The following is a 115343-nucleotide window of genomic DNA, read 5'->3' as shown; positions in this document are numbered from 1 at the left end:
GCTTGATTTTTCGCAGGCTGCGCAGGCTCATGCCCTGGTTGCGACGGGTCGCACCCGCGGCAAGATCGTACTGGTTCCCTAACGAGGTGCTGATTCATGCAGATTTCTGAGAGCGCGCCGACCGTTGAGAGCACCGAGTACCGCTCCGGTTTTTACCGCGAGGCGGGCTTTCACGATGCCCACTCGCTACCCGACTACGGTGCGCAGTCGCCGGTAACTCGCGAGGCGTTCGCCTACGATTTCTTCCCCGCGGCTGCTGATTCTTCAACTGCCGAAACTTCAGCTACCGAGCCTTCTTCCCCCGCGCCGCTACTGGTGTGGGTTCACGGTGGCGCCTGGCGCTTCGGCACCAACCAGGCCCTACGCGACACTATCCTGCGTACCCCCACCGGGGAGCAGCCCAATACCCAGGCGCTCATGCGCGCCGCTTTTCAGCAGGCAGGCTGGGCGGTCGCGTCCATCAACTACCGGTATTCGCATCAGGCGCTCTTCCCGGGTGCCCTGCACGATGTGAAGGAGGCCGTGCGTTTCTTCCGCGCCAACGCGCACGAATTCGGCATTGACCCGCAACGCATTGCGGTAGCGGGCGGAAGCGCCGGCGGGCACCTGAGCATGATGGTTGCGCATACGGGAGATTCCGCCGCCGATGCCTCTGCACCTGAGGATTCTGTATCTGAAGATTCCGCATTTGGGGATTCTGCGAGCGCACCCGAGCACGACGAATACTATGAGGGCAGGGCGGCGAGCGCCTACCCGTCCCATAGTTCGCAGGTGGCGGCGGCAGCCTCGTTTTACGGGGTCAGCGATTTGAGGACCATCTTCACCGACCGTCCCCTGGCTGGCTACGCTCTCGACCACCCCGAGGATGACGGCGCCGAATGGCGGCTGTTGGGAAGCACCCACCCCGTACCCTCAGACCTGTCGACTATCGACGCTTCCAAGGGTGAGCGGGCGGTTCCGGGTGTCTGCATCGAGCGCGCCCAAAAGAACTGGGAGCGTGCGCATCCTATCGATGCGGTACGCCCCCAGAAACGAGTGAATAAGGTCGAAAGTGCCTCTGCACAGGGTACGAGCGGCGGCGCCACTGCCCTGATGCTCGTGCACGGTATTAGTGATTCGTGTGTGCCGTACCAGCAATCGGTGCGGGTGTATCAGGCGCTGCGCACGCGGCAGGTGCCTACCGATTTGGTGCTGGTTCCGGATGCCGAACACGGGGATTCGCGCTGTTTTAGCCCCGATATTGTTCAGCAGATGCTGCTATTTCTCAACCGCGCTGTTCGGTTCAACCGCAGCGTGTAGCTCAACCGCGGCGTGTAACCTGAGCGGTTCGACAGGTTAGCGAACGCGGCGGTTCACGTATTCGTGCTCAAGACGGTAGCGTTCGAGGTCATCAAAAGCAACGCGACGGTGCGTGTTAATGCGCTCGAACGGAATATCTCCGCGCTCCAGCAGGCGAACAACGGTCGGGCGGGATACGCCCAGGTAGTCTGCCGCCTCCTGCGTGGTCATGAGGCGGTCCTGGCGTACCACGCAGACGTCCTTACGGTCGGCGAATGCGCGCGCTACGGAGGTGAGGGGCCCGTACATTTCGGGAGAAATCTGTACGCGCTCGCCGTCGCCGGTGACCAGGTAGAGGGTCTCTTCGGCACTGAGGCGGTCGAAGTGGGTGCGCAGACTCGCGTGAACGAGGGCTTGGAAGAGCTCTTCGCAGCGGTGGTGAATTTCTTCGTGCTGTCCGTCTTCGTAGCAATCCAACACTGCAACACGTGTTGCCGGGTACGTCTTTGGTGATGGCATAGTCACTCCTTCGTTACTGTGTTATTCACCACTGTAGCAGTTGAACGAAACTATCGAAAGAAAGTTAAGAAGCGCAGTTATTTCGCATCTGCGGTGCATAAAATTCAGATGAATAATTATTAACTCTTTAGATAGCATTTGATATCATTTATTGTACATTAGCTGCTCTCCCGAGGTCAGTATTCCACCACCGCCCACCCCTGGGTTACCGCGAACAAACCCAAATATGACAAACAAAGCACACCCCAAGCCCACCGCGGGCAAGGCGAGTACACTGGATAGGATATGTCTGAGCAGAAATCCACGAAGAAACACGCAGATACTTCTAAGGCCCCCCGCACCGCCCCCACCATGGCGAGCATGGCCGCCGCAATCCATGCGGCAAAGGTACGATCCTCCGAAAAAACCGGCGAAAAAACCGCAGATAAAACTATTGAGAACAACGCGGTAAAAAACGGTGCCCCGAAGAAGGGTGCGCAGAAGAACAGCGCCCCGAAGAATAACGCAGACCGCAAGAACTCCTCCCGCGGCACCTCCGAACGCAACTCCAACGCCTCCCGTTCCAACCGACGCGCAGGCGGCACCAACCGCGCCCGCAAGCAGGGCAACCAGCAGGGCGACAACAAGAGCAACCAGCAGAACCGCCCGGCACCGCGCCGCTACGAACCCTTCATTCCCGAGGTCATCACCTACCCCGAAGAGCTGCCCGTCAGCGAACGCCGCGAAGACATCATGAACGCGATCCGCGACAACCAGGTCGTCATCATCGCGGGTGAAACCGGCTCCGGTAAAACCACCCAGATCCCCAAAATGTGCCTCGACCTAGGCCTGGGAGAGAAGGGCCTCATCGGCCACACCCAGCCGCGCCGCCTCGCCGCACGCTCCGTCGCCGAACGCATCGCCGAAGAACTCGGACAGAAAATCGGCGAAACCGTCGGCTACCAGGTGCGATTCACCTCCGAAGTGGGCGAACACAGCGCTATCAAGCTCATGACCGACGGCATTCTGCTCGCCGAAATTCAGAACGACAAGCTGCTACGCCGCTACTCCACCCTCATTATCGACGAGGCGCACGAACGCAGCCTGAACATTGACTTCATCCTCGGCTACCTCAAGCGCATCCTGCCGCAGCGCCCGGATCTGAAGGTCATCATCACCTCCGCGACCATCGACCCGGAGCGTTTCGCACGCCACTTCTCCCCCAGCTACGTGCCGGGCAAGGGCATCGTCGACGAAAACCTCAGCGCCGAAGAACGCGAAATTGCCGAAGCGATCCTGCCCGACGACGCGCCGCCCATCATTGAGGTGTCCGGCCGAACCTACCCCGTGGAAATCCGCTACCGTCCACTCGACGAGGAAGACTACCTCAGCGACGACGAAATCGAAGACGACCACGACCCCACCGACGGCATCCTCGACGCCATCAAGGAACTCTCCAAGGAAGCCCCCGGCGACATCCTCATCTTCTTCTCCGGCGAGCGCGAAATCCGCGACGCCAAGGACGCCATCGAGGCCATGGTTCTCAAGTCGCCGCGCCTGAACTACGAAGTGCTGCCCCTGTACGCGCGCCTCTCGCTCGCCGAGCAACACCGCGTGTTCTCCCCCGGTTCCCGGCCGCGCATCGTGCTCGCCACGAACGTCGCCGAAACCTCGCTGACCGTGCCCGGCATCAAGTACGTCATCGACACCGGCACCGCCCGCATCTCGCGCTACTCCGCGCGCACCAAGGTTCAGCGCCTGCCCATCGAGCGTATCTCGCAGGCAAGCGCCAACCAGCGTTCGGGCCGATGCGGCCGCGTCAGCGACGGTATCGCCATCCGCCTCTACTCCGAGGAAGACTTCAACTCGCGCCCCGAGTTCACCGACCCCGAAATTCTGCGCACCAACCTCGCCGCCGTCATCCTGCAGATGATTGCAATCGGCGTGGTGCGCGAACCCGGCGACATCTCCCGCTTCCCGTTCGTGCAACCGCCCGCATCCCGCGCCATTAACGACGGCGTGAACCTGCTGCGCGAACTCGGCGCGCTCACCGAACGCACCCGCCGCAAGGGACGAGGCGGTAACAACAGCGCAACCCTCACCGCCATCGGCCGAGCCATGGCGGCCTTCCCCGTGGACCCGCGCCTGGCCCGCATGATTATCGAGGGCGGCCGCCGCGGCTGCGCCAAGGAAATGATGGTGCTCGCCGCCGCCCTGACCATCCAGGACCCGCGCGAACGCCCCGCCGACGTGCGCGCAGAAGCCGACGCCGTGCACGCCCGCTTCGTCGACGACACCTCCGACTTCTCCTCCTTCCTGCTGCTCTGGGACTACATCAACGAGCAGCAGGCGGCGCTGTCATCCTCGCAGCTGCGCAAAATGTGCCACCGCGAATACATCAACTACCTGCGCATCCGCGAATGGCAGGACCTCTTCGCGCAGCTACGCGAAATGGGACGCACCGCCAACATTCACGCCAGCGGCGGCAGGGACATCAACGCCTCCGCCCACGAAATCGACATCCACAAGAGCCTGCTCTCCGGCCTGCTCTCGCACGTAGGCGTCAAGGAAGAACGCGAAAAGGACTCCAAGGGACGCAACCGCGGCCCCCGCGAATACCTCGGCGCACGCGGCACCAAGTTCGCAATCTTCCCCGGCTCCGGCCTGTTCAAAAAGAGCCCCGACTGGGTGCTCTCCGCCGAACTCGTCGAAACCTCCCGCCTGTGGGCGCGCACCAACGCCTCCATCGACCCGCAGTGGATCGAAGAAATCGGCAAGCACCTCATCAGCGTGCAATACTCCGAACCGCACTGGTCGCTCAGCTCCGGCGCGGCAGTCGCCTACGCCAAGGGTACCCTCTTCGGCCTGACCATCTACGCCGACCGCCCCGTGCAGTACGCCCGCGTAGACGCCGCAGCAGCCCGCGAACTGTTCATCCAGTCTGCCCTCGTCGAAGGCCAATGGCACACCCAGCACAAGTTCTACCTGCGCAACCAGCGTGCCCTCGCCGAAGTCGAAGAACTCGAAGCACGCCTGCGCCGCCGCGACCTGCGCGTAGACGACTCCGTACTTTTCGCCTTCTACGACGCACGCATCCCCGCCCACGTCACCGACGTTCGCGCCTTCGACAAGTGGTGGAAGCAGGCACGTCTCGAAGACGACAACTACCTGGACTTCAACCCCGAAAAGCTCATCAACGAGGAAGCCGCCGACTACGACGACTCCCAGTTCCCCCGCCAGTGGGTGCAGCGCACCGACAGCGGCGAACTGACCCTCGACCTGCGCTACGAATACGCCCCCACCGCCGGCATCGGAGGCGCACACACCGACGCCGCCAAGCGCGACGGCGTAGCAGTCCAGGTACCCATCCTGTTCCTCAACCAGCTGAACCCCGAACCGTTCCGCTGGCAGATCCCCGGCCTGCGCCACGAACTCGTCACCGCGCTCATCAAATCGCTCCCCAAGGCGATCCGACGCAACTTCGTGCCCGCGCCCGACGTGGCACGCGCCGCCTGCGCCGCCCTGGAAGAGGACTACTCCCCCGCAACCGACGAGCTCATCCCCTCCCTCGCCCTCGTATTACGCCGCCTGCGCGGCGTCGTTGTCGAGCCCGAGGCCTTCAACTGGGACGCCGTGCCCGGACACCTGAAAATGGGATTCCAGGTACGCAACGCACGCAACAAAATCCTGGGTGAGGGCAAGGACCTGCGCGCCCTGCAGCAGCAGCTCCACAAGGAGATTCGCGGCGCCCTCGCCGACTCCCTCGGCGCATCCGACGACACCATGGCAAAAATGGTGGCACTCGCGCAGGGTGGATCAGGCAACTCGGGCGGCTCGGGTAGCTCCGCGGCTTCTGCCAAGAAGGGCGCGAAGAACGCTCAGAGCGGCACCGCCCAGGTAGCCGATGCGCACGGCTCGCAGGTACGCGAAATCAGCGGCCTCACCGAATTCCCCGCCGACCTCTTCCCCAACGGAGAAATCCCCCGCAAGGTACAGCGCATCATCGCCACCCAGGCAGTCAACGGCTACCCCGCCCTCGTCGACGAAGAAACCAGCGTAAGCCTGCGCATCTTCCCCACCGAAGCCGAACAGCTGCACGCGCAGCGTCGCGGCATCATCCGCCTGCTCCAGCTGCAGGTGCCCTCGCCCGTGCGCTACGTGAGCGAACACCTCTCCCACAAGGAGAAAATCGTCTTTACGCAGAACCCGCACGGCTCCATCGACGAACTCATCCGCGACTGCACCGTCGCGGCACTCGACCACCTCGTGCCGCACACGCCCATCTTCACGCACGCCGAATACAGCGAACTCTACGAGCACGTGCGCGCCGAACTCATCGAGACGGTCTTCGACGTCACCAAGCTCGTCGCCGAAATCCTCTCCGAAGCCACCGCGCTGAAGAAGGCAATCAAAAAGACAACCTCGCTGACGACCATGCACGCCGTCTCCGACGTGAAGGCACAGATGGAGAACCTCGTCTACCCCGGATTCGTGGCGAAAACCGGCTACGACCAGCTGGTTCACCTGCCGCGTTACCTGAAGGCCGCCCAGGTGCGCCTGACGAAGCTCGGCCCGAACCTGCACCGCGACAACCAGCTCATGCTCACCGTGCAGGATCTGGAAGACTCCTACGATAACGCGGTCAAGTCGCTACCGGCAGGCACCATCGTGCCGGATGCGCTCCGCCGCGTGAACTGGATGATTGAGGAGCTACGTGTCAGCTTCTTCGCCCAGGAGCTCGGTACCGCCTACACGGTGTCTGAGAAACGCATTGCGAAGGCTCAGCGTGAGGCGCTGGACGCTATCAAGCGCTAATTCCGGGAATACAGTTAGTTGCGGACGGCGGTACTCGTCCTCACTCCTACAGGGGCACCCGCCCTCGCAGAGCTCGGGCACCCTGATGTCGCTACGGACGACACCGCCTGTCCGCGGTAGGTTCCCGCCTCAGCTTGCGCTGTGAACGGCAAAGAGCCCCCACACGATCACCTCGTATGGGGGCTCTTTCATCTCTGTGGTTTTCGGTGCCCGGCGGGTCGGCAAGCTATGCACTTCCTCCGCTCCTGCAGGGGAACCCGCCGCACCCGGACGCTCCGCTCTTCCTTGCTTCGCTGCGGAGAGCGCCCGGGGCGGCACCCTGATGTCGCTCCCGGAAGGCATAGCCGCCTCCACCCGCGAATTGGCAAGAGCGTGCCGAGGGGCCGGTGTCCTCCGTAGTGACATCAGGGTGCCCGAAGCGAAGCGAGGGCGGGTTCCCTGTAGGAACGAGGAGGAACACCTCCCCTCAAGCATTCCAAGCCGCTTGAGGAAATACGCGGCGCACCGCCCTCAAGCGCCTCAGAGGGAGAAGCGTTTAGGCGGCAGCCTCGCAGAAAGTCACCGTCACCGAACCGTTACCGCGCTCGCGCATCCACTGCGGCGCGTTCTCAGCCGAAACAATCGCACCCTCGCTCACCGACGGTGCAATGTACGAGCCGCCCGCGCCACCTGCGCCGCCCTGCATCGTGTAGCCGATGCCCTGACGCACGCCGGTCGGGCTGTTCAGCCACTTCTGGGTCAGCACAATCGAGGAGACAGACTGTGCCGCACCGGAACCGCCACCACCGTAGCCCGCGCCGCCACCGCCGGACACCACGGACTGGTAGCCGTTGAAGTTCTGCGCGTACGCGCCCTCGTCATTGTAGATGTCCAGGTCCCAGCTGCGGTCCTCGTAGGTGCCCTTCTCGTGCACGCTGGCGGGATTCTCATCCAGCTGGTAGGAGTACGCGCCCGCACCGTCGCCGCCGTTGCCCGCGAAGCCGCTCGTACCCGCGTTGCCGGCGACGAACTGGCTGAACAGCACCTGGTTGTTGGTGGTTTCAAAGCCAATGATGGGGCCGCTTGCCGGCAGGGTGCCTGCCGCGCCGCCTGCACCGCCCACGCCCGCTGCGCCACCGAAACCGGAGTTGTAGGTCAGCACCTTGGTGCGTTCAGCATTGTAGATTTCGTAGCCGGAGGTGCCGTTGGAGCCTGCCGCCGCGGAGGCGCTACCCGCTGCGTCGAACTGCGGGGATGCGTCCGAACCGAGAGGTGCCACACCGGCGTCGATCTGGCCGTTGAAGTTGGAGTACCAGGGGTCTGCGTAGGACACACCGGAGGTGGTCATGCCCGCACCACCACCGCCGCCTGCTACAGCTACGACGACGCCGTCGATGAGCAGTGCGGAGGAGCCGCCGCCGGATGCAGCGTACGCCTGGGTCTTGGAGTTTGCCGGGTTGGGGTACTTGGCGTCGACCTGCGCGGTGATGGTGGCGGGGATGGTGTAGGCGGGTACGGAGCCGCCGTTGCCGTAGCCTTCACCGCCTGCGGTGGGGGTGAGGGAGCCGTCACCGATACCGCCTGCCGCGGCGATAATCTGCACGGTGGAGCCGGGGGTGACGGGGATGATGCCGGTGACCTTCGCGCCGGAGCCGGCGGGGGTCATGCGGTTGTTGGTGCCGCCCGCGCCGCCGACCAGTTCAAAGCGGAGCTTGTAGACGTTGTTGGGGACGGCGAAGCTCTGCACGGTTTTGGCGCCTTCGTCGGTGCCGGAGATGTTGTACGCCGGGTGTGCGGCGAGCGTGCAGTCTGCGGAGACGGACGCTGCGTAGGAGGGGATGGTTGCGGAGGCGGCAACGACGGGTGCCGCCCAGGCTGCACCAGCGACGAGCTTGCGGCGGGTCAGGGAAGTAGACATGGTATGCCCTTTATTCAGGTGGGGTGATGTGTTTGCGGTGCGGAAGCGGGAGCCTGAAAGTCTGTGCCTCTGCGCCGAGGAAAAGCATACCTTGAACCTCAGCTTTAACATAAATCCCTAGCTCGAGCACGGTATGGGAGCTCTTGGGCATCTCGCGCCGCTCCCTTCCTTCGCTCCTGCAGGGGAACCCTCCACGCCCGGACGCTCCGCCGCTCCTTGCTTCGCTGCGGAGAGCGCCCGGGCGGGCACCCTGATGTCACTTTCGGAAGGTGCGGCTTTATGCGAGCCGCAGGTTCCGTCCGCGCACGCAACGCCAGCAGAGGGTCTGCAGATTATCGGGCTCGTTATTGCCGCCTTCGGATAGCGGGACCTTGTGGACGACCTCTAGGATGAGGATTCGTTCACGCATGATGGAGTTGCCGCATCCGGGGTTTTGGCAGGTGTAGTTGTCGCGTTCTTTGATGCGTTGGCGTAGCTGGGCGGTCATGAGGGTGCGTTCGCCGCCTTCGGGCCATGCCCAGCGGATTTTGCGTTCGAGGGTTTCGGAGAGCGCGTCGAGGGTTGGGGTGTCGAGGGTGACGGTGACGGCGCGGTTTTCTTTGCCGCCGGGTGAGGTGTATTCGAAGCGGTAGACGGGGTACGGCACGGTCAGCCCCACGTGGCATACGTTGAGTTTGTTCCAGAACTCGTCGGCGTAGTTCTTGGCGATGAACTGGGGCGGGTTGATGTGTGCGATCATGTCGTCTTCGCGGCGTCGCACGTTGTCGACGGCGGTTTCAAGGCGCGCGATGTCGTCGGAGAGGCGCTGCACATCTTTGAGGGTTTGCAGGTCGGCTTCGATGTGGAAGTATTTGGTGAGGCTGCCGATGGGGTCCCGCTCGGCTTCGAGAACGACCTGTTCGGAGGCCTTGTAGACGTGCGGGTGGCGTTCTTCGGGTTTCTTCTGCAGCAGCGTCTTCCAGGTTTTGGGCTGCTGAACCTCGACGGTGGCGAGGTGGCTGTACATGCCGTTGGTGGAGGTGCCGAGTTCGTAGATTCCGCGGGCGTGGATATCGTGTACGTAGCTAGCGATTTCGTTGTATTCGCTGGCGAGTGTGGCGGTGCGTTGGCGGTGCGTCTGGAATTCAGGGGATGCGAAGTACCGGTTTTTGCGAATGGTCAGGACGATGCCCACGATGACTACGATGATGACGACGCCGAGGATGACGTACCAGAGGGAGAAGGCGAGGCATACGGCGAAGAAGATGCCGAACCCTTTGAGGGAGGATTTCACGGGTGTTCCTTTGCGATACGGCGGTGTATCTGTGAGTGTAGATTTCCTCCATTAGGGTATCGGAGGTAGGCTCGGTGCGCAAAGCATTTGGTCACGTCAGTGAGCTATTGAAAGGGTTCGGCTGCAGACTTACACCTTCCGGATGCGCCCTCAGGGTGCCCGAAGCGGAGCGAGGGCGGGTCCCCTGCGACGGCGCGGAGGACGTGTGTAAGATGCACGCCCTACAAACTGTAGACTCGGCGGAGCCAGCAAAAGATGGAGGAGGCGACAGCCCCCCTCCCCTTCCAGTTCGTTATGCCGGTATCGCGCACCCAAGTTCTGTCCTTACGAATCTAAGGCTGAGTGACTTATATAGGGAACGGAAGGATGGTTTCCTCCGTCGTGACATTGGAAACACGGAGCGGTGCGAGCGTGTTTTCCGGAAGCGCCCTCAGGGTGACCGAAGCGGAGCAAGGGCGGGTTCCCTGCGACGGCGCGGAGGAAATATACGGAGCACCGCCTCCAAAACAAACACAAGTCAGCTGAGGAGTACCGCCCCTCTAACCAAAACCAAAAAAAGTTAAACACAAAAGCCCTTAGCTCGAAAGCTAAGGGCTTTATCTGTGCGCGATACTGGGATCGAACCAGTGACCTCTTCCGTGTCAGGGAAGCGCGCTACCGCTGCGCCAATCGCGCTCACAAAACAGTTGTTTTGTTGCGAGGTGAGGACGGGATTCGAACCCGCGTACACGGCTTTGCAGGCCGCTGCCTAACCACTCGACCACCTCACCGCATACGCTCCACGAGGGAACGCGTTCGAACTCTTGGAGTCCTTACGAGCGGTTGACGAGACTTGAACTCGCGACATCCACCTTGGCAAGGTGGTGCTCTACCAACTGAGCTACAACCGCATATCAGCGTATTCAATTTGAATCATTCCGTTGGAGTTTTTCGCTCCGTCGTGCTGACAGGTAAATACTATACGGGGTTTTTGAGTGTTTGCCAAATCCTTTGCAGAACACCTTGTGTTCCGCGTGTTTCCGGGGCAGAACGGGGCATTTGGGCTCGTTTTTGAGGTGCGCGAGCAAAATTTATTTTCATGGTGCCGGTCACATTTTCGGGGTTTTGGGGTGGTTACTGTTCCCGCGAGGGCAACGGCAGACCCACATTGTCCGCCACGATGTCCGCAGAACGTCCGCAAAATTTTTCACAAGGACACGAAAAGGAGGGGCGGGGAACCAGGTTCCCCGCCCCTCCCCTATGAAATCCGCATCAGAAATCCGCACCGGCAAAAACGCCAGGCTCATGTTTTTCTGGAGTCTCTAGAGCTCTTCGAAGAAGAGGCGTTCGTAGACCTTGCGGGCGTTGCGGGTTTGGCGCAGGTAGTCCTCTTCGAGGGCGCGTGCGCTACCGGCGGGGTATCCGCACCAGCGGGCGATTGCTTCCAGGTCGGCGCGTCCCGAGGGTAGGGTGTCGGATTGGCGCACGCCGCGCAGTACGTTGCCACCTCGAATCTTTGTGGCGAGTAGCCAGGCGCCGCTGAGGATTTCAGCGTCCGCGGCCTCGACCAGCCCCGCCTCAACCGCGGCGTTTAGCGCCTTCAGGGTGGAGGTGGTGCGCAGCCCGGGCACGGCGTGCGCGTGGCGTAGCTGTACGAGCTGGACTAGCCACTCCACGTCGGAGAGGCCGCCGCGGCCGAGCTTGAGCTGGCGGGTGCGGTCGGCACCGTGCGGCATGCGTTCGTTTTCAACGCGCGCTTTCATGCGGCGAATCTGCTGCACCTGTTCGGGCGTGAAAGTTGCCGGGTAGCGGTACGGGTCGATGAGCTCCACGAAAGCCTCGCCGAGCGCCTCGTCGCCGGCGATGGGGCGAGCGCGTGTGAGCGCTTGGAACTCCCAGGTTTCCGCCCAGCGTTCGTAGTAGGAGCGGTAGGAGTCCAGCGAGCGCACGATAGCGCCCTGCTTGCCTTCGGGGCGCAGGTCGGCGTCCACATCGAGGGGCCGTTCGGCGCGAATGGCGGGTTTGACGGGCTGTTTGAGGAGCGTCAGGGTGCGGTTGACGATGCGTGCCGCCTGTTCCTGTGCGGCGTCTTCGTCGGCCCCGTCGAGGGGTTCGTGGACGAACATGACGTCCGCGTCGGAGCCGAAGCCGTTCTCGGCGCCGCCCAGTCGACCCATGCCGATGACGGCGATGCGGGTGAGCAGCTTCTCCCCCGCTGTCGCCTCAGCTTCGGATTCTTCCGCGGTGCTCTGGAGCTCGCGCAGAGCAATCCGCAGCGCCGCGCCAATCGTGCACTCGTCAATGGCGGCCAGGCCGGCGCAGGTGTCCTCGATGTCGACGATGCCCAGGGTCCAGCCCATGGCGGTGCGCAGAGTTTCACGGCGGCGCAGGTAGCGCACGGCGCGCATCGCCTCGGCGGCGTCCGCGTGGCGTGCCAGCAGGGAGGAAATTTCGGAGGCGAGCGCTTCCTCCCCCAGTGGTTTGAGGTCGGCGACCTTGTCCAGCCAGGCGATGGAGGCGGAGGCATCCTCGAGCAGGTCGGTCATGGGGCGCGAGCTGGAGAGTAGCTGGCTGAGGCGTTCGGCGGCTGCGGGTGAGTCGCGGAGCATGCGCAGGTACCAGCTGGTGCTGCCGAGCGATTCGGAGACGATGCGGAATCCGAGCAGGCCGGCGTCCGCATCCACACCACGGGCGAACCAGCCCAGTAACACGGGCATGAGGTGCCGCTGAATGTCTGCACTGCGGGAAAGTCCCGTGGTGAGTGCCTTGATGTGGCGCATGGCGCCGCGCGGGTCGCGGTAGCCGAGGGCTGCGAGGCGGTCCTGTGCCGCCTGTTCGCTGAGCACCACTTCGTCGCGGCTGAGCGTGGAGACGGCGGCGAGTAGCGGGCGGAAGAAGATCCGCTCGTGCAGTGAACGGACGTTCCGTTTAATTTTCTGCCATGCCTTGAGCATCTGCTCGGCGGAGAGCGTGCCGTTGCGTTCCGGGGAGAGGATCGAGCGGGCGAGGGCGCGCTGTTCGGCGTCCTTCTCGGGCATCAGGTGGGTGCGGCGCAGCTGCTGCAGCTGGATGCGGTGCTCGAGCACGCGCAGCTTCTTGTAGTCGCGGCTGAACGCCTCAGCATCGGTGCGGCTAATGTAGCTGACGGCGGTCAGCGCCGCGAGAGAATCCACGGTGGACTTGGTGCGCACAGCGGGGTCGGTTCGACCGTGCACGAGCTGCAGCAGCTGCACGGTGAACTCAATATCGCGCAGGCCGCCCGGGCCCAGCTTAATCTGGCGGTCCACCTGGTGTGAGGGAATATTATCGGTCACGCGGGCGCGCATCGCCTGCACGGATTCCACGAAGGATTCACGGGCGGCGGACTCCCACACGAAGGGGTCAATGGCGCGGGCGTAGCGGGCGCCCAGCTGCGCCGAACCGGCGATGGGGCGCGCCTTAAGCAGTGCCTGGAACTCCCAGTTTTCCGCCCAGCGCTTGTAGTACTGAACGTAGGATTCGACGGTGCGAACGAGCGGGCCGTCCTTACCTTCGGGGCGTAGGTTCGCGTCGACCTCCCAGAGAGCGGGTTCGGGTGCGGGGCCCATGATGGCGCGGGTGAGGGCGTGCACGAGCTCCGTGCCGATGGTGGAACATTCGTTCTCGGTGAGCTTGCGCGGGGCGCTCTCCCCCTCTGCCCCGGCATTGGGCGCGGCGCCAGCGGCGGCGGGTTCCACGGGCGCAACCACGTACACTACATCAACGTCAGAGATGTAGTTCAGCTCGCGGGCACCGCACTTACCCATGCCGATAATCGCCAAGTCCAGGGCGTCTACGGCTTCACCTCGGCGAGGAGCCGCCAGGCCGGGGCCCAGCCCCTCCGCAACTTCGGTGCGGGCAATGGCGAGCGCACCTTCCAGCGCGGCGGCAGCCAAATCGGCGAGGTGACGACCGATGGTGGGCATCATTTCGACCGGGTCTTCACAGCACACGTCGAGCAGGGCGATGCGCGCCAGGGCGGCGCGGTAGGCGACGCGCAGGGTCACGTAGCCGTCTTTGCCGGTCTGCTCGGCGGCAGCGCTCGGACGCTCCGCGTGAGGGTCGGCACCGAGGGCGGTGAGGATGTCGCGGCGGTAGGGGGTGTCCAGCGGTGCGATGGGGGTCAGGAATTCCCCGTCGGTTTCCGGCAGAATCGACGCCGGGTGCTGGGAGCGAATCAGCGCGCTCTCAGCCGGGTACACCTGCGTGTCGAAGAGCGGGTCAATGTGTTCGGGGCGGCGGTAGAGAAAATCGCCAATCGCCTGGGATGCGCCGAGCAGTCGGTACATGCCGAATTCTTTGTCGCCGCGGTTGGCGCGTTCGGCGACCGCCGGGTGCTTCTCGATGAGACGCACGAGGGCGGGCAGGGCAATATCCGGTGAGGGTGCGAGGCGCAGCCCGGCAAAGAGCGCAGCATCCTGCGAGACGTGCTTCAGTTCGGGTGCGTTGAGCCAGCGTTCTGCCTTGGACGGGTCGTGGAAGCCGGTGGCGATCATGCGGGTGCGCAGGCGTAGCTGGGCTTTGCGTTCGGCTTCGGCGCGTTGCTCGTCGTCGAGTGCGTCGGGGGCGATGTCGGTGAGCGGTTTGGGTTCTTTGGCGGGGTCGATAATGCGGATGAGCCCGGTGGCCGGGTAGTGGGAGCTGTCAGTCATAGCGTGAGAACCGTGGGTAGAGAACTGGGGTTAGAGAACTGTGGGTGGAGAGTAGATCCGGGGTGGAGAGTATAAATTTCGGCGGCAAAAATCGGCGGTGAACCGCGCAGCCGATAGGTGCATTTGATAGACCTGTGGGCGGTACCCGCCGGCGTGTTACCGGTAGCGGGTACCGCCCTGAGGCTGTCAGCGCTCACTCATCCTATGAGGTGGTGAGAGGATCCAGCCGTTAGAGGATTCCGAGGTTGTGCTTGAGCTCGTACGGGGTCACCTGAGCCTGGTACTGGTCCCAGTCGGCGCGCTTATTGCGCAGGAACTGCTCGAAGACCTGCTCGCCCAGAACCTCCGCCATGAACTCGGATTCTTCGGTGATATTGATGGCTTCACGCAGGGACGCGGGCAGCGGGTTGTAGCCCATGGCGCGGCGTTCGGCGTTGGTCATGGCGGCGAGGTCTTCGGTCACGGCGGGCATGAGCGGGTACTCGTTTTCGATGCCCTTCAGACCTGCTGCAAGAATCACCGCGTAGGCGAGGTACGGGTTCGATGCCGAGTCCAGGCCGCGGTACTCGATGCGGGCGGACTGCATCTTGTTCGGCTTGTACAGGGGCACACGCACGAGGGCGGAGCGGTTGTTGTGGCCCCAGGAGACGTAGGAGGGTGCTTCGCCGCCGCCCCAGAGGCGCTTGTAGGAGTTGATGAACTGGTTGGTGACCGCGGTAAATTCGGGGGCGTGCTTGAGCACACCGGCGATGAAGTGGCGTGCGGTCTTGGACAGCTGGTATTCGGCGCCGGCTTCGAAGAATGCGTTGGTGTCGCCTTCGAAGAGGGAGAAGTGGGTGTGCATGCCGCTGCCGGCGTACTTGGTGAAGGGCTTGGGCATGAAGGTTGCGTACATGCCGAGCGAGTAGGCGACTTCCTTGATGACGGTGCGGAAGGTCATGACGTTGTCGGCGGTCTGCAGTGCGTCGGCGTGGCGCAGGTCGATTTCGTTCTGGCCGGGGCCGGTTTCGTGGTGGCTGAATTCGACGGAGATGCCGACTTCTTCGAGCATGGTCACTGCCTTGCGGCGGAAGTCCTGCACGATGCCGCCGGGGGTGTGGTCGAAGTAGGATTCGTAGTCCACGGGCACAGGGAATCCGTCGGCGCCGAGCTTGGAGGATTCGAGCAGGTAGAACTCAATTTCGGGCGAGGTGTAGCAGGTGAAGCCCATCTCCGCGGCCTTGTTGAGCACGCGCTTGAGCACGCCGCGGGTGTCGGAGGCGCTGATCTCACCGTCGGGGGTGAGCACGTCACAGAACATGCGGGAGGTGTAGTCTTCCTCGCCGCGCCAGGGCAGGATCTGGAAGGTGGAGGGGTCCGGCTGCAGCAGCATGTCGGATTCGTAGATGCGGGAGAAACCCTCAATCGAGGAGCCGTCAAATCCCAGGCCCTCGTCGAAGGCACTTTCTACTTCAGCCGGTGCGAGCGCCACGGATTTGAGGGTGCCGACCACATCGGTGAACCAGAGGCGGATAAAGCGGATGTCGCGCTCTTCGATGGTGCGCAGTACGAATTCCTGTTGGCGGTCCATGAGTTGCCCTCTCGGTGCGGGCGCGCATCCGCGTGGTACCCGTCTGTGGGTGGCGGAGGCGCGCTAAATTTGCTGCCGAGGCGCGGAAAGGTCCTGCATGTCCCTTGGGGTTCCAAGGGGTTGCGGCGGGTTGTGTACCAGCGGTGCTGGCGCCTCCTTGCCCCGGCGTGTGTCCTGTTGTTATCTAGCCTATCGGGTTCTGCTGTGTGGCGGGTGGGCGGGAGGTTTCGTTTGTGTAAATTCTCTTTTCGTGTGCCGCGGTAGCTCAGATTCTGGGCGGTACCGAGGCCGCTCCCCCACTTTTCTGCGGTGCGGGTCTAGGCTTTGTTCAGATACCTAGCAGATGACGGTTCGCGGGGCGTGGTCGGGGTTGCCTTGCGATAATGGGGGTATGCTACATTCCGTTCTTCTCTCATCAGCTTCGCAGGCGTTACCCGCACAGGTGGCGCCCGCACAGATTCCTCTAGCGGCAAGCACGCTGGTTGCTGCTGACCCCACCGGGCTTGAGTGGCTGCTACTTGTTGCTGCCCCCATTGTTTTCTTGGTGTTGTATCTGGTCTGTCTTTTTGTTGTTGCGGTCTTTGGCCCGACCGTCATGAAGAATAACAAGACCGGTGGTGCGACCTACCTGCTGGACCGCCCCTCCCGTGTGGCGTTTAGGGTTCGCACTTTGGCCTTGTGGGCGCTGGTTGGTGCGTTTGTGGAGTTCATTTGGACCGGTTACACGGGCCGTTTGGGTTCGAGCGCGGCTATTCCGGTCATTATTTTTAGTTGGTCGTGGAAGTACACTTTCTTCTTCCTGCCGCTTCAGGTAATTCGTTCCTGGTATGTTCACGCAAGCCGCGGCAAGTATGATGCGCTGTCGGCTGAGGGTGCTCAGCGCCGTGAGAAGCTGAACCGTAAGAGCGCTTACGAGGTGTCGAAGATGATGCAGCGTAACCCGCAGCAGTTCGCCATGAATAAGGAGCTGCATACGCTGGCGCGCGGTCAGAAGATTGCGGGTGTACGTCCGTTCCAGAATCTCGACGAGGCGGGCAAGAAGCGCCGCACGAACTATACGGTGGAGCTGGCTGTGGCGCTCATGCAGGCGCGTGCCATGAACCCCGGCAAGCTTCCGTCGGAGGCGTTCGGTGAGAGCATCCTGGGTATGGGTGTTGGCATTACGTCTGATCGGGCGGTGGAGCAGACCTGGTTGACTCTGTGCACGGAGCGTGTCAACGCACCGGATGCGCCGAACTACCCGGATTCGCTGTACCCGGTGGCGGCTCGTTTTTCGCTGTTTACCACGATGTCGCTGTTGCAGCCGGTGATGGGTCGCCCCTATTCGCCGTTTACTGCACCGGATGCTCGTCGTTTCGTGCCGCGTGATTTCTCGGCGGATACTGTGCTGTTGAAGACTGAGGAGCTGGGCAAGAAGGCTTTGGTGCAGAGCGCTATTTTCCGTCAGATTCATGAGCATCTTTTGCCGTTGCATCAGCAGCAGCCTCAGCTGGTGGATGGCCGCGCGCTGGCGTATTGCGGTGCCCTGCTGGTAAGCGTGGCGAAGGCGGAGGCGGAGAGCCAGCTGTTGACGAGCCAGATTCTGGCGGCGGCTGCTTCTGAGCGTGGCATCCTGTCCTTTGGCGTGTTCTCGCAGATTTCTGAGGATTATCAGTGTGTTCAGCGTCTGCTGAATCTGATGGTGAAGGCGACCGCCGACGTCGAGCGTTTCATCAACGCGGTGGAGGCGCTGGTGCAGATGCATTCTGGTCCGGTTCAGCCTTCCGGCATTGCGTACGAGAAGGTGCAGATGGAGTACATCGCTGCTCTTCTGGACGTTATTGTCTTCTCTTCGCACGCCCCGCTTGCCGGTTCTATTCAGGCGTCTTACGCCCTGCTGAAGGCAGACTATGAGGCGTTTACTTTCAACACCACCGATGAGCTGAGCCGCAGCTACTGGCTGCAGTACGCGAAGAACGCGGTGAACGCCTGCGATACGGGTCTGTCCCAGGGCTATGAGGGTTTCTTCGATAACGATGCGGCACTCCCTGCGTGGGAGTCCTACGCGGAGGACGTCGTGAAGGAAGTCTGCACCTATTCGATCATGCAGCTGTACTGGGATGCTCTGGTGCAGCAGGCGCTCATTCAGCGCGATTTGCCGCGCGAGTTTAGTGATGCTTCTTCCGCTGTTCCGGAGCTGATGAATAAGAACGCCGCAGCGTCGTTCCCGACCTACTACATTAACCTCATCTGGAACTAGGCATAGTTGTTCCCTCGTGGTGAGCGGTACGCCAGGTTGGAGCCGTACAGGGTTAGAATAGTCAGCATGACTACTGAGCGTTCTTCCGAGATCTCTTCGCCCTACGCGGCACAGCCTGCCGCTACCTCCGCGGCTGCTCCCGCAACTGCTTCTGCATCCGCATCGGCACAGAAGCCTTTTGACCTGGACACCGTCAAGAAGGTGCGTACCGTTCACCTGGCTCAGGCTAAGGCGACCGGTCAGAAGTTCTCCATGCTGACCTGTTATGACGCTCTGACGGCGCAGATTTTTGATCGCGCCGGCATCGACATGCTGCTGGTGGGCGATTCAGCGGCGAATGTGGTGCTCGGCTACGAATCCACCCTGACCATTACCCTGGATGAGATGATTCCGCTGGTTGCGGCTGTTTCTCGCGGTGCATCCCGCGCCATGGTGGTTGCTGATTTGCCGTTTGGTTCGTATGAACAGTCCCCGCAGCAGGCGGTGGCGAGCGCTGTTCGCCTGATGAAGGAGGGCGGCGCGCACGCGGTCAAGATTGAGGCGGACGCGTCGATGGCTGAGTGGGTTCGTGCCCTGGTGCGTACCGGTATTCCGGTGGTGGCGCATGTTGGTTTCACCCCGCAGTCGGAGCATGCTCTGGGCGGTTTCCGTGTGCAGGGTCGCGGTGATGCGTCTGAGCGTGTTCGTGAGGATGCGGTGGCGCTGGCTGAGGCTGGCGCGTTCTGCGTGCTCATGGAGATGGTGACTACCCAGACTGCGCAGCTGGTGGATGAGGCTGTGGGCACTGTGCCGACTATCGGTATTGGTGCGTCGAATGTGACGACCGGTCAGGTGCTGGTGTGGCAGGACATGATGGGTGTTCGTGCCGGTCGCGTGCCGCGTTTTGTAAAGCAGTTTGCGCAGGTTGGCCAGGTCATGGAGGACGCTGCACGTGCTTATCGTGAACAGGTTCGTTCGGGTGAGTTCCCGGCGGCTGAGCACACTTTTGAGTAGGCTTTAGGCTGAGAAGAAGGCTTGAAGAAAGACCCCCGTCTCCGGTGTTCCGGGTGCGGGGGTCTTTTCGTCTCAGACTTTATGTCTGTTGGGCGGCGTGCGCCTTGAGCGTGGCTGAGGGCCTTGGGCAAGACTAAGCACGTTGGGCAAGGCTGAGGGCGCTCGTTCTTTAGAGCCAGCCGCCGTCCTTTTCCCAGGCGTCGTTGCGTTCGCGGGCGCGGTCCATGGCGTGTGCCGCCTCCTCGTAGGTTTTGAAGGGGCCCCACAGGGAGGTGACGGCGCTCTGCTGGCCGCGTTCAACCTCGCCGGTTTTGAGGTTGTACCAGTACTCTTCGGGGTGCGGGCTGGTGGCTTCGGTCGCGGAGTTCAGGGTCTTTTCGACCGCCGATTCGATGGCTTCGCTCAGGCGGTTTTTCTTCTCACTCATGGGTTCTCCTTCGACGGTGAGGGGTTGGTGTTTCTAGCTTCTCACGCGCGTAGGTTCGTGGCAATGAGGCGGGCGGAGCTTCTCACGGCGTTTCCCCTCCATGGTCTTCCGCTTCTGCCTTCCACTCCGGCTTTCCACCCGCGCAGTTTTGCCACTAGCGTGCATGAAATTTTATTCACAATCTGGGAAAAAGGTACGGCTTGTGTATCCGCCGCTTTTTAGCGTCTGAGCAAGGGACACAACCCGCCCACGCCCGGTAAGATGAAACTATGTCTTCAACCAAAACGAATACTTCGCACAATCTTCCCGCAGAGCCCGGTCGAGCACCCGTGGGTTGCCTGACCCCCGGACGCATCACCCCCATGCGCCCGGTCCCCTCGCACATTGTTCGCCCCGAGTACGTGGGTAAGCCCACCGCCAACGAGGGTAACGACTCGAACATGTACACCCCCGAGGAAGTTGAGCGGGTTCGCGCAGCCGGCAAGATCGCGGCAGGCGCCATTGTTGAAGCATCCAAGATTTGCGTGCCCGGCACCACCACCGACGAGATTGACGTGCTGGTCCACGAGTACATTTGCGACCACGGCGCGTACCCCTCCACCGTGGATTACCGCGGCTACCCTAAGTCCGTGTGTACCTCCCTGAACGAGGTCATCTGCCACGGCATCCCGGACTCCACCGTGCTGGAGGACGGCGACATCCTCAACCTGGACGTCACCGCATACCTGGACGGCATGCACGGCGACACCAACAAGACCCTGCTCGTCGGCAACGTGGACGAAGAGTCCCGCCTGCTGGTTGAGCGCACCGAAGAGTCCCTGAACCGTGCGATTAAGGCTGTGAAGCCGGGCCGCCAGATCAACGTGATTGGTCGCGTCATTGAGAAGTATGCGGCACGTTTCGGTTACGGTGTGGTTCGCGACTACACCGGTCACGGTGTGGGCCGTGAGTTCCACTCGGGCCTCATTATCCCCCACTACGATGCGGCACCCGCCTACGACACCGAGATCCGTGAGGGCATGATTTTCACGATCGAGCCCATGCTGACCCTCGGCACCATCGAATGGGACCTGTGGGATGACGACTGGACCGTGGTCACCCGCGACCGCAAGCGCACCGCACAGTTCGAGCACACCCTCGTGGTGACCGCTGACGGCGCGGACATCCTGACCCTGCCCTAAAGCGCAGCCCTCTGGGCTTCCTACTTGTGCAGGTATTGTGCAGGTACGAGCCCAGCACCTCACTTTTATATCAATTCACCCACTGACAAGCCCGCCCACTCCCTTAGGTTACACGGCAGTAGGCGGGGTGAAAGAGAGAGAAAACCATGAGCGAATACGCAGAACCCGGCGTCATCAACGAGCTGCCCGCCCCCACCCCCAAGGACCTGCAGATTGGTGTGGACATTGGAGGCACCGGCATTAAGGGCGGCATCGTTGACCTGCGCACCGGCGACCTCGTGTCCGACCGCTTCCGCATCGACACCCCCAAGCCCGCAACCCCCGAGGCTGTGGCTGAGGTTGTACGCCGCGTAGTGGACGAGCTGCAGGGCCGCGACCTGGCACCGGACCCCGAGTCCGCTGTCGGCATCGACTTCCCCGCAGTGGTGAAGAACGGCATGGTTTTCTCTGCCGCGAACGTGGACGACTCCTGGATTAACACCGACCTGGAGCAGGTCATGAGCGAGGCGCTGGGCGGCCGCACCGTCTACGGCCTCAACGACGCTGACGCAGCCGGTCTGGCTGAGGCAACCTACGGTCAGGGCCGTAACCGTGACGGCCTGATTGCTGTCATCACCCTGGGCACCGGCATCGGCTCCGCCCTCATCAACGACGGCGTGCTGATCCCGAACACCGAGCTGGGTCACCTGGAGATCGACGGCCACAACGCCGAGTCTCAGGCTTCTGCCCGTGCCCGCGAGGTGCACGAGCTGTCCTGGAAGAAATACGGCAAGCGTCTGTACCGCTACTTCGAGCACGTTCAGATGCTCTTCTCCCCCGACCTGTTCATCATCGGCGGCGGCATCTCCAAGAACCCGGAGAAGTTCATGCCGTACTTTGAGGATCAGATTCGTACCCCCATGGTCATGGCTGCCCTGCGTAACAACGCGGGTATTGTGGGTGCGGCACTGTGGGCTGGCGGCATGCTGCAGGAACGCAAGCGCCGCGGCGAAGCGTAAAGTGTAGCTACAGCTAAAGGGGCTGTTCCTGAGATAGATATCTCGGGAACAGCCCCTTTCTGTATACCACCGCTCATCTATAGCGGCTACCGGCGCTGAGTTAGTTACTGGGCTAGCCAGTTATTGGGTTAGCTAGTTACTGGGCGATGCGGTCCTCACGCAGACGCGCAATCGCCTCCTCAAAGTCTTCAAGGTTCTCAAACGCCTGGTACACGCTCGCAAAACGCAGGTAGGCGACCGCGTCCAGCTTCGACAGCGGCTCCAGGATGGTCAGACCCACCTCGTGCGCGTTAATCTCCGCCAGACCGCGAGCACGAATCAGCTCCTCAACCTCCTGGGCGAGCTTCGCCAAATCATCCTCACCCACGGGGCGGCCCTGGCATGCCTTACGCACGCCGGCGGCAATCTTCGAACGGTCGAAGGGCTCGGTCACGCCGGAACGCTTAATCACCGAAATGGTGGTGGTTTCTACGGTCGTGAAGCGGCGAGCGCAGGAGGTGCACTGGCGGCGGCGGCGAATTGCGGCGCCGTCATCGGTGGTGCGGGAATCCACCACGCGCGAGTCGGTGTGCTTGCAATAGGGGCAGTACATTCGTTTCTCCTTGGCTGGGCGCTAGCGCCCGCGTATACAGCGCTCAAGAATATTTATACCTATTCTACCGTGATATAGAGCGGATACACCGTATGTTGTGAGTGAATATACGCTCAGGGTGGACTCTGCTATGCAAAATCCACCCTGTCATTCCCCTCAGCGGGGGTTGTGCGTTGTTAGCGTCGAATGCAGCTCGGACCGAAAATCGTCTTGATTTCACCGAAGAGGCTCGGGTTCGGTTCCACGCGCACACTCGGGTCCAGCAGCACCAGCTGCTCCTTATCGCGGGTGCGCACGAGCATGCGCACATCCGCGGTGCCCTTGTGGTCGCGCAGGGTCTCCTTCAGCTCCTTCAGGTTCGCCTCGGTCACCAGGTACTCGGGTACCACGATGGTGATGGGTGCGGCGCGGCCGTCATCGCTGATTTCCAGGATTTGCAGTTCCTGCGCGCTCATGTTTACGCTGCCGTCGTCGCGGCGCTGCACGCGGCCACGAATCGAGCAGATGAGGTCGTCCGCCAGGGCGGCGCCCATCGTCTCGTAGGCGCGGGAGAAGAACATGACCGTAATGGTTGCGCCCGAGGGGTCTTCCAGCTCCACGGAGGCGTACTGGTTACCGCTGGACTTGGCGATACGGCGCGAAACGCCGGTGAGCATGCCCGCAATGGTGACGGTTTCGCCGTCACGCACGTGCGAGTCTTCGCCGATGATGTCGTGCACCGAATGGCTTGCGGCATCCGAGAGCGCACGTTCCAGGCCACGCAGCGGGTGGTCCGAAACGTACAGGCCCAGCATGTCACGCTCAAAGTTCAGCTTCTCACGGCGGTCCCACTCGGGCACGTCCGGGATGGTCACGGTCAGTTCGTCACCCAGAGCATCGTCCATGCCGAGGGAGCCGAAGAGGTCGAACTGACCCGCCGCCTCCTTACGCTTGACCGCCACGGCTGCGTCCACTGCCGCCTCGTGAATGAGGGACAGCGAACGGCGCGTGTGACCCAGGTCGTCGAAAGCGCCCGCCTTAATGAGCGACTCGATAGTGCGCTTATTGCACACCTGCAGCGGCACCTTCTTCAGGAAGTCGTTGAAGGACTCGTAGCGGCCCTTCTCCTCGCGGGCGGCAATCATGCCTTCGACCACGTTCGCGCCCACGTTACGGATCGCGCCCATACCGAAGCGGATATCGTCACCGACAGGGGCGAAGGTCAGGGTGGACTCGTTCACATCCGGCGCGAGCACGGTAATGCCCATGGCGCGACATTCATTCAGGTACAGCGCGAGCTTGTCCTTGTTATCGCCCACGCTGGTCAGCAGTGCAGCCATGTACTCCTGCGGGTAATGCGCCTTCAGGTACGCCGTCCAGTACGACACCAGACCGTACGCAGCCGTGTGCGCCTTGTTGAACGCGTAGTCAGAGAACGGCAGCAGAATATCCCAGAGCGCCTTAATAGCGCCCTCAGAGTAGCCGTTAGAAATCATGCCGTCGTGGAAGGTAGCGTACTGCTTATCCAGCTCCGCCTTCTTCTTCTTACCCATCGCACGGCGCAGCAGGTCTGCCTCACCCAGAGTGTAGTTCGCGACCTTCTGGGCAATCGCCATAACCTGCTCCTGATACACAATAAGGCCGTAGGTGGTGTCCAGAATATCCTTCAGCGGCTCTTCCAGCTCGGGATGAATCGGCTCGATCTCCTGCTTACCGTTCTTACGCAGAGCGTAGTTGGTGTGCGAGTTCGCGCCCATCGGGCCCGGACGGTACAGCGCCAACACTGCCGAAATGTGCTCGAACTCCTCGGGCTCCATAAGCTTGAGCAGCGAGCGCATCGGGCCGCCATCGAGCTGGAACACGCCGAGGGTATCGCCGCGCGCCAGCAGACGGTACGATTCCGGGTCGTCCAGCGAGAGGGATTCAAGGTCCAGGTCGATGCCTCGGTTAGCCTTAATGTTCTCCACCGCATCAGAGATGATGGTGAGGTTACGCAGACCCAAGAAGTCCATCTTGATCAGGCCCAGGCCCTCACAGGTGGGGTAATCGAACTGGGTGATGACCTGGCCGTCGGCCTCGCGGCGCATCACGGGGATCACGTCCACGAGGTCCTTGCTGGACATAATCACGCCTGCAGCGTGCACGCCCCACTGACGCTTCAGACCCTCCAGGCCCTTCGCGGTTTCGAACACCTGGCCGTAGATCTTATCGACCGGGTCCTCGATGAGGGCGCGCAAATCTGCCGCCTCGGCGTAACGCTTATCCTCTTCGTTGTACACGTTCGCCAGGGCGATGTTCTTACCCATGACGTCCGGCGGCATCGCCTTGGTGAGGCGCTCGCCGACCGAGTACGGCTGATCCATCACGCGGGAGGCGTCCTTGAGCGCCTGCTTCGCCTTAATGGTGCCGAAGGTGACGATCTGCGCGACCTTCTCTTCACCGTACTTTTCGGTCACGTAGTCGATGACTTCGCCGCGGCGACGATCGTCAAAGTCCACATCGAAGTCGGGCATGGAGACGCGGTCGGGATTGAGGAATCGCTCGAAGATCAGGTCGTGGTCGAGCGGGTTCAGGTCGGTAATACGCATCGCGTACGCCACCATGGAGCCTGCACCGGAGCCACGGCCGGGGCCCACGCGAATACCGTTGCGCTTAGCCCAGTTGATAAAGTCGGCGACCACGAGGAAGTAGCCGGGGAAGCCCATGGAGGTAATAACCCCCACCTCGTACTCTGCCTGCTTGCGCACAGTGTCGGGAACGCCCTGCGGGAAGCGGTAGTGCAGGCCCTTCTCGACCTCCTTCACGAACCAGGATTCCTCGTTTTCACCCTCGGGCACGGGGAAGTTCGGCATGTAGTTCGCCTTGGTATTGAACTCCACGTTGCAGCGTTCAGCGATTTCGAGGGTGTTCTCGCACGCGCCGGGAATGTCACCGAACAGGGCGTACATTTCTTCTGCCGAGCGCAGGTAGAAGTTATCCGCGTCGAACTTGAAGCGCTTGGGGTCGGTGAGAGTCGAGCCGGACTGCACGCACAGCAACGCCGCGTGGGCGGTGTGGTCTTCCTGGCGGGTGTAGTGCAGGTCGTTGGTGGCGACGAAGGGCAGGTTCAGCTTCTTGGCGAGGCGGTGCAGATCCTCCTGGACGTTGCGTTCAATGTCCAGGCCGTGGTCCATGACCTCGCAGTAGAAGTTATCTTTGCCGAAAATATCGCGGAATTCACTCGCCGCCTGGACCGCCTCGTCGAACTGACCCAGGCGCAGGCGCGTCTGAACCTCACCGGAGGGGCAGCCGGTGGTGGCAATCAGGCCCTTCGAGTAGGTCTGCAGCACCTCGCGGTCCATACGCGGCTTGTACAGCTGACCTTCCAGCGACGCAATCGAGGAGGCACGGAACAGGTTGTGCATGCCCTCGGTGGTTTCAGCCCACATGGTCATGTGGGTGTACGCGCCACCACCGGAGACGTCATCACGGGAGCCGTCGCCCCAGCGCACACGCGAACGGTCGGTGCGGTGCGTGCCGGGGGTCAGGTACGCCTCCACACCAATGATGGGCTTGATGTCGTGCGCTTTAGCCTGGCGCCAGAAGTCGAAGGCACCAAAGAGGAAGCCGTGGTCACTGGTCGCCATGGACTTCATGCCGAGTTCTTTAGCGTGGGTGAACAGGTCACCCAGGCGCGCGGCACCGTCGAGCATGGAGTACTCGGTGTGCACGTGCAGGTGCGTAAATTCTTTGGTTGCCACGGGAATCTCCTGGAGGTGTGGGCTGGAGGATGGGCGGTGAATGTGAAGCTGTGTGCGGCGGCCCGCGGGCGGCTATAAATAGCCGGCTGTCTAGCCGAGCTGAACCTTACCCTCGCGCAGAGCAGTCAGCGCGTAGGACAGGTCGAGCGGGTACTCGCTGGTGAAGGTCACGCGCTCACCGGTGCCGGGGTGGTCGAAGCCCAGGCGGTGCGCGTGCAACCACTGGCGGGTCAGACCCAGTTCGGCGCTAAAGCGCGGGTCGGCGCCGTAGGTCAGGTCGCCACAGCAGGGGTGGCGCAGCGCGGAGAAGTGCACACGAATCTGGTGGGTGCGTCCGGTTTCTAGGTGCACCTCCACCAGGGATGCGGGGCCGAAGGCTTCGAGCACGTCGTAGTGGGTGATGGAGTTGCGTCCGTCTTCGACCACGGCGAACTTCCATTCGTTGCCGGGGTGGCGGCCGATGGGTGCGTCGATGGTGCCACGCAGCGGGTCGGGCAGGCCCTGCACGAGGGTGTGGTAGACCTTGTCCACAGTGCGTTCCTTGAAGGCTCGCTTGAGTTCGGTGTAGGCGCGTTCGCTGCGGGCTACGACCATCAGGCCGCTGGTGCCCACGTCCAGGCGGTGCACAATGCCCTGGCGTTCTGCCGCGCCGGAGGTAGCAACCGAAATGCCCTCGCCCATGAGCGCGGAGATGACGGTGGGACCGTGCCAGCCGGGTGAGGGGTGTGCCGCCACGCCTGCGGGCTTGTCCACCACAACGATGTCCTCGTCCAGGTGCACGATGCGGAAGCCATCCACCTTCTCGGGGCGGATGTCCGCCAGATCGCGCGGTGCGGGTGCATCCACGACGACCTCGTCCCCTGCGGACAGCTTGTAGGACTTGCCGATTTTCACGGTCTTGCCGTTGTTGGTCACGGTCACGTGGCCGTCACGAATCCACCCGGAGGTGCGGGTGCGCGGCGCGTCGAGGGCACCGGCGAGTGCGGCGTCCAGGCGCATACCGGCGAGCGCGCCTTCAACGGTGAATTCGGCGCGGATGCGTGCCGTATCTTCGGCGGCGTTGGTGGTTTCGCTCATGCGGCTCTCCTTCGGGTGGTGTTTGCTTAGGTTTTCTGTGTGAGGGGTCGTCTGTGTGAGAACGGCTATAGGCACGTGTAACGGCGATGCAGCCGGGGCGGGGAGCTACTTGGCGCTCTTTTCGTCGGTGCTCTTATCGTCAGCCGGGGTTTCGTCAGCGGGCGCCTGCACGCGGGTGCCGTTGAGGTTCAGACCCTTGAAGTTCAGCAGCACGATGAACGCCATGCACACGCAGATTGCAGAATCTGCAATATTGAAAATCGCGAAGTTCGGTACGGAAATAAAGTCAACCACGTGACCGGAACCGAAGCCGGGCTCACGGAAGAGACGGTCGAAAAGGTTGCCGCAGATACCGCCGAGCAGACCGCCCAGCGCGAGGGTCCAGGACAGGGCGCGGGTGCGGCGCAGCAGGTAGAACACCACGGCCGCGGCGGCAACCATGACGAGGGTGAAGACCCAGGTGACGTTCTCACCCATGCTGAATGCGGCGCCGGAGTTACGGATCGAGTACCACCACAGAAGCCCGTCAATGACGGTGATGCGTTCCCCCAACTGCATCTGGGTAACGACCAGGTATTTGGTGCCCTGGTCGATTACGAACACGACGGCGGCGAGCACGAGCGCGAGAATCCCCGCGGAGCGAGCCGAAAGGATGCGCACGCGGCGTCCAGTAGCTTCTTCGGTGGTGTTTTCGGCAGCGTTATCGCTAGCCTGTGCGACTGAGGATTCAGCAGTCTTGGGGGTGTTGGTCATAGCTCTCCTCTAGTCTGTGCCGGTTGCTACGCGCCCGAACGCAAACCTGGTGCGGTACCGTTCGATAGTGCCCCTCTAGCTTAGCAAATCGGGGTAGTGCATCGAGTATTCGGCGGTGATGTGGCGGGTGCTCTCCCCCGCTTCTCATCCTGTGTTCTCAAGCCGGGCGGAGCAGGTATGAGAATACCGCCCGGTTCTCTCCATCTTCCCCGGTGAATAGCGGTGGAAGAGAAAGAATCCGGGCGGCATACGCTTCAAAGCGTCGTTAGCTTATTTAGGCACGCTGATTTATGCGGAAGCCTCGATGGACTTGAGGTTCTTCAGCTCCTGAACCTGTGCATCCAGGTGCTGCAGCAGCTTGGAGCGGTAACGGCTCTCGAAGCCGCGCAGAGCCTCAACAGCGATCTCCAGCTCTTCCTTCTCGTCGGTGAGGCGAGAGAGAACCTCTTCGCGCTGCTGCTGAGCTTCGCTCACCATAGCGTCTGCCTTCCTCTCTGCCTCTTCAATCAGTTCAGCCTTAGCCTTCTCGCCCTGTGCCACGTAGTCGTCGTGAACCTTCTGTGCCATAGCAAGCAGTGCTGCTGCATCCTGAGGTGCTGCTGCCGGCGCTGCCGAGGACTGTGCGGGTGCCACAGCCGCTGCGGGGGAATCGGGAGCGTTTGCGGAGAGCTGCTCGACCTGACGCTCCAGAGCGTCACGCTCGGAGTACAGTGCGCGCAGTTCGACAACGAGCTCGTCCAGGAAGTCGTCGACCTCGTTGCGGTCGTAACCGGACTCTTCGGTGACGATCTTGAAGCTCTTAGTGATCAGGTCTTCGGGGGTGATTGCCATGGGCTTCTCCTCTGGGTATCCCTACGGGGTTTGGTGGTGATGTTGAGTGCCGCGGATTCACCAGCCAGATAGGGCGTGGCCCCAATATTTTAGGGTCCCGATGATTCAGGGCATGGTTATGCCGCGATGCAGTCGTTGGCACCAATTCTACTATTCTTTGGTTTCTGTGCCCGGTTATACGTCGGTTGAATCGTAAAATATTCGCTCTGCGCAAGGGTGGGATTCACCACGCGCTGCGTTTATCCCTATCCCCGCCGTAATCAAGCTCGATATCTGCTCGCGGGTGCATTTCGCATGATTCGACGCCGGCTGTATTCGTCTCTCCCCCCTCGCGGGAGGTTCTTCTCGGCCCAGAAATTGGGTACAGAAAACCCCGCCAGCACGTCATCCCATGTCAGGATGCCAAGCGCAAGCGGGGCTCTCATGCCTAGTTCTCGTATCTCTCCGATGGAGGGGCTACGTTAGGACAGCTTCGCGGTAATCGTCATCATGATGTTCAGCAGGAAAGACAGCAGAACAATCAGAATCAGAAAACCGGTATCCAACGCAACGTTACCCACACGCACCGGCGGAATCAGACGACGCAACAGGTTCATCGGCCAGTCCGTCACCGCGTACACGCCACTGGCGAAGAGCAACACAATGCCCTTGGGGCGCCACTCCGGAGCGAACATGCGTACCCAGTCAAAGAGCATGCGCAGCAGCATGGAGACGTAGAGAACGTACAGAATAATCGTAATGAGGGCGAAAATATAACCCATCTATCAGTCCTTAGCCCTGGTCGAAGGGGAATTCGCCGTCGGTCTCAAAGTCGGCGGGAACCTCGGAGTTAGCCACGCCCAGAACCTCCAGGTTGGAGGGGGTCAGCAGGAACACCTTAGCGGTGACGCGCTCAATGCGGCCCTCCAGTGCGAATGCCAGACCGGATGCGAAGTCCACCAGGCGCTTTGCGTCTGCGTCGGGCATTTCTTCCACGTTCATAATCACGGGGATGTTCTCGCGGAATGCCTCACCAATGATCTTTGCGTCATTGTAGGAGCGGGGGTGGATAGTGGTGATACGACGCAATTCGTCCTCTTCTTCCTCGTAACCGTAGGTGTATCCGTTGGTTTCTTCGGGCTCGTAGCCCTGTTCGTAGTAGCCGTCGTTGGAGTACGTATCGGCGTACTGCTCGGTGTATTCGGTATTCGGCACCGGGGTGTCCTCCCAATTGTCTGCGCTGGCGTCGTCCCAAGTCTGTTCGGTTTCCGCCAGATCAGCTGTGGTTTCAGGTGTATGAGCGGTGGCGTGTGCCGCTGCATCTACGGTTGCTCGTCCGTCGGCAGATTCTTCTGCGTCCAGATACTCGGTTTCTGTACCGTCATCGTAGCTATCAGCCTGCAGGTACTCTTCCTGTTCAGTATAGGCGGGTTCGTCCTGCAGGTGGTAGGTTTCGCTCTGCGACTCGGCAACGCTGTACTGTGCCGAACCGGGCAGTGCTGAAAGCCTGTGAGAGCTTTCGGTCTTCTGCGCTGTAGCAGCCTGCCCTGCGGAGGCGTTTGCCTCCCGGCGGGAGTCAGCCTGCACAGCCTGCGGGGATTCTTCCGGCGTCGTCTCAGCGCCCTGGTATCGTTCCAGGCCGAGGAAACCCGCCAGACGGCTTTGTTTCGCCATGATTCTCTCGCTGTTCTTTCACGTTGGTGGTGTACAGGTTCTGCCGTAGTGCGTCATCAGAAGGTGTGTGCGTAACGGTACGCCATGCACCGGCATGTATATATTACCAGCGCCCACCCCGCGCAGGCGGTCAAGGGCACCGATGATTATGCCGCCGGTCCGCACCGAAAGCAGTCCAGAGCTCGAAGAGACAACGCACGGCGCGTAGCTTAGGCGAGGCTAGAGCGCCGGGCGCTTACCCATGATGTCGCTACCCACGCGCACACAGGTCGAGCCCCAACGCACCGCAGCTTCCAAATCCCCGCTCATGCCGGCGGAAATCTCGGTCGCATGCGGCACCTGCTCACGCACCAGCGATGCCAGCCCGTAGAGCTTCTCAAATGCTTCATCCGGGTTCATGCCCAGCGGCGCCACCGCCATCACGCCGCCACAACGCAGATGCTCGTGGTTCTCGATGCGTTCCACCAGCTCCAGCAGCTCGGAGGCGCTCGTACCACCGCGCGCGCCTTCAGCGGCGTGCCCAGCCGTCGCAACCTCCGCCAGGGACACCTGCACCAGGCAGGTCAGCGCACCATGCTCCGCCGCCGCGGGTGCGGGCGCCTCCCCCGCCTCGAAGCGTGCCAGCTGGTTTGCGTACGCCTTCGCCAGCGCGTCCGCCAGGGAGGGGCGGTCCACCGAATGCACGCTGGAGGCGTACTTGACCACAGACTTCGCCTTGTTCGTCTGCAACTGGCCAATAAACGCCCAGTGCGGGGGCTGCACCTCACGCTGAGCACAGTATGCGGCAAGCTCGCGAGCCTTCGCGCTCGCCTCCTGGTCGCGGTTCTCACCGAAGAGGGTCACTCCCCCATCCAGCAGTGCCGCCGCGTCGGAGGCGGGGAAGAACTTCGTGACCGTCACCAGCTGCACCGGGGCGCTCTCCTCGGTACGCACGGCGCTGTGGTCCTGCTCCGCGGTACGGATACGCTCAAGCACGCGGCGGTAGTTCTGTAGCAGCTGCTCGGCACGTTCGGGAGTGTACTGCAGGTTCTCTTCTACGTTCATTTCAGACATCTTCTCTCCTTCAGCGGCTTTCTATCTTTAGCAGCTCTAGGCGGCGGGCTCTGGCGCCTTCTCAATCCACACCAGACCCGCGATGCGGCCCGGCTTCTCACCGCGGTTCGTGAACCCGCGATGCGAATACACCTCGGGCTCCTCAAACGTGCACTGCGCACAGTCCATGCTCACCTGCACGCCCGCCTCCTCCAGCACGGCGCGGGCACCGGCGGGCAAATCCAGGCCGGGGGTCTGCTGACTGGTCACCGAATGCACCTGCGGAATCAGTTCGGTGGACTCGGTGCGCATCGCCTCGGGCACCTCGTAGCAGCTACCGCAAATGCTCGGACCCAGCCACGCGGTAATTTTCTCCGCGCCGAGCTGACGCATCCGCTGCACGGTCTGCTGGAGCACGCCATCGAGCAGGCCGCGGCGGCCAGCGTGAGCCACCGCCAGGATAGGTTGCCAGTTCGCGACCCGCTCACCCACCAGCACCACGGGAATGCAGTCCGCCACCATAATCGCCAGGGGCACGCCCTCACTGCTAATCGCCGCATCGGCGACCGGGGAGTTCTCCAGCACCGCGCGGGCACGCTCAACCGTACGCTCCTCGGGCGCACCGGGTGCATAGGATTCCACCGCGTAGTCTTCCGGGTAGGCAATCTGCACGCCATGCACCTGGTTCAGGTAAAAGAACGGGTCGGTACCCAGCGCCTCCTCCAGGGCGGCACGGTGGTTGAGGGTGCGCACCAGGGAGGCCTCCATACCACCGCCGAGCTCATCGTCCACGTGCAAGCCCAGGTTGCCCGCCGCGCGGGAGGTGAAACCCACCCGCACACGCCAGGGACCCAGGGTTCGGGTATCGGCAGAGGCAAGTAGCGAAGTGTTGGGGGTATCGCTCATCTTCTATTCCTTCATCAGATATCAGCGGGTATAGCAAAGGGGAGCCGAGAACAGCACAATGTGCGTGTTTCTCAGCTCCCCTATAGCTTCATAAGACTCTCAGCCGTGCAACGCGCTTAGGCGTTCACAGCCGGGCAGACTACTTCAGGAAGTCAGGGACGTCCAGGGTGTCGCGGCGAGCCGGAGCTTCCTCCACAACCGGGGGAAGGTCAACGTCGAAGCCAGCAGCGCCGGTGGAAGCCGGAGCAGCAGCGGGTGCGTTGTAGCCGTAGCCGTTAGCAGCCGGAGCGGTGGAACCGCCGAAGGATGCCTGGGTGCGCTGAGCCTGAGTAGCCGCAGCAGTGGAAGCGTTGGAGTTGGTTTCCGGGTTCACTGCGTCGAAGCCAGCAGCAATCACGGTCACGCGAGCCTCATCGCCCAGTGCGTCGTCAATAACAGCACCGAAGATGATGTTTGCGTCGGGGTGAGCAACTTCCTGAACCAGGCGTGCAGCCTCGTTGATCTCGAACAGACCCAGGTCGGAGCCACCCTGAATGGACAGCAGAACGCCGTGTGCACCGTCGATGGATGCTTCCAGCAGCGGCGAAGCGATAGCCAGCTCAGCTGCCTTCACGGCACGGTCCTCACCGGATGCCGAGCCGATACCCATCAGAGCCGAACCAGCACCCTGCATGACGGACTTAACGTCAGCGAAGTCAAGGTTGATCAGGCCGGGGGTGGTGATCAGGTCGGTAATGCCCTGCACACCGGAGAGCAGAACCTGGTCAGCGGACTTGAATGCGTCCAGCATGGAGACGTTGCGATCCGAAATCGACAGCAGTCGGTCGTTCGGAATAACGATCAGGGTATCAACCTCATCGCGCAGAGCAGCGATACCGGTCTCAGCCTGGTTGGAGCGGCGACGGCCTTCGAAGGTGAAGGGGCGGGTCACCACACCAATGGTCAGAGCGCCGAGGGAGCGGGCAATACGTGCCACGACGGGTGCGCCACCGGTACCGGTGCCACCGCCCTCACCTGCGGTCACAAAGACCATGTCTGCGCCCTTGAGGACTTCCTCAATTTCCTGCGCGTGATCCTCGGCTGCCTGACGGCCAACCTCGGGGTTTGCGCCCGCGCCAAGACCGCGGGTCAGCTCACGACCAACGTCCAGCTTAACGTCTGCATCGGACATCAGCAGAGCCTGAGCGTCAGTGTTGATAGCAATGAACTCAACGCCGCGCAGACCAACCTCAATCATGCGGTTGACTGCGTTGACGCCACCGCCGCCGATACCAACGACCTTGATGACTGCCAAGTAGTTCTGGGGAGTTCCAGCGTCCATGTATTCCTCGATTGTTCCGTGTTCCAGCTTCGGAAGACCCGCAGCTTAATCTAAGCCTGAAGGTTTCCTCTAAAGAATGACTTTATCTGCTAGGATACCAAACTGTTTTTGTCGGTTCCTAGTCACACAGCGCAATTACCCCCTCTTTTTGCGGATTTCACACAAAAAGGGAGGATAAAGCGCCTGAATGGTTCCCCTAACGGGTCACCGGTACGCGCGGGGCAGACACGTCATAGACGGTCACCTTCTGCGTCTGTGCCTCGGAGGAGGTCTCCTCCTGGGCACGCTTAGCAATAGCCTGGCGCAGGGAGAGCAGGACCTTAGCCTTCAACTCACTCTCTTCAGCGGTTCCCCACTGCACCGTAGTATTATCCCTCAAGGTTAGAGTGATACTTGAGGTTGACGTAGCGCCGGCTTCCTTAACCTGAGCTAGAAGCTCAGAGGGCATCGCCGAAAGCGCGGTAGAAATAGTGCGGAACTCAGCCGAAGTCTGCGGGTCATCACCGCTGAAACGAACCAGCGGCACCGACGTATCGGGCTGAGTTGCCGACTCCAGAAGGCTCACACCATCACTATCAACAGTATGGTACGTATCGCCCTGCTTCACAACCGCAACCGCGGTACGCTCCTTCAGAGTCACCACCAGCTCATGCGGCGGACGGCTCTCCACCTGCACGCTACGAATCACATTATCCTGCCCGATCAGCTCACGCACCTTCTTCTCATCGATGCGAGTGAGCGGAACGCCGCGCAGAGGCTCAAGCTTCTGCTCCACCTGGGTGGTTTCCAGCAGGGACGCGCCGCGCACCGTAATCTTCTGAGTCGCCAACAGGGGCGAAAAGAAGACCAGCACCACATACAGCACCGCAATAATAGCCAGCGCCGAGGCAGTGTACAGCAGCTTACGGGCACGAGTCAGAGGCGCACGCTCCTTACGGGGGCGCTCCTCAGCACGCAGGCCGTCCAGGCCCGGATCCTGACGCAGACGCTCACGGTGAGCCTGACGGCTCGCACGCTCGCGCTCCTTCTCAATCTCCGCGGCACGCTGCTGCTCACGCTCTGCACGCCAACGACCAAAACGACTCGTGGGGCGAGGCTCTTCAACAGCCTTCTCCCCCGCCTTATCGGCGCGTTCCTCAGCCTTCTGAGCGGCAGACTCTTCGCAAGATTCAACAGAACCGGCAGAAGACTTCTGAACAGAACTCTTCTGCGTAGCCTTCTGATCGGCTACTTCCTTTTCTGCGCTCTTCACCGACTGCGAGGATGCAGTCTGAGCAGATGCACCCTTGGCGGATGAAGTCTTCGACGAAGAATCCTCAAACGCCTCAACATCAAACAGCTCGGGCGCATGCTCAACCTCAGACACGGTACGACCGGTCATCAGCGCAGAACGCACCGAATCCTTCAAAGACTGTGCTGAAGAATGAACCGCCGCAGCGCTCTTGGACGCCGAAGAATCAGCACCGTTCTGACTGGGCGACTTATGCACCACCGGCTTACGCGGCATGTGTCGCACGGAGCTCGAAGACTGAGTAGCGGAAGGCTGAGTAGCGGCAGACTGCGCACCAGCAGGCTGGGTAGAAACCTCGGAGGTTGCAGACACAGCAGGCTTAACGGCATCAGTCTGAGCAGCATTAGTCTGAGCAACACCAGTCGGCAGGGCTTCAGTTTGAGGCGCTTCAACCTTTGTCGCCGAAGCCTTCACCGACTGAGACTGCGCGGACTGAGACTGCGCAGATTCAGCCTGCACAGACTCAGATTTCTTAGCCTCAACCTGCGCATTCTCAGCTACCTGCTGGGCGCGCAAACGAGCACGCGAACGCGGAGCCTTCGGCGCGCGCGAGGAGGAATGCCCCTCCGAAGAGAGACCAGAACTCATCGGCACAGCCTAAGCCTCCGACTTCTTCGACTCGCCGCCGTGACGGATTTCCAGGGACTCCAGCAGACGCGCACCCAAAGCGGTCACATCGCCAGCGCCAACGGTCATCACAATATCGCCAGCCTGAGCGCAGGTCACAATATCCTCAATAGCGTCCTCAGCGGTAGCGTAACGAACCTCAGAGAAACCAGCGCCGGTAATCAGTTCACTGGTCACGCCCTCAATCGGCAGCTCACGAGCCGGGTAAATATCCAGCACATGAGCACGGTCAGCCATCGACAGGGCCTCAGCGAACTCCTTCGCGAACTCGCGAGTACGAGAGAACAGGTGCGGCTGGAAAATCACGTACAGGTTGTGGCCATCAGCCACGGTACGACCGGTCTCCAGGGCGCGGAACACCTCGGTCGGGTGGTGCGCATAGTCATCAAAGACCTTCACTCCCGCAACCTCACCACGCAGGGTGAAGCGGCGGTCAGCACCCACAAACTCAGCCAGAGCGCGAGCAATATCGGCAGCCTCGTAACCAGAAATCAACGCCGACGCAAAAGCAGCCGAAGCGTTCAACTGGTTATGAATACCGGGCACCTTCAGCGCAAGATCCTGCTCACCCTCATAACGCACGCCACGGCATTCAAACGACCAGGACAGGTGCGACGACGAGGAAGAACCAGCGCTGGTGATCTCACTAATGCGCAGGTCTGCATCCGCCGATTCACCGTAAGTCACCACGGGCACACCCGCCGCACGAGAACGAGCCGCCAAATCAGCCGCGCCCGCATCATCAGCGCAAGTCACCACAACACCGTTAGGAGCCAGCGAACCCACAAAACGGTTGAACGCCTCAAAGACACGCTCATCCGTCTCATAGAAGTCCAGGTGGTCCGGCTCAACATTCGTCACCACAGCAATAGCCGGGCGGTAACGCACAAACGAGCCGTCCGACTCATCAGCCTCAGCCACAAAAATCGACTCCGGGCCCTGAGCACCCAGGTGAGCGTTCGTGCCGCGACCAGCAATCACAGTACCCACCGCAAAGGACGGCTGAGCACCCAGCTGATCAAACATCACAGAAATCATGGAGCTGGTCGTGCTCTTACCGTGAGTACCGGCAACAGCAACCACCTGAGACTCACCCATCACAGCGGCAAGCGCCTCAGAACGATGCAGCACACGCAGACCCTGCGCGCGAGCGGCAACAAGCTCCGGGTTATCCTCACGAATCGCAGTAGAAATCACCACGGTATCAACATCCACAATGTTCTCAGCCTGCTGAGGAACACCCACACGAGCACCCGCAGCACGCAACGACTCAACAGTAGCCGACTCGGCACGGTCAGAACCGCTCACCGTCACACCAGCCTGCAGCATCAGAGCGGCAATAGCGCTCATACCCGCGCCACCAATACCGATGAAGTGCACACGGCCCAACTCGCTCATCTTCGCACGCTCAGGGAACGGCGGGTTCAGCGGTGCCGGCAACACCATCTCAAGATTCATCAATTCAGTCATTACTTCTCAGCTGCCTTCAATACTGCTTCAGCCATAACGCGCGCCGCGTCACGGATACCAAGTTCATACGCCGCAGCGCCCATACGCTCCAGCTCCTCCGGGTTCGCCATAAGAGCCGGAATCTCACGGGCAAACCACTCACCGGTGACCTCTGCATCCTTCACCAGCAGAGCCGCAGACGCCTCCACCAGAGAACGAGCATTCAGAGCCTGCTCACCATTACCAATAGGAAGCGGCACAAAAATCGCGGGAACACCCACAGCGGCAACCTCACTGACGGTCGCCGCACCCGAACGCACCAGCAGAAGATCAGCGGCAGCATACACATCCTGCATGCCGTTGCTGAACTCAATCTGACGGTAATTCGGCGCGCTCAACGGCTCACCGTTCTCATCCAGAACAGTCTTACCCTTACCGGTAATATGCAGAATCTGGAAGTCCCATTCCGCAAAGTGGTCACGGCACGCCGCCACCGCATTGTTCAGGCTCTGCGCACCCAGCGAACCACCGGTCACAATAACGGTCGGCTTCTGCGGGTCCAGGCCCAGGTTACGGCGAGCCTTCGAACGGTGCGCCTCGCGGTTCAGGTAGGCAATCTCATCCTTCATCGGCATACCCACCAGGGTCGCGCGCGGGAAAGGAGTGTTAGGGAACGCAACACCGGTGAACTTAGCGAACGTGCCGCCCAGGCGGTTCGCCAAACCGGGCTTCGCGTTCGCCTCATGAATCACCACGGGAATCTTAGCGCTCAACGCCGACAAATACGCCGGCGGGCACACATAGCCACCCACGCCAACGACCACATCCGCATCTACATCCTTGAGGATGCGGCGGGTCTTCGACAGGCCACCAAAGAACTTAGCGGGGAAAGCGAAAGCGGCACGGTTAATGCTACGGGGGAACGCCGCACGAGGGATGAACTCAATATCGAAACCAGCTGCCGGAACCAGCTCGGCTTCCATCTTGTCGGCGGTGCCCAGCATCAGGATCTTAGCGTTCGGCTCAAGGTCACGAATCGCACGCGCAATCGCGAGCATCGGATTAATATGACCGGCGGTGCCACCACCGGCGAAGACTATAGAGGGCGCCTTCTTCGTCATAGGTCTTTCTCCCAACACATCGGTACAGCATCATTTTACGCTATAGCGCCTGTTCAACAGAGCGCCCCCGCCGTTGAGCTAGGACTCAACGGCGAGGGCGTTATCTCTTATTCAGCGCATATTCATCACCGGCGGCAGCGCAATCCACAGCCCCGCTCCCCGAACGCTAGCTCTCACGATGCCGACTGTACGGGGTGGGTTCCGCTGGGTTTAGCTCTGCTTGCGGGTGCCCCGCTGAGCCGAGTTCCGAGCCGTGCCCTGAGCCGGACGTTGCTGAGCGCCGTTCTTCGGAGCGCTCTTTGCCTGCGCATTCTGTCGCGGCGTCACCTGACGCTGAGCACTCTGTCGAGGGTTACCCTGTCGCTGGGCACGACGCTGACGATCCTCAGGATGCAACGGCTGCAGACCCGCAGGCAGCGAACCCGACGGACGGTGCTGCGCGCTACGGGGCTGGGCGCCACGAGTCTGGGCACCGCGAGGCTGCTGCACTCGCTTCTGCGCGGCGGGCTGCTGAGCGGTACGAGGCTGAGCAGCAGGCTGCTGAGCGGTACGGGGCTGAGCAGTACGAGGCTGAGCAGGCTTACCCTGTGCCGCTCGAGCAGAGGCAGTACTCTTCTGGGCAACACGAGCCTGCTGACCGGTACGAGGCTGAGCGGGAGCCTTCTGCGGAGCTGCCTTCTTCGGTGCAGGCTTCTGCGGGGCAGGTTTCTGCGAGGCCTTCTGTTTCTGAGCTTCAGCCTTCTGCTCCGCCTTCACACGGGCAGCTTCCTCACGAGCCAGACGTGCCTCCTCACGAGCACGACGAGCCTCTTCTCGAGCCTGCGCCGCCTCCCGGCGAGCCTGTTCCTCCTCGCGACGAGCCTGCTCCCGAGCCTGGCGCTCCTGCTCCTTCCGCTGCTCACGAGCTATACGAGACAACTCACGCTGCTGATCCGGCGCAAAACCCAACCAGCGGCGCAACGTACTCTCCGGACCGAAAACAACCTTCAAAGGATTATGTTCCTTCATCAGGTGGCCACCGGCAGCCGCACGAGCTGCCTCCTCCTGATTCAGCACAATCTGCAACGGCGTACGACGCTGCCAATCAGCATTCGCACGACGAACCTCACGCACGCTCTGAGTCTCAATATTCGACGGTGCCGTCGCGCCACGCAACGGAGTCTGCCGCGCAAACGCCAACAACAAACCCGCCGCAAACAACGAAGACAACAGCGACGAACCACCATAGGAGACAAACGGCAGAGGCACACCAATCACCGGCAAAATACGGGACACCATGCCCATATTGATAATCGCCTGAGAAGTCAGCCAAATCATGATGCCGCCCGTAGCCAAACGCACCAGCGGGTCAGTAGTGCGCAGCATAATACGCACCGCACAATACACCAGGCCCGCATACAGCAGCAGAACCGCCAGCGTACCCAGCAGGCCCAGCTCCTCACCAATAATGGCGAAAATATAGTCGTTATGCGCCTCAGCCAAGTAGTTGTACTTCTGACGCGACTGGCCCAGGCCAACACCCAAGAAGCCGCCGGTCGTCAGCGCCACCTCACCAGAATTCGCCTGGTCACAGTTAGCGTTCGTGCACGAGCCCCAAACACCGAAAATACGAGCCACACGGTTCGCGCTACTGAGAACGCCCACCAGCGCCAACGCCGCAAACGCGCCGCCAATCTTCAGCAGCGAGCTACGAGAAGCGCCCGCCAGCCACATCATGCCCACAAAGATGAAGCCGTACACCATGGCGGTACCCATATCACCGCCGAGCATAATCAGCAGCACCAGGGCACCCACACCATAAATCGAGGGGAACAGAGTACGCCAAATACTGCGAGAAATATCGCCGTGGCGGCTGTACACCCATGCCAGCCACATAATAATCGCCAGCTTCGAAAACTCCGACGGCTGAATCTGCACGCCGCCGGGGAATTTCAACCAGTTACGGTTACCGTTCACCTCAACGCCAACGACCACCACAGCAAGCTGCATGACCAACGCGGCAATCAGCATCGCGTTCACCACAAACTTCTTGTGGTAGACACCCACCGGGATGCGCGTAATACCCGCCATCGCAATCACGCCAAGAACCAAGAACATGACCTGCGACGAAACCTGCGAGAACGGCGACTGGCCCTGAGAAATCATGGTGACGCTCGAGGCCGACAGCACCATAATGCAGCCAAAAATAGCCAGACCCAAGGTGGTGATCAGCAGCATCACCGGCACATCCCACAGGTCAGCCTTCAAACCACGACGGTACAGCCTATCGGCACGAGCACGGAACGGCGCAGAGAAATCCTCCCAACCGGCTCGCAAAGACGCCCAACGACCACTCGCGGTCGAACGCGCCGAAGAAGCCGAACGCTCCGAAGATGCGCTGGTACTCACATGCCCTCCTATAGGCCTCAACTGCCACGGATTCGTCGTGGCGACTACACGAAAAAGGTTCAGGGGTGGGACACCATTACCATCCCACCCCCGAGAAGAACCCGCAAAAAGCACCCCGGTCACCCGAGACGCCCCCTGCAGGTAGCGTCCTAAGAGTCTGCCAGCTGGGCGGCAACAGCGTTCGCAAACGCATCACCGCGCACCGCATAATTCTTGAACTGGTCCATCGACGCAGACGCGGGAGCCATCAGCACGGTATCGCCCGGATGCGCCAGCTCAGCAGCCTTCGCAACGGCCGCGTTCATCACGGCAATGCCGTCCGAAGAATCAGCCACAGCGGCGGTCATATTGTAGGTCGGAACCTGCGGAGCGTGGTTAGCCAACGCCGACTTCAACGCCGCAGTATCAGTACCGATAATCAGTACAGCCTTCAGGCGCTGAGCGTGAGCAGCAATCAGCTCATCGTACTCAACGCCCTTCGACAGACCACCGGCAATCCACACCAGCGAGGGGTAACCGCTCATCGACGCATTCGCGGCGTGAGGATTCGTAGCCTTCGAATCGTTCACCCACATGATGTCGTTCGCATAACCCACCAGCTGGTTGCGGTGCGCACCGGTCTTGAAGGAACGCAGGCCAGCGCCCACAGCCTTCGGGTCAATATCAGCCGCACGGCACAGCGCCGCAGCCGCCAGAGCGTTCTCCACGGTGTGCTTCGCAGGCATCTTACCGGGAGCCGGAGCCAAATCCTCCAGAACCGCCAGCTCATACGCCTCGTTGTAACGGTTCTTCAAGAAGGCGCGGTCCACCATAATGTCCTCAGCCAGGCCGAGCATCGACACGGCGGGCATCTCAGTGGAGCTGAAGCCAATCGCGCGAGCGCCCTCAATAACGTCCGCGTTCTCAACCATGCGCAGGGTGTCCACATGGTCGGTGTTGAAGATGCAGGCAACCTGAGTGTGCTCGTACACGCGAGCCTTATCAGCCTTGTAACGCTCGAACGAACCGTGCCAGTCCACGTGGTCCTCAGCAATGTTCAGAACCACCGAAGCGTACGGGGACATCGAATGGGTCCAGTGCAGCTGGAAGCTGGACAGCTCCACCGCGAAGAACTCATAGGGCTCATCATCGGCAATGGCGTACACAATCGGCATGCCCACGTTGCCTACCTGAATAGCCTTCTTGCCGGCAGCCTTCAGGATGGAATCAACCATACCCACGGTAGTGGTCTTACCATTCGTACCGGTCAGGCACAGCCACTTGGGGGTCGGCAGGCCACTACGCTCGTTTAAACGCCATGCCAGCTCAACATCGCCCCAAATCTGGATACGGCGCTCATAAGCGTCCAGCATCACCGGGTGGTCGGGACGCACACCCGGAGAGGTCACCACAAGCTCGGGTTCCTGACCGTCTACCAGGGGCAGGGCACGCATGTGCTCGGGACCGAACAGGCCCTCAACCGGGCCGTACGCGTTCTTGTAAATCTCGATGCGCTCACTCTTCTCCGGAGTATCCGCGCCGTCGATGACAACGATCTTCGCGCCCAGCTGGGCAAGCACGTCGGTCACAGCGTCGCCGCTGGTGCCCATACCCACCACGACCACGCGCAGGTTAGCCCAGGGCGCACCCCAGTGAGTCAGCTCCGCGAGGCGCTCGTTCTCGTACACCGGGTTCACCGCAATAGCGGCGGCGTTCGCTTCAATGCGAGCTGTATCCGGCTGTTCAATAGTTGACATTAGTGAATCACTCCAGAAGTCTGCGAGAACCAGTCACCGAAGAACAGCGCCAGGGCGACGAGCACGCAGAGGGCGTTAACAACCCAGAGGCGGAACACGGAGTTCACTTCGCCGCTGCTGACGGTACCGGGGGCAATGCCTCGCTTATCAATTGAGTACATGCCGTTGACGCCGACCTTCTCCATGTGATGGTGGAAGGGGGTCATACGGAAGTAACGGTGCGCGTGTAGGGGCTTCTCCCCCGCTGCCACCGAACGCTTACGGCTGGTCTTGAACACGAACTTCTGCACGATCACAGAGAACACTTCCAGCACGGGAATCAGAGCGATGACCAGCAGAAGCAGCTCAGTGCGGGTGAACAGCGCGAAAGCAACCATTGCGCCACCGAGCGCCAGGGAACCGGAGTCGCCCATGAAAATCTGTGCCTTCGACACGTTCCACCAGAGGAAGCCAGCCAGCGAACCCACCAGGGATGCGGCAATCAGCGCCAGCGAACCGGGGTCGCGCACATCGTAGCAGGCGGTACCAGCACCGGCGGAGCAGGCGTGTACGTACTGCCAGATGCTGATGGTCAGGTAGCCGGAGAAGATGGTCATCATGATGCCGCCAGCCAGGCCGTCCAGACCATCGGCGAAGTTCACCGCGTTCGTACCGGACAGGGAGATGAGGGTAATCCAACCAACCAGCAGGATGGAGCCGAAGACCACGCCCGCCGCGAACAGGTCAATGGGCAGGTCACGTACGAAAGAGATAGCGGTCGACGCCGGACGAGCACCCGACTCATTCGGGAACTGGAACGCCAGGTACGCAAAGGGCAGGGTAACGCCCAGAAGACCAATGGTTTTCTGCTTCTCGGTCAGACCCTCGTTGCCCTTATTGCGGAACTTCATGATGTCGTCCGCCGCGCCCACACCGAGCATGCCCAGGGTGAAGGCGATGGTCAGCCACGCGGTAGCAGTCGGTACCGGCGCGGTACCGAAGAGCAGGGCGCTCACCGCCAGGGTCAAGAAGTAGGCGAGAATCGCCGCGGGGATGAAAATCAGACCCGCCATGGTGGGGGTGCCCGCCTTATGCTGGTGGGCTGCCGGGCCTTCCTCACGGATGAGCTGGCCAAGCTTGAGGGACTTCATCTTCTTGATGAACACCGGCAGCGCGGTGAGGGAGATGAGGAATCCGAAGATTCCAGCAATCAGCACGGTAATCATAAAGCGCTACCCTTCGTTCGTGGTCTGTTCGGTCGAAGTACGGTCGCCATTAGCGGTACCGTCCAGGTGAGCGGCAAGGTGGTCGCTCAAATCGGTGGTTTCAACAAAGTCACCGGCAGAAAGCCAGGTCGGTGCCTGCTCTTCCTCAGCGCCGAAGGTGTACTCGGCGAAAGCAACCTGGTCACCCAGAATGCCCAGCTTCGCGCCGTTCGAGGACTTGAAGAGCACAATGTCGCCGGGGTGAACCTCGGCGCGCAGGATCTGCTCTGCCTCTTCCGGGGTCTTCACCCAGGTCGCCTCATTACCCCAGGAGCCTTCCAGATGAGCAGCGTTGTAGATGGGCTTCGTCTCGTCGCCCACAGCAATCAGCTTGGAAATGTTCATGCGCACCACGAGGCGACCGATGCGGTCGTGCTCCTCCACGGAGGCGTCACCGAGCTCCAGCATGGCACCCAGAACAGCCCAGGTGCGGTGCGGCTGACCGGTCGCCGGGTCGACGGTGCGACCCAGCTGCGCCAGAGTGCGCAGTGCAGCCGCCATCGACTCGGGGTTCGCGTTGTAGGCGTCGTTAATGACGGTCACGCCGTCAGCGCGGTCGGTGCGCGCCATACGCCACTTCGAAGCTGCCGCCGCTTTGTTGAGCGCGCGAGCAATCTTCTCACCGGAAATACCGCTGTTGTAGGCGATTGTCGCAGCAGCCAGCAGGTTGTGCACGTGGTGCTCACCGATCAGCTGCGAGGAAATCTCGTACTCGCTACCGTCGGGCAGGCGCAGAGTGAACTCGGGGCAGCCAGCGTCGGTGGTGCGCAGGTTCAGCGCCGCCACGTAGCGTTCGTAGGGCTGGCCGTTCGCGTCGGTCTTCTCGCCCACGCCGAAGTACGTAATGGGTGCAACCGAACGCGACGCCATGCGTAGCACGCGCTCATCGTCAGCGTTCAGAGCCAGGGAACCGGTCGGCTGAACGCCCTCAGCCAGCTCGCCCTTAGTACGCTCAATATTGTCCACGCCGCCGAACTCGCCAGCGTGCGCGGTACCAACATTCAGGATTGCACCGTGATCGGGGTGCGCAATATTCGCCAGGTACTCGATGTTGCCCACGTGGTCGGCCCCCATCTCAATGACCAGGTAGCGGGTAGACTCATCCGCACGGAAAACGGTCAGGGGCACGCCCACCTCACTGTTATAGGAACCAACCGGTGCAACGGTCGGGCCCTCCGGGGCGAAAATGGCGGCAAGAAGGTCCTTGGTGGTGGTCTTACCGGCGGAACCGGTAATACCGATAACGGTCAGCTCACCCTGAGCGCGCATCTGCTCAATGGAGTAGCGCGCCAAATCACCCATCGCCAGCACCACGTCGGGCACCTGGATGCTCGGGTAGGGCATGCCCTGCTCGTCGAGTACTTCGCGCTCGACCAGCGCCAGGGTCGCACCCCTCTCAAACGCCATGGGGATGAACCTGTGACCGTCAGTGACCGCGCCGGGCTTCGCCACGAACAGGGTACCGGTCTGCACCTCACGGGAGTCGGTAGTGGCGAAGTCTGCGTGCACCTGCTCCTCGCGGCCCTCCAGGCCGATAGCGGTGCCGCCGGTTGCCTCAATAATCTGGGCGGCGCTGAGCTTAATCATTCTTCACCATACCTTCAGCGGTCTTAGAGTCACTTTCATCGAGCATGCGCTGGTAATCAGGCAGAATCTCGAAACCGTGCGCACGCAGGGCACGTGCGGTTTCAACGCGGTCGTCCAGGGCGATATCCACGCCGTCAACATCTTGTTCGGTTTCGTGGCCGCGGCCAGCAATCAGGATGGCGTCGTGTTCGCCAGCAAGGGCAATCGCCGCATCAATAGCAGCCGCACGCGGAGAAATGTTCAGAATCTGGGTGGCACGGCGGTTCTCAGCCTTCTGCGCGCCCTCCTCAACGGCGGCACGAATCGGCGCGGGTGCCTCACCGTGCGGATCATCATCAGTCACGATGACGATATCTGCATTCTGCGCAGCAATCGCACCCATAATCGGGCGCTTGAGCTGGTCACGCTCACCGGTCGCACCGAAAACAATCATGACCTTGCCATCACCGGGGCGATCCATCGCCTCCAGGGCACGAGTCAGGCCGTCAGGGTTGTGGGCAAAGTCCACAATCGCGTGCGGAGCCAAAGAAATCAGCTGCATACGACCCGGCACCACCGGAGTCAGAGCCGAACCGGACGCCAGCTCGGGCAGCAGGCGCTCACGCTCAGCGGAGTCAGTGTCCAGGTACGCCATGAGCGCCGCCAGCGCAGCATTCGAAACGTTAAAATCAGCGGGCAGACCGGTGTAGCATTCAACGCTCTCACCGGTGCCATTAGCCACGTGGAAGCGGTGGCCCAGACCCTCACGCTGAACCTTCACCACAGCCCAGTCGCGGGCACCAAACTCTGCGGGCACCTCAGCCAGACCGGCACCGCGCGCAGTCACCAGACGGTGCACCTGCTGCGCACCCATCTGCTCGCAAGCGGCGGAGAACATCTTCTCGCCCCACTCGTCATCAGCAGTAATCACAGCCAGCTCGGCACGCTCGGGGGTGAACAGCTGAGCCTTCGAGTCGAAGTAGTGCTCCATAGTGCCGTGCAGATCCAGGTGATCCTGAGTCAGGTTCGTGAAGCCAGCAACCGCGTACTTCACGCCGTCCACACGGTGGTAATCAATCGCGTGTGAGGAAACCTCCATTGCGGCGCAACGCACCTGATGCTGACCCATAATCGTCAGCAAAGAATGCACGTGAGGAGACTCCGGGGTGGTCATCTTCGAAGGAACCGACACACCATCAATCAGAATCTGAATAGTGCCAATCAGACCGGTCTTCACCCCCAGACCGGTGCGGAACACCGACTCCAGCATGTAGGTGGAGGTGGTCTTACCGTTCGTACCGGTCACAGCATAACGGTGAGTGGCGGGGAACGACGCCGAACCATAAATCAGCGCAGCCAACGGACCCACGTACTCGCGGAGGTTCTCCGTCACCAGGACAGGCACCGGCGCCTCGCCCAGCAGCTGCGCACCGGCAGCATCCGTCAAAATAGCGGAAGCACCCAGCTTCAACGCAGCCTCAGCAAACTGTGCGCCGTGCACCTTCGCACCGGGCAGAGCCACGTACAGGTCCTGCGGACGCACGCCTCGGGAGTCCATGCTAATACCGGTAACCTCAACAGAATCACCGGATTCAGAACCCTGAACGCCACTAGCCAGCTGGGAACTCACCTGAGCACCCAATCCCTGCAGATGTTCGCGAAGGTGCGCCAAACTCACCGGGCGCACAGAATTCGGGCGCAGAGTCTGAGCGTCGCCGCCCAGCAGGTTCTGGCCGGGTGCGTGAGATGCGGTATCCATCGTCCTTCTTTCCTCTCCGCTGTCCGAAGCGGTGAGCTCTGTATGGTCAATGCGCTCAAGGCACACAGGGTCATTCAATATTCTACGGGCTTTAGGCTTCGACAGGTGTTCAGTCCCGGGGCTTCTTCATCACGAATCAGCTACCGGGAACCTCTCCCCCGCTCGCCTTTAGCTCGTCTTATTGGGGCTATCCTCAGCAAAAAGCGGAATCAACTCCGGTTCACCGGTAGAACGCGGCACATTATAGGTGTGCAGGGTCTTCTCCATAATCTTGGAGAACTCAGCCGTCGTACCGTTCGCACCCACGCTACCCTCAGGACGCTGCATGGTCACCGCCACCAAGAACTGCGGGTTCTCAATCGGCGCCACACCAATAAAGGACGTCGTGTTGCCGTCGTAGCCGCCCTTCTCACTCGGAGTTTCCGCAGTACCGGTCTTACCGCCCACGCGGTAGCCGGTCACCTTCGCCGGACGGGCGTGGCCTTGCTCCACCACATTCTCCATGAGAGTCAGGCAGGAAGCGGCAGTCTCCTCGCTGACCATGCGTTCGCCAGGCTCTACGGCACGCTTATGTTCGGTACCGTCGGCGTCAATGATCGCGTCCACAATGCGCGGCTTCAGACGAACGCCCTTATTGCCCAGCGCCTGGAAAATCATGGCGGTCTGCAGCGGAGTCTGCGCAACACCCTGACCGAACAGCACAGTGTACTGCTGACGGCCATCCCAATCACGCCAATCAGCGATTATACCCTGCTCCTCACCGGTCAGCTCAATGCCGGTAAACTCGCCGACGCCGTACTTCTTCAACCAGTTGTAGCGCTCTTCCTTGCTGAGCTTCTGACCGACCAGCACCGTACCGGTGTTCATCGAGTCATGAATAATGCCCGAGAAAGTACGCCGCTGCGCCCCGTGCTCAAACGCATCCTTGAAAGTCTGGCCGTCAATCGTGAGGGTCGCGGGCACATCATACACACTAGTCGGAGTCGTCAGGCCCTGCTCAATCAGCGCCGAAGCAGTTAGCATCTTCTCGGTCGAACCGGGCTCCACGCTCTGCGAAATAGCGCGCGGGGTCATGTCCGCCGCGTCCTCAATGGTTGCCGCGCCCGGGTCCATCGTGGAGGAATCAGCAAGAGCCAAAATGGAGCCGTCACGCACATCCATAACAATGGCGGTACACCATTCAGCTTTCAGCTCCTCGGCGCGGGCACGCACCACCTGCTGCGCAAAATACTGCACATCACGGTTAATGGTTAGGCGAATATTCTTACCGTCCACCGCCAGGCGCTGCTCTTCCTTCGCTACGGGGATACGCACGCCATCAGCGCTAATCTCGTAGGTGCGCTCACCGGGGGTACCGGCAAGCTCCTTCTCAAAGACACGCTCAATGCCCACGGAGTAGTTACGGGACACCGTACCGCCCGTACCGTTGCCGTCTGCCTCTTCAACAATGTTGTACTTACCGACCACGGAACCGCCCACACTACCGTTGGGGTACAGGCGCTGAGAGAACGCCTCACCGTAGATGAAGGGCGCACCCAGGGCATCAATCTTATTGAAAATTTCCGGGGTGATATTTGCTTTGATCACCGAGTACTTTGAGGTGCCGTCCAGCTTGGACTTGATGAACTCGTCGGTAATGCCCGGGTCAACGGTCTTGAGAATATCGACCATCTCGTACACCAGCTGGTTGGGGGTGACCTCAACCTTCTGGGTGCGATCCTCGTTGTAGCGTTTGAAGGTCGCCACGGCGCTCTGGTCAGCAGTCAGGTTATAACGCTGCACAGTACGCGCCATGACGTTGCCGTTGATATCGAGAATCTGACCGCGCACAGCAGGCAGCACCTGGGAGCGCAAACGCTTCTGACGGGACGCATTCGCCACTGCACCGGGGTCAAAGCCCTGGCGGATAAACAGGTTCGCACCGATAACGCCCAGAGCGCAGGTGGCTGCGGCGCCTGCGACGAAGCCACGGCGGGTCAGATCCGGCTGACCGGATGCCGATTCGTTCGCGTTCTTACGCGCGTCGGAGCTCATGCGGTGGTCCTTTCGCTGGTCTAGTCTATCGGTGATGCTACGCATCCTGTGGTCAATATTGTTTATCGTGCAACCTGGCTTGCCGCGGGGCTAGCTGCGGGCTGCTGAGCGGCGCTCGGTGCGGCGGAAGCAGCCGGGCTAGCAGGGGCGCTATTCGCCGGTGCGGGGTTGGCCTGCTGAGCTGAGTTAGTTTGCTGAGCAGGGCTCGCCGAGGCGCTTGCAGATGCCTTAGCCGCCGCGCTCGCCTGGCCGTGGCGCTGCTGAACGGACTTGTCCGCGTCCACAATGCTCTTGGCGTAGCTTTCGTTCGAGCCAGCTGCCGGAGGCGAAATCAGATTCTCCTGCTTGTTTCCCTCAGCACCGGTCGGGCTTGCCACCGGGGCGGGGGTGCCCTCAATCGTGGAGGACTGCAGGTTCAGGGTCGCCTGCGAAGAGCTCACAAACATGCCCAGGGTACTGGCGCGTATCGCCAAATCCTGCGGGGCTTCCTTGAAACCAATCTCCTGCTGCAGCGCCTGGTTCTCCTGCACGAGGCGCTGTTCCTGCGCGCGCAAATCCACCATGTCGTACTGTCGGGTCACAATCAGCACGTTAAGCAGCAGAATAAAAATCAGGGTCAGCGGAATTGCCGCAAAAACAGCGAGCATGGTGGGCGGGCTGAGCTTACGGGCTCGGCGGCGCACAGTGGACAGCGGGTTACGCTGCTTGGGCTTCGTTTCGCGTGCTTCTTCGGTGCGTGCTGCCGCACGGACGCTCGAGGGAACACGGCTCGCGTTCGTTGAGGTGCGCTTACCACCGTGAGATGCGGCGGTGCTGACGGGGCGGACCACCGGCTGGGAGGCGGTGACCGGCTCCAGACGCGCGGTACGGGTGCGGCCGGAGTGGGCTCGGGTGGAGGTGCGGCTCGCCCCGGTAGAGCCGCCGGTAGAGCCAGTAGAGGATGCGCGGGTAGAGCCAACGGCGCCGGGGGTGCCGGCGGCAGGGCGCGAGGAACCGGCGCGTCGACTCCGCGGGGCGCCCTGGGTGCGGGTGGGGCGCTGGGATGCGTGCTGGGTGCTCACTCTTCTTCGCTTTCTGTCTTCTACTTGGCGGGGATGCGGATCTTCTCGGCGGCGCGCAGCTTGGCGCTGGCGGCGCGGGAGTTCTGTTCGATTTCCTCGTCGGTAGGCGGTTCGGCGCCGCGGGTAATGAATTTGACGGTGGGCTTGTGTTCTTCAAGCTCTACCGGGAAGCCCTTGGGTGCCTTGGAGGTTGCCTCCGCGGTCAGTGCTCTCTTGACGATTTTGTCTTCGAGGCTGTGGTAGCTCATGGCGACGAATCGACCACCGAGGTTGAGCGCCTCCAGGGCTGCCGGTACGGCGCGTTCGAGGGCTTCAAGCTCGTGGTTCACTTCGATGCGCAACGCCTGGAAGGTGCGCTTGGCGGGGTGGCCGCCGGTGCGCTGCGCGGCGACGGGCACAGCCTTCTGAATAATGCGTACGAGCTCACCGGTGGTTTCCAGGGGCGCGTTGGCGCGGGCGGTGCAGATGGCGCGGGCGATACGCGATGCGAACTTCTCTTCGCCCCAGTTGCGGATAATGCGGCGCAGCTGGTCTTCGCTGTATTCGTTGACAACAATACGGGCGGTGAGCTCATCTTCGGAGTTCATGCGCATGTCCAGGGGCGCGTCGTAGGAGTAGGCGAAGCCTCGGGTGCGTTCGTCCAGCTGCATGGAGGAGACGCCCAGGTCCATCAGGATGCCGTCGATGCCCTGCACGCCGGCGGTTTCCATGGCGCGGTCAATTTCGTCGTAGACGGCGTGGACGGGTACGAAGCGGTCACCGAAGCGTGCCAGGCGTTCGCCGGCAATGGCGTGCGCCTGCAGGTCGCGGTCAATACCGATGAGTACAAGGTTTTCGAAGCGTTCGAGCAGCGCCTCGGAGTGGCCACCCATACCGAGGGTGCCATCAATAACGTAGGCGGTGCCGCGCTCCTCAACGGCGCGTTCAATGCCGGGTGCCAGCAGGTTAATGCAGCGGTCCAGCATGACGGGCACGTGGCGTTCGCTGGCTTCACGCTGGGAGAGGTTCTCAATGGATGCGCCGGTGACCTTGGCGGCAGCGCCGGATGCGGTCGTACCGGTTTCGGGGGCGTGGTCTACGCTCATGGGTGCTCCTGTGAGAGTTTGTCCTGCGGGAAAGCTTACGGAAGAGTGGTGCGGTAGTGGTAGAGAGATGCCGGGCGGTAGCCATCGCACCGGCGGGGTGCCGACTAGAGTAGCGGGCTGAACGGGTCCTCGTCGAGGGCAGCGAATTCAGCTTCGGTGCGGGCGAGGTATTCCTCCCAGGCGGCTGCATCCCAGATTTCTGCGCGGGTACCGGATCCGATGACGACGAGGTTGTCGGTCAGTCCTGCGTATTGGCGCAGTATCGGCGGGATGGTGATGCGTCCCTGCTTGTCGGGCAGTTCGTCTGAGGCTCCGGAGAGGAAAACTCGCAGGAAGTCTCGGGCGGCTCGTCCGGGCAGGGGCGCGGTGCGCATCCGTTCGTGGATGCGTTCAAATTCTGCGGCGGGGAAAACGTACAGGCATCGTTCTTGACCGCGGGTCAGAACGAGGCCTGCAGAGAGTTCCTCACGGAATTTGGCGGGAAGGATGATGCGTCCTTTGGCGTCCATTCGTGGTGAGTAGGTACCTAAGAACATTCACTTCACCTCCCCGATGTGTGCCCCTGATGTGTGCCGATGTGCTGAAGCCTGCGGGGAGCGTGATTGCTCCATATTCCTGTAGGTGCCGACGGCGGGGTATGCCGGACCGGTGCCTCCGCCGCGTGTTTGAGGGCACGACGATAGGACTGACTTTCAGCTTTCCCCTCCACTTTACCCCACTTTCCACCACCCACCCCACCCGGCAGAGCATCTTTTAGTGTTTTTATGCTCTCTCCTGCATTTTTAACGCTGACGCACAGCTTCTACACAGCTTCGGGCGTGTCAGCTCAGCGTAATACCCTCAGCATGCCTGCCATACCCCGGCTCAAGTAAAGGCTCAATAACAGGGCAAGCTTCAGGAATCGGCGTGATTCGTCTACCAGCTTTCATAAAGCATCCACGCTTCACTATTTCAGGCATAGAAAAAGCGGAAGGTAAGAATTCTTACCTTCCGCTGGTGAAGTCTTGATGAAGTCTTGGGTCCCTAGAGAGTACGGATACTCGACTAAGGAAAAACTGCTGGGAAAAACTATTGTACCAAAGCAGTACTAGAACTGGCCGTTATTGCGTTCGTCCCAGCGGTCCTCCAGACGATTCATGAAGGAGGAACGCTCCTTCTGCTCACGCTGACGCACGCGAGCCGCGCCCTCTGCCTTACCGCCGAGGAAGGAATCTACCGGGGTCTTCTTGCTGGTGGTTGCGAAGTACACGCCACCTGCCGCGAAGAGGAAGCCGAAGACACCCAGCCAAATCATATTCGATGCAACCGCACCGATAATGATGCCCAGGCCGATAAGAACGAAGAGAATACCGAGAGCCAGGTGGCGAGCGCTAAAGACCGGCGCAGTATTGCCGGTTGAAGACATGGAGGAGGCAAAGTGCGGGTCCTCATTGCTCATGAGTTCTTCGAGCTGGTCCAGAACCTTCTGTTCACGCTCGGACAGTGCCATCGTTTTCTCCTTTGAGGTGTCGCTACTCAAGATGACGTCGGTATCAGCCGGGTTAGCTAGTGCATCAGCTGGAGCGGTGGGCGCTTCTTCCCGCTGTATGTTTCCGGTCGTATGTTTCCCATCGTACCGCGCGGGGTGGGGTTGGCGCATCCTTTTTTCGGACAGAAGCTCTTTATGACCTCTTTTCGTCAATGCTCTTCTCGGGCGCGGTAACTCCGGAGGCTGGCTTGAGGCTTTCCTGTGAGTACTTACGGTGAATCGCGTCCATGACGTGCTCAACCTCGGACCATCTGCCGCTCTTCACGAGGCGGGCACCAGACCCCGAGTGAGCGCCAGCTCCCGAGCGAGTACCGTTCTGCGGGCTATTGTCCACTCCCCCGCCACCTCGTTGTGCTGAGGCGGTTCTGGCGGAAGCGGTTCTGGTGGAGCGTGGGTTTGCCCCGCTCTCGATGGAGTCGAAGAGGGTTTGTTGCACCCCGTCTTCTGCGCGGGCGAGCTTTTCGGCGCGCACTCCGATGAGCCGCAGGGCGCGTGGCGCCTCCTGACCCACCAGAATTTCATCTGCTCGCAGGGCTTCCAACGCCAGGGAGGCAATCTGCATACCGGAGTCCACGGGCACGTTTAGTGGGATAGCGCGGGTGTGCGTTTCGAAGGTGCTGTAGCGAATTTTGAGGCTGAGCCCTCCGGCGAGTTTCCCGGCGGTGCGCAGGCGCTTTCCCAGTTTGAGACTCAGCTCCCGAATAGCAGCGCTCACCTCCTGGGCATCGGTCGTATCCGTCTCGAAGGTGTGCTCGCCACCCATGCTTTTCTCTTCACGTTCGGTGATTACGGGGCGTTCGTCAATGCCGCGCGCCATGGCCCAGAGGTGCTCGCCCTGGGCGGTACCGAAGCGTTCTTTGAGCCAGTCCAGGCTCATGGACCTCATCTGGGCGATGGTGTGAATACCGTATCGGGAGAGCTGCTCGGTACTCTTCGCACCCACTCCCCACAGGTCGGAGACTTTTCTCGGGTCAAGAAATTCTTGAACGCGCTCGGGTGGAATGACCCACAGCCCGTTCGGTTTACTACCGGTGGACGCCATTTTGGCAAGCAGTTTATTGGGCGCAACCCCCGCAGAGGAGGGCAGGGAGAGTTCCTGCGCGATGCGGTCGCGAGCGCGCTGCGCCAGGGCGACGGGATCGTGGCCGTGCAGATAGGCGCCGGTTAGGTCCACGAAGGCTTCATCCACACTAACCTGCTCAACGTAGGGACTCAGATTGTTCAGGATTGCCATGACGGCACGGGAGTAGTGCCGGTAGTCGCCACGCAGCGGCAGGACGGTGGCGTTGGGGCTGAGGTTCCGGGCGCGGCTAAGCGGCATGCCGGAGCGCACTCCGTGGGCGCGCGCCTCGTAGGAGGCGGAGCATACGACCGAGCGAGGACCCAGGGGCGCCACGATAATGGGTTCGCCGCGCAGAGCGGGGTTTTCGAGGAGTTCGACGTTGACGAAGAAGGCGTCCATGTCCAGGTGCATAATGACGCGGCCGCTCCTTGCGCCACTATTCTTGCCGGTTCGCGTCTGCCCCATGTCGCCTCCTCTCATCGCGATTCCGCCCACCTACCGAAAATATAGCACATTTCTACGAAAAATAGAGGCAATATATCGTAAACATATTCGCAAATGCGTTCTCTTGGGATTTTCTCCACTAAGCTAGAAGAAGTGCACACCGCACGGCATCAGGACCGTACATAGCGACCATCAGCGAGGATAGTATGACTCCCCCTTCTCCTTCCGGAGCACCCACTCCCCAGGCGACCGAGAGCCTCACCGTAGCGGCACCGAATATCCCGGCGGCTTCTGCGCATCTCGCTGAGCGTATTGCTGAAGAGCAGCGAGCCTACCTGCACGCTTTTGACACCCTCATGGCGGAGTTTTTTACCCGCCAGCGCGAGCTACTTGAGGGTATTTCTTCTGAGACTCTACCCTTGCTGGAGGCTATTGAGTCCCTCTCCACCGGCGGCAAGCGCCTGCGTGCCCTGCTGAGCTACTGGGGTTGGCGCGGTGCCGGCGGTGCACCCGTAACCGAGAACCGAGCGTCCTGGTCTATTGTGAAGGCCGGCATGGCGGTGGAGCTGTTCCAGACCTCCGCACTGATTCACGACGACATTATCGACCGCTCCGATACCCGCCGCGGCGCTCCCTCCGTGCACAAGCGTTTCGAGGCGGCGCACGAGCAGAATAGTTGGCGCGGTGATGCTTTCAACTACGGTCTGACCGGCGGTATTCTTGCCGGTGACCTGACCCTGGCGTGGTCTGCCGAGGTTTTCGCGTCCCTGGGTGAGGGAGCGATTTATGGCGCCCCTGCGCGCACTATTTTTGACCGGATGCGCACCGAAGTTCTGGCGGGTCAGTACCTGGACGTCTACTCCGAGGTTCTGGAAACCGAGGACGCTCAGGCGGCTCTGCAGCGTGCCCTGAACGTGATTCGTTTCAAGTCCGCCAAGTACTCGTGCGAGCACCCCTTCACGATTGGTGGCGCTCTGGCCCTGCAGGCTGCCGCGCTGGAGAGCGGTGCCGGTGCCGTGAGCGAGCAGCACCCGGTACTTGCCGGTTACCGTGCGTTCGGCCTGCCTCTGGGTGAGGGCTTCCAGCTGCGTGATGACGAGCTGGGTGTCTTCGGCCAGCCGGAGGTGACCGGCAAGCCCGCTGGCGATGACCTGCGTGAGGGTAAGCGTACCGTGCTGGTGGCGCTCACCTCCGCCGTCCTCGACGAGAAGGACGCGGCGCTTCTGCACAATAGCTTGGGCGACCCCGAGCTGAGCGATGAGCAGGTGGAGCGCATCCGCGAGCTGATGGTTTCTTCGGGTGCTTTCGCCAAGCATGAGCAGCTGATTGAGCAGAAGTCTCAGGCTGTGTTTGAGGCACTGGAGGCGATGAACCTGGACGAGCTGACGCATGCGGCACTGACCGATATTGTGGGCCGCGCGCTGCGTCGTAAGGCGTAGAAGTTCAACGCAGTTATAAACGTTAAACACGTTGAGGCGGCATACCGGAGTATGCCGCCTCAACGTATTGAGCTATCGTGCCGAGCCGATATCACCAAGCCAGATTACCAAGCCAGTGCCTGTGCACGGCGACGGATTTCAGTCTTACGACCGTCAATCAGTGCGTCGATGGGACGACCGGGCAGGGAATCATCATTGGTGTACAGCCACACGATGGCTTCTTCATCGCTGAAGCCGGAGTCCTTCAGGACAGCGAGGGTGCCCTTGAGGGATTCGAGAACTCGCGAACCGTTCAGGAACAGTGCGGGTACCTTGCGCACGTTGGTTTCCGGGTCGCGCAGCGCGATGAGCGTACCGTCAGAAATCAGGTTGTGTACGCGGGTCACCTTCAGGTCGAGGGCCTGCGCAATTTCGGGGATAGTTACCCACTCGCCGACGAGGGCGAAGGTCTGAGCAATATTTTCGTTAGTCACCTTTTAAGAGTGCCAGAGCCAGCACGTATTTACCACTTTTGACCCGCATCTGGCGCGGGAGCTCTACTGCGAACCTTTCCTTTTTACGCATTGCCGGCGGTTCTTGAGCTGGGTGCGGAGCCATCGGCACTTCTTAAGAATTCGCTGAGTGTTCACCTGCTCGGCTCCCTTTGGCATCGCTTCTGTCCAGGTGGGCGGGCTAAAATGAGGGAACGTATGAATACTCCCAGCCCACGCCGGACTTCTCCCGTGAACCCCCAAGCTTCCTCTTCTTCAAAGACTTCTATTCCTCCCGCCACTCGTCCCGCTGCCCCGGATACCGCTATTGGTTCTTCGCAGTGGCTCAGTGGCGCCATTATTGAGGGTCACTACCAGGTGGGTTCGCTTATTGGCCGCGGCGGCATGAGCGAGGTGTATTATGCGCTGGACCTGTGGTCGAATAACCCGGTTGCGCTCAAGGTTCTCTCCCCCGCTCTGGCTGAGGATGCAGCGAACCGTCAGAAGTTCCACCGTGAGGAGCGCTCGATGCGCCAGGTAGGTGGCGGCGGGCATACGGTGGGTGTGATTTCATCGGGTACCGAATATTTTTCGGGTCAGATGGTCATGTATATCGTGCTCGAGTACGTGCACGGTTGTACGCTGAGCCAGCTGCTACGTGTGCGTAATGCCCTCTCGCTGGGTGAGGCTCTGGATATCCTCATTCCGGTCGTGGAGGCGCTCTCGGAGGTTCATGCGAACCGCTACCTGCACGGCGATATTAAGCCGGGCAATATTCTTCTCGACGCTAACGGCCAGGTGAAGCTCACAGACTTCGGTCTCTCCCGCCGTGACGATCAGGTGGATGCGGGCGCCCCCATGGGCACCCCCGCCTACGTAGCGCCGGAGGTTCTTGATCCGAAGGTGAAGGTCGGAGCTCAAGCTGATATTTTTGCACTCGGCGTGATGATGTACCGCATGCTTTCAGGTCGTCTGCCCTTTGTGGGTCTGGAGAATGACCAGCAGGTGCTCTACCACAACGCCAATATTGAGATGCCCGCGCTGACCGATGTCGCGCCGGGTGCGGACCGCGACATTGCGGGGCTGATTTCGTGGTGTACCCGCAAGCAGCCGCACGCACGCCCGGAGGATGCGACCGAGCTGTTCACGGCTCTGCTGGAGATTTCTGAGTCGTTGGGTGAGTCTGAGCGTGCTTGGCGCGCCCCCTCGTGCCCGGAACCGGAGCTTCCCCTTTGGGAGGCCGTCGCCGATATTGCGGAGCGTAGCGGCGCCGCGCAGATGGTGCGTAACACCCCGATTAGCGCGTTTAGCGATGCCCGCGATCTGCTCGCCTACGATGTGTACTCCCCCGACAGCCTCGTGTACGATGCCTCGGCAGCGGGTCAGGGCGTGCACCTTGCCGACGTGGATGCTGAGGACTCCGTGCTGAACCGCCAGGGCATTCCGCCTCTGGTGAGTTCCGCCTCCGATAATGACGATTCTGACACTGATCAGGAGCAGGAGGGCTCAAAGGGCAAATCCGGTAAGCGTGGTCTGGGCTCATTCATGAGCCGCCGTACCGCCGCGACGAAGGGCCCGCTGACTCAGTCCGTTGGTATTGGCCCGCAGACGGAGCAGGAGTTCATCTCGGCTCATGGCGAGTACGCCCCAATCCATGCGGAGCGTTCGTTGAGTCCCTCCGGCACGCGTCGCTCGAAGTCTAAGGGGGCGGCGAGCGCGTCGGAGGCTTCACCGGCAGAGGAGGCCGCTTCTTCTCAGGAATCCGAGCAGTCTTCGCAGAAGGATCCTCGCCTACCCGCCAAGCAGTTTAGGACCCCGCCCTCCGGTATGGCGGTGGGCGGTTGGGCTCTGGCGCTGATTCTGTTGGGTATGGGGTCGAGCTTTACCGGTTGGTGGCTTGCGACCTCACTGGTGCAGTCGCAGTGGTGGCGCAATATTGAGGCGTTCCTGACCTTCTAGCACCCGCCGCGCCGTTTTTGTGCCGCGCGCAGGTTAAACGCACGTGCCCGGGTCTTCACTCAGTGTGAGTGAAGACCCGGGCATTGTCGCGTCTGCTACTCTCCGCCACCTATCGCGGCGAAAAGCGTGAGCGTTTTATGCGCGGTTCTTGAGGTACTCGGAGACCAGGAACGCGATTTCCAGGGACTGCGAGTGGTTCAGGCGCGGGTCGCACAGGGACTCGTAGCGGTCTGCCAGTGCTGCCTCGTCGATGGCGTCGGAGCCGCCCAGGCATTCGGTTACGTCGTCGCCGGTCATCTCTACGTGGATACCGCCGGGGAAGGTGCCCAGAGCCTCGTGCACCTCGAAGAAGCCGCGAACCTCGTCGAGCACGTCGTCGAAGCGGCGGGTCTTGTAGCCGGAGGGCACGGAGATGGTGTTGCCGTGCATCGGGTCGGTGACCCAGACGACCTTCGCGCCTTCAGCCTGCACGCCCTCAACGATTGCGGGCAGCTTCTCGCGGATGTTCTTTGCGCCCATGCGGGTGATGAAGGTCAGGCGGCCGGGTTCGCGGTTCGGGTCGAGCTTATCGATCAGTGCGAGTGCGTCCTCTGCGGTGGTGGTCGGGCCCAGCTTCACGCCGATGGGGTTGCGGACCTTGGAGAGGAAGTCCACGTGGGCGTCATCGATGCCGCGGGTGCGCTCGCCAATCCACAGGAAGTGTGCGGAGGTGTCGTAGGGCAGCTGGGTGCGCGAGTCGATGCGGGTGAGGGCACGCTCGTAGTCCATTACCAGGGCTTCGTGGCCGACGTACATGTCGGTGGTCTTGAGTGCTTCGAAGTTAACGCCGCAGGCTTCCATGAACTTGAGGGCGCGACCAATTTCGTTGGCGGTCTTCTCGTAGCGCTCATGCGCGGGGTTGGAGGTGAAGCCGCGGTTCCACTGGTGTACGGCGCGCAGGTCTGCGAAGCCGCCCTTGGTGAAGGCGCGAATCAGGTTCAGGGTGGAGGCGCTGGTGTGGTAGCCGCGCAGCATGCGCTTGGGGTCGTGCACGCGTGCTTCGGGGGTGAAGTCGAAGCCGTTGACAGTCTCACCGCGGAAGGAGGGCAGGGTGATGTCGCCGCGGGTTTCCATGTCTGCGGAGCGCGGCTTGGAGAACTGACCCGCCATGCGGCCCATCTTCACCACGGGCATGGACGCGCCGTAGGTGAGCACTGCGGACATCTGCAGGATGGTCTTAACGCGGCCGGAAATCTTGTCGGCGGTTGCGCCCGCGAAGGTTTCTGCACAGTCGCCGCCCTGCAGGAGGAATGCGCGGCCTTCGGCAACCTCGCCGAGTGCCTGACGCATGGCGTCGACTTCACCGGCGAAGACGAGCGGGGGCACCGAGTTCAGTTCGGCGATGGTGCTTTCAAAATCTTCGTGCTCGCTCCAGGTGGGCTGCTGGTCAATGTGCAGCTGACGCCAGGTGTCTAGGCCGTGGTCGGTGGCCTGCGAGGTGTTGAGGTTTTGATTGCTCATCTTCACTCCATCGGGATGGTCTTGTGCGTTTTCTGATTCAGCCGCGTTTCGGGTGCTCGGCGCGCCGTGTGTGGCGTGCCGACTTACGATTTTTCAGGCCGAATAGACCTAATTGTACTCTTGCTTGCTTCAACACCTAACCCTGCAGTCAGGTATATCTCACATGTTTAGATAGCGCCACCCGGTGTCGGCGATACGCGGGTTGATGAGCAGGGGTTTATGCGCTGGGGGTTTATGAGCACCGTTGCAGAGCCGCATACGAAAGGGCGGGATGCGGCATGTACCGCATCCCGCCCTCTGGCGTATGTGTGCACCCGGGGTGTTGTCTCAGGGTGCTGTCTCAATGTTTAGTGCTGCAGGTGTGCGACTGCCGCATCAGCGCTCATGTTTTTATCGGCCATGAGCTTCTTGACGCGGTCGGCGTACACGTCCACGTATTCCTGGCCGCTGAGGGCACGGATCTCAGAGCCAATACGGTCGGCGATTTCACGCTGAACGCGGTGGCTCAGGTCTGAGCCGTCGGTGTATTCCTCGAAGGTGAGAGGCTTGCCGATAATGGTACGCACCTGGATGGGCTTGCCGTCATGGCGCAGACGGATACGGTTCGAGCCGGAGGGCTGAATCAGGTCGGTACCGATCTGTCCGACGGGCACTACGGGCACGCCTGCTTCAACTGCGAGGCGAGCGACACCGACCTTGGGGCGGTAGCCGCGTCCGTCGGGGCTACGGGTGCCTTCGGGATAGATGCCGATGATGCCGCCGTCCTTGAGGACCTGCGCGCCGGCATTGAGGGATTCCTGGCTCTTCTGACCGCCGGAGCGGTCCATGGGCAGCTGACCGACGCCGCGGAAGAACGCCGCCATGGCACGGCCCTTCACGCCGGGGGTGGTGAAGTAGTCGCTCTTGGCGAGGAAGTTCACGGTGCGAGGCATGGCGAGAGGAATGAAAATGGAGTCACAGAACGCCAGGTGGTTGCTTGCGACAATGTAGGGACCCTCGGGCAGATTCTCAAGGCCCACCACGTCATGGTGGTACAGTCCCTGCAGCAGGGGGGAGCCAAGAATCTTGAGCGTTGAATAGAGGGCGGCGTTAGGCATGGGGTCTCCTCTCTGAATGTTCCCGGCTCAATTCTAGCGTGTCTGGAGAGGCGCGAGAGAACGCGCGATAATTAAAGAAAAGAGAACGATTTTTCTGCGCACCGGTGTATTGGGTGCGCTGGAGGCGATATACCAGCATCGGCGCTGTGCCCGCGGTAGCCGGTCGGGGTACGCTATAGAGCCTGCACCTGCGTTCATATTCGCGCAGGTTGGCTAAGGAGGACCATGAGCATTTTTGATAACTCGTTGGAGCCGCTCAAGCGGATGCGCCGCAAGGCTCGCGAGCGCAGGCTTCTAGCAACCCAAAATGTTAAGGACTCCCTGGCGCGTCGCCTCGAGGGCGACCAGGAAGCATTCGATCACTCCCCCGTTTCCTTTAGTCCTAACCCTGCGCAGCATTCTGTGGGTATTTTGCTGGTGCACGGTTTTACGGGTTCGCCGCACAGTATGCGCCCGTTGGCTCAGCGTTTCATGAAGCTCGGCTATGCGGTAGAGATGCCGTTGCTGACCGGTCACGGTACTCATTGGAAAGATTTGCGCGATAGCACCTATGAGCAGTGGCTAGCTTCTGCCGAGCAGGGGTACCGTCGCCTAGCCGATCAGGGTCTGCAGGTGGTGGTCATTGGCATGTCGATGGGTGGCACGGTGGCGACCCATCTGTCGGCGCGCCTGCCGGTGGCGGGTACGGTACTCATCAACCCCTATATGGTGGATGTGAACCCGATGATGCGCCACGCAGGTAAGGTCTCGAAGGTTCTGCCGGTGCTCAAGGCGATTGGTTCCGATATTGCGGTTCCGGGCGTGAGTGAGGGCGCGTATTCTATCGTTCCGACGGCGGCGGTGTATCAGCTGCATCTTTTGGGCGCTGAGACTCGTGCTCTGATTCCTCAGTTGAAGTCGCCGGTGCTGTATTTGCGTTCACTGGGCGATCATACTGTGTCGGATAGCTCCCATAGATATTTTCTCGAACATTGTTCAGTTCCTGTAGAATTTAGGTGGCTGACCCGCAGCTACCATGTGGCAACCCTGGACTATGACGCAGAGTATCTGCTCTCCACCATCCAAGATTTTGTCGCATCCCTAAACCACTAATTCTGCGGCTCCGCTCGCTACAACTGGCGCAAGCATCACCCGCCGTAGCGAGTAGAACAACAGATAGATATTACGGCTCCTTGGGCCATCGAGGGCACCCCTCGGTACCGGATTCGCCACGGGTCCACGCCCTGATTTGAAAGGCGCATTATGAAAGTCTTCTCCACTCCCGCTGAGGTTATTGTCGACCCCTCACTGAATCTGACAAGTATTGTTGAGCGCCATCGTGCCGATAGCTCCAATCCGGTGCTGTACCGCCGTCAGATGTCTCCGGGTAACTGGCAGCCGGTTCGCGCCCAGCAGTTCCACCAGATGGTGACCGACCTGGCTAAGGGCATGATTGCCGCGGGTATCCGCCCGGGTGACCGTGTGGGCATTATGAGCCGCACCCGTTTTGAGTGGACTGTCATTGACTTCGCGATTTGGTACGCGGGCGCCATCTCCGTGCCGGTGTACGAGACGAACGCTGCCGCCCAGGCGGCGTGGGCACTGTCCCATTCTGAGGCTGTCGCTATCTTTGTCGAGGATGAGAAGCTCCTGAATCGTGTGGCTGAGGCTGAGGAGTTCGCCTCCACGACTGAGGAACCCATGCAGTTGAAGCACCGCTGGGTCATTGAGAACGGCGACCTTGATACCCTCAGCGCTCGCGCGTCCGAGGTGAGCGATGAGCAGCTGGAGCAGGTACGTTCCGCTGCCGGCTGTGATGACATCGCGACCATTGTGTACACCTCCGGCACGACCGGTCGCCCCAAGGGTTGCGCGCTGACTCATGGCCACTTCCTGAACCTGAGCGCGAACACTAAGTTTGCAGAGCCCGAGATTGCGAACCCCCGCAACTCCTCTATTCTTTTCTTGCCGCTGGCGCACGTTCTGGCGCGCCTGATTCAGGTTCTGGCGCTGGACGCCGGTCTGGTTATCGGTCACTCTCCCAATATCAAGAACCTGGCGGCTGACTTGGATAGCTTCAAGCCGACCATGCTGCTGGTGGTGCCCCGCGTCTTTGAGAAGGTGTACGAGGGTGCCATGGCGAAGGCTGCTAAGGGTGGCAAGTTCAATAAGGCTCTCTTTGAGCGTTCCACCGATATTGCGGTGCGCTGGTCGCAGGCGAAGGTTGAGGGTCGCGTGCCCGTCAAGCTGGCGGCGCAGTACGCTCTGTACGACAAGCTGGTCTACTCGAAGCTGCGTGCGGCTCTGGGCGGCGAGCTGCGTTACGCGGTTTCCGGCGGTGGCCCCCTCGGCGAGCGCCTGGCGCACTTCTTCCACGCGGTGGGTGTGCAGGTGGTTGAGGGTTACGGCCTGACCGAGACCTGCGCCCCGATTGCGGCTGGCCGCATCAACCCGTACCAGATTGGCATGATCGGCCCGCTCATCCCCGGTTCCGAAGGCTATATTGCTGAGGACGGCGAGCTTCTGGTTCGTGGCGTGGGCGTGATTAGCAGCTACTACAAGAACCCTGAAGAGGACGCTCAGGCGTTCACTGAGGACGGCTGGTTCCGTACCGGTGACCTGGCTCGTTTCGATGAGCGCGGCTACCTGAAGATTGTGGGCCGCAAGAAGGAAATCATTGTCACCGCCGGCGGTAAGAACGTGATTCCGGGTATTGCGGAGACTCATCTGCGTACCTCTCCCCTGGTTTCTCAGGCGATGTTGGTTGGCGATGAGAAGCCGTTCGTTGCGGCTCTGGTGACCCTGGATCCGGATACCCTACCCGAGCAGTTGGAGCACCTGGGTCTGCCCCGTTCACTCTCCATCCCGGAGGCTGCTGTTCACCCGGCGGTTCGTGCCGCAATTCAGAAGCTCGTGGACGAGGCGAACCAGCTGGTTTCCCGCGCCGAGGGTATTCGCGAGTTCCGCATCATGAACCGTGATCTGACCGAGGCGGACGGCTACCTGACTCCTTCGCAGAAGCTGCGCCGCGCGAAGATTCTGCAGGACTTCTCCTCCTACGTGGATGAGATGTACGGCAAGGTTTCTGATAGCACGTCGGATTCTTTGGCTCGTCTGCAGGAGTACGCGGCGGAGCAGTCTGAGAAGTTCGCTGAGCTGCGTGAGCAGGCTGCGGAGCGTCTGCACGAGTACGCGGATCACCAGGCGGAGCGTCTTGCCGAGCTGCGTGAGCAGGCGGCTGAGAAGTTTGAGGAGCTGCGTGAGCAGACCGCTGAAATGATGCAGAAGCCTCAGGAAGAGAAGGCTAAGGACGACGCCAAGAAGTCCGAGAAGGCAGAAAAGCCAGAAAAGGCTGAAGGTTCTTCTGCTGAAGCTCCTGCAGAGAAGGCAGAAGCTAAGAAGGCAGAAGGCGACAACTCCTAAATAGCTCTGGCTACCATCAGCGAGAGGAGGGGGTCGTACCGCTTAGGTACGACCCCCTCCTCTATGTTTACCTCAACGCTCAGAGCCTGAGCCCTTGAGCGGTATTCTTTGAACCGGTTGGTACTAGTTGGCGGGCTCGTCGAATTCCAGGCCGAGCAGCGCGTTCTCAATGATTTCGGTCAGTGCCGGGTGGATCCAGTACTGGCCGCGTGCGAGGGTGCGCGCATCCATGCCGAAGCTCATTGCCTGCAGTAGCGGCTGGATGAGCACGGAGGATTCTTCACCGACCAGGTGTGCACCGAGCAGCTCGCCGTTGTCCTTGCGGGCAATCAGCTTGCACAGGCCAATCTTGTCTTCCATTGCCCAGCCGTAGGCGGTGTCGCCAAAGTTCTGTGCCTTGACGGTGATCTCAAAGCCTTCACGCTCAGCGGCCTGGCGCGCCTGCTCTTCGGTCATACCGACCACGGCAATCTGCGGGTTGCTGAAGACCGCGGCGGGTACGTAGCGGTGGTCGCTGGCACGCAGGTCCTCGGGGTGGCTGAGGTTGTGCTGCACAACGCGGGCCTCGTGGTTTGCAACGTGCTTGAGCTGGTAGCGGCTGGACACGTCCCCGAGGGCGTAGACACCGGGTACGGGTGCACCGTTGTAAAGCACGCGCTGGTACTTATCGACGCTGAGCTGACCGCCGTCCTGCACGTCGAAGTAGTTCTTCGCGTTGAGGGTGTCGGTGTTGGGGCGGCGACCCGTAGCCACGAGCACAGCGTCTGCCGGGATTTCGAGCAGTTCTTCACCGTTCTCGGTGGTGCGCTTCGCTACGACGGTTACGCTACCGTCGGCGTTCTCACGGATCTCGGAGAGGGACGCATCCTTGACGATGTTCCACTGCTTGCTTGCGGCTTCTTCGAAGCGTGCCACGACCTCTTCATCCACGCCGCGCAGCAGGCGGGAGGAGCGGTTCAGCTGGGTTACTTCGGTGCCGAATGCGGAGAAAACGTGGGAGAATTCTGCCGCAATCACGCCGCCGCCGATGACGACCATGCGGGCGGGCAGTTCGTCCAGGCGCATGACGTTGTCGTTGGTGTAGACCTTGGAGGAGTCGATACCGGGCACGGGAGGCAGCACGGCGCGCGAACCTGCCGCAATGACAATCTGGCGGCCCTGCAGGCGGGTGCCGTCGGTCAGCTCAACGGTGTGGGAGCCGACGAAGCGCGCGTACTGGTCGTAGAAATCGACGTTGGGCAGACCGGCACGCCATTCGCGGCCGCCTTCAACAATCTGGTCAATGCGAGAGGCAAAGATGCGGTCACGAATCTGTGCCCAGTGCACGGCGTCTACGTGTGCGTCGACGCCCAGGTGCTTGACCTCGCGGGTCTTCTGAGCGATGGTCGCCGGGTAGACGTACATCTTGGTGGGGATGCAGCCAACGTTGAGGCAGGTGCCACCGAAGATACCACCATCGATGAGGGCAACCTTCTTGTCGTCCCATTCGGGGCCGATGAGGGTGTTGCCGGATCCGGAGCCGATGACGATGAGGTCGTATTGTGCTACGCCGTCAATGCGTTCTACGTTCTCGATGCTCATGTGGTCCTCTCGTTGTTGGTGTTGAGGCTGGGCTCGTTCCCAGCGTGCCCTTCGATAGCGGGGTTATTTCTGTTACTGCCACTATAACGCGTGGAGACTACCGGCTATTCCCACTTCTGGTGTCAATGTTGACGGATATGCGAAAGTGCGCCGTCCCAAAGGACCACAGCACTGAGAACACAGCGCTGAAAATACAGAGGTTCTTTGAGAAGACGCACTCAAGCGTTGAGACCTCAAGCGTTGAAACTATGTGAGTCCGCGGATTAGTGACGCGTAGATGTCTGCGCTTAGAGGTCTGCCATAAGCCCGGCCAGCAGACGGGTGAAGTCAATGGCGGGATCAACCGATTCTTCGTCGGGCCAAAAATGAATCGGGTACGCGGCACCCTGTGCACGCTGCAGTACGGGGCTTTCAGCGAGCACAGGATCTGCCACGAGCTCGCCAAAGAGGGAACGCATTTCGTCGCGTCGGTAGCGGTGTTCGCTGTCGTTGGGGCGCATCTTGTTGATAACTACTCCCGCACCGTCAATGCTGATGCCGCTTTCCTGCTGAAAGCGCACGATGGCGCGCAGGGTTCGTTCGGTGCCCGCCACGGAGAAAAGGGAAGGCTCTGCGACCGAAAGGATGCGCTCGCTAACCGCCCAGCCCATTGAAGACAAGGTTCCGAGGAACGGCGGGCAGTCAATCAGGATCACGTCGTAGGCGTCCGCAGCCGCCTCCACCATGCGCTTGAAGCGGCGAATGAACGGCGCGGCTTCCTGCCGGTCCACGAGGGTGGAGCGCGCCGAGCCTCGCGCCACCTTCACGCTACCGGTGGTCACGGGGTTATTGGTCAGCAGGGTGGGTTTGCCGACGAGCGCGTTCCAGGAGGAGCTACCGGCTTCCTCCGCGAAGGCACGCTCATTGGAACTAGCGATCAGGGAGGCGACGTCAGGGATGGTTTCATCCACTGCCAGGCCGGTGCTGGCGTCGCCGTGGGGGTCGAGGTCAATAACGAGTGTGGAGAGTCCGCTGTGTAATGCCGCGGAGGCGAGCCCCAAAGTGATGGACGTTTTGCCAACGCCGCCCTTGAGGCTGCTGATACTGACGATGCGGGGCATGCAGGTCCCTTTTATGAGTGAGGTGTAATGCCCCTTTATTTTAGCGAATCTTCGCTTTTCTTCCGGCTCTGACAGGGGTGTATCTTGAGTTTTTTCTCAAGTGAGCAATGAATATTCCCTCGCGTTTAAAGCTTCAGCCCACGCTCGCTACCCGATAGGTAGTGAGCGCGGGCTGATTCACGTTTTATGTTTTATGCCTGTGCGCGGCGGGCACGGCGGGCGGCGAGTTCGTCGCCTTCGAAGTTTTCGTGCATTTCTTCGCCGGGCTGGCCGTTGAGGTTCATTTCGATTTCGCGCCAGACGCGACCGATAGCGATACCGAAGACGCCCTGACCTGCCTGAACCAGGTCAATGACCTCGCTCGGGGAGGTGCATTCGTAGACGGTGGTGCCGTCACTCATGAGGGTAATGTTCGCGAGGTCGTCAATGCCGCGGGTACGCAGGTGCTCGATGGAGGTGCGAATCTGCTGCAGGGAAACGCCGGTGTCGAGCAGTCGCTTCACAATCTTGAGTACGAGCACGTCGCGGAAGCTGTAGAGGCGCTGGGTACCGGATCCGGAGGCGCCACGCACGGTGGGTACGACCAGGTCAGTGCGTGCCCAGTAGTCGAGCTGGCGGTAGGTGATGCCGGCTGCCTTGCAGGCGACGGCGCCACGATAGCCGAGGTTTTCCTCAACGACGGAGACAGGGTCGGTGAAGAGTACGCCCTGTTCACCGCGCGGAGGCGGTGCTACAGGGAAGAGGGTGTCGAAGCCATCCAGGGGCTGATCGAAGCCCTGGGGTGCGTGCTTGGTTGCGGCCTCGCCTGCATTTTCGGCTACCTGCTGCTCTAGCACGGTCCCTCCTTTTCGTTAAACCCTTTTAAGTGCTTCACCGCGCCCCATCAATGCGGTCGATATCGTTCCGGTGTAGACCCGATTCTCGGGGAGAGATTATCGGGGTGAGATTCTAGGGTTGAGGTCTAGAATCTGCGTCTATGATTCGCGTGGCTCCTCTACTGGGTTCCGGCGCGGTTTTCAATACTACACAGCGGTTCGACAGTGCGACCGATGCGCGATAGGCGCGGTTGTTCAATCTATTTTAACTGATAGAGGGCTCTACTTAAAATTGAACCCACCGGAGCGAATGATCTTTTCAGATTCATTCTTGCCTCATTAACGCCTCATAGGGGCGTTCCTCCCCCCGCCGTTCCGTTCGCTTTTTCTGGGCGCCCCGCACAGGGGGAGTTAAAACAGGGGAAGTTTAAAAAGTAAATGCGTACGGGCTGGTAGTCCGTACGCATTTACAGCTGAGTTGAGTGAATAGCCTTGGCAGGCCGGGAGCCCCCTGGTGAGAAAGCTCTTCGTGTTGGACGAAGGGGTAGAAATTCCGAGCGTGCCAGCGTCGGCTTCGTCCAAGTCTAGAGGCCACTACCCGTTGGTGCGGGTAGGGACTATAGAGGGAATCACCGTGGTCAGCGGTGTTTCCCGAGGGAAATCCCCGTTCGGGGTGCGGTAGAACCACTGAGGGTTTACGAGCGGCAGACTGTCCGGTAGTCTGCGTCTTCGTGCGCCTACTCGTAGGTAGGCATTGCCGATTCGACGAGGGTTGCGTGCAACTGCAGGCACAACTTGCGAATCTTGTCGGCACGTTCCTGCGCCTGAGCCTGGGAGGCTGCGTCGCGGCGCGAAGCCAGCGGAGCCACCGCAATTTCCACGAGGGAGATTTCGCGGTCTGCTGCAGACTTGAATGCACGCAGGTGACGGGGCTGAATGCCGTGCTGGGTCAGCTCTGCGCTCACGCGGGCGATCAGCACGTCGTAATCGGTGTACTCCACGTCCGAGCCGTCTTCGAGCAGTCCAAAGTCAATCAGCTCGCGAATCAGTTCGGGAGTGGTGTTAGCGTATTCTGCCAGCTCGCGGAGGCTGTAAGTACGACCTTCCTGCTCGTCCGGTCCGAGGACGGTATCCAGGACGTCTTCACTTACGGTGGCGGGCATGGAGTTCAGTACGCGTACGGCTTCCAGGTCCTCCAGGTGCTGACGGATTACCTTGAGCGGCATGTAGTGATCGCGCTGCATAGTGAGGATGTAGCGCAGGCGCTCAATGTCAGTCTGGGAGTACTTGCGGTAACCGGTTTCGGTACGGCTGGGGTGCACCAGGCCGCGCTCCTCCAGGAAGCGAATCTTGGATGCGCTAATTCCGGGGAACTCCAGGTCGAGCTGACTAAGAACCTGACCGATGGTCCGGCTCTTAACGTCACGCGGGTTACGGTCAGAGTCGCCGTTCTCCACGTCCTCTAGTTCAACCTCAGCGTTAGTGAGGTTTTCATCGATGCGTGAGGTCATCTATGTCTTTCGGGTACTTGTTCAGCCGATGTCGATACGAGCCGAAATTTGAGTGAGTGGCTCGTTCCCCCGGTCGGGGGTCTCGCTTCGTGCCGAACATCTTTGCTTAGTGTTGAGAGTGTGATAGATAAGTTTAGTTGTTTATCACGAAATGATAAACCGCAAACCTTCGAGACAATCTTATAGCCTCACAAGGCATTTTGCTATTCAGTTCGCCCTTTTCAGAGGCTTTTTGAACCCAAAAATAGCCACACAATCAAACACTATCCAGTAGAGACAGTACCAATTTTAGCAAAATTCCAATACTTCGAACACATGCATCTCACATTGGACTGCTTTACGAGGAAAATTTTATCTTCTCGCGATAGTTGAAGTTTTCATCACATTTAACTTGAAAGAGGCTCCCACTAGGGGTTTAGCCATCTTTCAAGCCCTTCAGACAGCTTCAGAGACCCTCAAGATGAACCTTAAATACGTCCGTTTATTTGCGTTTGTGTGCACTATTAATGAAAAACGGCGAGACCAATCGGTCTCGCCGTCTCACCACTACATACCTCTTATCCGAGGCGTATAGAAGGTCTTAGAGTCTATCGACTTAGAGCTTGTCCAGCTCAGCCTTGTATGCCTCTGCATCCAGCAGGTTCGCCAGGTCATCAGCGTTCTCGGGGCGAATCTCAATAATCCAGCCCTCGCCGTAGGGATCGGAGTTGACCAGTGCGGGGTCATCCTCCAGACCCTCGTTCACTGCGACAATCTCGCCAGCAACGGGAGCAAAGAGATCGGAGACAGACTTGGTGGACTCAATCTCACCGAAGCTATCCTCAGCAGCTACAGAGTCGCCGACAGAGGGAAGGTCGACGTAGACGACGTCACCCAGTGCATCCTGAGCGTGGTCGGTAATACCAACACGTACGGTGCCCTCGGCGGTGAGAGCGGAAACCCACTCGTGCTCAGAAGTGTACGAGAGTTCTGCGGGAACGTTGCTCATAGCAGCGGTGTCCTTTCAGTGTGTTCTTGCGTGGCGCGGACCGTCCCGCGCACGGTGTCGTTCCGTATGTGGGATGACGGAACGTCCTACACCAATTATCACATAAGAAGTAACGCGGGGCACGTCTAAACACCCCCGTACCACTTCTATGACACTATTTTTCCTCTTCCTCTTCGTGCACCTAACCATCCGAACCCTATCGACCGCTAGATACCCCTCTATTCATCACTTTCACGCACGGCTCCGTACAGGCCTCCCACTCCCCCGATAAGAACCCAAAAAGAGACGCAAAAAGGCTCAGGACCCCACACCATGAAAGGTGCAGAGCCCTGAGCCCAAAGACTAGAGAGCTAAACTCTCACAGCGCCTTAGCGGGAAGAAATGACGCGCTCGGAGAAGCGGTTCGGGTTACCGAAACGGTGTGCGGTAATCGAAACAGCCTGCTCGCGGAGGAAGGGCAGCATCTCGATACGGCCAGCCTCGGTGACCGGTGCGAAGTACACTGCAACATCCGGGCGACCACCCAGTGCCGAGTAGATGGACTTCACGTCGTTACCGATGTAGCGGATACGGGTGCCTTCCAGCGGAGTACCAGCCAGTGCGCGAACCGGGGTCTTAGCGTTCGAAGCCAGGTACTCGCGGAACTGAGCGTCCGACTTGACTTCGTACTTGATGCCCTTGTTCTCGAGGACGCCACGGACGTCGACCGGCAGGTCCTTACCGACGGACAGAGCAACCGGTGCGTTAGCTGCCAGACCGGCGAGCACAACGCGCAGGGTCTCTGCTGCGGATGCGGACTCGTCTGCACGAACCAGAACCTGGGTGGGTACGTAGCGCAGGATGTTACGCTCCACGCCCAGCTTCGAGGGGTCGTGACCGAAGCCGAACTCGGTGTCCCAAGCGTGTGCGTCAGAGGAGACACCGCGCTTGATGAATGCGAAGTCCTCGCGCTTGCCCAGCTCGGAGTTCTCGATGGTAGCCAGGGTCTCGCGGACGGTCACGGACTGGGTGGTTGCGGTCGCGGTTGCCTGTGCGGGCTCCCAATCGGACAGAGCGATCAGGTAGCTGGGGCCACCAGCCTTGGTACCGGAGCCAACGGTGGACTTCTTCCAACCGCCGAAGGGCTGACGCTGAACGATTGCACCGGTAATTGCACGGTTGACGTACAGGTTACCTGCCTGGACCTTGGAGAGCCACAGCTCGAGCTCGTCAGCATCCAGCGAGTGCAGACCTGCGGTCAGGCCGTAATCGGGTGCGTTCTGCAGCTCGATTGCCTCTTCCAGGGTGTCAGCGGTCATGATGCCCAGGATGGGGCCGAAGTACTCGGTCATGTGGTACTCGGAACCGGGCTTGACGCCTTCGCGAACACCGGGGCTCCACAGGCGACCGGTCTCGTCCAGTTCCTTGGGCTGAACGAGCCAGCGCTCGCCCGGACCGAGGGTGGTCAGACCGCGCAGCAGCTTCTCTTCCGGCTTCTGAACAACGGGGCCCATCTCGGACTCGATGTCCTGCGGGTGTGCCACGTGCAGGGAGCTGACGGAGTCAAGCAGCTGACGGCGGAAACGCTCGGACTGTGCCACGGAGCCAACCAGGATGACGGTGGAGCCAGCGGAGCACTTCTGACCTGCGTGACCGAATGCCGAGTAGACGACGTCCTTGACGGCGAGGTCGATGTCAGCGTTCGGGGTGACGATGATGGAGTTCTTACCCGAGGTCTCACCGAACAGGGGCAGGTCATCACGCCAGGAGCGGAAGAGCTCAGCGGTCTCGTAACCACCGGTCAGGATCAGACGGTCAACCTCGGGGTGCGAGATGAGCAGCTTGCCTGCAGCGCGGTCAACAACCTTGACGAGCTTCAGAACTTCCTTGGGAACGCCTGCTTCCCACATGATCTCTGCGATCAGGGCACCGGTGCGAGCGGTGATGGTTGCGGGCTTGAAGATGACAGCAGAACCTGCAGCCAGACCTGCCAGAACACCACCGGCAGGGATAGCGGTCGGGAAGTTCCACGGGGGAACAACCAGGGTCAGGTCAACAGACTTGGGCTTTGCGCCGTCGATCTTCTCGAGGTCCTCAGCCAGCATTGCGTAGTAGTATGCGAAGTCGATTGCCTCGGAGACCTCGGTGTCGCCCTGCTCCAGGGTCTTGCCAGCCTCAGCTGCCATAACCTCCAGCAGGTCACCGCGGCGCAGTGCGATAGCCTTACCGACCTTGCGCAGAATCTCTGCACGCTCGTGGCCGGAGAGCTTGCCCCATGCCTTGCCAGCCTCTTCGGTTTCCTTGATCAGCTTCTCAGCCTCAGCCTCGCTGGTCAGCTCGTTAGCCTTGAGGGTTTCGATGCCCAGCTTGGTGGTCTTGGAACGCTCGAGGATTGCGCGGCCCCACTCACGGTTACCGGAGAGTGCGGGGTCGGTGTCGGGGGTGTTCTCGAAGCGGCCTGCCGGTACGAAGACGTTGTCCTCGTTCTCGGTCAGACGGTTCTGGGTGCGCTTGGATGCGGGAACCTCGTCGGTGACGGAGTTCAGCGCACGCATGAAGCGGTCCTCTTCGCGCTTGAAGATGGACTCGTCGGTTGCCAGGTCGAAGATACCGGACATGAAGTTCTCGGAGGAAGCGTTCTCCTCGAGACGACGGATCAGGTATGCGATAGCAACGTCGAATTCCTTGGGGTTCACGACGGGCACGTACAGCAGCAGGTGGCCAACGCGACGGCGGATGATCTCTGCCTGCTGCTCAGCCATACCAATCAGCATCTCGAACTCGACGCGGTCCTTCACGCCGCGGTCCTCGGACAGCAGCAGTGCGAAAGCAACGTCGAAGAGGTTGTGGCCTGCAATACCCAGGCGGACGTTCTTCACGTGCTCGGGGCGCAGTGCGTAGTCCAGAACGCGCTTGTAGTTGGTGTCAGCAGCCTGCTTGGTGTCCCAGGTGGTCAGCGGCCAGCCGTGCATAACAGCTTCCACGATTTCCATGGAGAGGTTTGCGCCCTTAACCAGGCGGACCTTGATGCCTGCGCCGCCAGCAGCAACGCGCTTTGCGGACCACTCCTGCAGGTGCTGCATTGCAGCCAGGGTGTCGGGCAGGTATGCCTGGAGCACGATACCGGCTTCCAGGTCCTTCAGGTGGGGCTGGTCCAGGATCTTGGTGAACACCTCAATGGTGAGGTCCAGGTCCTTGTACTCCTCCATGTCCAGGTTGATGAACTTCTTGGGGGAGCTAGATGCAGCCAGCTCGTACAGCGGGGTCAGGCGGCGAACAGCGGTCTCAACGACCTCGTCGAATGCCCAGTGCTGGTGGGGGCCGGAAACAGCGGACACCTTGATGGAGACGTAGTCAACATCGTCACGTGCCAGCAGGCGCTTGGTCTCAGCCAGGCGGTGCTCTGCTTCCTTGTCACCCAGAACTGCCTCACCGAGCAGGTTGACGTTCAGGCGGTTACCGGTCTTGGTCAGCTCTGCAATTGCGTCGCCCAGCTTCTCCTCGGAAGCGTCGACGATCAGGTGACCAACCATCTCGCGCAGCACGCGGCGTGCAACGGGAACGGTGGGCCATGCGACCTTGCCAGCCAGCTTGCCACCGAAGCCAACAGCGGACTTCATGTACCAGGGCAGGAAGGAAGGTGCCAGGCCGGAAATACGGGAAAGGTTGCGGCCGGAGACGTTGTCGTCTTCGGGGCGAATAACGCCATCAACAAAGCCGACGGTGAAGGGAAGACCATTGGGGTCCTTCAGAACACCGGCGAGCTGCTCAGCCGCGAAGGTGGGCTTGATCGACTGGGACTCGTTTACCCACTGGCGAACAAGCTGACGAGCTTCCAGAGCCATCTTCTGGTAGTGCTCAGATGCGAAAGGATGGGTCATCCTTGACTCCTAACTATCTTACTGTGTGCGGTGCACACCACGTTTGGCGATGTCTCTATTTCACCACAAAAGGGTAATAAATACCTCATTAGAAAAACTGAATGTTTTTTCCAAAATTCATTTAGATTTTCTTAATGATTGTGCGGTGAGGTTTTCACCCCGCGCCCCCTCCGAACCTCCTGTTCGAAGAGACAAGGTGAAGTTTGTAGCGACATCGCTATCCATCCCTCTCAGGCTAGCACTTTCAGAGCGCAAATATCGAACCCACTTCGTAACAGACGAACACTTCAAAACCAGTCCCAGAAGCATCTTTGACCCCAAAAATCATCACATTCAGCGCGAAAATACTCGCTACACAAGCCAACATGTCGGCACCCCACTTCAGACGTCTCAAAAAGAGCCAGCCGGAAGCCCGCGCGGTACCATATACAAGAGTCCACGATGAGAGACGCACCATGGAATATGGTGGCAACCACAGCCAACGCAATGCCGAGTGCACCAGGGAGGAAATAACGTGTCAATCTACGACATCCGACGCATGCAAATGCTCCTCGAAATCCAAGAACGCGGCACCGTCATCGCCGCAGCCGAAGCACTCAGCCTCACCCCCTCCGCAGTCTCCCAGCAGATTGCCACCCTCGAAAAAGAAACCGGCACCCCGCTTCTGCAGCGCATCGGCAGGCGCGTACAGCTCACCAGCGCCGGACTCATCATCGTCGACAGTGCCCGCAGTATCCTGCGCGAACTCGACCGCATGCAAACCTCCGTCGCCAACCTCACCGGTGAACCCGCAGGCATGGTCCGCCTCGCCATCTTCCAGTCCGCGGCCTTCGCACTGCTACCGGAAACCCTCAGCTACCTTGCCGAACACGCACCCTCACTCACGCTGCAGGTACTGCAAATCGACCCCGAAACCGGAACCTCACTGACCCGAAGCCGCGAATACGACATGGTGCTCTCCGAAGCCTACCCGCACCACCACATCCCCGAATACCCCGAACTGCATTCCGAGCTACTCACCGAAGACCCGCTCAGCCTGATCGTGCCCAGTACCTCCACCATCACCTCGATTGAGGAAGCGCACGCACTGCCCTGGGTTCTCGAAATGGAACAGAACACCTCCCGCAGCTGGGCGCTCAACCAGTGCCGCACCGCAGGATTCGAGCCGGTCATCCGCTACAGCGCCAATGACATGATTACGAATTCCAACCTCGTCAAAGCAGGATTCGCCGTCACCATCGTGCCCGGCTTCATCCTCTCCTCCCTCTCCACCACCGAGGGGCTACGCATCGTGGAGCTGCCCGGCAAGCCCTGCCGCAAAATCTTTACCGCCGTACGCCGAGAGTCCGCCGCCAACCCTGCCATCGCCATGGTGCGTGAAGCACTGCACCACGCGGTCAAGGTAGTATTCGGCGAGCATGAAAAGACCGAAACCGCATAAGAAAAACCAGCTGCCACCCATGCCGGCACACTAGACAACGCAAAGGTCGGGGCCGTTCCCACGAACGACCCCGACCTTTCAACATACCTTTTTGAACAGGCGCCTATATATAAGGTATAAAAACACACAACGGAGCCACTCCCCCGCCGCGCCCATCCTTCACTAGGCCATTTTTCACAAGGGCCAGCTCAACTGCTAGTTCAGCGAAGCAACCACAGCCGAGCTCTGCACCTCGTAGAACGAAGAGGACAAACCAGCCGCCGCCATATCCAGCACAGCGCTCACATGAACCTGCTTCAACGCAGAACCGGCAACGCCCGAAGCCACCTGATAATTCAGCTGAACATCCAAGCGGTGACCGCGAGGAATAGCGGTGCGCAACTCCAGAACGTTCTCGCTGCCAGCACCAGCCTGACCGGTCTGCTCGCTACGGCGCACCGCATCAAGATTCAGAGCATCCACAGGAGCCACCAGGGCCGACGCACCCAGGCCACCCGAAGGCAGCACCGCCTGACCCGAGGTAACACGAAGAGTCACCGCAGGATTCAACAACAAACCAGTCTTCGGATCCTGCGCGCGAGCACGCACCATCAGGCGAGTACCCACCGGCAGCGTCGAATTGCCCTCATTAATAATGCTCAGGCGAGTCGGCAGATTCCGGAAAGCAACAGTACGCGCCGGCTGACTCTGCAAAGACACAGCCTGCACACCGTTAGCAGCCTTCAACTCCAGGCGGATGCACGACTCGTTATAGCGCATCGGAACCTGCACCAGCGCAGAACTCGCCGCGCCACCGTGCTGTCCACCGCCGTGCTGACCGCGTTGCCCGCCGCGCTGTCCGCCAGGACGCTGGGTCACAGGGGTCACGCGAGCACGCTTACCGCCCGAACGAGTCGCCGCCTCCGCAGCGCTCACGCCGCCAGCTACCAGGGCAGCCGAAGCGCCCGCAACCTTCAACGCGGTACGGCGAGAAGCATTCATCAGATTATTCTTAGTCATTTTCTACTCCCCTAAGCCTTCGCGATACGGTACACGCCGCTAATCGTGCCCTGCCACCAGGTGCCGTAACGGTCAATCGTGCCCACCATCTGCAGGGTGTCACCACCGCCAAGCAGCAGGCTCACATGCTGAGGCAGGCGCTGCTCATGCATCGTCTTACCGGTTTCCACGTCCAGCGCGACAGCCCAGGCGTAGGCGCCATTCGCCAAACCAGCCGGACCGCGGCGACGCTCACAGGTATAAATCAGGCCGTCAGCAGTGGAATAGCGAGGAACAGCCGAAGAGTACACGTCCTTACGGTCCCAAATCTTACGCAGACCGCGGTCGGTAATATCCCAACGCTCCATACCGGGAGCAAAAAGCGCATTCGCAGGAACCGACGGGCCGGCACCCTCCGGGTACTTCGGGTAGGGGTAGCCGTAAGTGCTTGCACCGACCATCGTGTTACCCACACCGATCATGGAATTCTCAGTGCCAGAGGTACCTGCAGTAAACAGGCCAGCGCTACCGACCTTCGCACCGTTATCGGTGCGGTACACAATGACCGACTCCTGAATATCAGAGTTATCAGTCAGCATCACGTAATCAGAGCCGTTCGGGCCAAAGAACGTCGGGGAGGCACCCGAACCCCACGCGAGCTTACCGGGCTTGCGGGCGCTACCGCGGTCGTACGCATGCCACCACTTGAGGGTGGGCGCGCCGGTTGCAGTAGCGTTCAGCATATAAATAGCGTGAGAAGTCACCACGCTCACGCCCTGCGGGCACGCCGAAATCGAGTTATCGATACGCTCACCCGCAATCGACGCCTTATTCAGGCGCATCGAGCGAATCGTGCCGCGGGCAGAATCAATCACCGCAATGTAGCCGTTCTTCGTCGCAACCCAAATGCGGCCGGACCAGTCGGGTACCAGACCAACCACAGCATCGTTAGCGCTCTGGGCGAGCATGCGGCTCAGGTCAATACGCTCATCAACTCGGATGCTGCGACCGTCAGCAGAGTGGGAGAGGCGCAACAGGCACTGAGAGCCATCCACCAGAACCATGCGGTCCTGCGCGTCAAGGTAGGCATACACGCCACCGAGCAGTGCACCCTTCGGGATGTCCAGGTGGGAAAGCTCGCGGCCGGTATGCGGGTCAAGGATAGAGAGCTTCGGGGTGATGAACTCGCCGTGGGCGAAGACCTGGGTGCAGAGCACCTGAATGAAGCCGTCGCGTCCCGCAAGGATTGTCGGGCAGGCGCCGCCGAGCTTCGTGCCAGTAATCTTCCAGTCGCCAGCGCCGGGGCCGGCAAGAGGAGTAGCGTCGGAAGACTGGGCATCACCGTGCATGGTGGTAATGCCGGGTGCGCCCAGGTGCGGATTCGCCTGGGCGTTATAGGTGGGAGTCATGGTTGGTTCTTTCTAACGGTGAGTGGCGCACACCTTCATTGGATTCAACGGAGTGCACTAATATGCACTTTCACATGCGCAAACGTTTCACATTGTAGGGTCAGAAAGCAGTTTTTGACGACACTAAAGGGCACATTGAAACATTGTTCAGGCGACACTTGAGAGCTTCACCAGGAAAGCTCTCAGCACTACCCTTTCAGATTCAAAGTGCCCCTTTACCCCATCACCACAGACTCCCATACCCGCGGCGATTATTTTTAGCTATTTCTCCATGAGCGCCTTTGCCAGGGCATCATCAAGAACCAAGTCAGTAATCGCACCCGTACGCAACGCGCCGCGCAAAGCACGCACACGGTGAGTACCGGACGCAACGCAAATACGGCGCGGAATACGAGCCAGCTCCTTCGGAGTCGGACCGGACGCACGCTTATTCAACTCAAGATCAGCCCACGAGCCGTCCTCACGCAGAAGAATCGTGCACATATCCCCCACAACGCCCAGCTCACGCAACTGACGCTGCTCCTGCACCTCAAAATAGCCACCCGAGTACACGTGAGAAGGAATAGGTCCACCAAAAGCACCCACACCAAAAATAGCGAGGTCAACGTTCTGTTGGGCATGCAGATTCTTCTGCACGCTACGCTCACGCCACATGGCAGTCTTCGTGTCCGCATAGTCAAAGAACGCGGGAACCGGAAAATGGATAGTCTGCGCATCATAGGCATTCACCAACTGCCCCAGCAAGGAACCCAGGTACGGAATACCCGAATGGTGCGCATTACCGGCACCGTTCAGCTGAACCACAGTCACGCCCTTCAGAGGACGACGCGGCAGGTGGCGAGAAATCTCAGTCATGGTCGAACCCCACGCCACGCCCAGGCTCGTTCCATTGTCAATCAGGGAATCAAGTAGCGCCGCCGCAGTACGGGATACCTGACTCATACGGGCAATGGGGGTAGCATCCGGGCGCACGTTCACGAGAGTAACGCGCACCTTATAGCGCTCGCCGATGCGGCGCTCCAGCTCACTGCGGGCACGGAAGGAATCATCCAGACGGATCTGCACCATGCCGCTCTCACGAGCACTTTTAAGCAGACGCGACACAGTGGCGCGAGAAACCCCCAGACGAGCCGCGATAGCGTCCATCGTCATGTTGTGGATGTAGTACAGCTGCGCCGCCTCGTAAGTGTGGTTAGCGCGTTCGTTCATCGACCCCAGACCCCCAGTGAAAATCCGTTCAAGCTACTTGGTTATTATTTCACCATTGGGTTTTACTATTTGCAAGATGAAACCCCACGCCGCGCACGCGGCACGAGAAGAAAGAGCATACATGAGCTCCCAGCACATTGCACAGCAGTCCCAGCTGACCGCTGAGTCCCGCGCCAAGGCACTCAAGAGCATGGTCAATGAAGAACTCGACATCCTGGTTGTGGGCGGCGGCATTACCGGTGCAGGCATTGCCCTCGACGCAGCAACCCGCGGTCTGCGCACCGGTATCGTCGAAGCAGGTGACTGGGCTGCAGGCACCAGTGCATGGTCCTCCAAGCTCGTTCACGGTGGCCTGCGCTACCTCTACAACCTCGACTTCAAGCTCGTGACCGAAGCTCTCACCGAGCGCGGCCTGTTGCTGAACAAGATTGCACCCCACCTCGTGCACGCACAGCCCTTCCTGTGGCCCCTGAAGATGCCCGTCATCGAGCGCGCATACTCCGCAATCGGCATCGGCATGTACGACACCCTGGCATTCCTCGGCTCCCGCGGCAACAAGGGCGTCCCCTCCCAGCGCCACTTCACCAAGGCCGGCACCAAGACCGTCTTCCCCGACATCAAGGACTCCGCATTCAGCGGCGCAATCCAGTTCTACGACGCACGCGTTGACGACGCACGCCTCGTCATCGACGTCGTCCGCACCGCTGCAAGCTACGGCACACTGGCTGCATCCCGCACCCAGGTTGTCGGCTTCACCAAGGACGCATCCGGCCGCGTCATCGGCGCAGAGCTGGCAGACCTGGAGACCGGCGAGCGCCTGAACGTACGCGCAAAGCACGTCATCAACGCAACCGGCGTGTGGACCGAAGAGTCCGAGTCCCTGGCTAACCCCGATGCAGGCCTGGAGGTTCTCGCATCCAAGGGCATCCACATCGTGGTTCCCCGCGACCGCATCAACGCAACCAGCGGTATCTTCACCAAGACCGAGAAGTCCGTTCTCTTCATCATCCCCTGGCAGCGTTACTGGATCATCGGCACCACCGACACCCCCTACACCGAGGACCGCGAGCGCCCCGTCGCAACCAGCAAGGACATCGACTACGTCCTGATGCAGGCGAACAAGCTGATCGCTAACCCGCTGACCCGCGAAGACATCATCGGCACCTACACCGGCCTGCGCCCGCTGCTGCAGCCCAAGGTCAAGGACGGCGCAGCATCCACCAAGGTTTCCCGCGAGCACACCGTGACCGAGGTTGCACCCGGCATGAGCGCAATCGCAGGCGGCAAGCTCACCACCTACCGTGTCATGGCTGCCGACGCTGTCGACTTCGCGCTGGGCGAGCAGGCTAAGCAGAACCCCTCCGTGACCGCAACCATCGGCCTGGTCGGCGCAGACGGCTACCACGCAATCGCCGCTAACCGTGCACGCTACGCCGAGCGTTACGGCTGGGACGAGGCCCGTATCACCCACCTACTCGAGCGTTACGGCGCACAGATTGAGGACCTTGGCGCCCTCATCGATGCAGATTCCTCCCTCGGCGCTCCCCTGGCTAAGGCACCCCAGTTCCTGCGTGCAGACGTCGTCTTCGCTATCCGCTACGAAGGTGCCCTGCACCTGGAGGACGTTCTGGTCCGCCGCGTACGCCTCGACCTCGAGCAGCGCGACCGCGGCCTGGCAGCAGCAGACGAAATCCTCGACATCCTGCGTGCCGAGCTCGGCTGGGACGACAAGAAGGTCAAGGAAGAACTCGACCTCTACGCCGCACGCGTTGCAGCAATGCGCGAGGCAGAGTCCACCTCCACCGATGCTGAGGCATCGGCAAAGATTGAGGCTGTCACCCCCGTGGCACCCCGTGTGAAGCTCTAATCCGCAGAGATTCCACGCACCTTTCGTGACCGGTTATCCGGTACGAACCGACCGTTCACCCCTCACCGAGCATGGGTTATCTCATATTTTCGGTGAGGGGTGGACGAGAGGTTAAATAACCGTTTACGATAATCCCCTGCATAAGAAGCAGCGAGCTAAATACAGGGTTAACCCACTGGTACAATCTGCTTCTCATCCAAAAACATCTATCAATTTTTCGTAGCAATCCGCTACACATTTCAGCACAGCGTTGTGCCCCGATCCGCCCGTGCGGTGAGGACGCACGGGAATACGCAAGCAAAGGTTCGCTTGCCTTCCAGACGCTTCGTCTTCAAGGAGCATCAATGTCTCTTCTTGCTTCCGCAGGAACTGTACTTGCAGCCGGCTCATCCGCTCTCGTGGATGCATCCGGTGCCCCCACCACTCTTGGTTTTGTACTTTCCGAGTTCTTCGGTACCTTCATCCTGATTCTGCTCGGTGCCGGCGTATGCGCCGCAGTGACCCTGAAGAAGTCCTACGCTAAGGACGCAGGCTGGGTTGTTATCACCTTCGGTTGGGGTCTGGCAGTGTTCACCGCCGTATACCTCTCCTTCCACTCCGGTGCACATCTGAGCCCCGCTGTGACCGTTGGCCTGGCAACTGCAGGCCGCGACCTGGCAACGGGCGTTCCCGCAACCCCGCTGAACATCACCCTGTACATCGTCGCTCAGATGCTCGGCGCAATGGCTGGTGCAACCGCAGCCTACCTGACTTACAAGAAGCACTTCGATGAGGACCCGGGGGACCGCCTCGGCATCTTCGCAACCGGCCCCGCTATCAAGTCCTACGGCTGGAACTTGCTCACCGAGATTATCGGTACCTTCGTCCTGATTGGCTGGATTATCGCATCCGGTAAGACCCCCGCCCAGATTGGCCCCTTGGCTGTTGCCCTGGTCGTTGTTTCTATCGGTATGAGCCTCGGTGGCGCAACCGGTTACGCTATCAACCCCGCCCGTGACCTCGGCCCCCGTATCGCCTACACCTTCTTGCCTATCCCCGGTAAGACCGGCTCCAACTGGTCTTACGCATGGGTTCCGGTTGTTGGCCCGATCATCGGCGCTATCCTCGCTGGCCTGATCGTTCCGGCAGTTCTGCCCCTCTAAACCTCTCTAATACCCCCGTTCTTTTGTTCTAAGGAAAAATCAATGACGACTTCTCTGCACTCCGCAACCCTCAACGTCGAACGCAAGTACATCCTCTCCATCGACCAGGGCACCACCAGCTCCCGCGCAATCCTGTTCAACAAGGCGGGCGAGAACGTGGCTCAGGGCCAGCTCGAGCACGAGCAGATCTTCCCCAAGGCCGGCTGGGTCGAGCACAACGCAACCGAGATTTGGCAGAACGTCCGTAAAGTCGTAGCAATGGCTATGGCAAACGGCGAAGTCAACCACCACGAAATCGCTGCAGTCGGCATCACCAACCAGCGCGAAACCACCGTCGTGTGGGACAAGAACACCGGTGAGCCCGTCTACAACGCAATCGTCTGGCAGGACACCCGCACCCAGGAAATCGTTGAAGAGCTCGCAGGCGAAGAGGGTGTTGGCAAGTACCACGACATCGTCGGCCTGAACCTCTCCACCTACTTCTCCGGCCCCAAGATCAAGTGGATCCTGGACAACGTTGAAGGCGCACGCGAGCGCGCAGAGCGCGGCGACCTGCTCTTCGGCAACACCGACACCTGGCTGGTCTGGAACCTGACCGGTGGTGTTGACGGCGGTGTTCACGTCACCGACGTAACCAACGCATCCCGCACCCTGCTGATGAACATCCGCACCCTCGAATGGGATCCGCAGATCGCTGCAGACATGGGTATCCCCATGAGCATGCTGCCCGAAATCAAGTCCTCCTCCGAGGTGTACGGCTTCGGCCGCGCAACCGGTCTGCTCGCAGGTACCCCCATCGCGGGCATCCTGGGCGACCAGCAGGCCGCAACCTTCGGTCAGGCTTGCTTCGAGAAGGGCATGGCGAAGAACACCTACGGTACCGGTAACTTCATGCTCATGAACACCGGCAACGAGCCCGTCTTCTCCAACAACGGTCTGCTGACCACCGTCGCCTACAAGATTGGCGACGCGGCTCCCGTCTACGCTCTGGAAGGCTCGGTCGCAATGAGCGGCTCCCTGATCCAGTGGCTGCGCGACAACCTGCGCATGATTGAGCACGCTGCTGAGTCTGAGGAACTGGCTACCTCCGTCCAGGACTCCGGTGGCTGCTACGTTGTTCCCGCATTCTCCGGTCTGTTCGCACCTCACTGGCGTTCCGACGCTCGTGGCGTCATCGTTGGTCTGACCCGCTACGTGAACCGCGCTCACATCGTGCGTGCGGCGCTGGAAGCAACCGCATTCCAGACCCGCGAGGTTCTGGACGCAATGAACGCTGATTCCGGTGTTGAGCTCTCCGAGCTGCGCGTGGACGGCGGCATGACCGCTAACGAGTTCCTCATGCAGTTCCAGGCTGACATCCTCGGCGTTCCCGTGATCCGCCCGAAGGTTGTTGAGACCACCGCTCTGGGCGCAGCATACGCTGCAGGTATCGCTGTTGGTTTCTGGACCGGCGAGCAGGACGTTGTGGACAACTGGGCTGAGGACAAGCGCTGGCTGCCCTCCATGGAGCCCGCAGAGGTTGACCGCCAGTACCGCCTGTGGAAGAAGGCTGTCTCCCGCACCCTCGAGTGGGTTGACGAGGACGTTCCGACCGCCTAATCGCAGCACCCGTTGCCTAACGGCACGGCCCGCGCACTAACGAAGCCCCGGCTGCTTCTCCCCCGCTATGGGGTTGAAGTAGCCGGGGCTTTTCGCTGTTTTATGACGCTCAATTCAGCGTTTATTGCGGCGTAATTTCTACAAAAATTAGTGCTAGGGTACCGTTGGTTTTTGTAAATTCGGTATCTTCCGCCGATCACCTGGCGCGGTGTTGTTCGTGAGGTGTCAGCACCGCACAGGACACGTACGCGACATATTCATGCGCTGTCCTGACAGGAATCGACGGTTCGCGCGGATACTTTATTTACGTTCCCGTCCGCCACGGTGCTTCACGTACCGCGGCGGACGGACTTTTATCTCTTGTTACTAGGTTCTCTGCGTTAACGATGAGTGGGGTTCGCTTTTCGTGTTGCAGATCTCGCTGTAAAAATCACTGGTTTTATGCCCCTTGTTGAGATACCCGTTCACATGTTGTGTGGGATTGCTCTAATGGTGTTTGTAAACCTTTGATGTCCACTTCAAGCGCCGTATCATAGACATATAGGCTTATTGATTCTATTCTGGCCGCCGAAGATGGCGGTTGGTTACGCATCTGGCACCTTCCGGTGCTCATAAGAACGGAGAGAAGCTCCGTTGGAAGGAGGGAGCGGGTTTCCCCGCACCGATTATGGTTGATATCCGTCGCCGCAAGCTTGCAATTATTGCTATGAACGTTTCGGTTCTTGCAGCTGCTCTCTCCTGGCTGTTGGTGCTCTTCTCCGTTATGTATTCTCCCGCAGCTGTACCGTGGGCTCTGGGCGTTGCTATCGTACTGACTGTGATTGGCGCCTACACGCTGTACCGCTACTACTCCAAGTACTCGCACGTGCTCCCGAACGAGGACCCGGACGCGCACGATGTGCTCGGCCACGACCTGCACTCAACCCACCTGCCGCACCTGCACCACACGGAGGGCAACGCTGACCGCGCGTAATTCTGACGGAGCGTAATTCTGACAGGGCAGCCGCTAAGTAGCGAGCTTCTCTAGCCTTAGACAGCATAAATGTGCCGCCTCACTGATACCGGTGAGGCGGCACATTTACATTAAAATCGCGGTTCAGAGCCCGGTCCTGCAACCATTTCTCAAGGGGTCGAGTCAGTACTTTGACGCGCTTCAGCCTCGGCTTTGGCTAGTTCTGCCTTTTCGTTCTCTTGAACTACAAGAGCGTTATATTTCCAGCCGGGGATTCGTTCAACAAGCCACCCAACCCAGATGAGCGCAACGATAATGAGAGCGGCCGGAATCAGGTAAATGAGGACGCTCGGGTTGCGGGTGTGGTCTGAGGTGCTCCCCGCGCTGAGTTCCCACAGCGCAAAGATTGGTAGCACCATTGTAGGCATCACTATAAAAAAGATGAAGGCATAGTAAATGCCCATCATGCTACCGGGCCTACCTCTATTTATACGAGCTTGGGTAACGGCTCTGTCCAGGCGTTTGTATTCCTCCAGAGTTTCGCCGTCTAGAAGCGAAGCGTCAGGGATCTTGGCCATGACGTACTGTACGGCTTCAAAATCTGAGGGCGAGCAAATAAAGATATGCCCCTGGGACATAACGGTGTATTCTTTCGCGATGTTGAGGCACGCCTGCGCGTAACGGTTATTGAGCTCTCGGCTCTCCGGGTTTTCCTGGAGTTGCCGGCGGATATCTTTCAGGTCTTCCATGTTTCTCCTTGCAATTTCAGTCATCGTTGAACCCATCGGTAAGGCACGAGAAACACAGGTCATCTGCCACCCGTGCGGGGTGGAGAAGCCGGAGTATTGAATTGCGGTGTATCGGTGTGTACTTCACAGAATGCCAGCTCTTCGGGCTCAAACAAAATTGCCGAGCATCCTGAGATATTTCAACGGCGGTACAAACGGCGGTGCATACATCTCATACATAACGGTCAGTTATAGACAAAACCCGCTACGGGTACGGTACGGAGGCGCCCCTCCCCTATGATGGTTGAAAGGGGTATTTACCCTTGCACCATCTGCAGTACACACCCACGAGCCTACGAGGAAGAGCATGACCAAAGCGACCGATTCGCCGCAGCCGCCGGAAGCGCTCGCGCGCTGGTACACGCGCTACGCAAGCCCCGTGGGCACTCTCTACATCGCCGCCCGTGCGGATGCGGTTGTCGGCATCTGGTACGAGGACCAGGCGCATTTTCCGCTCCCTCATGAGCTTGGTGGACTGATTGAGAATCCTGACGCCTACCTGCGGGATCGCAGCGCTACTGAAGGTGAAGAGCCAGCCGGTGAGTACGCTGCGGCACAGCTGCTGTCGCGTGCTGCGGCAGAGCTCTCCGAGTATTTTGAGCGCAAGCGCACTTCTTTTACGTTGCCGCTAGATCCTGAGGGCACCGATTTTCAGCTGATTGTGTGGGAGCACCTGAAGACTGTTCCTGCCGGGTACACCACCACTTACGGTGAGATTTCGCGCGCGGTTGGCCCCGGTGCTCCGGCGCAGGCGGTGGGTCAGGCGGTCGGCCGCAATAAGGTTTCTATTATGATTCCGTGTCACCGCGTTATTGGTGCTGATGGTAGTTTGACCGGCTACGCTGGCGGGGTTGAGCGTAAGCAGTTCCTCCTCGATCTGGAGGAGCCGGAAGAGGTGCGGGAGGCGCGGCTCTTCTAGCGATGTCACCCGGCGATGATTGAGACTTGTCAGAGGGCGGAGCGTGCATCGGATGCGGGCTCTGCCCTTTGTCGTACCTGCTTTCAGTTTCGTTGCTCTGCACCACGACACATAATCGAATATACTTGCGATTTACTTACGCTAGAGCTACTGTTTAAATAGAACATGCTTCCGAAATACTCGGATGAGCTCAGCAATCTCAGAGAGGAGAAACCGTGACCTCGCAACCTGCTATTCCCGCCAACCCCCTCGAAAACACCCCGAGCTACCCCATGTGGGTGACCGATGAGCTTCTGCGCGACTACTATGACACCGAATGGGGCATTCCCATCACCGATGAACGGGGGCTCTTCGAAGCCCTAAGCCTCGAGGCTTTTCAGGTGGGGCTCTCCTGGCGCACGATTCTTGCCCGCCGTGAGGCGTTCCGTCGCGCTTTCGAGGGTTTCGACCCCGAACGCGTGGCTGCGTTCACAGACCAGGATGTTGCCCGACTCCTCCAGGATGAAGGCATCATCCGTAACGAGCGGAAGATTCGCGCGGTCATCTCCAATGCACAGCTGACCCTTCGGATGCGTGAGCTTGCCGCCACGCCGCGTGACGCGTCCGCGGAGGATGTTCATCTTCCCCTTATCGCTCCCTCTTCTGCCCCGACCAATACGGATAGCGTTGAGGCGCCGAATACCCGCCGTCGTCGTGTGCGGACGCTAAACCCCGAAGATTTGGACCGGATGCGCGAGCGCACCCTATCTGACGGCACGCGTGTACCGGGCGGGCTGCCGGCGTGGCTGTGGTCCTTCGCGTCGCACGAGACTATTGCGCCGCATACACTGGAGGACATTCCTACCGATACACCCGAGTCCGCGCTTCTTGCCAAATCTTTTAAAGCTCTAGGAGGTGTGTTCTTGGGTCCGGTGACCGCCTATGCGCTCATGTGTGCGGTCGGTATGGTCGACGCTCACCTGGTAGGTTCGCATCGGCGAGGCTGTTCGGGGCTCTTTACCTAAGCTCCCCTCGCCCTAAGCTCCCCACGCTTGGCGTGCTTGCGTGCAAGGGCGCAGAAAAGCCGCGCGCCACTTCGTAGAAGTAAGCACGCGGCTTCTATACGTTGAGAGGTTCCGCTCTGAATTAGATCGTCACAGGGTTAGATCATCACGAAGAGGAAAATCAGCGCCAGCAGCGGCGGGGTCAGCTGAATCAGTGCCGGCTTGCGCTTATCCGGGGAGGTGAGGAACAGGTAGACACCGGCAATCGCCATGGAGCCCAGGCCTGCGAACATGAGTGCCACACCTACCTGCGGGGAGCCGAACCAGAAAGCGAGCAGACCGGTTGCGGCGATCCAGGCGAGCATCAGGTTGTACAGGCCCTGGTTTGCTGCCATCTCCTTGGTAGACTCGGCGAATTCTTCGGTCATTCCGAAGGTTTCACGACCCTTAGGCTTAGTCCAGAGGAAGGATTCGATAATCCAGATGTACACGTGAATAGCGATTGCTACGAAGGTAAAAACGGTGGTGACCGTTGCGAGTGCCTGCATTGTTTCTCCTTGAGTAGTAGGTCATCTGTTAGCCGTGTGTCTCACGTAGCGGGCGAGCGAGTAACGCACAGATAACAGCCGGGCTGCCTCTCCTGTGCACGTCTCCGGTGTGTGGGCACAAACACTAATTCTACTCCTGCCGAGTGGATTATCCGCATCGTATGACATTGGATACCTCAGATAGATACGGCGAACGCTCGCCGCGACATGACCTCGCAACGAGCGTTCTGCGTATCTCTCCGGTTCTTCCTCGAAGACAGGAAAAGTCGCTTAAAAAGCCTAGTGCACGATGAGCGTGAGCACGTACGTCCAAATGCACAGCAGTACCAGCAGGAAGAGACTGTACTTGATGGTTATAGAGGTAACCTTCGACTCCTGCCCTGCCTCGTTCACGGCGGCAACCGCCACCGCAATCGACTGCGGGGACACAATCTTGCCCATCACACCACCGGAGGTATTGGCTGCAACCAGCATGGCGGGGTCTACACCAATCTGATGCGCGGTGCTTGCCTGCAGACCGGCGAAGAGCACGTTATTGTTGGTCACCGAACCGGTCACGAACACGCCAACCCAGCCGATTATGGGCGAGAAGAGCGGGAAGAGTGCACCCGCGGTAGCTACCGCCAGAGCGATGGAGGAGGTCATGCCCGCGTAGTTCATGAGGTTTGCTACGGACATGACCAGGCAAATCATGTAGATGGGCTTCTTCAACTGTTGCCATGCGCCGTTAAGCTCCTGTAGAGTCTCACGGACGGTAATTTTCGAGGTGAACGCAGAGAGCAGAGCCGCCACCAGAATGGCGGTACCCGCCGCACCCAGGATGTTCCAGTTGAAGACCGCGTGGATAGCCAGGCCTTCACCGTCGCCAATCTGATGGTGGATACCGGGCACATGGAAGCTCAGGTTTGCAAAGCCCAGGGCTCCGTTATGGTCAAAGACGGGGCGTAGCACGGTGGACCAGAGCAGGATGGTGATGGATAGGAAGATGAAGGGGCTCCAGGCGCTCGCAACTTCGCGCAGGCTGTACGTCGGTTCGTCCTGCGCGGAGAGCTCTTCCAGAGTCGGTGCGGTGGGCTCGCGATAGATGTGCTTGGGCTGCCAGAAGCGCATCACGACTGCCAGGAACACCAGGCCGACAAGGGGCGGCACAATGCCGATGAGCTCGGGGTCCTGCAGGACCCACAGCATGATGCTCTGCAGGCCAGAAATCACGATACCGGTTGCGAGCGCTACTAAGCCTACCTCACGAATGCCGCGCAGACCGTCCTGAATAGCGACCACGAGCACGGGTACGAGGGCTGCAAAGATCTGCAGGACCCAAACCATCTGGTTGGATAGGTGCCCCAGGTCTACGTTACCGATAGCGGCACCGGTGGTCACAGGAATACCAACCGCACCGTAGGCGCCCACGGTGGCGTTAGCGACCAGGGAGAGCATAGCGGCTTTGAGCGGGTTGAAGCCCAGGGCAACCAGTAGCGCTACAGAAATAGCAATCGGGATGCCGAAGCCCGCCGCACCCTCAATAAACCCGGCAAAGCAGAGGGCGATGAGTAGCACCTGGATGCGCTGGTCCGCTGAGATTGAGGAAACAGAGGACCTCACGATGGCGAATTTTCCGCTGCGCACCGCGATGCGGTAGAGCCACACTGCCATGAGCACAATCCATGCAATAGGCCATAGCGCTGAGAGGAATCCGTAGAAAATAGAACCTGCGGCTGCTGTCCAGGGCAGGTGGAAGACTCCGAGTGCGATGCACAGGGTCAGGGCTAGGGTGATTAGCGCTGATTTGATGCCGCTGAGTTTGAAAACCGTGAGGCAGAGTAGAAAAAGAATAATGGGGGATGCCGCTACGAGTGCAGAGAGCACCGGGGAGTTGAGGGGATCGTAGGTTTGCGACCACATGAGAGTGGTATGTCCTTCCTCGCCGCAGGGTGTACCTACAGCGGTTTGGATGCCGCTGTAGGGTGCGTCCGCCTGCCCTTATGGGGTAGCACGAGGCGTAGCCTCACGACGCCTCTACCGCTGAGGGTCCCTGAACGTGAAAGGCGTAGCAACATCATGTGTCTGTGTTGTAGCCTTGGCTGAAGGCAGGGGGCGCGGGGAAGGATATTTCCACGATGCGGGGCGTTGGTTCTCTCGTTGGAGGCCTCGAAGCTAAAAGTTCCTTAGCTCGTGCTCTCGCCTACGGCGCCAATGCCCACTGAGAACTGTATCACTGTGGCAGGTGGGTCCTTTGCTAGGTACTGGGTGCTTTTACAGTGTGAAACGCTAGTTAAGAGTCATTACGATTTAGTCCTTGTCGGTAGTTTTTTCTCCGCTCAGTCCCTTTCTACTGCCCGAGCCAAACTTATACGGCGGCAGGTAAGACAAAGCCCCCTCCCCGACCTGAACTGCGCCCCGAAACTTGGACGCATTAAATACTAGCCGTTATGCGGCCTCCTGCAGGGCCTGATCCCGGTACTCTACCGGGGTCAGGCCCTTAAGCTTTACCTGGCGCCTTACTGTATTCCAGTGCATGATATAGGCATCAAGGTCAGCTTTAAAACTCTCAAAGGTCTGCCAGTCCTGGCCACGAAAAAACTCGTCCTTAAGATGCCCGAAAACCTGCTCGGTGGCGCCATTATCAATGCAGTTACCTTTGCGTGACATACTCTGGATAAAACCGTTCTCAGCGAGCGTTCTAACATAGGTATCGTGCTGATACTGCCACCCCATATCCGAGTGCAAGACCGGTTCGACCCCTTCAGGTTTGGCATCCATGAGTACCTGAAGCATCTCCTGCTGCTGGGCAAGATTAGGGCACATCGAGATGGAGTGGGCAACAATCTCCTTGCTGGCAAAGTCGTAAACCGGAGCAAGATACGCCTTACCAAAGGAAAGCTTAAACTCGGTGACATCGGTACCCAACTTCTGCCAAGGACCATCAGCCTTGAAGTCACGACCGATAATGTTCTTGAAACTTTGCCCCACCTCCCCCTTGTAGGAGTTGTACCTGTGGTAGGCCCTCTCACGGCGTATACCGCAACGCAGCCCCATCTCGCGCATCATCTTCAAAACCGTCTTATCGGCAATGCGCTCCCCTTCCTCAGCGCGCAGGCACATGGCCACCTGCCTGTGACCGCACCCGTTGGGGGTACGCGAAAAGATCTGGGCGACCTTGGGACGTAGCTGCACTCTGGTTGGCTGTTGGGGGTGAGCCAGCGCGTAGTAGTAGCTCGACCTGGCAAGGCCAGCCGCCTCAAGGAGGTCGTACAGCCTGTGACCGCGCCCTGAAAGCTCGGCGACCACTAGGGCTTTGTCCCGGTTTGGGAGCGCTTCTGCGCCTTCAGGGCAATCGATTTTTTTAGGTACGCCACCTGCGCCTCAAGCTTGCGCACACGCTCGGCAAGTTCCTCCTCACGCGTTGGCGGCACCGCCCCCACACCTAATCCCTTCGGCCTGCCCTTAGGCTTAGGCTTAAGCGCCTGCGCGCCGCCCTCACGGTACAGCCTGCGCCACTGCTTCAACGGTGTCGCACTCGCAATACCGAAACGAACCATCGCCTCAGGCTTACTCATCCCACCATCAACCACAGCCTTCGCTGCGGCGACCTTGGTCTCATAGTCGTATTTGGTTCGCTTTACTCCCATGGTAAGAAGCCCGTCCCTCCCGATGACGTGGTACATTTTCTGCCACTCTCTCACAGTCGCGGCGGACACACCAAGCTTCCTGGCGGTCAGACCATAGCCGAATCCTCTCTCGAACATTTGCGCTGCTTGCTCCCGGAGCAAACGATCATGTCTTAATCCCAGATTGATAGACATGAAAAGCCTCCTGTTTCTTGGACTTTAGTTTTGATGTCCAAGAAACGGGAGGCAGTTCAACCGCACGGGTCGAGAAGGGGGCTTTGCATCAGAATCATTAGGGGTTCAGCGTCACGTTGCTATCTGCCCCGGTATGAGCCTCAGGAATGGCTTTAGCCAGCCATGAGCGACAGAGCGAAGGACCAGACGCAGACCAGGCCCAGCAGAATAGCGCTGTACTTGATGGACATGGAGGTAATCTTCGATTCCTCGCCTGCGCTGTTCACAGCCGCCGCCGCAATCGCGATGGACTGCGGGGAGACGATCTTGCCCATCACGCCACCGGCGGTGTTTGCGGCAACGAGCAGGGTCGGGTCAACAGCGATCTGGGCTGCGGTGGTGGACTGCAGGCCCGCGAAGAGCACGTTAGCGTTGGTCACGGAGCCGGTCACGAACACGCCAATCCAACCGATGATCGGGGACAGCAGCGGGAAGATCGGGCCGGCTGCCGCGAGCGCCAGAGCGATGGAGGTGGTCATACCGGCATAGTTCATGACGTTTGCGACGGACATGACCAGGCAGATCATGAGGATCGGCATCTTCAGCTGGTTCCAGGTACCGCCGAGTTCTTCGAAGGCTTCGCCCCAGCTGATGGAGGAGGTCAGGATGGTGATGAGTGCCGCTACCAGAATTGCGGTGCCGGATGCGCCCAGGGTGTTCCAGGAGAACATCGCGGTCACGGTCTTGCCGGCACCGGTGGTGATGGCTTCGTGAATGCCGGGGATGGGGAACGCCAGGGTTGCAGCACCCAGCGGGCCGTTGGTTGCGAAAATCGGCTTCAGGGCAGTGGACCAGAGCAGGATGGTTGCGGAGAGGAAGATGAAGGGGCTCCACGCCTTAACAATCTCGCCGCCGGTGTGCTTCACGTTCTGCTGAGCCTGGGCTTCTTCGAGGCTGGGTGCGGTGGGCTCGCGGAAGATGTGCTTGGGCTGCCACTTCTGCATCACGAGCGCCAGTGCTACCAGGGACAGCAGCGGCGGGATGATGTCGACCAGTTCGGGAGAGCCGAGCAGCATCAGGATAGCTGCCTGACCGCCGGAGAAGATGACGCCGGTCATGAGCGCAACCAGGCCGACTTCGCGGATGCCGCGCATGCCGTCCTGGATTGCGACCATCAGCAGCGGCACGAAGGCGACGAAGATCTGCAGTACTGGAACCATGCCTGCGGACAGGTGCGCGGTGTCCAGGCCGCCGACCTTAGCTGCGGTGGTCACGGGGATACCGATAGCACCGTATGCGCCGGATGCGGCGTTAGCTACCAGCGCCAGCATGGATGCTTTGAGAGGGTTGAAACCCAGGGATACCAGCAGTGCAGCAGAGATAGCGATCGGGATGCCGAAGCCTGCCGCGCCTTCGATGAAGCCACCGAAGCAGAAGGCAATCAGCAGCACCTGGATGCGCTGATCGTTCGAGATGGAGGAGACAGAGGCTCGCACGATGTCGAAGTTACCGGCGCGTACTGCGATGCGGTAGAGCCACACCGCCATGAGCACGATCCAGCCGATGGGCCATGCGCCGGCGAGGAAGCCGGAGAGGATGGATCCGGCACCGGCGGTGATGGGCAGGCCAAAGATGGCACAGCCGATGATGAGGGTGGTGACGAGGGTCAGCAGTGCTGATTTGAGGCCGCTGAGTTTCAGGACGGTCAGGCCCAGCAGGAAGAGGACGATGGGCACTGCGGCAACCAGCGCGGAGAGCACCGGTGCGTTTAGCGGGTCGTAGGTTTGCTGCCACATTGGGGCGGGTGTTCCTTTCGGTCTGTGTGTATTAGCGGTCGCTTCTTCCGGTACGGCGCCTGTGCTGTATGGAAGCGTTAGGCCGCATAAAAACCGATGGGCCCGGTCCTTGCGTCGTGGATGGGTCCATCGGTGAAGCGTGATGGTCTTGAGCTGCCGGGCGTTTGGTTGTATGACGTGGCGATATGCCGAAGCAATATACCGTGGCCATATACCGGGGCGCGGCGGCGGTGAGCGGGACTCTTTCCCTCTCACTAGGTGCTCTTGACTTTATCTGTCTAAGCTAACAGGTCTTCCTCGGGACTTCAGGATAGGGTGACCTTAAGTGTGCACAAATGATACTTATGTGCATAATTGTGCTCCTTAGCCGCGAACCTCCTCCTCAGCTCACAAACATAGAAATGCGAAAGCCCCCTCCTACCGAAGTAGAAGGGGGCTTTCGCTCAACCGTGTCGCGGGCACCTTACCTTCAAAGAAGGTAGGTTACACGCATCGAGGTTTCACGCGGTTTAGGCAACGACCAGAGACAGGACGTAAACCCAAACACAGGTGACGACCAGCAGGGCTGCACTGTACTTGATTGCCATGGAGGTAATCTTGGATTCCTCACCGGAGCTGTTCACAGCAGCGGCGGCAATTGCGATGGACTGCGGGGAGACGATCTTCGCCATCACACCACCGGCGGTGTTAGATGCAACCAGCAGGGTCTGGCTGACGCCAATCTGCTGTGCGGTGGTAGCCTGCAGGCCCGCGAAGAGGATGTTGTTGTTCACCACGGAGCCGGTCACGAACACGCCGATCCAACCGATAATCGGGGACAGCAGCGGGAAGATTGCGCCCACAGCGGCAACAGCCAGTGCGATGGAGGTAATCATACCCGCGTAGTTCATGACGTTAGCAACGGACATAACCAGGCAGATCATGATGATCGGGGTCTGCAGCTGCTTCCAGGTTGCACCGAGTTCCTCGATAGCCTCACCCCAGCTAATGGAGGAGGTCAGGATGGTGATGATTGCAGCGACCAGAATTGCGGTACCGGAAGCACCAATGATGTTCCAGGTGTAGGTCACGTCAATTGCCTTGGGGGATGCAACGATCGGTGCGGTCTGCTGGATGGTCTGGTGCAGCCACGGAACGGGGAAGGTGATGTTGCTGAAGGCAAGCAGACCACCCTTAGCGAAGAGCGGCTTCATCGCGGTGGACCAGAGCAGGATCACGACGGACAGGTAGACGAAGGGGCTCCATGCCTTGAGGATCTCACCACCGGTGTGCTTGACGCTCTGCTGAGCCTGAACTTCTTCCAGGGAGGGAGCGGTGGGCTCGCGGAAGATGTGCTTGGGCTGCCACTTCTGCATGATGAGTGCCAGTGCTACCAGGGACAGCAGCGGCGGGATGATGTCGACGAGCTCGGGGTTACCGAGGCCTGCGAGCAGGACGGACTGGCCGCCAGAGTAAATCAGGCCAACGATCAGTGCTACCAGACCGACTTCGCGGATACCGCGGATGCCGTCCTGAATAGCGACGAGCAGTACGGGGATGAGAGCTGCGATGATCTGGATCACCAGGACCAGCTCGGTGGACAGACCGTGCAGGTCCACGCCACCGCGGGTTGCTGCGGTGGTCACGGGGATACCGATTGCGCCATACGCACCGGAGCTCACGTTAGCAATCAGCGCGAACATTGCAGCCTTGAGCGGGTTGAAGCCCAGGGACACGAGCAGTGCAGCACAGATAGCGATCGGAATACCGAAGCCTGCAGCACCTTCAAGGAAGCCGCCGAAGCAGAATGCGATCAACAGCATCTGGATGCGCTGGTCGGTAGAGATGGAGGAGATGGAGGAGCGAACAATTTCGAAGCCGCCGGAACGCACAGAAATGCGGTAGAGCCACACTGCCATGAGCACGATCCAGCCGATGGGCCACATGCCCGAGAGGAAGCCGTAGAGGATGGAGCCTGCACCGGCAGTGATGGGCATACCGAAGATAGCGCAACCGATGACCAGTGCAATGACGAGGGAGATAACGGCAGATTTAATACCGCTGAGCTTCAGGACGGTGAGGCCCAGAAGGAAGAAAATAATCGGGACTGCTGCCACGAGTGCAGAGAGTGCGCTCGAGTTCAGCGGGTCGTAGACTTGCTGCCACATGATGTACTGTGTTCCTTTCCGCGCCCAGGGGCGGGATTGTGTCGTGCCGCAAAACCTTCCCAGCGACGCGTGTGGCGGCGTGTGTGCCGTGTGCATAAGGCCTGGCTCCCTGTCGTCTTGTGAGTTAGGGAGGCTATCCCACCGGGATATTTGCCTTCGCTTGGGTTCGTGTTGGTTTTGCGGCTATGAAATTCAGTGTGTATGAAGTCGTGTTTTAGTCACAGAAACCTAAATATTCCTTGATTTGTCAAGGGAAATTCAGTGCCAAAGCTAAAATTTCTGACCGCTAAAACGCGATTCCTTGTGTACCCAATGTACCACTGAACACCCACAAAATCGGGCATATTCCAACATTTAGATTCAAGCTCATAATTGCACACTAACCTAAACCCCACCCCGGATTGAGGGCTTACCCAGCCTCCCTCCCCCGCTATTACAAGGGAACAAGGGCCCGCCAAAGCCCTGCCAGAGCACGCAGCGCCTCGGGAACATTCAAACCGACACACCCCAGCCCCGCACCATCAATCCCGCAAACCCCTAAACGGCATACAAAAAAAGCTCCGGAAGGAAAAACCTTCCGGAGCTTTATCTGTCGGGTTGACAGGATTTGAACCTGCGACCCCTTGACCCCCAGTCAAGTGCGCTACCAAGCTGCGCCACAACCCGATTCGTTATTCACGATATTGTTTTCAAGGTTTCCCCTGAACACTCGAATAACTATACCGGGCTTTTAACCCCCGCGCAAGCCAGAATCCCACTTTTTAGAAAAAATCTTAAAAATCTTTTCCTCACGGATTTCCTCGCAGATTTTCCGCACAGAATCCAGCGCGCGGGGGCCAAGCCTAACAAGGGGCCAGCCCAGCAACACGGCACCAAGCAGGTACGTACCGCTACTAGCGGCGGCCGCTCTTGCCCTTCTTAGCCTTCGCGCTCTGACGCTCACCCAAGGAACGACGCTCACGCACACGCATCGAAATCTCAATCGGAGTACCCGTGAAATCAAAAGTCTCACGCAGACGACGCATAATGAAGCGACGGTAACCTGGATCCAAGAAACCGGTAGTAAACAGCACGAACTTCGGCGGACGCGAAGACACCTGAGTACCGAAGAGAATACGCGGCTGCTTACCACCACGCAGCGGGTGCGGATGCGCGGCAACAATCTCGCCCAGGAACGCGTTCAGGCGACCGGTCGGAATACGCGAATCCCACGACTCCAGCGAGTGTTCCAGGGCGGGCACCAGCTTGTCCTTGTGCCAGCCGGTCTTCGCCGAAATGTTCACGCGAGGAGCCCACTGCACGTGCGCCAGGTCGCGCTCAATCTCGCGCTCAAGCATGTAGCGGCGGTCCTCATCGAGGGTATCCCACTTATTGAATGCCAGGACCATCGCACGACCCGAATCAATCACGGTCTGCACGATACGCACATCCTGCTCAGAGATCGGCTCGGAAACATCCAGCAGCACCACGGCAACCTCAGAACGCTCCAGAGCAGTCTGAGTACGCAGCGAAGAGTAGAACTCCGCACCCTTAGCCATGTGCTGGCGACGGCGAATACCCGCGGTATCCACAAAACGCCAAGGGTAGCCGCCCAGCTCAATAATCTCGTCAATCGGATCACGAGTCGTACCAGCCAGGTCGTTCACCACGGCACGCTCAGAACCAGCCAGCTTGTTCAGCAGCGACGACTTACCCACGTTCGGGCGACCTACCAGAGCCACACGACGCGGGCCACCCAGCGCCTCCGGCTGAGCGAACTGCGAGTGCTCCGGCATAACCTCAAGGATCTCGTCCAGAGCATCCGCCAGGCCACGACCGTGCAGACCCGACACCGGGAACGGCTGACCCATACCCAGCGACCAGAGGTTATAAATCTCCGGCTCCAGGTGAGCGTCATCAATCTTGTTAGCAATCAGAATGATCGGCTTCTTCACGCGGCGCAGCATACGCACAATCTGCTCGTCCGAAGCGGTCACACCCACGCGAGCGTCAACCACCAGGACCACAACATCGGCCTGCTCCACAGCAATCTCAGCCTGCTCAGCAACCTGAGCATCAATACCGCGGGCGTCAGACTCCCAACCACCGGTATCAACCAGGGTGAAGCTCTTACCCAGCCACTCAGCCTTATAGGACACGCGGTCACGAGTCACACCCGGCTTATCCTCAACCACCGCTTCACGGCGGCCCAGAATACGGTTAATGATGGTCGACTTACCCACGTTCGGGCGGCCAATAATCGCCACTACCGGATCAGCGAGCTGCTCTTCCTCTTCCTCAATGTCGAAGCCCCAAGCACCCAGCAGGGCGCGGTCCTCTTCATCCAGGTCGTAGTCCTCAAGACCCTCTAGAAGAGCCTGAGCACGCTGATCAGCGGTCTCATCATCAATCTCAGCGAGGCGCTCGGTAACGTCGTCCTCGCCACCGCCCAGGTACTTATCTTCGTAATCGTCGCGGATAGCGTCCTCAGCCATGCGCATTCCTTTCTCTACCCGCCCCACGCCCGACCCAAAGGTCAGCACGCGAGCGCGGCTCAACGTCTTCTCGGGAGCGGATGCACCACTCCCCCAGCGTTTCGGCGGGGCCTAGCCCTCGCGCTTCGCTTTCAACTGGTCATTCACAGCGTTAATCACTGCAGAGACCGTCGCATTAAAATCAAGATCCGAGCTGTCCACCAGGGTCACGCCCTCGGCAGCTTCCATAAAGTTATTGACCTTCGAATCCTTCGCATCACGCTCAGCGATCTGCTTGCTCAAGTCACCCGAAGCGCCGGACTTCTCCGCGTTTTCCAGGCCGCGGCGCGCCATGCGCACCTCTTCAGAAGCAGTCAGCAGGATGCGTGCATCAGCGTCGGGAGCGACCACGGTGGTGATGTCGCGGCCCTCAGCGACCATGCCGTTAATAGCGTGGTCAATCATCCAACGCTGCAGGCCAATCAGGTGCTCACGAACCGCCGGAACCGAAGCCACAGCAGAAACGGCCGAAGAAATGCGCTCGCTACGAATCTCCTCACGGATATCGGTCGTGCCCATCAGAATCTCTTCTTCCTTAATGTTCGTACCGAACACCAGGGGCATCTCCTCGACAGCCTTCGCGATCGCCTCAGCGTCGTTCAGGTCAATGCCAAGTTCCAGCACACGGTAGGTTGCGGCACGGTACATTGCACCGGTGTCCAGGTACGCCAGGCCAAAGTGGCGTGCAACTTCCTTAGACACAGACGACTTACCGGAACCGGAGGGACCGTCAATAGCAATCGTCAGTTTAGGGTTCTCGTGCATCAGCACTCCTTCAAATTCGTCTCAAACTTTATGCCGGAAAATACAGCTTTAACTCTACTTCACAACACGCCAACCGCGAGCCGACAAATCGCGGACCAGCGCCTCATGAATAGACGGATTGACCGAGATTTCAGCCATACCCACCGGGGCACCCGTCGAGTGCTCCAGACGCAAATCCTCAAGGTTCGCGCCCAGCTCACCAATCTCGGCAAGCAAACGAGCCAGCGTGCCGGGGGTGTCGTCCACCAGCACCGTCATCTTTGCAAACGCGGCGGGAGCAGTACCGTGCTTACCCGGAATACGGCTCACGCCCGCGTTGCCTTCGCTCATCAGCTGCGCCAAATCCAGGCGAGCACCGGACGCCGTCGGATTCTCCAGCGTCGCGATGAGACGGTTCAGGTCATCACGCACCCCGTAGAGGGTCTGCACAATCGGGTCAGCGTTCGCCGCAAAAATCTGCACCCACAGCGTCGGGTCCGAAGCCGCAATACGCACCGTATCGCGCAAACCCTGACCCGCCAGGGACAGCGCATACAACGGAGTGTCCTGCAGACGCGACGCCAACAGCGAACTCATCGCCTGCGGCACATGAGAGATCAGGGCAACCGTCTGATCATGTTCCTCGACGCTCAGAGAAGTCACAATCGCGCCCAGCTCCACCGCCACAGAACGCACCAGACGCACACACTCGGGACGAACCGAATCGTGCTCGCAGATAATCCACGGACGCGCCTGAAACAGCTCACCGCGAGCAGCCACCGGGCCCGACTTCTCACGCCCAGCCATCGGATGCGAACCCACGTAACGGGACGCATCCGCGCCCGAAGCCAGCACGTCAGCCAGCGGCTGCACCTTCACCGAGGCAACATCCGTCACCACGGCGCCGGGGTAGCCCGCCTCCGGTCGAGGCGCATAGGTGTTCAACGCGCGAGCGCACACGGCACCGGCACTATCCGGAGGCGCAGCCACCACCACCAGTTGCGGGGCGAAGGCGGCGCGCTCCTGCTCCGACAGGGTGGAGAAGCTTGTACCGGCACCGATATCCTGCGCCACAGCCTCGGCAGTGGGTGAAATATCTTGGACGTACACGTCCTCGCATCCTGCCGCACGCAACCCCAAACCGATGGAGGCACCCAGCAGACCCGAGCCGATAATGAGCACCGGCCCGGTCAGTGTTGAGTCCATAGGTAGCTCAGATGCGGAAAGCTCAGCGGGCGAGCTCATGACAACTCCTTAGCGTTATTACATGTCCACCGAAGCGAGCAGGTGACCGATCTCGACCTTGGAGAGGTTACGGACGGTACCCTGCTTCTGCGAACCAATACGGATCGGGCCCATCTCGACGCGGACCAGGCGCTCAACCGGGTAGCCGACGGCGTCGAAGAGGCGGCGCACAATGCGGTTCTTACCGGAGTGGATGGTCACCTCAACGAGCACGTGGCCGGGAGTAGAGTCCACCAGCTTGAACTCGTCCACGCGGGTCACGCCGTCTTCCAGGCGAATGCCCTTCTTCATGGCTGCGCCGACGCCGGGCTCCATCGGGCCGGGAACCTGCACCAGGTAGGTCTTGGGCACCTCGTAGGAGGGGTGGGTGAGGCGGTTCGCCAGTTCACCGTCGTTGGTCAGCAGCAGCAGACCCTCGGTTTCGACGTCCAGGCGGCCCACGTGGAACACGCGCTCGCTCATGGAGGAACGCAGGAAGTCAGAGATGCAGGGGCGACCTTCGGGATCTTCCATGGTGGAGACCACGCCGGCGGGCTTGTTGAATGCCATGTAGACGAGCTTGTCGTTGGTCTGAACGGTCATGCCGTCCACCTGCACGGTCACCTTGGAGGGGTCCACGCGCACACCCAGCTCGGTTACGACTTCACCGTTGACGGTGACGCGACCTTCGGTAATCATTTCTTCGCAGACGCGGCGGGATGCCACACCGGCCTGAGCCAGCAGCTTCTGCAGGCGCACGCCGTCGTGGTCGTAGAACTCGTAGTGGTCTACCGGGGCGTTGCGGGGGCGGCGGGGGCGGTGCGGACCAGCGTAGTTGCTGACGCGGTATTCGCCACGCTCGTTTGCGAAAGCTTCGCCGGAGCGGTAGGGGCGGCCCGGTGCGCGGCGTTCGCGCTTGGGCAGTTCGGTGCCGCGGCCTCGGCCGGAACCTGCGCGGCCTGCGCCGAACTTCTTCTCGCCAAACTTCTTCTCGCCGAACTTCTTCTCGCCGAAGCCCTTTGCGCCGCCCTTGCCTGCGCCACCCTTCGGTGCGCCGGGGCGACCGCCGCGTGCGGATGCGCCCTTAGCGCCGGGATTACCGCCCTGGCCGGGACGAGCGGCGCCGGGACGGCCACCGCGGGAGTTCTGGGGGCGGCCGGATGCAGAGCGGCCGCCGCGGGAGGAGTTTCCATATGCCATGGTGTTCTTCTCTTTTCTGTCGTATAGTGCGAACGTTTCAGGCTTTTCCCGAACGTTCCTTCGTCTTATTGATTCGTCTTAGTCGTTGCCTTCGGCAAGCACTGCGGCTTCCGTGTCATCGGGCAGGAAGGGCGCGAGCGCCGGCAACTCCTCCAGGGAGTTCAACCCGAGCTTCACCAGCAGCAGCTCCGTGGTTTCGTAGAGGGTCGCGCCGCTTCCGGCTTCTCGCCCTGCTTCACGAATCAGCTGCCGTTGCAACAGCTGACGGATTGCCGCGTCCGCGTTTACGCCTCGAATGGAGGCTACCCTCGCCCTGGTCACCGGCTGCTGGTAGGCAATCACGGCGAGCGTCTCGTAGGCGGGCTTGCTGAGGGTCGTGCTCTTGGAGCGGGTCACGAAGCGTGCCACCCAGGGGGCGAAGTCGTCGCGGGCGTAGAGCTTCCAGCCTCCTGCGATGTTCCGCAGCTGGAATCCGCGCGGTTCGGGCGCCACCCGGTTTTCGTCTTCTCCGTAGCCGCTTTCTTCGCCGTTGTACTCGCGGTACAGCTGGTCGAGCGCGTGCTCAACAGCTCGTTCGCTGACGATGAGCGCGGCGGAGAGTTCACGCACGCTCACGGGCGCTTCGGCAACGGCGAGGATTGCTTCGATGGCGCTTTTGACGCCGCCGGGGATTGCCTCGACCTTCGAGAATTCGGCTTCGGCATCGACCGCCACGCTGGGTGCGGTGGAGGGGCCTCCCGCCGGAATCTTTGCCGATTTCGCTGCAGGTTTCGTTACCGATTCCTTCGACTCGCGGGGTGCAGTTTCCTGCGATTCCTCGGAGCTGTTGGAAATGTCGGAACCGTCGGAGTCCTCTACCGTTTCAGCGGCTTCAGCCTCCTCCGCATCTTCGGTAACCTCAGCTTCTTCGGTCATCTCATCCAGAGGAGCGGCGGCTACCTCGTGCTCAGCCGGCTCAGCGTCCGCCTCAGCAGGCTTTGAGATTTCAGCCTCTGCCGGCGCCGAGTCAGCCTGTTCCGAATCCTCGTCTGCGTTCGGATCCCAGTAGCCCATGTTCACGATCGCAAGGTCGTCGGGGGTGAATTCACGGTCAAAGCGTGAGCCATGATTACTCATAATCCTCCTCTACCGATCCCGTGTTAGCTTCAGATTCGTTCGCAGATTCGTTCACTTGGGGTGATTCTGGTGGTTCAGGTGCTTCGCTGGTTTCGTGCGCATCCTGTGTGCCTGCGGTGTCTGCAGTTTCTTCACGGATCACGAACTGTGCCGCGCTCGCGCTCGCACGTACCCGAATAGCTCCGAGCGGTGCGTCCTGTTCCACGTGCAGGGCACCTTCTTTGTAGAGCTCAAGCAGGGCGAGAAAACGAACCACCGCGATTTCTAGTTCGCCGGATCCTTGAACCAGTTCGGCGAAGCTCAGTTCCCGCGCCGCGGTATCGAGCAGGCTGTGCAAAATGTAGTGTTCTTCAGCCGCGATGGTGGTTAGCGGAACGTGCAGGTGCTCGTTGAGTTCTTCAACGATTTCTTCGGGTTCCGGTTCGGGCTCTTTGGGGGTTCGGCTCAGCGCTGCTGCGGCGATGCGGGCGAACTCTTCGGCGCCTCCGGTGAAAACCAGCTCGGGAAGTGCCTGGGCGAATCGTTCTTCGAGGGCTACCGCACGAGGAAAACGTTGTGCTTCTTGCGCCCAGCGTTCAGCAAAAATATCGGCAACTTCACGGTAGGCGCGATATTGCAGCAGACGGGCGAAAAGCAGGTCGCGTGCCTCCAGCAGTGCAACGTCCTCTTCGAGGGGTTCACGATGCTGCGGGAGCAGGCGTGCGGTTTTGAGTTCCAGCAGGGTTGCGGCGGTGACCAGAAATTCGCTGGCTTCGTCGAGTGCGCGTTCAGTGCCTTCAGCGTAGAGGGCGTGCAGGTATGCGAGGAACTCGTCGGTGACCTCTGCGAGCGCCACCTCGGTAATGTCGAGTTTGCGGCGCGAAATCAGGGTCAGTAGAAGATCAAAGGGACCCTCAAAATTACTGAGGGTGAGGGTGAAACCGCGTTCCGGGTTCTGCAGGCCGCGGCCCTCAGTCCGGGCGTTCGCGGCAATGTCTGCGTTCGGTGTCGGTACCCTCACGGCAGCGACGTTCGTGGTCATAAACGACCTATTCTCCTTAGGTTTATTCTCCCCGGCTTTGTTGGTGCCGTCTCAGATGCGGCTTTTACTTCGCCTACTTTTTCGGCGTAAGCAGTGTGCGGGGTCTTTAGAATCCACACAATTATACGCCCTCTGCCGGTGTGACTCAAGGGTGAGAGTCGCCTCAGCAAAGGGCGTATAGGTGTGGGGGCTTTAACGTGCGCCGCCCTTGTAGATCAGTTCGCGTGCCACCTGGCGGTATGCTTCCGCGCCGGGGTGGCTGGAGGCGTAGCTGAGGATCGGCTCAGCGGACACCGATGCGTCCGGGAACTTCACGGTGCGCTTGATGACGGTGTCGAAGACCTTGTCGCCGAATGCGTCCACGATGCGTGCCAGAACTTCCTTGGAGTGGATGGTGCGGGCATCGAACATGGTAGCAAGTACGCCGGAGATTTCAAGGTCGGGGTTCAGGCGGTCCTGAACCTTCTCGATGGAATCGACCAGCAGTGCGACGGCGCGCAGCGCGAAGAACTCACAAATCAGCGGAATGATGACGCCTTCGGAGGCGGTCAGTGCGTTGACGGTCAGCAGGCCCAGGGAGGGCTGGCAGTCGATGAGGATGACGTCGTATTCGTCGCGGACCTTGCGCAGTGCCGAGGCGAGAACCTGCTCACGAGCCACTTCGTTGACCAGCTGAACTTCAGCTGCGGAGAGGTCAATGTTGGCGGGCAGCAGGTCGATGTTCTCCACGCCGGTGGGCAGGATGACGTCCTTGATGTCGACCTTGCGGTCCATCATGACGTTGTAGACGGTCAGGTCCAGTTCGTGCGGGTTCGCACCGAAACCTGCGGAGAGAGCACCCTGCGGGTCGAAGTCGACCAGCAGCACCTTACGGCCGCATTCTGCCAGTGCCGCGCCCAGGTTAATGGTGGAGGTGGTCTTACCCACGCCGCCCTTCTGATTCACCATAGAGATAATGCGGGCGGGACCGTGGCTGCTCAGCGGAGCCGGGTCGGGGTATACGCGCAGGGGTCGACCGGTGGGGCCGAGTTCTTGAGCCTGAGCTTCAGTCAATGGTTCACCTTCATCAATGAATTCGAAGTTTTAAAGTTTAAGCGTTGTCTATAAGGTTACCTCAAGAGCGGCTGTTCCGCGGATTGACGGGGTTTTATCCCCGTTCGTGGGCACGCGGATGCGCCATGCGGTACACCTCCATGAGCCCCTCGGGCGTGACCTTGGTGTACACCTGAGTGGTGGCGATGGAGGCGTGTCCGAGCAGTTCTTGCACCACGCGAATATCGGCACCGCCCTGCAGCAGGTGCGTTGCGAAGCTATGGCGCATGGAGTGCGGCGAGAAGTCAGAGCTGAGCCCGGCGGCTTCGGCGGCTTCTTTGAGGATGAGCCAGGCGCCTTGGCGTCCGAGTCTGCTGCCTCGTCCGTTGACGAAGAGCGCGGCGGTGCCTTTACCGTGCGCTACGAGGGAGGGGCGGGCACGCACCAGGTAGTCTTGGATTGCTTTTTGGGCGTAGCTTCCGATGGGTACGAGCCGTTCTTTGTTTCCCTTACCGAAGAGTCGAACGTAGCCGGGCAAAGTAATCTGGTTGCCGTCTTCATCGGTGAGGGTTCCTTCGAAGTGCACGTCGTCAATATCGGCGTTGAGCATTTCGCTCACGCGCGCGCCGGTGGCGTAGAGGAATTCGAGGATGGCTCGATTGCGTAGCCCGGTGGCGGTTTCGCGGTCGGGTACGGCGAGTAGCCGCTGGATGTCTTCTACGCTGACTGCTTTGGGTAGGCGTTTAACGTTCTTTGGCGGGGTGACCGGTGCCGCCGGGTCGGTGGGCACGATGAGCGCGGAGACCCAGAAGGCGTGTGCTCCGCGGACTGCCGCCATGGTGCGGGCGATGGAGTTCGGGCCCAGCGGCAGGGGCAGGTTCGGTGCCCCTTCAGCGGTTGGCGTTTCTTTTTCTGGTGCCCCAGCTTTCTCCGGCTGCCCGGCACGACCTTTTCCAGCGCGCCCGTTTCCAGTCCCTCGCCCCGATTCGGAGGCGATCATCAGCGCCAGCGATTCTGCGGCTTCTTCCTGTACTTCCTGAGCTTCCTGCGCGTTCTGGTTATTCTTCTCCCCCGCGTCAAATCCGGCAAGGGGCACAGTGGGGGCGGCGAGTTCCCGCATGAAGGAACGCACCTGCGCGGTGGTGATGCGTTCGGGGTCGATGACGCCGAGGGTCGCCATGTAGGCGCTGTATCGTCGCAAATCGCGCGCGTAGGAGGCAATGGTGTGCTCGCTGCTTCCTCGCTCCACGCGCAGGTGGATGAGGTACTGGTCAATGGCTTTCTGGAGCGGGGTCTGCGCCTCCTGGTGGGAAGCACCCAGGGCAGAAGAACCCAGCACGGAGGAACCGGCTGAAGAGGGCGCACCGAGCAGACCCGCGCCGCGGGGTGCCTTGCTCGCCGTGCTTTTTGTCTGCTTCACGCTATCTCCTCTGCCGGTTCTGTTGATGTTTGGGCCTCTTGACGTTTGGGTTTGCCGTAGGCAGGGCTAATCCCCCGCCCTGTGTTCTGCTCTGTGTTCCGTTCTTAGTGGTTGCGGAAGTTCTCCGGCTTTTCGCGGCGCTGTCCCATGTAGGGGTGGAACTCCCAGCCGCCCTCGGCGGGGCGCAGGCCTTCAAAGTTGTTCTGCGCCGCCGCGTAGGTGGCGAGTACCGCCTGGATAGCGAGCGCGTTGTGAACCTTTCCGCCCAGCACCAGCTGTACTGCCTCGGCGAGGGGCACCCAGCGGTAGGTCATTTCGGCTTCTTCTTCGGTGCGTTTGCTACGTTCTTCGGCGGGCAGTTCCGAGAGGTTGCGTGCCAGGTAAACGCGGCCTGCTTCGCTGGTTGCGCCGGGGCTGCTGAAGTAGTCGGTCAGTGCGTTCCAGGTTTCTGCCTGCAGGTCTGCCTCTTCGGCAAGTTCGCGCTGCGCGGCGACCAGGGGGTCTTCACCGTCGATGTCGAGCAGTCCGGCGGGTACTTCCCAGAGGTTCATGCGCACCGGGTGGCGGTACTGGTTGAGCATCAGCAGTTCGTTGTTGTCGTTGAGGACCGCCACGGCGACGGCGCCGGGCATTTCCACGACGTCGCGGGTCAGCACGGTGTTTTTGTTGAGTTCGTACTCTTCAACGGTCGTTTCGATCACGTAGCCGCTGTACTTCACGGTGCGGGTGCGGATGGTGCGTTCGGAGGGTGCATCAATAATCTGCTGGTTGTTGCTCATTCTTTCATTGTAGGCGGCTTCTTAGCCCCGCTACGTTTGGCGCGTCAGGTACGGGCACGGAATAAGGCATGTTCAGGTTTAAACGAAAGCATCCCGCTCTCCCCTGCGCGGGGTGAGCGGGATGCTGAACGTTCGTGCCTAGATGTTAGGCGCCGCGGCGCTCCAGAGCAGCCTTAATCAGGCCGGAGAAGAGCGGGTGCGGACGGGTCGGACGCGAGCGGTACTCGGGGTGTGCCTGAGTTGCCACGTAGTAGGGGTGTGCCTCTGCGGGCAGTTCCACGTACTCGACCAGCGAGGAGTCCGGGGAGGTACCGGAGATGCGCAGGCCTGCTTCTTCAAGCTGCTCGCGGTACTCGTTGTTCACCTCGTAGCGGTGGCGGTGACGCTCTGCAACCTCGGTTGCACCGTACGCCTTAGCTACCTGAGAGCCGGGAACCAGGTTTGCCTTGTACAGGCCCAGGCGCATGGTGCCGCCCAGGTCGCCTGCACCTTCGACGAACTGCTTCTGCTCTTCGATGGTTGCGATGACCGGTACGGAGGTTTCCGGATCGAACTCGGTGGAGGATGCTTCGGTTAGACCCAGTACGTTGCGTGCGTACTCGATGACCATGGACTGCAGGCCGAGGCAGATGCCCAGGGTCGGGATCTTGTGCTCGCGTGCGTACTTGAGGGCGCCGATCTTGCCGTCGAGGCCGCGGATGCCGAAGCCGCCGGGCACGAGGATTGCGTCCATGTTGCGCAGCTGGTGATCTGCATCTTCGTCGGTTGCGCACAGGTCGGCTGCAACCCACTTGATGTTGACCTTCACGTTGTTTGCGAAGCCGCCGGCGCGCAGAGCCTCGGAGACGGACAGGTATGCATCGGGCAGGTCGATATACTTACCGACCAGGCCAACGTTGACCTCTGCTGCGGGGCGGTGCACTGCGTCGAGCAGGCGGTCCCACTGGGTGAAGTCCGGTGCGGGAGCCTCAATGCCGAAGTAGTCGAGGATGTAGTCGTCGAGCTTCTGGCTGTGCAGGGTCTTGGGGATGTCGTAGATGCTGGGTGCGTCGGCGCAGGAGATGACTGCGTCGCTGTCCACGTCGCATGCGTTACCGATCTTGGTACGGTGCGAGACGGGGACCTCACGCTCACAGCGCAGAATCAGACCGTCAGGCTGGATGCCCAGGCCGCGCAGTGCTGCGACGGAGTGCTGGGTCGGCTTGGTCTTGAGCTCGCCGGAGGGGCCGATGAAGGGCACCAGGGAGACGTGCAGGAAGAAGACGTTCTTGCGGCCAACATCGCGGCGTACCTGGCGTGCTGCCTCCATGAAGGGCAGGGACTCGATATCGCCGACGGTACCACCGATTTCGGTGATGATGATGTCGGGTGCGTTGTCAATTTCCGCTGCGTGACGCATGCGGGCCTTGATTTCGTCGGTAATGTGAGGGATGACCTGGACGGTGTCGCCGAGGTATTCGCCGCGGCGTTCCTTTGCGATGACGGAGGAGTAGACCTGGCCGGTGGTCACGTTAGCGGACTGGTCGAGGTTTTCGTCCAGGAAGCGCTCGTAGTGTCCGATGTCGAGGTCGGTTTCAGCACCGTCGTCGGTGACAAAGACTTCACCGTGCTGGAAGGGGTTCATCGTACCGGGGTCGACGTTCAGGTAGGGGTCAAACTTCTGCATGGTCACAGAGAGGCCACGTGCGCGAAGAAGCTGACCGAGGGAAGAGGCCGACAGGCCCTTACCGAGAGAAGATGCAACGCCGCCGGTTACGAAAATCTGGCGGGTTACCTTGTCGTTAGAGGACGCGTTCAGAGCGTTATTTTTTTCATTCACCACGGAATTTAAGCCTACCATTTTCTTGTCTGCTATCCAAGCAGAGGGTTTTGCCGCGAGAGGATTCTCTCAGGCGGCTTTCCCTCCCCTATTTGTCCTTATCACCACTGTAAACGGAGCTGGGGATTTATTATTCCCGCCGCGCCGTGTAGAAGCAGGTGTAGGAGCATTCACAGAGTATCTCACATCCTCTGGGCTCCATGCGCCGCTATTGGTCACCGGCTTGGGCTGTACTGACAACTTTCCGAGGCACGCTCGCGCGCTTCAGCCCCTTTGGTGGTCTTTAGTGCGAAAGATGCCGCCTTTTGGCGCTTTTGCCAGCACTTTCCCGCTGCTTTTCCGGCAGGTTTGCCGTCAGTTTCAGCGCCCCTGGGGCACTTCTCGACCGGCGGCAAGCAACTCTCGGGCGTGCTCTCGCGCCGATTCTGATTGATCGTGTCCGGAGAGCATTCGCGCCAGTTCCACCACGCGTTCCTCTTCGGAAAGTACCTTGACCTTTGAGAGGGACGCGTCATCGTTTTTCAGCACGAGAATGTGCTGGTCCGCGAAGGCGGCAACCTGCGGCAGGTGGGTAACCACCAGAACCTGCACGTGTCGGGCGAGCATGGCGAGGCGGCGACCGATTTCGATAGCGGCCTTACCGCCCACGCCGGAGTCCACCTCGTCGAAGATGAAGGTGGGCACGGGGTCCACTTCGGCAAGCACTACCTCCAGGGCGAGCATCACGCGGGAGAGCTCACCGCCGGAGGCGCCCTTACCGAGCGGGCGCGGCACGGCGGTTCGGTGCGGCGCCAGCATGAAGGTTACGGTGTCTCGACCGTGTACCGAGAACTTTTCGGCTTCGGCAACTTCCACGACCAGGGAGGCGTTCGGCATGGCAAGAGCAGTGAGCTCTTCGCTGACGGCGTCCGCCAGTTTCTGTGCGGCGGCACGGCGCAGGGCGGTCAGCTCTTCTGCCTGGGCGCCAAGCACCTTGCGTAGCTGCACCAGCTCGGTTTCCAGGGTTTCCTGCCGCTGCGGGTCATCCACCAGGGTCTCGAGGCGTGCGCGGGATTCTTCGGCCCATTCGAGGACCTCTGCTATGTCGGCACCGTACTTGCGGGTGAGGGTCGCCAGCTGGGCGCGGCGAGTCTGCACCTGCGCCAGACGTTCGGGGCCTTCAACGTCCAGGGAGGCCATGTAGGAGGACAGATCCGAGGAGATATCGGTGGCAAGAATCAACAGTTCGTTGACGCGCGCGGCGAGGGAGGCAAGCTCTTCGTCAGCGTCTGCCTGTGCCTGTAGCGCGGAGCGGCTTGCATCGAGCAGACTCATGACGCTCTGCTCGTCGCCGGTGGAGTATTCGCTACCGCTGAGCGCTGCGGAGGCGGTTGCTGACGCAATGCGTAGCGCTTCAACGTTCATGAGCTTCACCATTTCGGCTTTGAGCTCTTCTTCTTCCCCGGCCTGCGGGTTGACGGCGCTGATTTCTTCTAGGGCACTCTGCAGGGTCTGCGCTTCGAGGGCTCGTGCGCGCGAGTTTTCGCGTACTTCCTTCAGCTCTGCGGCGGCGGCACGGTATCGCTCGTAGTTTTCGCGGTACTTCTCCAGCAGGTTGGCGAGCTCTTCGCCGGCGTACAGGTCGAGGGACTGGCGCTGCTCTGCCGCTGATTTGAGGCGCAACTGATCGGACTGGCCGTGGACTGCAACAAGAGTCTGACCAATCTGAGACAGGGTCCCGATGGGTGCGGAGCAACCGCCGACGTGGGCGCGAGAGCGTCCCGAGGCGTTGACGGTGCGTGCCAGAAGCAGCTCGGAGGTCTGTTCGTCGATGTCTTCGGCGGTGCCGCCGGCTTCTTCGGCAAGCTCGAGGGCGCGGTGCCCGTGGGGCAGGCGAATCACTGCTTCGGCAAGGGCGCTCTTGGCGCCGTTGCGCACGCTGGAGGCGTCGGATCGGGCGCCCAGGAGCATGCCGAGGGCGGTGACGACCATGGTTTTACCTGCGCCGGTTTCACCGGTCAGCACGGAGAATCCGGGTTCGAGGGGGAGCCTCGCATCGGTGATGATGCCGAGGTCTCGAATATGGATTTCCTCAATCACGAACGTTCATTCCTTTTCTTTAGTGCTTCTCGGTGTCCTGCGGGCCGCGCCAGCCACGGATCGGAAGCTCAAATTTACGCACCAGTCGTTCAGAGAAGGGAGCCGGGTGGATACGGGCGAGTAGCACTGACTTTTCGGAACGTCGCACCTCAATACGGGAGCCTGGGTCCAGCTCTACGGTTCGGCGGCCATCGCACCAGAGCACGCCGGAGGCGCCGTTTCCGGGCATCATTTCTACCGCCAGGGTGGAGGTCGGCGCTGCTACCAGCGGGCGCGCGAAGAGTGCGTGAGCCGAGAGCGGCACCATGAGAATTGCTTCAACTTCGGGCCAGACGACCGGGCCGCCACCGGAGAAAGCGTAGGCGGTCGAGCCGGTGGGTGTTCCCATGACCACGCCGTCGCATCCGAAGCTACTGAGCGGACGGCAGTCCACCTCGATAATGACTTCAATCATTTTTTCGCGGTTGCCCTTTTCGACACTGGCTTCGTTCAGTGCCCAGTCGCTGTGCACGCGCTTGCCGTCGTTCCAGACTTCCACGTCGATTGCCATGCGTTCTTCAACGGTGTATTCGTTGTTGACGATGCAGCGAACGGTTTCGGTCAGGTCGCTCTCTTCGGATTCGGCGAGGAAGCCGACGTGTCCCAGGTTCACGCCAATGAGCGGAACACTGGTTCGGCGCACCATTTCTGCGGCGCGAAGAATCGAACCGTCACCGCCGAGCACCACGCCGAGTTCAATATCGATGAGCGCCACGGATTCGTGGACGACCTGCACGGGGACGGGCTCGTCCCAGTTTTCGCTCAGGGTCTCCAGATCGGAGCGAGTCATGACGGGTGCGAGTCCCGCTTCGTAGAGCTGGGTGCATGCCTGTCGGGCGGCATCTCGTGCTTCTTTGCGCCCCACGTGGGCGAAGACGAGAATCTTACGGTGACGTTGTTCCACCGAGTCTTCGGAACCATGACGTTCGAAACTGTGGTGTTCAGAACCATGACGCGCACCTGCGGTAGCTACCTGCGCGGTTGCTTCCTGCGGTGCGTGGCTTTCGTGTTCTGCCATAACGATTCTCTCCCATCGAGGTGTTGAGATCGGGGTGTTGAGATGGTGTATCTACACCTATCATACCGAATATGTTCTCGAAGATTTTCTAAAGAGCTATATTTTTAGAAAATTATTTCGAATAGCGTACAGCGGGGGTATCTCTAAAATACTTGCGAATAGCGTGGCAGCCTGAGAAAGCCCCCCCTCAACGCGTCCTGCGTTATCGAGCGGTTTTCTCAGACTGCCTATAACACTATTTATTTTCGGCACTATATTTACTTTCGACACCGTATTTATTTTTTGCACCATAGGAAGTACTCTACGTTGCCGTCCTGTCCGGGGAGCGGGCTGGGCTCCATACCCATCACACGCAACCCGTGGCTCACCGCAGATGCCTGAACTTTTTCCACTGCTTCACGGCGGGCGGATTCTTCGTGCACCACTCCCCCGCGTCCGATGCGGTGCTTGCCGACCTCGAACTGCGGCTTGACCATGAGCACCAGGTCGCCGCCGGTTTCGGTGGCGTTCGCTAGCGCCTCCATAACCAGGGTCAGTGAGATGAACGAGAGGTCAGAAACCGTCAGTTCGACCTGCCCGCCAATGTCTTCGGGCTTCATGTAGCGCACGTTGAGTCCTTCGTACACGCCGACTCGCGGTTCTTCGCGGAGCGTGTCCACGAGCTGCCCGTGTCCTACGTCAACGGCGGCTACGTGGGCGGCTCCTCGACGAAGTAGCACATCGGTAAAGCCTCCGGTGGATGCTCCTGCATCCAGGCAACGCTTGCCCTCCACCTCAATATCGGGGAACGCGTCGAGGGCACCGGCGAGCTTGTGCCCTGCGCGGCTGACGTATTCGGTCAGCTCGCTCTGGCGCACGTAGAAGGTATCCTCCGGGCCCACGAGCATGGACGCTTTGCGCGCAACCTTGCCGTTGACTTGCACGTCTCCTGCCGCGATGAGTTTTGCGGCGAGGGTTCGGGAGCTCACGAATCCGGCTTCGACCAGGTATTTATCGAGGCGCACGGTGTCCTTGTCTTCTTTCTGTCCTCTGGTGGCGGGGTTGTCTAGTGCCGGTGAACCCTCAGACGATAACGTTCTGAGGGTTCACCGCCGCGAACTAGGAGAGGTTTTCGAGATCCTTCTCCAGTTGCTCGCTCATCGTTTCGAGGCGCTTGACGCGCTCTACGGGGTCCATGGCGAGGGTCGCCGCGAGTTGGCGCTCGAATTCTGCATCAAGCTCAGCGGTTTCCTCTGCCGTGCTGTTAGTCTCCGGTTCTTTAGGCACCGGGGATCCCCTGGATGTTGGGGCGTGCGCCTTGTTCGGGGTTTGCCGCCCACCATGCCGCGCAGGCTACGCGCCATGCTTCGGCTTCGCTCTCGCTGCCCGCAAATGCTTCGGTGTCTTCAACCTCGGGGCCGGTCAGGCTCAGGTTTTCACCGCGGACTCGTGCCTGCCAGGTGGGGCCGGTTGCGGTGACTTCGTAGCCTTCGTAGAGCACCTCAATTTCGGGGTAGGGTGCGAAGAAGTCCTCGAGGGTGCGCAGAATATAGGTCGGACGCTGATTCGGTACTGCCTCGATGACGTCCTGGTAGGTCTGTACGCCGGTGAGGACGAGGGCACCGTCCATCTTTGCGTTGTTGGCACCGAGAATGTCGGTGTCCAGGCGGTCGCCCACAATGACGGGGCGGCTGGAGTTCACTGCCTGCGCTGCGGTGTGGAAGATGGGTGCCTCGGGCTTGCCCGCGACGAGCGGGGTGCGGCGGGTTGCGCTTGCTACGGCTGCTACGAGGGTTCCGTTGCCGGGTGCCTGGCCTCGTTCCTTGGGGATGCTCTGGTCGGTGTTGGTGGCAATCCAGAGGATGTCGGGGTTTGCGAGGGTGTAGGCGGCTTCTGCGAGGTCTTCCCAACCCATCTTCGGGTTGAAGCCCTGGATGAGGGCTACGGGGCCTTCTGCTTCGGTACGTACGGGTTCCAGACCTGCGTCACGCACGCAGTCGGCGAGTGCTTCGGTACCGGTGATGAGTACCTTGGAGCCTGCGGGTACGTGCTGTGCGAGCAGTGCGGCGCCTGCCTGTGCGGAGCTGACGACTCGTTCTGCTCGGGTGTGCACGCCCAGTTCACGCAGGTGCTCTGCTACGGATTCTACGGAGCGCGATGCGTTGTTGGTGACGAAGATGACCGGTACGTTGAGTTCTTCTTCGGCACGGTTGAGCGCTTCGGGTGCACCTTCGATGGCGAAGGGACCCGCGTAGACTACGCCGTCCAGGTCGGAGAGGAGGGCATCGTAGCGGGATAGGAGTGCGTTCGTGGTCATAGAGTGTTCCTCTCGGGGTCTCTGGCGGTTGTCGCTATTAATCGTACCTGTTAGACACTCTAGCGTTGGTGCCTTCGGGCGATTATATGGAAAACCGCTGGACGCTCTCCCCCTGCTTGGGTGTGGCGTCCAGCGGTTTCACGCTGACACTTAGGTCAAGTATTCAGAATTCTTAGATTCTCCGCAGTCTTATTCTGCGGAGGTTTCTTCTGCTTCTTCAGTCTTGGGAGCTTCGGTCTTCTCGTCCTCAGCTTCTTCTTCAGCTTCGCTAGCGTCCTCTTCAGCGTCTTCTGCGGTCTCAGTGAGTTCTACAGACTTCTCTTCCTGTTCGAAGAGGCCTGCTTCACCGAACATGTCGAAGATTTCGGGTTCTGCGAAATTGCCCTGGCCCAGTGCTGCTTCTGCCATGAAGGCGAGGCGTGCCCAGCGTTCTGCTTCCTGGTTACGGCCCGCGTTAGCCAGCGCGTCGGAGTATGCGCTGAACAGACGGGGGCTGTACTCGAAGGCGCGCTTGGGGTTCAGCTGAGGAATCTGCAGCGCTACGACGGCCTCGGACTTCTTGCCCTGATCGCTGAGGATACCGGATTCAACGATGGCGAGCTCTACGCGCACATTGGCGGGCAGTTCTTCCTTCTTGAATTCTGCAATCATTTCCATTGCCTTGGGCAGGCGGCCGAGCGCGCGTTCGCAGTCCACCAGCAGTGCCAGGTGGTCTACGGAGCCGCTAATACGGCGGTGGGTGCGCAGTTCGCGCAGTGCCAGTTCGAAGTCTTCTGCTACGTATGCGGCAACGCCAACAGCTTCGCGTACTGCGGCAATACGGCCTGCGCTGCGGGATGCGGCAACGGCGTGTTCCAGCGCGAATTCGGGGTCGATGTCGAGGTAGCGACCAGCCATGGCGAGGTGCTTTGCGACGGTTTCTGCGTTGCGCGGTTCCAGGGCGCGCAGCTGACGGAAGGTTGCGCCGTCCAGCTCGCGACCGGTGATGTCGTCGTCAATTTCCGGCGCCTTGGGCTTTGCGGGGCGGTAGCCTGCACGGCCACCGATGCTGCGTACTTCTTCGCGAGGTGCCTCAGACTCAGGGCCGTTGGATCGAGGTGCCTTGGATCGGGAGTCGGAGCGACGGCCGTCGAACTTCTTGCCTCCGCGGTCGTTACGCTTGAAACCGCCCTTGCCACCGAAGTTCTTGCCGCCCTTCTTGGAGCGGAAGTCCTTTCCTCCGCTGTTCTTGCGGGGCTGGCGGGGGCCGGAGCCGTTAGACTCGTGACGGGGGGTCTCAGACATGAATCTCCTTGGGAGGTATCCGCTCTTGGGCGGGTAGGGTATGCAGTCGATTCGGTCGAACCGCTGCCTGAGGCATCAACTCTATGAGGGGTGCTTTAGATACACCCGCTAATGCCTAAACATAAGCCATACCATTCTAGTATAGAGAGCACCTTCCGTGCACCCGTACTGATGGGATGTTAAAGACAAATGGGGAGGCCCTAGGGCCTCCCCAAACAAAAATAGCCCCGGCGAAGCCGGGGCTATTGAATAATAAAGCGGCAATAACCTACTCTCCCACACCCACAAAAGTGCAGTACCATCGGCGCGAAGAGTCTTAGCTTCTGGGTTCGGAATGGAACCAGGCGTTTCCCTCTTGCTATAATCACCGCAAACCTAC

83 protein-coding genes, 4 tRNA genes and 1 rRNA gene (1 of these 88 running past the window's edge) are annotated in these 115343 nt (G+C 60.4%); 18 read left to right on the top strand and 70 right to left on the bottom strand.

Annotated features, from left to right (window positions below; all coding sequences use genetic code 11):
• Together O3675_RS07630 and O3675_RS07625 are read left to right on the top strand one after the other, a co-directional pair.
• Positions 1-82, top strand: the end of a protein-coding gene (locus O3675_RS07630) for an NADP-dependent oxidoreductase (RefSeq protein ID WP_371571854.1). The gene continues 866 nt to the left of window position 1, outside the view; 82 of the gene's 948 nt are visible here — the last part of the coding sequence; its start codon lies beyond the left edge, outside the window; its stop codon occupies positions 80-82.
• A 14-nt stretch (positions 83-96) separates the two neighbouring features.
• Complete coding sequence (locus O3675_RS07625; RefSeq protein ID WP_371571852.1) at positions 97-1299, top strand: alpha/beta hydrolase fold domain-containing protein; 1203 nt, start codon at positions 97-99, stop codon at positions 1297-1299.
• Between the two features lie 36 nt (positions 1300-1335).
• Here O3675_RS07625 and O3675_RS07620 read toward each other — a convergent pair whose 3' ends face one another.
• Positions 1336-1797 carry a helix-turn-helix domain-containing protein gene (locus O3675_RS07620; RefSeq protein ID WP_044150579.1) on the bottom strand — a complete coding sequence of 154 codons (462 nt, stop codon included), beginning with the start codon at positions 1795-1797 and terminating at the stop codon, positions 1336-1338.
• A 285-nt stretch (positions 1798-2082) separates the two neighbouring features.
• On the opposite strand from O3675_RS07620, the gene hrpA reads away from it, so the two are divergent.
• On the top strand, positions 2083-6591 hold the full coding sequence (hrpA, locus tag O3675_RS07615) for an ATP-dependent RNA helicase HrpA (RefSeq protein WP_371571850.1): 4509 nt from the start codon (positions 2083-2085) through the stop codon (positions 6589-6591).
• Positions 6592-7126: 535 nt separating this feature from the next.
• Here hrpA and O3675_RS07610 read toward each other — a convergent pair.
• From O3675_RS07610 to glnA, 7 genes are all read right to left on the bottom strand, one after another.
• A complete protein-coding gene (locus tag O3675_RS07610; RefSeq protein WP_371571848.1) occupies positions 7127-8488 on the bottom strand; it encodes a hypothetical protein in 1362 nt (453 codons plus the stop codon).
• A gap of 277 nt (positions 8489-8765) precedes the next feature.
• Positions 8766-9761: an HNH endonuclease gene (locus tag O3675_RS07605; protein ID WP_371571846.1), complete on the bottom strand. Its 996-nt coding sequence runs from the start codon at positions 9759-9761 to the stop codon at positions 8766-8768.
• Positions 9762-10364: 603 nt separating this feature from the next.
• Positions 10365-10436: transfer RNA gene (locus tag O3675_RS07600), tRNA-Val, on the bottom strand.
• A 24-nt stretch (positions 10437-10460) separates the two neighbouring features.
• A tRNA-Cys gene (locus O3675_RS07595) sits at positions 10461-10531 on the bottom strand.
• 47 nt (positions 10532-10578) lie between these two features.
• Positions 10579-10651 (bottom strand) — tRNA-Gly (locus O3675_RS07590).
• 411 nt (positions 10652-11062) lie between these two features.
• On the bottom strand, positions 11063-14410 hold the full coding sequence (locus O3675_RS07585) for a bifunctional [glutamine synthetase] adenylyltransferase/[glutamine synthetase]-adenylyl-L-tyrosine phosphorylase (RefSeq protein ID WP_371571844.1): 3348 nt from the start codon (positions 14408-14410) through the stop codon (positions 11063-11065).
• Positions 14411-14639: 229 nt separating this feature from the next.
• Complete coding sequence (glnA, locus tag O3675_RS07580) at positions 14640-15980, bottom strand: type I glutamate--ammonia ligase (RefSeq protein WP_012903787.1); 1341 nt, start codon at positions 15978-15980, stop codon at positions 14640-14642.
• Between the two features lie 391 nt (positions 15981-16371).
• On the opposite strand from glnA, the gene O3675_RS07575 reads away from it, so the two are divergent.
• Positions 16372-18219, top strand: a complete 1848-nt coding sequence (locus O3675_RS07575; RefSeq protein ID WP_371571842.1) for a geranylgeranyl pyrophosphate synthase — start codon at positions 16372-16374, stop codon at positions 18217-18219.
• A 66-nt stretch (positions 18220-18285) separates the two neighbouring features.
• Positions 18286-19212 carry a 3-methyl-2-oxobutanoate hydroxymethyltransferase gene (panB, locus tag O3675_RS07570; RefSeq protein WP_371571841.1) on the top strand — a complete coding sequence of 309 codons (927 nt, stop codon included), beginning with the start codon at positions 18286-18288 and terminating at the stop codon, positions 19210-19212.
• Positions 19213-19381: 169 nt separating this feature from the next.
• On the opposite strand, the gene O3675_RS07565 is transcribed toward panB, so the two are convergent.
• The gene (locus O3675_RS07565; protein ID WP_311446727.1) at positions 19382-19639 is read right to left on the bottom strand and encodes a hypothetical protein; all 258 of its coding nucleotides are present in this window, start codon (positions 19637-19639) and stop codon (positions 19382-19384) included.
• Positions 19640-19908: 269 nt separating this feature from the next.
• On the opposite strand from O3675_RS07565, the gene map reads away from it, so the two are divergent.
• Positions 19909-20820, top strand: coding sequence for a type I methionyl aminopeptidase (gene map / locus O3675_RS07560; RefSeq protein ID WP_005506520.1), 912 nt, complete (start codon positions 19909-19911; stop codon positions 20818-20820).
• Between the two features lie 146 nt (positions 20821-20966).
• Positions 20967-21818 (top strand): polyphosphate--glucose phosphotransferase, encoded by an 852-nt coding sequence (gene ppgK, locus O3675_RS07555; protein WP_371571839.1) that lies wholly within the window; start codon positions 20967-20969, stop codon positions 21816-21818.
• 136 nt (positions 21819-21954) lie between these two features.
• Here the strand turns inward: ppgK and nrdR are convergent, their stop codons facing one another.
• The 24 genes from nrdR to dinB all read right to left on the bottom strand — a co-directional run bounded on the left by nrdR (position 21955) and on the right by dinB (position 54119).
• The gene (gene nrdR / locus O3675_RS07550) at positions 21955-22410 is read right to left on the bottom strand and encodes a transcriptional regulator NrdR (RefSeq protein ID WP_005506525.1); all 456 of its coding nucleotides are present in this window, start codon (positions 22408-22410) and stop codon (positions 21955-21957) included.
• Between the two features lie 176 nt (positions 22411-22586).
• Positions 22587-26129, bottom strand: a complete 3543-nt coding sequence (dnaE, locus tag O3675_RS07545; protein ID WP_371571838.1) for a DNA polymerase III subunit alpha — start codon at positions 26127-26129, stop codon at positions 22587-22589.
• Between the two features lie 90 nt (positions 26130-26219).
• Entirely contained in the window at positions 26220-27206 is a 987-nt protein-coding gene (locus O3675_RS07540; protein ID WP_005506532.1) for an RluA family pseudouridine synthase, read from the bottom strand.
• A gap of 105 nt (positions 27207-27311) precedes the next feature.
• On the bottom strand, positions 27312-27959 hold the full coding sequence (gene lspA / locus O3675_RS07535) for a signal peptidase II (RefSeq protein ID WP_141752165.1): 648 nt from the start codon (positions 27957-27959) through the stop codon (positions 27312-27314).
• Between the two features lie 288 nt (positions 27960-28247).
• On the bottom strand, positions 28248-28790 hold the full coding sequence (locus O3675_RS07530) for a DivIVA domain-containing protein (protein WP_049352995.1): 543 nt from the start codon (positions 28788-28790) through the stop codon (positions 28248-28250).
• A 461-nt stretch (positions 28791-29251) separates the two neighbouring features.
• The gene (locus O3675_RS07525) at positions 29252-29551 is read right to left on the bottom strand and encodes a YggT family protein (protein ID WP_070629514.1); all 300 of its coding nucleotides are present in this window, start codon (positions 29549-29551) and stop codon (positions 29252-29254) included.
• Between the two features lie 10 nt (positions 29552-29561).
• Entirely contained in the window at positions 29562-30443 is an 882-nt protein-coding gene (locus O3675_RS07520; RefSeq protein ID WP_371571835.1) for a cell division protein SepF, read from the bottom strand.
• A gap of 219 nt (positions 30444-30662) precedes the next feature.
• Positions 30663-31496, bottom strand: a complete 834-nt coding sequence (locus tag O3675_RS07515) for a YggS family pyridoxal phosphate-dependent enzyme (RefSeq protein WP_303950273.1) — start codon at positions 31494-31496, stop codon at positions 30663-30665.
• Between the two features lie 36 nt (positions 31497-31532).
• Positions 31533-32381: a polyphenol oxidase family protein gene (locus O3675_RS07510; protein WP_371571833.1), complete on the bottom strand. Its 849-nt coding sequence runs from the start codon at positions 32379-32381 to the stop codon at positions 31533-31535.
• A gap of 139 nt (positions 32382-32520) precedes the next feature.
• On the bottom strand, positions 32521-33702 hold the full coding sequence (ftsZ, locus tag O3675_RS07505) for a cell division protein FtsZ (RefSeq protein ID WP_005506541.1): 1182 nt from the start codon (positions 33700-33702) through the stop codon (positions 32521-32523).
• Between the two features lie 196 nt (positions 33703-33898).
• Complete coding sequence (locus O3675_RS07500) at positions 33899-35581, bottom strand: cell division protein FtsQ/DivIB (RefSeq protein ID WP_371571831.1); 1683 nt, start codon at positions 35579-35581, stop codon at positions 33899-33901.
• A 9-nt stretch (positions 35582-35590) separates the two neighbouring features.
• Positions 35591-37090, bottom strand: coding sequence for a UDP-N-acetylmuramate--L-alanine ligase (gene murC / locus O3675_RS07495; protein ID WP_371571829.1), 1500 nt, complete (start codon positions 37088-37090; stop codon positions 35591-35593).
• Positions 37090-38190, bottom strand: a complete 1101-nt coding sequence (murG, locus tag O3675_RS07490; protein WP_070506731.1) for an undecaprenyldiphospho-muramoylpentapeptide beta-N-acetylglucosaminyltransferase — start codon at positions 38188-38190, stop codon at positions 37090-37092. The genes murC and murG overlap by 1 nt, the downstream gene beginning before the upstream one ends.
• Positions 38191-38400: 210 nt before the next feature.
• Positions 38401-40578: an FtsW/RodA/SpoVE family cell cycle protein gene (locus O3675_RS07485; RefSeq protein WP_371571826.1), complete on the bottom strand. Its 2178-nt coding sequence runs from the start codon at positions 40576-40578 to the stop codon at positions 38401-38403.
• A 149-nt stretch (positions 40579-40727) separates the two neighbouring features.
• Positions 40728-42314, bottom strand: coding sequence for a UDP-N-acetylmuramoyl-L-alanine--D-glutamate ligase (gene murD, locus O3675_RS07480; RefSeq protein ID WP_371571825.1), 1587 nt, complete (start codon positions 42312-42314; stop codon positions 40728-40730).
• Entirely contained in the window at positions 42314-43519 is a 1206-nt protein-coding gene (gene mraY, locus O3675_RS07475; protein WP_371571823.1) for a phospho-N-acetylmuramoyl-pentapeptide-transferase, read from the bottom strand. Before mraY ends, murD begins: the two co-directional genes overlap by 1 nt.
• A gap of 6 nt (positions 43520-43525) precedes the next feature.
• Positions 43526-45145: a UDP-N-acetylmuramoyl-tripeptide--D-alanyl-D-alanine ligase gene (murF, locus tag O3675_RS07470; protein ID WP_371571821.1), complete on the bottom strand. Its 1620-nt coding sequence runs from the start codon at positions 45143-45145 to the stop codon at positions 43526-43528.
• Positions 45138-46883 carry a Mur ligase family protein gene (locus tag O3675_RS07465; RefSeq protein ID WP_049345234.1) on the bottom strand — a complete coding sequence of 582 codons (1746 nt, stop codon included), beginning with the start codon at positions 46881-46883 and terminating at the stop codon, positions 45138-45140. Before O3675_RS07465 ends, murF begins: the two co-directional genes overlap by 8 nt.
• Positions 46884-47051: 168 nt before the next feature.
• Positions 47052-48917, bottom strand: coding sequence for a penicillin-binding protein 2 (locus O3675_RS07460; RefSeq protein WP_049345236.1), 1866 nt, complete (start codon positions 48915-48917; stop codon positions 47052-47054).
• 62 nt (positions 48918-48979) lie between these two features.
• Positions 48980-49978, bottom strand: coding sequence for a hypothetical protein (locus O3675_RS07455; protein ID WP_049345237.1), 999 nt, complete (start codon positions 49976-49978; stop codon positions 48980-48982).
• Between the two features lie 20 nt (positions 49979-49998).
• Positions 49999-51063, bottom strand: coding sequence for a 16S rRNA (cytosine(1402)-N(4))-methyltransferase RsmH (gene rsmH / locus O3675_RS07450; RefSeq protein WP_070592910.1), 1065 nt, complete (start codon positions 51061-51063; stop codon positions 49999-50001).
• 104 nt (positions 51064-51167) lie between these two features.
• Positions 51168-51599, bottom strand: coding sequence for a division/cell wall cluster transcriptional repressor MraZ (mraZ, locus tag O3675_RS07445; protein WP_005506565.1), 432 nt, complete (start codon positions 51597-51599; stop codon positions 51168-51170).
• Between the two features lie 551 nt (positions 51600-52150).
• A complete protein-coding gene (locus O3675_RS07440) occupies positions 52151-52552 on the bottom strand; it encodes a DUF3040 domain-containing protein (RefSeq protein WP_005506566.1) in 402 nt (133 codons plus the stop codon).
• 172 nt (positions 52553-52724) lie between these two features.
• Complete coding sequence (gene dinB / locus O3675_RS07435) at positions 52725-54119, bottom strand: DNA polymerase IV (RefSeq protein ID WP_371571818.1); 1395 nt, start codon at positions 54117-54119, stop codon at positions 52725-52727.
• Between the two features lie 185 nt (positions 54120-54304).
• Here dinB and O3675_RS07430 point away from each other — a divergent pair, with 185 nt between their 5' ends.
• Positions 54305-55537, top strand: coding sequence for a polyprenyl synthetase family protein (locus O3675_RS07430; protein ID WP_371571816.1), 1233 nt, complete (start codon positions 54305-54307; stop codon positions 55535-55537).
• A 104-nt stretch (positions 55538-55641) separates the two neighbouring features.
• On the opposite strand, the gene O3675_RS07425 is transcribed toward O3675_RS07430, so the two are convergent.
• Entirely contained in the window at positions 55642-56010 is a 369-nt protein-coding gene (locus O3675_RS07425) for an Rv2175c family DNA-binding protein (protein ID WP_049337550.1), read from the bottom strand.
• Between the two features lie 249 nt (positions 56011-56259).
• Between O3675_RS07425 and O3675_RS07420 the strand changes: the two genes are divergently transcribed.
• On the top strand, positions 56260-57966 hold the full coding sequence (locus tag O3675_RS07420) for a serine/threonine-protein kinase (protein ID WP_236146142.1): 1707 nt from the start codon (positions 56260-56262) through the stop codon (positions 57964-57966).
• Positions 57967-58101: 135 nt separating this feature from the next.
• On the opposite strand, the gene O3675_RS07415 is transcribed toward O3675_RS07420, so the two are convergent.
• Both O3675_RS07415 and O3675_RS07410 read right to left on the bottom strand, forming a co-directional pair.
• Positions 58102-59466, bottom strand: a complete 1365-nt coding sequence (locus tag O3675_RS07415) for a class II 3-deoxy-7-phosphoheptulonate synthase (protein WP_314851791.1) — start codon at positions 59464-59466, stop codon at positions 58102-58104.
• A 347-nt stretch (positions 59467-59813) separates the two neighbouring features.
• Positions 59814-60563 carry a 1-acyl-sn-glycerol-3-phosphate acyltransferase gene (locus O3675_RS07410; protein ID WP_049337546.1) on the bottom strand — a complete coding sequence of 250 codons (750 nt, stop codon included), beginning with the start codon at positions 60561-60563 and terminating at the stop codon, positions 59814-59816.
• A 225-nt stretch (positions 60564-60788) separates the two neighbouring features.
• On the opposite strand from O3675_RS07410, the gene O3675_RS07405 reads away from it, so the two are divergent.
• Positions 60789-61655, top strand: a complete 867-nt coding sequence (locus tag O3675_RS07405) for an alpha/beta hydrolase (protein WP_371571814.1) — start codon at positions 60789-60791, stop codon at positions 61653-61655.
• A 150-nt stretch (positions 61656-61805) separates the two neighbouring features.
• On the top strand, positions 61806-63965 hold the full coding sequence (locus tag O3675_RS07400) for an AMP-binding protein (RefSeq protein WP_371571813.1): 2160 nt from the start codon (positions 61806-61808) through the stop codon (positions 63963-63965).
• Positions 63966-64088: 123 nt separating this feature from the next.
• On the opposite strand, the gene O3675_RS07395 is transcribed toward O3675_RS07400, so the two are convergent.
• The 6 genes from O3675_RS07395 to O3675_RS07370 form a co-directional block, all read right to left on the bottom strand.
• Complete coding sequence (locus O3675_RS07395) at positions 64089-65546, bottom strand: mycothione reductase (protein ID WP_371571811.1); 1458 nt, start codon at positions 65544-65546, stop codon at positions 64089-64091.
• A gap of 287 nt (positions 65547-65833) precedes the next feature.
• Positions 65834-66646: a ParA family protein gene (locus tag O3675_RS07390; protein WP_005507726.1), complete on the bottom strand. Its 813-nt coding sequence runs from the start codon at positions 66644-66646 to the stop codon at positions 65834-65836.
• 191 nt (positions 66647-66837) lie between these two features.
• The gene (locus O3675_RS07385; protein ID WP_371571809.1) at positions 66838-67482 is read right to left on the bottom strand and encodes a MerR family transcriptional regulator; all 645 of its coding nucleotides are present in this window, start codon (positions 67480-67482) and stop codon (positions 66838-66840) included.
• Between the two features lie 716 nt (positions 67483-68198).
• Complete coding sequence (locus O3675_RS07380) at positions 68199-68972, bottom strand: MerR family transcriptional regulator (RefSeq protein ID WP_371571807.1); 774 nt, start codon at positions 68970-68972, stop codon at positions 68199-68201.
• Positions 68973-69567: 595 nt separating this feature from the next.
• Positions 69568-69960, bottom strand: a complete 393-nt coding sequence (gene gcvH / locus O3675_RS07375; protein ID WP_005506589.1) for a glycine cleavage system protein GcvH — start codon at positions 69958-69960, stop codon at positions 69568-69570.
• A 368-nt stretch (positions 69961-70328) separates the two neighbouring features.
• A complete protein-coding gene (locus O3675_RS07370; RefSeq protein ID WP_371571806.1) occupies positions 70329-73820 on the bottom strand; it encodes a bifunctional proline dehydrogenase/L-glutamate gamma-semialdehyde dehydrogenase in 3492 nt (1163 codons plus the stop codon).
• Positions 73821-74334: 514 nt separating this feature from the next.
• On the opposite strand from O3675_RS07370, the gene O3675_RS07365 reads away from it, so the two are divergent.
• Positions 74335-75261: a LysR family transcriptional regulator gene (locus O3675_RS07365; protein ID WP_371571805.1), complete on the top strand. Its 927-nt coding sequence runs from the start codon at positions 74335-74337 to the stop codon at positions 75259-75261.
• Between the two features lie 195 nt (positions 75262-75456).
• Here the strand turns inward: O3675_RS07365 and O3675_RS07360 are convergent, their stop codons facing one another.
• From O3675_RS07360 to O3675_RS07350, 3 genes are all read right to left on the bottom strand, one after another.
• Positions 75457-76260 (bottom strand): transcriptional initiation protein Tat, encoded by an 804-nt coding sequence (locus O3675_RS07360; protein ID WP_371571803.1) that lies wholly within the window; start codon positions 76258-76260, stop codon positions 75457-75459.
• A gap of 11 nt (positions 76261-76271) precedes the next feature.
• Positions 76272-77648, bottom strand: coding sequence for a 6-pyruvoyl tetrahydrobiopterin synthase (locus O3675_RS07355; protein ID WP_371571801.1), 1377 nt, complete (start codon positions 77646-77648; stop codon positions 76272-76274).
• A 261-nt stretch (positions 77649-77909) separates the two neighbouring features.
• Positions 77910-78857 (bottom strand): sugar-binding transcriptional regulator, encoded by a 948-nt coding sequence (locus tag O3675_RS07350; protein ID WP_371571799.1) that lies wholly within the window; start codon positions 78855-78857, stop codon positions 77910-77912.
• Positions 78858-78978: 121 nt separating this feature from the next.
• On the opposite strand from O3675_RS07350, the gene O3675_RS07345 reads away from it, so the two are divergent.
• The 4 genes from O3675_RS07345 to O3675_RS07330 all read left to right on the top strand — a co-directional run bounded on the left by O3675_RS07345 (position 78979) and on the right by O3675_RS07330 (position 84438).
• Positions 78979-80724 (top strand): glycerol-3-phosphate dehydrogenase/oxidase, encoded by a 1746-nt coding sequence (locus O3675_RS07345; protein WP_070674943.1) that lies wholly within the window; start codon positions 78979-78981, stop codon positions 80722-80724.
• 344 nt (positions 80725-81068) lie between these two features.
• Positions 81069-81866, top strand: coding sequence for an MIP/aquaporin family protein (locus O3675_RS07340; protein ID WP_005507711.1), 798 nt, complete (start codon positions 81069-81071; stop codon positions 81864-81866).
• Between the two features lie 42 nt (positions 81867-81908).
• A complete protein-coding gene (gene glpK / locus O3675_RS07335; RefSeq protein WP_070674940.1) occupies positions 81909-83465 on the top strand; it encodes a glycerol kinase GlpK in 1557 nt (518 codons plus the stop codon).
• A 580-nt stretch (positions 83466-84045) separates the two neighbouring features.
• A complete protein-coding gene (locus tag O3675_RS07330; RefSeq protein WP_304268579.1) occupies positions 84046-84438 on the top strand; it encodes an N-acyl-D-glutamate deacylase in 393 nt (130 codons plus the stop codon).
• Positions 84439-84587: 149 nt separating this feature from the next.
• Here the strand turns inward: O3675_RS07330 and O3675_RS07325 are convergent, their stop codons facing one another.
• Entirely contained in the window at positions 84588-85190 is a 603-nt protein-coding gene (locus O3675_RS07325) for a hypothetical protein (RefSeq protein WP_371571796.1), read from the bottom strand.
• 322 nt (positions 85191-85512) lie between these two features.
• On the opposite strand from O3675_RS07325, the gene O3675_RS07320 reads away from it, so the two are divergent.
• Together O3675_RS07320 and O3675_RS07315 are read left to right on the top strand one after the other, a co-directional pair.
• Positions 85513-86124 carry a methylated-DNA--[protein]-cysteine S-methyltransferase gene (locus tag O3675_RS07320; protein WP_314362970.1) on the top strand — a complete coding sequence of 204 codons (612 nt, stop codon included), beginning with the start codon at positions 85513-85515 and terminating at the stop codon, positions 86122-86124.
• A 215-nt stretch (positions 86125-86339) separates the two neighbouring features.
• Positions 86340-87128 carry a DNA-3-methyladenine glycosylase I gene (locus tag O3675_RS07315; protein ID WP_371571795.1) on the top strand — a complete coding sequence of 263 codons (789 nt, stop codon included), beginning with the start codon at positions 86340-86342 and terminating at the stop codon, positions 87126-87128.
• 137 nt (positions 87129-87265) lie between these two features.
• Here O3675_RS07315 and O3675_RS07310 read toward each other — a convergent pair whose 3' ends face one another.
• The 24 genes from O3675_RS07310 to rrf form a co-directional block, all read right to left on the bottom strand.
• Positions 87266-87655, bottom strand: coding sequence for a DUF1304 domain-containing protein (locus O3675_RS07310; RefSeq protein ID WP_371571793.1), 390 nt, complete (start codon positions 87653-87655; stop codon positions 87266-87268).
• A 279-nt stretch (positions 87656-87934) separates the two neighbouring features.
• Positions 87935-89557, bottom strand: coding sequence for an L-lactate permease (locus tag O3675_RS07305; RefSeq protein ID WP_314928583.1), 1623 nt, complete (start codon positions 89555-89557; stop codon positions 87935-87937).
• Positions 89558-90082: 525 nt separating this feature from the next.
• Entirely contained in the window at positions 90083-90943 is an 861-nt protein-coding gene (locus O3675_RS07300; protein ID WP_371571791.1) for an IS3 family transposase, read from the bottom strand.
• Positions 90943-91284: a transposase gene (locus tag O3675_RS07295; protein WP_371571790.1), complete on the bottom strand. Its 342-nt coding sequence runs from the start codon at positions 91282-91284 to the stop codon at positions 90943-90945. Before O3675_RS07295 ends, O3675_RS07300 begins: the two co-directional genes overlap by 1 nt.
• Before the next feature lie 326 nt (positions 91285-91610).
• Positions 91611-93233, bottom strand: a complete 1623-nt coding sequence (locus O3675_RS07290; protein WP_371571788.1) for an L-lactate permease — start codon at positions 93231-93233, stop codon at positions 91611-91613.
• Positions 93234-93742: 509 nt separating this feature from the next.
• Complete coding sequence (locus O3675_RS07285; RefSeq protein ID WP_371571786.1) at positions 93743-95380, bottom strand: L-lactate permease; 1638 nt, start codon at positions 95378-95380, stop codon at positions 93743-93745.
• 592 nt (positions 95381-95972) lie between these two features.
• A tRNA-Pro gene (locus O3675_RS07280) sits at positions 95973-96046 on the bottom strand.
• Positions 96047-96273: 227 nt separating this feature from the next.
• Positions 96274-97854, bottom strand: a complete 1581-nt coding sequence (der, locus tag O3675_RS07275) for a ribosome biogenesis GTPase Der (RefSeq protein WP_371571784.1) — start codon at positions 97852-97854, stop codon at positions 96274-96276.
• Between the two features lie 111 nt (positions 97855-97965).
• Positions 97966-98658 (bottom strand): (d)CMP kinase, encoded by a 693-nt coding sequence (gene cmk / locus O3675_RS07270; RefSeq protein ID WP_371571782.1) that lies wholly within the window; start codon positions 98656-98658, stop codon positions 97966-97968.
• Between the two features lie 54 nt (positions 98659-98712).
• Positions 98713-99882, bottom strand: coding sequence for a prephenate dehydrogenase (locus O3675_RS07265; protein WP_371571780.1), 1170 nt, complete (start codon positions 99880-99882; stop codon positions 98713-98715).
• Between the two features lie 18 nt (positions 99883-99900).
• Positions 99901-101061: a pseudouridine synthase gene (locus O3675_RS07260; protein ID WP_371571778.1), complete on the bottom strand. Its 1161-nt coding sequence runs from the start codon at positions 101059-101061 to the stop codon at positions 99901-99903.
• Positions 101062-101139: 78 nt separating this feature from the next.
• Entirely contained in the window at positions 101140-102177 is a 1038-nt protein-coding gene (gene scpB, locus O3675_RS07255) for an SMC-Scp complex subunit ScpB (protein WP_371571777.1), read from the bottom strand.
• Positions 102170-103198 (bottom strand): ScpA family protein, encoded by a 1029-nt coding sequence (locus O3675_RS07250; RefSeq protein WP_371571775.1) that lies wholly within the window; start codon positions 103196-103198, stop codon positions 102170-102172. The genes scpB and O3675_RS07250 overlap by 8 nt, the downstream gene beginning before the upstream one ends.
• Before the next feature lie 192 nt (positions 103199-103390).
• Positions 103391-104251, bottom strand: coding sequence for a ParA family protein (locus O3675_RS07245; RefSeq protein WP_005506637.1), 861 nt, complete (start codon positions 104249-104251; stop codon positions 103391-103393).
• A gap of 94 nt (positions 104252-104345) precedes the next feature.
• Positions 104346-105650: a site-specific tyrosine recombinase XerD gene (locus tag O3675_RS07240; RefSeq protein WP_371571773.1), complete on the bottom strand. Its 1305-nt coding sequence runs from the start codon at positions 105648-105650 to the stop codon at positions 104346-104348.
• Positions 105651-105754: 104 nt separating this feature from the next.
• A complete protein-coding gene (locus O3675_RS07235; protein ID WP_371571771.1) occupies positions 105755-106429 on the bottom strand; it encodes an NUDIX domain-containing protein in 675 nt (224 codons plus the stop codon).
• 145 nt (positions 106430-106574) lie between these two features.
• Positions 106575-108269, bottom strand: a complete 1695-nt coding sequence (locus O3675_RS07230; RefSeq protein ID WP_005506644.1) for a CTP synthase — start codon at positions 108267-108269, stop codon at positions 106575-106577.
• Between the two features lie 339 nt (positions 108270-108608).
• Positions 108609-110327, bottom strand: coding sequence for a DNA repair protein RecN (gene recN / locus O3675_RS07225; protein WP_314365355.1), 1719 nt, complete (start codon positions 110325-110327; stop codon positions 108609-108611).
• Between the two features lie 19 nt (positions 110328-110346).
• Complete coding sequence (locus O3675_RS07220; protein WP_303938875.1) at positions 110347-111384, bottom strand: NAD kinase; 1038 nt, start codon at positions 111382-111384, stop codon at positions 110347-110349.
• A gap of 275 nt (positions 111385-111659) precedes the next feature.
• Positions 111660-112388, bottom strand: coding sequence for a TlyA family RNA methyltransferase (locus O3675_RS07215; RefSeq protein WP_371571769.1), 729 nt, complete (start codon positions 112386-112388; stop codon positions 111660-111662).
• Between the two features lie 94 nt (positions 112389-112482).
• On the bottom strand, positions 112483-112650 hold the full coding sequence (locus O3675_RS07210; RefSeq protein WP_005506658.1) for a hypothetical protein: 168 nt from the start codon (positions 112648-112650) through the stop codon (positions 112483-112485).
• The gene (locus O3675_RS07205) at positions 112643-113680 is read right to left on the bottom strand and encodes an HAD-IIA family hydrolase (RefSeq protein WP_311654807.1); all 1038 of its coding nucleotides are present in this window, start codon (positions 113678-113680) and stop codon (positions 112643-112645) included. Before O3675_RS07205 ends, O3675_RS07210 begins: the two co-directional genes overlap by 8 nt.
• 189 nt (positions 113681-113869) lie before the next feature.
• On the bottom strand, positions 113870-114964 hold the full coding sequence (locus O3675_RS07200; RefSeq protein ID WP_371571768.1) for a hypothetical protein: 1095 nt from the start codon (positions 114962-114964) through the stop codon (positions 113870-113872).
• Between the two features lie 255 nt (positions 114965-115219).
• Positions 115220-115336, bottom strand: a 5S ribosomal RNA gene (gene rrf, locus O3675_RS07195).
• Between the last annotated feature and the right edge of the window lie 7 nt (positions 115337-115343).

Source organism: Rothia sp. 27098_8_27 (assembly GCF_041432805.1).
GTDB classification, from domain to species: Bacteria; Actinomycetota; Actinomycetes; order Actinomycetales; family Micrococcaceae; genus Rothia; species Rothia mucilaginosa.
The sequence above is the reverse complement of the archived record's forward strand: the minus strand, read 5'-3'. Positions and strand labels throughout refer to the sequence as shown.

Excerpts from the sequence above, each read along its gene's own strand:
- O3675_RS07625 (WP_371571852.1), top strand. The coding sequence starts at position 97 with ATGCAGATTTCTGAGAGCGCGCCGACCGTTGAGAGCACCGAGTACCGC.
- O3675_RS07620 (WP_044150579.1), bottom strand. The coding sequence starts at position 1,797 with ATGCCATCACCAAAGACGTACCCGGCAACACGTGTTGCAGTGTTGGAT.
- hrpA (WP_371571850.1), top strand. The coding sequence starts at position 2,083 with ATGTCTGAGCAGAAATCCACGAAGAAACACGCAGATACTTCTAAGGCC.
- O3675_RS07610 (WP_371571848.1), bottom strand. The coding sequence starts at position 8,488 with ATGTCTACTTCCCTGACCCGCCGCAAGCTCGTCGCTGGTGCAGCCTGG.
- O3675_RS07585 (WP_371571844.1), bottom strand. The coding sequence starts at position 14,410 with ATGACTGACAGCTCCCACTACCCGGCCACCGGGCTCATCCGCATTATC.
- glnA (WP_012903787.1), bottom strand. The coding sequence starts at position 15,980 with ATGGACCGCCAACAGGAATTCGTACTGCGCACCATCGAAGAGCGCGAC.
- O3675_RS07575 (WP_371571842.1), top strand. The coding sequence starts at position 16,372 with ATGCTACATTCCGTTCTTCTCTCATCAGCTTCGCAGGCGTTACCCGCA.
- panB (WP_371571841.1), top strand. The coding sequence starts at position 18,286 with ATGACTACTGAGCGTTCTTCCGAGATCTCTTCGCCCTACGCGGCACAG.
- O3675_RS07565 (WP_311446727.1), bottom strand. The coding sequence starts at position 19,639 with ATGAGTGAGAAGAAAAACCGCCTGAGCGAAGCCATCGAATCGGCGGTC.
- map (WP_005506520.1), top strand. The coding sequence starts at position 19,909 with ATGTCTTCAACCAAAACGAATACTTCGCACAATCTTCCCGCAGAGCCC.
- ppgK (WP_371571839.1), top strand. The coding sequence starts at position 20,967 with ATGAGCGAATACGCAGAACCCGGCGTCATCAACGAGCTGCCCGCCCCC.
- nrdR (WP_005506525.1), bottom strand. The coding sequence starts at position 22,410 with ATGTACTGCCCCTATTGCAAGCACACCGACTCGCGCGTGGTGGATTCC.
- O3675_RS07540 (WP_005506532.1), bottom strand. The coding sequence starts at position 27,206 with ATGAGCGAAACCACCAACGCCGCCGAAGATACGGCACGCATCCGCGCC.
- lspA (WP_141752165.1), bottom strand. The coding sequence starts at position 27,959 with ATGACCAACACCCCCAAGACTGCTGAATCCTCAGTCGCACAGGCTAGC.
- O3675_RS07530 (WP_049352995.1), bottom strand. The coding sequence starts at position 28,790 with ATGGCAATCACCCCCGAAGACCTGATCACTAAGAGCTTCAAGATCGTC.
- O3675_RS07525 (WP_070629514.1), bottom strand. The coding sequence starts at position 29,551 with ATGGGTTATATTTTCGCCCTCATTACGATTATTCTGTACGTTCTCTAC.
- O3675_RS07520 (WP_371571835.1), bottom strand. The coding sequence starts at position 30,443 with ATGGCGAAACAAAGCCGTCTGGCGGGTTTCCTCGGCCTGGAACGATAC.
- O3675_RS07515 (WP_303950273.1), bottom strand. The coding sequence starts at position 31,496 with ATGTCTGAAATGAACGTAGAAGAGAACCTGCAGTACACTCCCGAACGT.
- O3675_RS07510 (WP_371571833.1), bottom strand. The coding sequence starts at position 32,381 with ATGAGCGATACCCCCAACACTTCGCTACTTGCCTCTGCCGATACCCGA.
- ftsZ (WP_005506541.1), bottom strand. The coding sequence starts at position 33,702 with ATGGACGCTGGAACTCCCCAGAACTACTTGGCAGTCATCAAGGTCGTT.
- O3675_RS07500 (WP_371571831.1), bottom strand. The coding sequence starts at position 35,581 with ATGAGTTCTGGTCTCTCTTCGGAGGGGCATTCCTCCTCGCGCGCGCCG.
- murC (WP_371571829.1), bottom strand. The coding sequence starts at position 37,090 with ATGACTGAATTGATGAATCTTGAGATGGTGTTGCCGGCACCGCTGAAC.
- murG (WP_070506731.1), bottom strand. The coding sequence starts at position 38,190 with ATGACGAAGAAGGCGCCCTCTATAGTCTTCGCCGGTGGTGGCACCGCC.
- murD (WP_371571825.1), bottom strand. The coding sequence starts at position 42,314 with ATGTCAACTATTGAACAGCCGGATACAGCTCGCATTGAAGCGAACGCC.
- mraY (WP_371571823.1), bottom strand. The coding sequence starts at position 43,519 with ATGATTACCGTGCTGATTGCTGGAATCTTCGGATTCCTCATCTCCCTC.
- murF (WP_371571821.1), bottom strand. The coding sequence starts at position 45,145 with ATGATTAAGCTCAGCGCCGCCCAGATTATTGAGGCAACCGGCGGCACC.
- O3675_RS07465 (WP_049345234.1), bottom strand. The coding sequence starts at position 46,883 with ATGGATACCGCATCTCACGCACCCGGCCAGAACCTGCTGGGCGGCGAC.
- O3675_RS07460 (WP_049345236.1), bottom strand. The coding sequence starts at position 48,917 with ATGAGCTCCGACGCGCGTAAGAACGCGAACGAATCGGCATCCGGTCAG.
- rsmH (WP_070592910.1), bottom strand. The coding sequence starts at position 51,063 with ATGAGCGTAGACCACGCCCCCGAAACCGGTACGACCGCATCCGGCGCT.
- mraZ (WP_005506565.1), bottom strand. The coding sequence starts at position 51,599 with ATGTTCTTAGGTACCTACTCACCACGAATGGACGCCAAAGGACGCATC.
- O3675_RS07440 (WP_005506566.1), bottom strand. The coding sequence starts at position 52,552 with ATGGCACTGTCCGAGCGTGAACAGAAGGTTCTGGACCAGCTCGAAGAA.
- dinB (WP_371571818.1), bottom strand. The coding sequence starts at position 54,119 with ATGGGGCAGACGCGAACCGGCAAGAATAGTGGCGCAAGGAGCGGCCGC.
- O3675_RS07430 (WP_371571816.1), top strand. The coding sequence starts at position 54,305 with ATGACTCCCCCTTCTCCTTCCGGAGCACCCACTCCCCAGGCGACCGAG.
- O3675_RS07415 (WP_314851791.1), bottom strand. The coding sequence starts at position 59,466 with ATGAGCAATCAAAACCTCAACACCTCGCAGGCCACCGACCACGGCCTA.
- O3675_RS07410 (WP_049337546.1), bottom strand. The coding sequence starts at position 60,563 with ATGCCTAACGCCGCCCTCTATTCAACGCTCAAGATTCTTGGCTCCCCC.
- O3675_RS07405 (WP_371571814.1), top strand. The coding sequence starts at position 60,789 with ATGAGCATTTTTGATAACTCGTTGGAGCCGCTCAAGCGGATGCGCCGC.
- O3675_RS07400 (WP_371571813.1), top strand. The coding sequence starts at position 61,806 with ATGAAAGTCTTCTCCACTCCCGCTGAGGTTATTGTCGACCCCTCACTG.
- O3675_RS07395 (WP_371571811.1), bottom strand. The coding sequence starts at position 65,546 with ATGAGCATCGAGAACGTAGAACGCATTGACGGCGTAGCACAATACGAC.
- O3675_RS07390 (WP_005507726.1), bottom strand. The coding sequence starts at position 66,646 with ATGCCCCGCATCGTCAGTATCAGCAGCCTCAAGGGCGGCGTTGGCAAA.
- O3675_RS07380 (WP_371571807.1), bottom strand. The coding sequence starts at position 68,972 with ATGACCTCACGCATCGATGAAAACCTCACTAACGCTGAGGTTGAACTA.
- gcvH (WP_005506589.1), bottom strand. The coding sequence starts at position 69,960 with ATGAGCAACGTTCCCGCAGAACTCTCGTACACTTCTGAGCACGAGTGG.
- O3675_RS07370 (WP_371571806.1), bottom strand. The coding sequence starts at position 73,820 with ATGACCCATCCTTTCGCATCTGAGCACTACCAGAAGATGGCTCTGGAA.
- O3675_RS07360 (WP_371571803.1), bottom strand. The coding sequence starts at position 76,260 with ATGACTAAGAATAATCTGATGAATGCTTCTCGCCGTACCGCGTTGAAG.
- O3675_RS07355 (WP_371571801.1), bottom strand. The coding sequence starts at position 77,648 with ATGACTCCCACCTATAACGCCCAGGCGAATCCGCACCTGGGCGCACCC.
- O3675_RS07350 (WP_371571799.1), bottom strand. The coding sequence starts at position 78,857 with ATGAACGAACGCGCTAACCACACTTACGAGGCGGCGCAGCTGTACTAC.
- O3675_RS07345 (WP_070674943.1), top strand. The coding sequence starts at position 78,979 with ATGAGCTCCCAGCACATTGCACAGCAGTCCCAGCTGACCGCTGAGTCC.
- O3675_RS07340 (WP_005507711.1), top strand. The coding sequence starts at position 81,069 with ATGTCTCTTCTTGCTTCCGCAGGAACTGTACTTGCAGCCGGCTCATCC.
- glpK (WP_070674940.1), top strand. The coding sequence starts at position 81,909 with ATGACGACTTCTCTGCACTCCGCAACCCTCAACGTCGAACGCAAGTAC.
- O3675_RS07325 (WP_371571796.1), bottom strand. The coding sequence starts at position 85,190 with ATGACTGAAATTGCAAGGAGAAACATGGAAGACCTGAAAGATATCCGC.
- O3675_RS07320 (WP_314362970.1), top strand. The coding sequence starts at position 85,513 with ATGACCAAAGCGACCGATTCGCCGCAGCCGCCGGAAGCGCTCGCGCGC.
- O3675_RS07310 (WP_371571793.1), bottom strand. The coding sequence starts at position 87,655 with ATGCAGGCACTCGCAACGGTCACCACCGTTTTTACCTTCGTAGCAATC.
- O3675_RS07305 (WP_314928583.1), bottom strand. The coding sequence starts at position 89,557 with ATGTGGTCGCAAACCTACGATCCCCTCAACTCCCCGGTGCTCTCTGCA.
- O3675_RS07295 (WP_371571790.1), bottom strand. The coding sequence starts at position 91,284 with ATGGGAGTAAAGCGAACCAAATACGACTATGAGACCAAGGTCGCCGCA.
- O3675_RS07290 (WP_371571788.1), bottom strand. The coding sequence starts at position 93,233 with ATGTGGCAGCAAACCTACGACCCGCTAAACGCACCGGTGCTCTCCGCG.
- O3675_RS07285 (WP_371571786.1), bottom strand. The coding sequence starts at position 95,380 with ATGTGGCAGCAAGTCTACGACCCGCTGAACTCGAGCGCACTCTCTGCA.
- der (WP_371571784.1), bottom strand. The coding sequence starts at position 97,854 with ATGGCTGAGGACGCTATCCGCGACGATTACGAAGATAAGTACCTGGGC.
- cmk (WP_371571782.1), bottom strand. The coding sequence starts at position 98,658 with ATGCACGAGAACCCTAAACTGACGATTGCTATTGACGGTCCCTCCGGT.
- O3675_RS07265 (WP_371571780.1), bottom strand. The coding sequence starts at position 99,882 with ATGAGCTCGCCCGCTGAGCTTTCCGCATCTGAGCTACCTATGGACTCA.
- O3675_RS07260 (WP_371571778.1), bottom strand. The coding sequence starts at position 101,061 with ATGGCATATGGAAACTCCTCCCGCGGCGGCCGCTCTGCATCCGGCCGC.
- scpB (WP_371571777.1), bottom strand. The coding sequence starts at position 102,177 with ATGAGTAATCATGGCTCACGCTTTGACCGTGAATTCACCCCCGACGAC.
- O3675_RS07250 (WP_371571775.1), bottom strand. The coding sequence starts at position 103,198 with ATGACCACGAACGTCGCTGCCGTGAGGGTACCGACACCGAACGCAGAC.
- O3675_RS07235 (WP_371571771.1), bottom strand. The coding sequence starts at position 106,429 with ATGAGCAACAACCAGCAGATTATTGATGCACCCTCCGAACGCACCATC.
- O3675_RS07230 (WP_005506644.1), bottom strand. The coding sequence starts at position 108,269 with ATGGTAGGCTTAAATTCCGTGGTGAATGAAAAAAATAACGCTCTGAAC.
- O3675_RS07220 (WP_303938875.1), bottom strand. The coding sequence starts at position 111,384 with ATGGCAGAACACGAAAGCCACGCACCGCAGGAAGCAACCGCGCAGGTA.
- O3675_RS07205 (WP_311654807.1), bottom strand. The coding sequence starts at position 113,680 with ATGACCACGAACGCACTCCTATCCCGCTACGATGCCCTCCTCTCCGAC.
- O3675_RS07200 (WP_371571768.1), bottom strand. The coding sequence starts at position 114,964 with ATGTCTGAGACCCCCCGTCACGAGTCTAACGGCTCCGGCCCCCGCCAG.